Annotated in this window: 119 protein-coding genes and 1 other RNA gene (2 of these 120 only partly in view); 59 read left to right on the top strand and 61 right to left on the bottom strand. The window is 67.6% G+C overall.

The features are described from left to right. From A6745_RS26500 to tsaD, 5 genes are all read right to left on the bottom strand, one after another. Positions 1-3,402 carry the 5' portion of a filamentous haemagglutinin family protein gene (locus tag A6745_RS26500; protein WP_197488240.1) on the bottom strand. It extends 10,239 nt beyond the left edge of the window, so 3,402 of the gene's 13,641 nt are visible here — the first part of the coding sequence; the start codon lies at positions 3,400-3,402; its stop codon lies off the left edge, out of view. Between the two features lie 160 nt (positions 3,403-3,562). Then, positions 3,563-4,543: a FecR family protein gene (locus A6745_RS26495; RefSeq protein WP_156513559.1), complete on the bottom strand. Its 981-nt coding sequence runs from the start codon at positions 4,541-4,543 to the stop codon at positions 3,563-3,565. Beyond that, entirely contained in the window at positions 4,540-5,070 is a 531-nt protein-coding gene (locus tag A6745_RS26490; RefSeq protein ID WP_066134228.1) for an RNA polymerase sigma factor, read from the bottom strand. Before A6745_RS26490 ends, A6745_RS26495 begins: the two co-directional genes overlap by 4 nt. 64 nt (positions 5,071-5,134) lie before the next feature. Then, positions 5,135-5,785 (bottom strand): STN domain-containing protein, encoded by a 651-nt coding sequence (locus A6745_RS26485; protein ID WP_156513558.1) that lies wholly within the window; start codon positions 5,783-5,785, stop codon positions 5,135-5,137. 193 nt (positions 5,786-5,978) lie between these two features. Further along, positions 5,979-7,013, bottom strand: a complete 1,035-nt coding sequence (gene tsaD, locus A6745_RS26480; protein ID WP_066134222.1) for a tRNA (adenosine(37)-N6)-threonylcarbamoyltransferase complex transferase subunit TsaD — start codon at positions 7,011-7,013, stop codon at positions 5,979-5,981. A 127-nt stretch (positions 7,014-7,140) separates the two neighbouring features. Between tsaD and A6745_RS26475 the strand changes: the two genes are divergently transcribed. The 3 genes from A6745_RS26475 to A6745_RS26465 all read left to right on the top strand — a co-directional run bounded on the left by A6745_RS26475 (position 7,141) and on the right by A6745_RS26465 (position 10,228). Beyond that, the gene (locus tag A6745_RS26475) at positions 7,141-8,433 is read left to right on the top strand and encodes an NCS2 family permease (RefSeq protein ID WP_066134885.1); all 1,293 of its coding nucleotides are present in this window, start codon (positions 7,141-7,143) and stop codon (positions 8,431-8,433) included. 228 nt (positions 8,434-8,661) lie between these two features. Beyond that, positions 8,662-9,699, top strand: a complete 1,038-nt coding sequence (locus A6745_RS26470) for an LLM class flavin-dependent oxidoreductase (protein ID WP_066134219.1) — start codon at positions 8,662-8,664, stop codon at positions 9,697-9,699. A gap of 136 nt (positions 9,700-9,835) precedes the next feature. Then, positions 9,836-10,228: a thioredoxin family protein gene (locus A6745_RS26465; protein ID WP_066134216.1), complete on the top strand. Its 393-nt coding sequence runs from the start codon at positions 9,836-9,838 to the stop codon at positions 10,226-10,228. Between the two features lie 165 nt (positions 10,229-10,393). Here A6745_RS26465 and A6745_RS26460 read toward each other — a convergent pair whose 3' ends face one another. From A6745_RS26460 to A6745_RS26435, 6 genes are all read right to left on the bottom strand, one after another. Further along, positions 10,394-10,981: an IMPACT family protein gene (locus A6745_RS26460; RefSeq protein WP_066134213.1), complete on the bottom strand. Its 588-nt coding sequence runs from the start codon at positions 10,979-10,981 to the stop codon at positions 10,394-10,396. A gap of 58 nt (positions 10,982-11,039) precedes the next feature. After that, entirely contained in the window at positions 11,040-11,828 is a 789-nt protein-coding gene (locus A6745_RS26455; RefSeq protein WP_231886110.1) for a type 2 periplasmic-binding domain-containing protein, read from the bottom strand. A gap of 121 nt (positions 11,829-11,949) precedes the next feature. Continuing rightward, entirely contained in the window at positions 11,950-12,723 is a 774-nt protein-coding gene (locus tag A6745_RS26450; protein ID WP_066134208.1) for an ABC transporter permease, read from the bottom strand. After that, the gene (locus A6745_RS26445; RefSeq protein WP_066134206.1) at positions 12,720-13,718 is read right to left on the bottom strand and encodes an ABC transporter substrate-binding protein; all 999 of its coding nucleotides are present in this window, start codon (positions 13,716-13,718) and stop codon (positions 12,720-12,722) included. Before A6745_RS26445 ends, A6745_RS26450 begins: the two co-directional genes overlap by 4 nt. A gap of 96 nt (positions 13,719-13,814) precedes the next feature. Continuing rightward, on the bottom strand, positions 13,815-14,588 hold the full coding sequence (locus tag A6745_RS26440; protein WP_066134204.1) for an ABC transporter ATP-binding protein: 774 nt from the start codon (positions 14,586-14,588) through the stop codon (positions 13,815-13,817). 573 nt (positions 14,589-15,161) lie between these two features. Continuing rightward, positions 15,162-16,766, bottom strand: a complete 1,605-nt coding sequence (locus tag A6745_RS26435; RefSeq protein ID WP_066134883.1) for an ABC-F family ATPase — start codon at positions 16,764-16,766, stop codon at positions 15,162-15,164. A gap of 777 nt (positions 16,767-17,543) precedes the next feature. Here A6745_RS26435 and A6745_RS26430 point away from each other — a divergent pair. The 4 genes from A6745_RS26430 to A6745_RS26415 all read left to right on the top strand — a co-directional run bounded on the left by A6745_RS26430 (position 17,544) and on the right by A6745_RS26415 (position 22,304). Continuing rightward, a complete protein-coding gene (locus A6745_RS26430) occupies positions 17,544-18,668 on the top strand; it encodes a TRAP transporter substrate-binding protein (protein WP_066134201.1) in 1,125 nt (374 codons plus the stop codon). 157 nt (positions 18,669-18,825) lie between these two features. Further along, the gene (locus tag A6745_RS26425) at positions 18,826-19,449 is read left to right on the top strand and encodes a TRAP transporter small permease subunit (protein ID WP_066134198.1); all 624 of its coding nucleotides are present in this window, start codon (positions 18,826-18,828) and stop codon (positions 19,447-19,449) included. Further along, the gene (locus A6745_RS26420) at positions 19,446-21,479 is read left to right on the top strand and encodes a TRAP transporter large permease subunit (protein WP_066134195.1); all 2,034 of its coding nucleotides are present in this window, start codon (positions 19,446-19,448) and stop codon (positions 21,477-21,479) included. Before A6745_RS26425 ends, A6745_RS26420 begins: the two co-directional genes overlap by 4 nt. Positions 21,480-21,509: 30 nt before the next feature. Next, on the top strand, positions 21,510-22,304 hold the full coding sequence (locus A6745_RS26415) for an enoyl-CoA hydratase/isomerase family protein (RefSeq protein WP_066134191.1): 795 nt from the start codon (positions 21,510-21,512) through the stop codon (positions 22,302-22,304). A 69-nt stretch (positions 22,305-22,373) separates the two neighbouring features. Here the strand turns inward: A6745_RS26415 and A6745_RS26410 are convergent, their stop codons facing one another. The 15 genes from A6745_RS26410 to A6745_RS26340 form a co-directional block, all read right to left on the bottom strand. Beyond that, the gene (locus A6745_RS26410) at positions 22,374-22,826 is read right to left on the bottom strand and encodes a type VI secretion system amidase immunity protein Tai4 (protein WP_231886093.1); all 453 of its coding nucleotides are present in this window, start codon (positions 22,824-22,826) and stop codon (positions 22,374-22,376) included. 165 nt (positions 22,827-22,991) lie between these two features. Continuing rightward, positions 22,992-23,198, bottom strand: coding sequence for a hypothetical protein (locus tag A6745_RS26405; RefSeq protein WP_066134188.1), 207 nt, complete (start codon positions 23,196-23,198; stop codon positions 22,992-22,994). A gap of 36 nt (positions 23,199-23,234) precedes the next feature. Further along, a complete protein-coding gene (locus A6745_RS26400; protein WP_082853310.1) occupies positions 23,235-24,356 on the bottom strand; it encodes an LD-carboxypeptidase in 1,122 nt (373 codons plus the stop codon). Continuing rightward, positions 24,353-24,847 (bottom strand): tRNA adenosine(34) deaminase TadA, encoded by a 495-nt coding sequence (tadA, locus tag A6745_RS26395; protein ID WP_331000062.1) that lies wholly within the window; start codon positions 24,845-24,847, stop codon positions 24,353-24,355. Before tadA ends, A6745_RS26400 begins: the two co-directional genes overlap by 4 nt. A gap of 34 nt (positions 24,848-24,881) precedes the next feature. Beyond that, the gene (locus A6745_RS26390) at positions 24,882-25,730 is read right to left on the bottom strand and encodes an HAD family hydrolase (protein ID WP_066134185.1); all 849 of its coding nucleotides are present in this window, start codon (positions 25,728-25,730) and stop codon (positions 24,882-24,884) included. 354 nt (positions 25,731-26,084) lie between these two features. Then, on the bottom strand, positions 26,085-26,663 hold the full coding sequence (locus A6745_RS29160) for a hypothetical protein (protein ID WP_066134183.1): 579 nt from the start codon (positions 26,661-26,663) through the stop codon (positions 26,085-26,087). 222 nt (positions 26,664-26,885) lie between these two features. Then, the gene (gene mnhG, locus A6745_RS26380) at positions 26,886-27,224 is read right to left on the bottom strand and encodes a monovalent cation/H(+) antiporter subunit G (RefSeq protein WP_066134180.1); all 339 of its coding nucleotides are present in this window, start codon (positions 27,222-27,224) and stop codon (positions 26,886-26,888) included. Then, positions 27,221-27,502, bottom strand: a complete 282-nt coding sequence (locus A6745_RS26375) for a K+/H+ antiporter subunit F (RefSeq protein ID WP_066134177.1) — start codon at positions 27,500-27,502, stop codon at positions 27,221-27,223. The genes mnhG and A6745_RS26375 overlap by 4 nt, the downstream gene beginning before the upstream one ends. After that, the gene (locus A6745_RS26370; RefSeq protein WP_066134174.1) at positions 27,499-27,978 is read right to left on the bottom strand and encodes a Na+/H+ antiporter subunit E; all 480 of its coding nucleotides are present in this window, start codon (positions 27,976-27,978) and stop codon (positions 27,499-27,501) included. The genes A6745_RS26375 and A6745_RS26370 overlap by 4 nt, the downstream gene beginning before the upstream one ends. Continuing rightward, positions 27,978-29,615 carry a monovalent cation/H+ antiporter subunit D gene (locus A6745_RS26365; RefSeq protein ID WP_066134171.1) on the bottom strand — a complete coding sequence of 546 codons (1,638 nt, stop codon included), beginning with the start codon at positions 29,613-29,615 and terminating at the stop codon, positions 27,978-27,980. Before A6745_RS26365 ends, A6745_RS26370 begins: the two co-directional genes overlap by 1 nt. After that, entirely contained in the window at positions 29,615-29,959 is a 345-nt protein-coding gene (locus A6745_RS26360) for a Na+/H+ antiporter subunit C (protein WP_066134168.1), read from the bottom strand. Before A6745_RS26360 ends, A6745_RS26365 begins: the two co-directional genes overlap by 1 nt. Next, a complete protein-coding gene (locus tag A6745_RS26355; protein ID WP_066134165.1) occupies positions 29,959-32,886 on the bottom strand; it encodes a monovalent cation/H+ antiporter subunit A in 2,928 nt (975 codons plus the stop codon). Before A6745_RS26355 ends, A6745_RS26360 begins: the two co-directional genes overlap by 1 nt. A gap of 106 nt (positions 32,887-32,992) precedes the next feature. Further along, a complete protein-coding gene (locus A6745_RS26350) occupies positions 32,993-35,635 on the bottom strand; it encodes an AAA family ATPase (protein ID WP_066134162.1) in 2,643 nt (880 codons plus the stop codon). After that, complete coding sequence (locus tag A6745_RS26345) at positions 35,632-36,816, bottom strand: metallophosphoesterase family protein (RefSeq protein WP_066134872.1); 1,185 nt, start codon at positions 36,814-36,816, stop codon at positions 35,632-35,634. Before A6745_RS26345 ends, A6745_RS26350 begins: the two co-directional genes overlap by 4 nt. A 104-nt stretch (positions 36,817-36,920) precedes the next feature. Then, the gene (locus A6745_RS26340) at positions 36,921-38,216 is read right to left on the bottom strand and encodes a D-amino acid dehydrogenase (RefSeq protein WP_066134869.1); all 1,296 of its coding nucleotides are present in this window, start codon (positions 38,214-38,216) and stop codon (positions 36,921-36,923) included. Between the two features lie 137 nt (positions 38,217-38,353). On the opposite strand from A6745_RS26340, the gene A6745_RS26335 reads away from it, so the two are divergent. From A6745_RS26335 to A6745_RS26325, 3 genes are all read left to right on the top strand, one after another. Next, on the top strand, positions 38,354-38,821 hold the full coding sequence (locus A6745_RS26335) for a winged helix-turn-helix transcriptional regulator (protein ID WP_066134159.1): 468 nt from the start codon (positions 38,354-38,356) through the stop codon (positions 38,819-38,821). Positions 38,822-38,883: 62 nt separating this feature from the next. Further along, positions 38,884-40,008 carry a hypothetical protein gene (locus A6745_RS26330; protein WP_156513556.1) on the top strand — a complete coding sequence of 375 codons (1,125 nt, stop codon included), beginning with the start codon at positions 38,884-38,886 and terminating at the stop codon, positions 40,006-40,008. A gap of 99 nt (positions 40,009-40,107) precedes the next feature. Beyond that, entirely contained in the window at positions 40,108-41,715 is a 1,608-nt protein-coding gene (locus A6745_RS26325; RefSeq protein ID WP_066134155.1) for a glycerol-3-phosphate dehydrogenase/oxidase, read from the top strand. A 78-nt stretch (positions 41,716-41,793) separates the two neighbouring features. Here the strand turns inward: A6745_RS26325 and A6745_RS26320 are convergent, their stop codons facing one another. Continuing rightward, on the bottom strand, positions 41,794-42,477 hold the full coding sequence (locus tag A6745_RS26320; protein WP_066134152.1) for a type 1 glutamine amidotransferase domain-containing protein: 684 nt from the start codon (positions 42,475-42,477) through the stop codon (positions 41,794-41,796). A gap of 234 nt (positions 42,478-42,711) precedes the next feature. On the opposite strand from A6745_RS26320, the gene A6745_RS26315 reads away from it, so the two are divergent. Further along, entirely contained in the window at positions 42,712-43,194 is a 483-nt protein-coding gene (locus A6745_RS26315) for a YbaK/prolyl-tRNA synthetase associated domain-containing protein (protein ID WP_066134148.1), read from the top strand. A gap of 21 nt (positions 43,195-43,215) precedes the next feature. Further along, positions 43,216-43,995 (top strand): NRDE family protein, encoded by a 780-nt coding sequence (locus tag A6745_RS26310; RefSeq protein ID WP_066134147.1) that lies wholly within the window; start codon positions 43,216-43,218, stop codon positions 43,993-43,995. A gap of 51 nt (positions 43,996-44,046) precedes the next feature. On the opposite strand, the gene arfB is transcribed toward A6745_RS26310, so the two are convergent. Both arfB and A6745_RS26300 read right to left on the bottom strand, forming a co-directional pair. Continuing rightward, on the bottom strand, positions 44,047-44,466 hold the full coding sequence (gene arfB, locus A6745_RS26305) for an alternative ribosome rescue aminoacyl-tRNA hydrolase ArfB (protein ID WP_066134866.1): 420 nt from the start codon (positions 44,464-44,466) through the stop codon (positions 44,047-44,049). A 9-nt stretch (positions 44,467-44,475) separates the two neighbouring features. Continuing rightward, positions 44,476-45,186, bottom strand: coding sequence for an HAD family hydrolase (locus tag A6745_RS26300; protein WP_066134144.1), 711 nt, complete (start codon positions 45,184-45,186; stop codon positions 44,476-44,478). 240 nt (positions 45,187-45,426) lie between these two features. On the opposite strand from A6745_RS26300, the gene queE reads away from it, so the two are divergent. Next, a complete protein-coding gene (gene queE, locus A6745_RS26295) occupies positions 45,427-46,059 on the top strand; it encodes a 7-carboxy-7-deazaguanine synthase (protein WP_066134141.1) in 633 nt (210 codons plus the stop codon). A 28-nt stretch (positions 46,060-46,087) separates the two neighbouring features. Continuing rightward, positions 46,088-46,543 (top strand): 6-carboxytetrahydropterin synthase QueD, encoded by a 456-nt coding sequence (gene queD / locus A6745_RS26290; RefSeq protein WP_066134138.1) that lies wholly within the window; start codon positions 46,088-46,090, stop codon positions 46,541-46,543. Between the two features lie 158 nt (positions 46,544-46,701). On the opposite strand, the gene A6745_RS26285 is transcribed toward queD, so the two are convergent. Further along, positions 46,702-47,880 (bottom strand): GGDEF domain-containing protein, encoded by a 1,179-nt coding sequence (locus A6745_RS26285; RefSeq protein WP_066134863.1) that lies wholly within the window; start codon positions 47,878-47,880, stop codon positions 46,702-46,704. A 252-nt stretch (positions 47,881-48,132) separates the two neighbouring features. Here A6745_RS26285 and A6745_RS26280 point away from each other — a divergent pair, with 252 nt between their 5' ends. Genes A6745_RS26280 through A6745_RS26260 form a run of 5 tightly spaced genes read left to right on the top strand, consistent with a single transcriptional unit; the run spans position 48,133 to position 53,374 of the window. Next, positions 48,133-48,681 (top strand): MarR family winged helix-turn-helix transcriptional regulator, encoded by a 549-nt coding sequence (locus tag A6745_RS26280; protein WP_082853343.1) that lies wholly within the window; start codon positions 48,133-48,135, stop codon positions 48,679-48,681. Beyond that, the gene (locus A6745_RS26275; protein WP_066134132.1) at positions 48,678-50,771 is read left to right on the top strand and encodes an FUSC family protein; all 2,094 of its coding nucleotides are present in this window, start codon (positions 48,678-48,680) and stop codon (positions 50,769-50,771) included. The genes A6745_RS26280 and A6745_RS26275 overlap by 4 nt, the downstream gene beginning before the upstream one ends. Then, positions 50,768-50,980, top strand: coding sequence for a DUF1656 domain-containing protein (locus A6745_RS26270; RefSeq protein ID WP_066134127.1), 213 nt, complete (start codon positions 50,768-50,770; stop codon positions 50,978-50,980). Before A6745_RS26275 ends, A6745_RS26270 begins: the two co-directional genes overlap by 4 nt. A gap of 4 nt (positions 50,981-50,984) precedes the next feature. Then, complete coding sequence (locus A6745_RS26265) at positions 50,985-51,908, top strand: efflux RND transporter periplasmic adaptor subunit (protein WP_066134122.1); 924 nt, start codon at positions 50,985-50,987, stop codon at positions 51,906-51,908. 20 nt (positions 51,909-51,928) lie between these two features. After that, on the top strand, positions 51,929-53,374 hold the full coding sequence (locus tag A6745_RS26260) for an efflux transporter outer membrane subunit (RefSeq protein ID WP_066134119.1): 1,446 nt from the start codon (positions 51,929-51,931) through the stop codon (positions 53,372-53,374). Positions 53,375-53,440: 66 nt separating this feature from the next. Here the strand turns inward: A6745_RS26260 and A6745_RS26255 are convergent, their stop codons facing one another. The 3 genes from A6745_RS26255 to A6745_RS26245 form a co-directional block, all read right to left on the bottom strand. Continuing rightward, positions 53,441-54,385, bottom strand: a complete 945-nt coding sequence (locus A6745_RS26255) for an Rpn family recombination-promoting nuclease/putative transposase (protein WP_066134117.1) — start codon at positions 54,383-54,385, stop codon at positions 53,441-53,443. A gap of 181 nt (positions 54,386-54,566) precedes the next feature. Continuing rightward, on the bottom strand, positions 54,567-55,271 hold the full coding sequence (gene ypfH / locus A6745_RS26250; protein WP_066134114.1) for an esterase: 705 nt from the start codon (positions 55,269-55,271) through the stop codon (positions 54,567-54,569). A 105-nt stretch (positions 55,272-55,376) separates the two neighbouring features. Continuing rightward, complete coding sequence (locus A6745_RS26245; RefSeq protein WP_269148928.1) at positions 55,377-56,471, bottom strand: methyl-accepting chemotaxis protein; 1,095 nt, start codon at positions 56,469-56,471, stop codon at positions 55,377-55,379. Positions 56,472-56,728: 257 nt separating this feature from the next. Here A6745_RS26245 and imuA point away from each other — a divergent pair, with 257 nt between their 5' ends. From imuA to A6745_RS26230, 3 genes are read left to right on the top strand one after another with little or no spacing between them, the layout of a single operon-like run. Next, entirely contained in the window at positions 56,729-57,421 is a 693-nt protein-coding gene (gene imuA, locus A6745_RS26240; protein ID WP_066134105.1) for a translesion DNA synthesis-associated protein ImuA, read from the top strand. Next, on the top strand, positions 57,351-58,988 hold the full coding sequence (locus tag A6745_RS26235) for a Y-family DNA polymerase (RefSeq protein ID WP_066134102.1): 1,638 nt from the start codon (positions 57,351-57,353) through the stop codon (positions 58,986-58,988). Before imuA ends, A6745_RS26235 begins: the two co-directional genes overlap by 71 nt. A gap of 12 nt (positions 58,989-59,000) precedes the next feature. Then, positions 59,001-62,183, top strand: a complete 3,183-nt coding sequence (locus A6745_RS26230; RefSeq protein ID WP_066134099.1) for an error-prone DNA polymerase — start codon at positions 59,001-59,003, stop codon at positions 62,181-62,183. Between the two features lie 82 nt (positions 62,184-62,265). Here the strand turns inward: A6745_RS26230 and A6745_RS26225 are convergent, their stop codons facing one another. Then, positions 62,266-62,703, bottom strand: a complete 438-nt coding sequence (locus A6745_RS26225) for an Rrf2 family transcriptional regulator (RefSeq protein ID WP_066134097.1) — start codon at positions 62,701-62,703, stop codon at positions 62,266-62,268. Between the two features lie 58 nt (positions 62,704-62,761). Then, the gene (gene hmpA / locus A6745_RS26220) at positions 62,762-63,979 is read right to left on the bottom strand and encodes an NO-inducible flavohemoprotein (RefSeq protein ID WP_066134095.1); all 1,218 of its coding nucleotides are present in this window, start codon (positions 63,977-63,979) and stop codon (positions 62,762-62,764) included. 181 nt (positions 63,980-64,160) lie between these two features. Here hmpA and A6745_RS26215 point away from each other — a divergent pair, with 181 nt between their 5' ends. Next, on the top strand, positions 64,161-64,622 hold the full coding sequence (locus A6745_RS26215) for a GatB/YqeY domain-containing protein (RefSeq protein WP_066134092.1): 462 nt from the start codon (positions 64,161-64,163) through the stop codon (positions 64,620-64,622). Positions 64,623-64,688: 66 nt separating this feature from the next. After that, a complete protein-coding gene (locus A6745_RS26210; protein WP_066134089.1) occupies positions 64,689-66,113 on the top strand; it encodes a diguanylate cyclase in 1,425 nt (474 codons plus the stop codon). Positions 66,114-66,121: 8 nt separating this feature from the next. Here A6745_RS26210 and dinB read toward each other — a convergent pair whose 3' ends face one another. Next, entirely contained in the window at positions 66,122-67,294 is a 1,173-nt protein-coding gene (gene dinB / locus A6745_RS26205) for a DNA polymerase IV (protein WP_082853308.1), read from the bottom strand. Between the two features lie 196 nt (positions 67,295-67,490). Here dinB and A6745_RS26200 point away from each other — a divergent pair, with 196 nt between their 5' ends. Next, complete coding sequence (locus tag A6745_RS26200) at positions 67,491-67,901, top strand: PaaI family thioesterase (RefSeq protein ID WP_066134088.1); 411 nt, start codon at positions 67,491-67,493, stop codon at positions 67,899-67,901. A 79-nt stretch (positions 67,902-67,980) separates the two neighbouring features. Here A6745_RS26200 and A6745_RS26195 read toward each other — a convergent pair whose 3' ends face one another. Beyond that, positions 67,981-68,433 (bottom strand): BPTD_2524 family lipoprotein, encoded by a 453-nt coding sequence (locus A6745_RS26195; protein ID WP_066134085.1) that lies wholly within the window; start codon positions 68,431-68,433, stop codon positions 67,981-67,983. A gap of 200 nt (positions 68,434-68,633) precedes the next feature. Between A6745_RS26195 and A6745_RS26190 the strand changes: the two genes are divergently transcribed. Both A6745_RS26190 and A6745_RS26185 read left to right on the top strand, forming a co-directional pair. Then, the gene (locus A6745_RS26190; protein WP_066134859.1) at positions 68,634-70,547 is read left to right on the top strand and encodes an alpha/beta hydrolase family protein; all 1,914 of its coding nucleotides are present in this window, start codon (positions 68,634-68,636) and stop codon (positions 70,545-70,547) included. Positions 70,548-71,249: 702 nt separating this feature from the next. Then, complete coding sequence (locus A6745_RS26185) at positions 71,250-74,024, top strand: penicillin-binding protein 1A (RefSeq protein WP_082853305.1); 2,775 nt, start codon at positions 71,250-71,252, stop codon at positions 74,022-74,024. A gap of 7 nt (positions 74,025-74,031) precedes the next feature. On the opposite strand, the gene A6745_RS26180 is transcribed toward A6745_RS26185, so the two are convergent. From A6745_RS26180 to A6745_RS28455, 21 genes are all read right to left on the bottom strand, one after another. Beyond that, entirely contained in the window at positions 74,032-74,595 is a 564-nt protein-coding gene (locus A6745_RS26180) for a hypothetical protein (protein WP_156513555.1), read from the bottom strand. Next, on the bottom strand, positions 74,585-74,815 hold the full coding sequence (locus A6745_RS26175) for a hypothetical protein (protein WP_066134078.1): 231 nt from the start codon (positions 74,813-74,815) through the stop codon (positions 74,585-74,587). The genes A6745_RS26180 and A6745_RS26175 overlap by 11 nt, the downstream gene beginning before the upstream one ends. Next, positions 74,796-75,431, bottom strand: coding sequence for a gp16 family protein (locus A6745_RS26170; RefSeq protein ID WP_066134073.1), 636 nt, complete (start codon positions 75,429-75,431; stop codon positions 74,796-74,798). The genes A6745_RS26175 and A6745_RS26170 overlap by 20 nt, the downstream gene beginning before the upstream one ends. Before the next feature lies 1 nt (position 75,432). After that, positions 75,433-76,125 carry a DUF7168 domain-containing protein gene (locus A6745_RS26165; protein ID WP_066134069.1) on the bottom strand — a complete coding sequence of 231 codons (693 nt, stop codon included), beginning with the start codon at positions 76,123-76,125 and terminating at the stop codon, positions 75,433-75,435. Next, positions 76,112-76,486, bottom strand: coding sequence for a hypothetical protein (locus A6745_RS26160; RefSeq protein WP_066134066.1), 375 nt, complete (start codon positions 76,484-76,486; stop codon positions 76,112-76,114). Before A6745_RS26160 ends, A6745_RS26165 begins: the two co-directional genes overlap by 14 nt. Positions 76,487-76,493: 7 nt before the next feature. Continuing rightward, on the bottom strand, positions 76,494-76,934 hold the full coding sequence (locus A6745_RS26155; RefSeq protein ID WP_066134060.1) for a hypothetical protein: 441 nt from the start codon (positions 76,932-76,934) through the stop codon (positions 76,494-76,496). Between the two features lie 25 nt (positions 76,935-76,959). Next, positions 76,960-77,022: hammerhead ribozyme type II (locus A6745_RS26150), an RNA gene on the bottom strand. Positions 77,023-77,024: 2 nt separating this feature from the next. After that, entirely contained in the window at positions 77,025-77,414 is a 390-nt protein-coding gene (locus A6745_RS26145) for a Mor transcription activator family protein (protein ID WP_066134057.1), read from the bottom strand. Positions 77,415-77,446: 32 nt separating this feature from the next. After that, the gene (locus A6745_RS26140; protein WP_066134054.1) at positions 77,447-77,674 is read right to left on the bottom strand and encodes a hypothetical protein; all 228 of its coding nucleotides are present in this window, start codon (positions 77,672-77,674) and stop codon (positions 77,447-77,449) included. Between the two features lie 10 nt (positions 77,675-77,684). After that, positions 77,685-77,927, bottom strand: coding sequence for a hypothetical protein (locus A6745_RS26135; RefSeq protein WP_066134050.1), 243 nt, complete (start codon positions 77,925-77,927; stop codon positions 77,685-77,687). 2 nt (positions 77,928-77,929) lie between these two features. After that, on the bottom strand, positions 77,930-78,550 hold the full coding sequence (locus tag A6745_RS26130) for a DUF3164 family protein (RefSeq protein ID WP_066134047.1): 621 nt from the start codon (positions 78,548-78,550) through the stop codon (positions 77,930-77,932). 13 nt (positions 78,551-78,563) lie between these two features. Next, positions 78,564-78,929 carry a hypothetical protein gene (locus A6745_RS26125; protein WP_066134044.1) on the bottom strand — a complete coding sequence of 122 codons (366 nt, stop codon included), beginning with the start codon at positions 78,927-78,929 and terminating at the stop codon, positions 78,564-78,566. Positions 78,930-78,931: 2 nt separating this feature from the next. Then, positions 78,932-79,213, bottom strand: coding sequence for a hypothetical protein (locus A6745_RS26120; protein WP_066134041.1), 282 nt, complete (start codon positions 79,211-79,213; stop codon positions 78,932-78,934). Next, on the bottom strand, positions 79,206-79,406 hold the full coding sequence (locus tag A6745_RS26115; RefSeq protein ID WP_066134038.1) for a hypothetical protein: 201 nt from the start codon (positions 79,404-79,406) through the stop codon (positions 79,206-79,208). Before A6745_RS26115 ends, A6745_RS26120 begins: the two co-directional genes overlap by 8 nt. Next, complete coding sequence (locus A6745_RS26110) at positions 79,400-79,720, bottom strand: hypothetical protein (protein ID WP_066134036.1); 321 nt, start codon at positions 79,718-79,720, stop codon at positions 79,400-79,402. Before A6745_RS26110 ends, A6745_RS26115 begins: the two co-directional genes overlap by 7 nt. 1 nt (position 79,721) lies before the next feature. Further along, on the bottom strand, positions 79,722-80,984 hold the full coding sequence (locus A6745_RS26105) for an ExeA family protein (protein ID WP_066134034.1): 1,263 nt from the start codon (positions 80,982-80,984) through the stop codon (positions 79,722-79,724). Positions 80,985-80,992: 8 nt separating this feature from the next. After that, on the bottom strand, positions 80,993-82,771 hold the full coding sequence (locus tag A6745_RS26100; protein ID WP_066134031.1) for a DDE-type integrase/transposase/recombinase: 1,779 nt from the start codon (positions 82,769-82,771) through the stop codon (positions 80,993-80,995). Between the two features lie 6 nt (positions 82,772-82,777). After that, positions 82,778-83,770, bottom strand: a complete 993-nt coding sequence (locus A6745_RS26095; protein ID WP_066134027.1) for a hypothetical protein — start codon at positions 83,768-83,770, stop codon at positions 82,778-82,780. A 31-nt stretch (positions 83,771-83,801) separates the two neighbouring features. Next, complete coding sequence (locus A6745_RS26090) at positions 83,802-84,113, bottom strand: helix-turn-helix domain-containing protein (protein ID WP_066134026.1); 312 nt, start codon at positions 84,111-84,113, stop codon at positions 83,802-83,804. Next, on the bottom strand, positions 84,110-84,316 hold the full coding sequence (locus A6745_RS26085; protein ID WP_066134023.1) for a hypothetical protein: 207 nt from the start codon (positions 84,314-84,316) through the stop codon (positions 84,110-84,112). Before A6745_RS26085 ends, A6745_RS26090 begins: the two co-directional genes overlap by 4 nt. Continuing rightward, positions 84,313-84,570 (bottom strand): helix-turn-helix domain-containing protein, encoded by a 258-nt coding sequence (locus A6745_RS28455; RefSeq protein WP_082853304.1) that lies wholly within the window; start codon positions 84,568-84,570, stop codon positions 84,313-84,315. The genes A6745_RS26085 and A6745_RS28455 overlap by 4 nt, the downstream gene beginning before the upstream one ends. A 74-nt stretch (positions 84,571-84,644) precedes the next feature. Here A6745_RS28455 and A6745_RS28450 point away from each other — a divergent pair, with 74 nt between their 5' ends. From A6745_RS28450 to A6745_RS25935, 31 genes are all read left to right on the top strand, one after another. Beyond that, entirely contained in the window at positions 84,645-85,166 is a 522-nt protein-coding gene (locus A6745_RS28450) for a helix-turn-helix domain-containing protein (RefSeq protein ID WP_231886091.1), read from the top strand. Next, a complete protein-coding gene (locus tag A6745_RS28880; protein ID WP_156513554.1) occupies positions 85,163-85,852 on the top strand; it encodes a hypothetical protein in 690 nt (229 codons plus the stop codon). Before A6745_RS28450 ends, A6745_RS28880 begins: the two co-directional genes overlap by 4 nt. Before the next feature lie 54 nt (positions 85,853-85,906). Continuing rightward, complete coding sequence (locus tag A6745_RS26075) at positions 85,907-86,314, top strand: putative holin (protein WP_156513553.1); 408 nt, start codon at positions 85,907-85,909, stop codon at positions 86,312-86,314. 35 nt (positions 86,315-86,349) lie between these two features. Continuing rightward, positions 86,350-86,946 carry a transglycosylase SLT domain-containing protein gene (locus A6745_RS26070; RefSeq protein WP_066134017.1) on the top strand — a complete coding sequence of 199 codons (597 nt, stop codon included), beginning with the start codon at positions 86,350-86,352 and terminating at the stop codon, positions 86,944-86,946. After that, positions 86,943-87,374, top strand: a complete 432-nt coding sequence (locus A6745_RS26065) for a hypothetical protein (protein ID WP_066134014.1) — start codon at positions 86,943-86,945, stop codon at positions 87,372-87,374. Before A6745_RS26070 ends, A6745_RS26065 begins: the two co-directional genes overlap by 4 nt. Positions 87,375-87,485: 111 nt before the next feature. After that, complete coding sequence (locus tag A6745_RS26060; RefSeq protein WP_066134012.1) at positions 87,486-87,821, top strand: hypothetical protein; 336 nt, start codon at positions 87,486-87,488, stop codon at positions 87,819-87,821. After that, complete coding sequence (locus A6745_RS26055) at positions 87,811-88,119, top strand: hypothetical protein (protein ID WP_066134009.1); 309 nt, start codon at positions 87,811-87,813, stop codon at positions 88,117-88,119. The genes A6745_RS26060 and A6745_RS26055 overlap by 11 nt, the downstream gene beginning before the upstream one ends. A gap of 5 nt (positions 88,120-88,124) precedes the next feature. Then, entirely contained in the window at positions 88,125-88,706 is a 582-nt protein-coding gene (locus A6745_RS26050) for a DUF3486 family protein (RefSeq protein WP_066134006.1), read from the top strand. 61 nt (positions 88,707-88,767) lie between these two features. Beyond that, the gene (locus tag A6745_RS26045) at positions 88,768-90,570 is read left to right on the top strand and encodes a hypothetical protein (RefSeq protein ID WP_197488239.1); all 1,803 of its coding nucleotides are present in this window, start codon (positions 88,768-88,770) and stop codon (positions 90,568-90,570) included. An 18-nt stretch (positions 90,571-90,588) separates the two neighbouring features. Next, positions 90,589-92,184, top strand: a complete 1,596-nt coding sequence (locus A6745_RS26040; protein WP_066134002.1) for a DUF935 domain-containing protein — start codon at positions 90,589-90,591, stop codon at positions 92,182-92,184. A 3-nt stretch (positions 92,185-92,187) separates the two neighbouring features. Next, positions 92,188-93,468, top strand: coding sequence for a phage head morphogenesis protein (locus tag A6745_RS26035; protein WP_066133999.1), 1,281 nt, complete (start codon positions 92,188-92,190; stop codon positions 93,466-93,468). A gap of 187 nt (positions 93,469-93,655) precedes the next feature. Then, complete coding sequence (locus tag A6745_RS26030) at positions 93,656-94,744, top strand: phage protease (protein ID WP_082853301.1); 1,089 nt, start codon at positions 93,656-93,658, stop codon at positions 94,742-94,744. Between the two features lie 40 nt (positions 94,745-94,784). After that, a complete protein-coding gene (locus tag A6745_RS26025) occupies positions 94,785-95,213 on the top strand; it encodes a hypothetical protein (protein ID WP_066133998.1) in 429 nt (142 codons plus the stop codon). A gap of 41 nt (positions 95,214-95,254) precedes the next feature. Further along, complete coding sequence (locus tag A6745_RS26020; RefSeq protein WP_066133996.1) at positions 95,255-96,160, top strand: Mu-like prophage major head subunit gpT family protein; 906 nt, start codon at positions 95,255-95,257, stop codon at positions 96,158-96,160. A gap of 145 nt (positions 96,161-96,305) precedes the next feature. Beyond that, positions 96,306-96,812 (top strand): gp436 family protein, encoded by a 507-nt coding sequence (locus tag A6745_RS26015; RefSeq protein ID WP_066133994.1) that lies wholly within the window; start codon positions 96,306-96,308, stop codon positions 96,810-96,812. After that, entirely contained in the window at positions 96,812-97,402 is a 591-nt protein-coding gene (locus tag A6745_RS26010) for a phage virion morphogenesis protein (RefSeq protein ID WP_066133991.1), read from the top strand. The genes A6745_RS26015 and A6745_RS26010 overlap by 1 nt, the downstream gene beginning before the upstream one ends. Further along, a complete protein-coding gene (locus A6745_RS26005) occupies positions 97,392-98,018 on the top strand; it encodes a phage protein Gp37 (RefSeq protein WP_066133988.1) in 627 nt (208 codons plus the stop codon). The genes A6745_RS26010 and A6745_RS26005 overlap by 11 nt, the downstream gene beginning before the upstream one ends. Before the next feature lie 12 nt (positions 98,019-98,030). Further along, a complete protein-coding gene (locus A6745_RS26000; RefSeq protein WP_066133985.1) occupies positions 98,031-98,246 on the top strand; it encodes a DUF2635 domain-containing protein in 216 nt (71 codons plus the stop codon). Between the two features lie 13 nt (positions 98,247-98,259). Then, positions 98,260-99,732 (top strand): phage tail sheath subtilisin-like domain-containing protein, encoded by a 1,473-nt coding sequence (locus tag A6745_RS25995; protein WP_066133982.1) that lies wholly within the window; start codon positions 98,260-98,262, stop codon positions 99,730-99,732. A gap of 12 nt (positions 99,733-99,744) precedes the next feature. After that, entirely contained in the window at positions 99,745-100,098 is a 354-nt protein-coding gene (locus tag A6745_RS25990) for a phage tail tube protein (RefSeq protein ID WP_066133980.1), read from the top strand. Between the two features lie 32 nt (positions 100,099-100,130). Then, the gene (locus A6745_RS25985) at positions 100,131-100,430 is read left to right on the top strand and encodes a phage tail assembly protein (RefSeq protein ID WP_066133976.1); all 300 of its coding nucleotides are present in this window, start codon (positions 100,131-100,133) and stop codon (positions 100,428-100,430) included. 139 nt (positions 100,431-100,569) lie between these two features. After that, entirely contained in the window at positions 100,570-102,747 is a 2,178-nt protein-coding gene (locus tag A6745_RS25980; protein ID WP_066133971.1) for a phage tail tape measure protein, read from the top strand. Positions 102,748-102,776: 29 nt separating this feature from the next. Next, positions 102,777-104,039, top strand: a complete 1,263-nt coding sequence (locus tag A6745_RS25975; protein WP_197488238.1) for a DNA circularization protein — start codon at positions 102,777-102,779, stop codon at positions 104,037-104,039. Further along, positions 104,039-105,154, top strand: coding sequence for a phage baseplate assembly protein (locus A6745_RS25970; protein ID WP_066133965.1), 1,116 nt, complete (start codon positions 104,039-104,041; stop codon positions 105,152-105,154). Before A6745_RS25975 ends, A6745_RS25970 begins: the two co-directional genes overlap by 1 nt. Then, positions 105,151-105,726 (top strand): phage baseplate assembly protein V, encoded by a 576-nt coding sequence (locus tag A6745_RS25965; RefSeq protein WP_066133962.1) that lies wholly within the window; start codon positions 105,151-105,153, stop codon positions 105,724-105,726. Before A6745_RS25970 ends, A6745_RS25965 begins: the two co-directional genes overlap by 4 nt. Before the next feature lie 53 nt (positions 105,727-105,779). Then, positions 105,780-106,256, top strand: coding sequence for a phage GP46 family protein (locus A6745_RS25960; RefSeq protein ID WP_066133959.1), 477 nt, complete (start codon positions 105,780-105,782; stop codon positions 106,254-106,256). Position 106,257: 1 nt separating this feature from the next. Further along, a complete protein-coding gene (locus tag A6745_RS25955; RefSeq protein ID WP_066133956.1) occupies positions 106,258-107,313 on the top strand; it encodes a baseplate J/gp47 family protein in 1,056 nt (351 codons plus the stop codon). Continuing rightward, positions 107,310-107,933: a YmfQ family protein gene (locus A6745_RS25950; RefSeq protein ID WP_066133955.1), complete on the top strand. Its 624-nt coding sequence runs from the start codon at positions 107,310-107,312 to the stop codon at positions 107,931-107,933. The genes A6745_RS25955 and A6745_RS25950 overlap by 4 nt, the downstream gene beginning before the upstream one ends. Then, positions 107,921-108,250 (top strand): hypothetical protein, encoded by a 330-nt coding sequence (locus A6745_RS25945; RefSeq protein WP_066133952.1) that lies wholly within the window; start codon positions 107,921-107,923, stop codon positions 108,248-108,250. The genes A6745_RS25950 and A6745_RS25945 overlap by 13 nt, the downstream gene beginning before the upstream one ends. Beyond that, entirely contained in the window at positions 108,247-109,098 is an 852-nt protein-coding gene (locus tag A6745_RS29155; RefSeq protein WP_066133951.1) for a hyaluronate lyase N-terminal domain-containing protein, read from the top strand. Before A6745_RS25945 ends, A6745_RS29155 begins: the two co-directional genes overlap by 4 nt. Next, complete coding sequence (locus tag A6745_RS25935) at positions 109,095-109,898, top strand: hyaluronate lyase N-terminal domain-containing protein (protein ID WP_066133950.1); 804 nt, start codon at positions 109,095-109,097, stop codon at positions 109,896-109,898. Before A6745_RS29155 ends, A6745_RS25935 begins: the two co-directional genes overlap by 4 nt. Positions 109,899-109,902: 4 nt before the next feature. On the opposite strand, the gene A6745_RS25930 is transcribed toward A6745_RS25935, so the two are convergent. Genes A6745_RS25930 through A6745_RS28870 form a run of 3 tightly spaced genes read right to left on the bottom strand, consistent with a single transcriptional unit; the run spans position 109,903 to position 110,711 of the window. Further along, the gene (locus A6745_RS25930) at positions 109,903-110,178 is read right to left on the bottom strand and encodes a hypothetical protein (RefSeq protein WP_066133948.1); all 276 of its coding nucleotides are present in this window, start codon (positions 110,176-110,178) and stop codon (positions 109,903-109,905) included. Then, the gene (locus A6745_RS25925; RefSeq protein WP_066133945.1) at positions 110,171-110,446 is read right to left on the bottom strand and encodes a hypothetical protein; all 276 of its coding nucleotides are present in this window, start codon (positions 110,444-110,446) and stop codon (positions 110,171-110,173) included. Before A6745_RS25925 ends, A6745_RS25930 begins: the two co-directional genes overlap by 8 nt. Next, entirely contained in the window at positions 110,439-110,711 is a 273-nt protein-coding gene (locus A6745_RS28870) for a hypothetical protein (RefSeq protein WP_156513551.1), read from the bottom strand. The genes A6745_RS25925 and A6745_RS28870 overlap by 8 nt, the downstream gene beginning before the upstream one ends. A gap of 237 nt (positions 110,712-110,948) precedes the next feature. Between A6745_RS28870 and A6745_RS25920 the strand changes: the two genes are divergently transcribed. Then, on the top strand, positions 110,949-111,061 hold the start of the coding sequence (locus A6745_RS25920; protein ID WP_066133942.1) for a phage tail assembly chaperone. 478 nt of this gene lie beyond the right edge of the window; only the first 113 of its 591 coding nucleotides appear in the window; its start codon is at positions 110,949-110,951; its stop codon lies off the right edge, out of view.

Genomic DNA, 111,061 nt, shown 5'->3' with positions numbered 1-111,061 from the left:
GACCGTCCTGGTCTGCGTCTTGATGGGCATGCCGCCGGGGAAAGCGTCGGCGGCCACCAGCGTGCCCGGCGCGAACCGCGTGGACGCGGCCGAGACGGAGACGAGCACCGCGCCCCGGGGGACGACGCTGCCGCTGCTGTAGTAGCCGCCGTCCAGCGTCCGCACCGACATGGCGTCCCACCAGTCGGCCATCGAGGGCACGACCCAGTCCGCGGCCAACGTGTACGGCCGGGCCTGGGAGAAGTCGGGCAGCACGTCCAGCGCACTGCCTGGCTTCAGCGTGTCGACGTTATACGAGAAATCGCCGGTCAGCACCGTGCCGGCGGGCAGGTCGAACGCCTCGCGCACGATCAGGCTGATCGCGGCCGGCTGGCCGGCCGCCAGCACATCGCCGACGGGTGCGCTGCCGATCACGGCGCCGCCGCCGGAATCCAGCCGCAAGGCGCCGCCGCCTCGCACGCCATGGCCGCGCAATTCGCCATTGAGCACCAGTTGGCCCGTGCCATCGCCGCGGGTCTCGAAGATATTGGCGCGCAGCGTGATGTCGCCGCCCTTGCCGCCCGCCAGGCTGCCGTCGCGCCGCAGCACGGCGCCCGACGAGGCGTCGATCAGGCTGCCCGCCTGCAGCGTAACGCCCCCTGTCGACAGGAGGGAGACGCTGCCCCCGTCCGCATGGCCCAGATCCCGCGATTGCGATGCATCGAGCCTCAGGTTGGTCCACAGGCCGCGGACGTCCAGTGTCGCGCCCTCGCCGAGCACCACGCCAGGCGCGTAGTCCGTCAGCCTGGAGACGACATCGTCCTGCCATTTGCCGTCGACGAACCGGCGCACCTGGTCGCCGAGGACGATGCTGCCGCCGCGCGCCGTGATGTCGCGGTTCACCTCCAGGCGCAGCGCGTGCAATCCGACCTCGCCCCCGCGATCCACCGACAGCGGCGCATCGACCTGTACCGATCCCTTCGCATAGACCTGCAGCCCGCCCAGGCGCAGCGCATTCAGCCATGCCGCGTCCAATTGCAGTTGGCCGGCATCGAGCGGGGCCTGCTCATCGTCCTGGACGAAAGCGACCTCGCCGGCCACCGCCTCCGGGACGTACCCCAACGCGCCGCTGTTCTTGTCGTACACCGGAAGGTAGGCGCCGACGACCAGCTCCGCGCGGCGGGGAACCGCCCCCTGCAACTGGTCATAGCCATCCAGCGCCGCATCGCGTCGCTGTGTCTGCCGCTGGCCCTGGAACACCGAGGCGTCCACCTCGCCCTGCAAGCGCGCCGTCCGGGTCGCCACCACCAGCCGGCCCGCGTCGCGGCCCACGGTGTAGCCCTGCTCGTAGCGGCTGTCAGGGCCGATCAGCGGATTGCGCCAATAGGTCGTTGCATCCCACCGCTCGCTGTGGTCTTCATAGCCCTGGTAGAGACCCCGGTACAGCAGGTCGCCCGGCGCGGTGGACGCCTCGTAGAGGCGCCCATCGGCGCCGCGCAGCCAGGTCAGGTTCAGCCGGCCGCCTTGCACGTCCAGCGTGCCGCCCGCCAGGTTGATGCTGGAGCCGCGCTGCGTGACCACCTCGCCACCCGAGAACTGCACCGTGCCGCCCTGCGCGGCCCATTCGCCGATGGAATGCCCGGAGATGCCCAGGTAGCCGCTGACCTCCAGCAGCCCGCCCGCGGTGTACCAGCGTTCGCCCTCGTAGCCATTGGTGCCCGCCGGCACATGAACCAGTTGGCGGCGGTCGATCCAGATGTCGCTGTTGCGCAGGTTGTCGCCGTCACGATTGATCGGCGCATCGCGCTGCTCGTTGCCCTGCACATTGATCTGGACGTTATTGGCCGCCATCGCCACCTGCACGCCCACCGCGCCCGAGACGTCGATGCGCGCGCCTTCGGCCACGTCGGTGCGGCGCGTGGCGTCGGCGAAGATCTGGCCGCCCGTGGCCAGCGTCAGCGAGCCTCCCTCGAAGCCGATGTCGCTGGCGCCGATCTCCACCAAGGATTGGTCGCGGCGGGCCACGCTGGCGCCTTGCTGCCGCAGCAGCGCGTCGCGCTGCGCGTCCAGGGCCGTGGCGGGCGACTCGTCCAGCAGGATGGACGTGACGCCGCCGCTGGCCAGCGTGACCTTGCCGACACCGGCGATCCTGTCGGCGGACAGGTGGATCGTGCCGCGCGCGTTCACGGACGTCGTGGCGACCGCCACGCCTTCCTGGCGCACGTCGCGGCCCGTCAGGGAGATGTCGCCCGTGGGCGAGACGATCATGCCCGTATTGCGCACCAGGCCGGCCGCGCCGCCCGCGTTGCGCAAGGCGGTGATCTCATTGCCGCGCGTGGTCGAGGCCAAGTTGCCGTCCGATCCCTGGCCCTTCCGGATGGCGAACGCATCCCCCGCGGCCAGCACCGCCTGCCCCGCAGGCGTCTCGATCAGGCCCTGGTTGAGCACCTCGCGGCCCGCCAGCAATACGTAGCCGCCCCCTTCCGTGACCGAGCCGGGCGCGCGGGTCCGCAGGCTGGCGCCCGGCTCGACGCGAACGTCGGCGGTGGCATTGCCGTAGGTGAAGCCGCTGGCGCCGGCCACCAGATCGTTGGCGAAGGTCGGCACCTGGCCGCCGCCCAGGATGTCGCCGTACAAGCCCTTGTCGAACTGCGCGTCCGCCATGTCCACCGCGGCGGCGGCCAGGTTGCGCACGTTCACCTGCGAGGAGCCGCTGAACACGACGCCGTTGCGGTTGACCACCATCACCGTGCCGTCGCCGTCGATCCTGCCCTGGATCTGCGAAGGACGCGCCCGCGGGTCATTGACGCGGTTCAGCACCGCCCACGAAGACTGCTGCTTGAAGTCCACCGTGGTGTTGCGGCCGACGTTGAAGGTCTCCCAGTTCAGGATCGCCTTCGCGCCGGTCTGCTCGATGGTCACGGTCTTGCCGCCGTTGGCCTGCGTGCTTTGCACCGGCGCGCGGGCATTGCGCCAGCCCGCCGTCAATGCGTTGCTGTCGACCTTCAGGCCGCCTTCGGCCAGGCCGTCGGGCACGCCGCCCGCGGCCAGCGCGGCATCGCGCGCGGCGGCCTGGGCGGCCTGTTGCGCGGCGATCGCCTGCGCGGCGATGCTCAGGTTGTCGATGGAGCGATTGAGCTGCCGGCGGGCCGCCGCCTGCTGCGCGGCGGCGCCGCCGGCGCTGTTCACGCCCACGCCCTGGGCGCGGGCGCGCGCCTCCGCGCCGAACGCGGCCCCCTTGCTTGCGCCCGACGCCGCGAACCACGCCTGGGAATGGGCCGCATCGTGCCAGGCAACGCTGCCGGCCAGGGCCAGCAGCGCCACGGCATGGGCGATCGGCGTGCGCTTCAGGCGCGGCATGCGGGCGTCCCGGCGGGAACGGGGAGCGGTCGGGCGGGTGGACTGCAGAGGCGACACGGACATGTTCAATCGAATCCTGAGCGGGACAATCTTCCAGACGCAGGACATGGTTGACCCTGCGCGACTGTCTTCTAGTCGATTGGCGTGCGCAAAACTAAACCGGGCCGCTCATGAATTTTCCATGACATGCCAGATACCCCCCGCCGCCAGAGGCCGGCATCGCTCAGGTCAGCAGCACCAGATCGCCCACCCGGCGGATGTGCACGCCGTGCAGCAGGCGCAACTGCTCGATGGCGTCGTCGAGCCTGCCGATGGAGAAGTTGGCGCTGAAACGGCGCCCGGCCAGTTCCTGGTTCATCAGCACCACGCGGCCGGGACGGTAGCGGTTGATTTCAGCCACCACGTCGGACAGCGGCAGATCGTGGAACACCACCATGCCGCGCCGCCACTCGCCGCCGCCCGAAGAGGTGGTCACGGGACCAAGCTTGTCCCCGTCGTAGGACACCTGCTGGCCCGCGGCCAGCGTCACCGCCGCCTGGGCGGACACCAGCCTGGCGGTGCCGCGGCGGCAACGGGCCCAGCCCGCGCCGCCCTCGGCCATGCGCCGCAGTTCCACCTCGCCTTGCTCCACGAGCAGCCGGACCGGCCCGGCGACCAGTTCGCACGGGGTGCCCGAGGTCTGCAAAGCGGCTTCGCCGGAGATCAGCTGCAACTGCGGCACGCCTTCCGGCTGCTGCAGCGACACGCTGGTCTGGGTGTTCAGGGACACGGTGACCTTGCGGCCAAGCGCGACATCGCGCTGTTCGCCGGTGCCGGTACGGTAGTCGGCCTGCAACTCGCCCCAGGACGGCCACAGATGCAGGGGCGGGCGGATCAGCGCAAACGCCCCCAGCGTGCCGAAGGCCGCGGCCGCCCCCCCCAGGAACGCCCGGCGCCGGTTGCGCAACTGGGCGGGCGAGCGCATCTGGCGGGGCCGCTCGACGTCGAACCGCAGGGTGGCCTGTCCCATCTGCCGCCACTCTTGCGCGGCCTGCTCCCAGGCCTGGGCATGCGCGGCGCTCTGGCCGCGCCAGCGATGGAAGGCCGCCAGAGTGCGCCGCGTCGGCCGGTCGGTGCCCAGTTCGACCGCCCAGGCCTGCGCCTGGGATTCGATCTCGTCCCATTCGCCGGCCGACATGCCGGAGCTGGATTGCGCCGGACTCATGGCAGATCGTCGTCCCGGTCCCGCGCCTTCAGGGCCTTCATGCAATAGCGGTGCGCCTCCAGGACTTCGCGTCCGACCATGGCCGCGGAAATGCCCCAGCACTTGGCCAGCTCGGTACGCGTGCGCCCATGGACGCGCGTCTCGACCAGCAGCGCGCGCTGGCGCGGCGGCAATTCGTCCATGATACGGACCAGCGCGGCCAGCCGCGAGCGGCCCTCGGCCTGGCGGCCCGGGTCGGCGCTCTCGTCGACGGGTCCGAACAGCGCCTCGACCTCCTCCTCGCTGACCAGCCGCGAGTCCGCGCGCATGCGGTCGATGGCCACATGCACGGCCGTATTGACCAGGTAGGTCTGGGGAAACTGCACCAGATCCAGGTCGTCGCGCCCCGACAGCCGCAGGTAGGCGTCGTGCAGCGCATCCCCGGCCATCTCGCTGGAACTGCCCAGGCGGCGCGCGACCTGGGCGCGCAGGGCGTCGTAACGCTCGCTGATCAGCAGGCGCAGGCGGGACACACCGTTGTCACTCATGGGCACGGCTCCTGGCTGGGCGCGCCGCCCGGACGGCAAGCGCACGGCGTTCTGGCGGCAAATATCATTCGGGACACCCGAGGCGGCGCCCCGTCCTGTCGGGCGTGATCTGCATGATGGCCGGTTGGGCCACGCCTTCGGGCGGCCGCTCCAGCGGCAGGCCGATCAAGGCTTCATGGACCGCCGTTTCCAGATCGGGCCGGTGCGCGACGCTGACCTGCAGCGGCCCCAGGCGCGCCTCGGGGCCGACCCAGAAGCGGATGGCCATGCGATGGCGTCCGGCCTCCAGCGCGGGGTGGCGGCACAGTTCGCCCAGGATGCGCCGCTGCACGAGGCCTTCGTAGCGCAGCCGCACGTTCTGCGGATCGGCCCCCGCCACGGGCGGTTGGCGGGTCAGGATGTAGGACTGCCCGTTGGTGAAGCGCGCCCGCAGGCCGCTGTCCTGCAACAACAGCACCAGCGCCCCGTCGACCGAATGGGCGCCCGTCACGGGATGGGAATACTGGCCGGCGACCAGCCCCGTCTCGTACAGCACCGAATACTGCGTCAATTCGCTGTAACGCGTCAGGGCCTCGTGCAGCGGCAGGCGCGGAATGTCGAAGACGACACGGGCAGGCTCGTGCCGCGGGGTCTGCATCTGCGCACCGCCCGGCGGCGCGGCGTGCGCCGAAGGCAGCAGGCAGGACGCGGCCACGCCCAGGCAGGCTTGGGCCATGCGCATCAGCCTTGCGATGCCCGGCATGGCGCAGGCATACGAACGGCCGCGAAGGCGCGGAAACACGGCAACGCGAGGATCATGGGGCGGGCGGCGGGCCGTAGAGGCCTGTCGGAAGAACGAAGCCGGAAGACCCGGCATCGTACGAAGCTAAGGTTAACGTCAGGTTACAGCTGCGCGTCCGCCCACGGCCTCACACGGTGATGTCGGCCAGATCCCAGCGCGGCCGCACCGTGAAGGCGTGGCCATCCTCGCGCAGCTCGGCCAGGCCGGCCTTGACGCGCTCGGCAGCGGCATGCGCGATCATTGCGCCGTTGTCCGTGCACAGCGACAGCGGTGGGAAATAGGCCTGCGCCTTCAATTTGCCCAGTTCGCGGGCCAGGTGCGCGCGCAACAGGCTATTGGCCCCCACCCCGCCCGCCACCACCAGGCGGCGCAATTTGGTCTGTTTCAGCGCGCGGATGGCCTTGGCGGCCAGCACGTCGACGATGGCCGCCTGCGTGGCCGCCGCCAGGTCGGCGCGCGTCTGCTCGTCCAGCCCGCCCGCCTGCTCGGCGGCCTTCACCCGGGTCAGCACGGCCGTCTTCAGGCCGCTGAAGCTGAAATCCAGGTCGCCGCTGTGCAGCATGGGACGCGGCAGTTCGAAACGGGAGGCATCGCCGCGCTCGGCCATGCGCGACAGCGCCGGCCCGCCGGGGTAGCCCAGGCCCATCAGCTTGGCCGACTTGTCGAAGGCCTCGCCGGCCGCGTCGTCCAGCGTCTCGCCCAACAGCTCGTAGCGCCCCACGCCGTCGACGCGCATCAGTTGGGTGTGTCCGCCGGACACCAGCAGGGCCACGAAGGGGAACTCCGGCTTGGGATCGGCCAGCAACGGCGACAGCAGATGGCCTTCCAGGTGATGGATGGCGATGGCCGGACGGCCCAGCGACCAGGCCAGCGACTGCGCCACGCTGGCGCCCACCAGCAGCGCGCCGGCCAGCCCGGGGCCGGCCGTGTAGGCCACCGCGTCGACGTCCGAGAACTGCAGGGAGGCTTCTTTCAGGACCTGGCGCGTCAGCGGCACCACGCGGCGGATATGGTCGCGCGAGGCCAGTTCGGGCACCACGCCGCCGTACTCCTGGTGCATGGCGATCTGCGTGTGCAGGGCGTGCGACAGCAGGCCGCGCTCGGTACAGACCGCGGCCACGCCGGTCTCGTCGCAGGAGCTTTCGAATCCGAGGATGATCATGGGCGCAGAGTTTACAACTGGTGCGAAAATACCGCCTTCGGCGGCCGCTCCCGGCGGCCCCGGCACGGACGCCGGCACGCACCGCGGCTGGCAACTCATCACGGGCAACGAAGGGGACCTGAACAACATGCTCGATAAGCTATTTCGCCTGCGCGAGCACGGCACCACCGCGCGCACCGAGATCATCGCCGGGATCACGACGTTCCTGACGATGTCCTACATCATCTTCGTCAATCCCGACATCCTGTCGTCCACCGGCATGGACCGCGACGCGGTGTTCGTGGCCACCTGCCTGGCCGCCGCGCTGGGCACGCTCATCATGGCGTTCGTGGCCAACTGGCCCATCGGCATGGCACCCGGCATGGGCCTGAACGCCTTCTTCGCCTTCGGCGTGGTCAAGGGCATGGGCTACACCTGGGAACAGGCGCTGGGCGCGGTGTTCATCTCGGGCATCATCTTTCTCATCCTGACGCTGACGGGCGTGCGCGCCTGGCTGATCAAGGGCATCCCGCATTCGCTGCGCAGCGCCATCGCCGCGGGCATCGGGCTGTTCCTGGCCATCATCGCGCTGTCCAGCTCGGGCATCGTGGTGCCCAACCCTGCCACCAAGGTGGCGCTGGGCGACCTGCGCCAGCCCGGCCCGCTGTTCGCCGTGCTGGGCTTCTTCATCATCGCCAGCCTGGACGCCCTGCGCGTGCGCGGCGCCATCCTGATCGGCGTGCTGGCCGTCACCGTGCTGTCCATGGCGCTGGGCTACAACGAGTTCCGGGGCGTGTTCTCCGCGCCGCCCAGCCTGGCCCCGACGTTCCTGCAACTGGACATCCTGGGCGCGCTGCACACCGGCTTCGTCCACGTCATCATCGTTTTCGTGCTGGTCGAGGTGTTCGACGCCACGGGCACGCTGATGGGCGTGGCCAAGCGCGCCAACCTGATTCCCGAGGGCCGGCCCAATCGCCTGGGCCGCGCGCTGTTCGCCGACAGTACGGCCATCGTGGCGGGTTCGGTGCTGGGCACCAGCAGCACCACCGCCTACGTCGAAAGCGCCTCGGGCGTGCAGGCCGGCGGCCGTACCGGGCTGACCGCGCTGGTGGTGGCGCTGCTGTTCCTGGCCGCCTTGTTCATCTCGCCGCTGGCGGGCTCCGTGCCAGCCTACGCCACCGCGCCCGCCCTGCTCTACGTGGCCGGCCTGATGATGCGCGAATTGATCGACATCGACTGGGACGACGTCACCGAGGCCACGCCGGCCGCGCTCACCGCGCTCATCATGCCGTTCACGTATTCCATCGCCAACGGCCTGGCCTTCGGTTTCATCAGCTATGCCGTGCTCAAGGCCTGCACCGGCCGCATCCGCCAGGTGCATCCGGCCACGTGGCTGGTGGCCGCGCTGTTCGTGGTCCGGTTCGCGTTCTTCCCCGAATGAGCGCGCCCGCCGTGCGCGTGCGCGGTGCGCGGTGCGCGGACAGGCTAACGCCGTCATATACCCAGGCTATCGACCCGGCCGCCCGCAAGGTTGCTCGGGTCCCTGGTTGATTTCGCCGATACACTCTCCATATGAATCACAGGCGGGGCGCGCATGCCGCGCCGCCCCGCCGGGCGCCCTAGCCGGCTTTCCCGCCGCGCATCCCGCCGTTCTCTTGCAGAGGTATCCATGACCGTCCTGGCCAACGTGCCCTTCTCCGTGCTCGACCTGGCGCCCATCGTCGAGGGCGGCAGCGCCGCCGATGCCTTCCGCAACACGGTGGCCCTGGCGCAGCATGTCGAGAAGCTCGGCTACAACCGCTTCTGGCTGGCCGAGCACCACAACATCCCCGGCATCGCCAGCAGCGCCACCGCCGTCCTCATCGGCCACGTGGCCAGCCACACCACCACGCTGCGTGTCGGTTCGGGCGGCATCATGCTGCCCAACCATGCCCCGCTGATCATCGCCGAACAATTCGGCACGCTCGAAACCCTGTACCCCGGCCGCATCGACCTGGGCCTGGGCCGGGCGCCCGGCAGCGACGGCGCCACGCAGCACGCGCTGCGCCGGGGTCCGCGCAGCGGCCTCGAATTCCCGGCCCTGCTGGACGAGCTGCGCGCCTTCCTGGCGCCCGCCCAGCCCGGCCAGCCCGTGCGCGCCATTCCCGGCGCGGGCCTGGACAGCATCCCCATCTGGCTGCTGGGCTCCAGCGATTTCAGCGCGCGCCTGGCGGCCGAGCTGGGCCTGCCCTTCTCGTTCGCGGGCCACTTCTCGCCCGAGGGCATGGCCGCCATGCGGCTGTACCGCCACCTGTTCAAGCCGTCCGAGACCCTCGACCGCCCGTACGCCATGATCGGCGTGCCGGTCATCGCGGCCGACACCGACGAGCAGGCCCGCCACCTGTCCACCACGCAGCAACTGAAGTTCCTGTCGCTGGTGCGCGGCAACCGCCTGGCGCTGCAGCCGCCGGTCGACAGCATGGACGGCCTGTGGAACGAATGGGAGCGCCAGGCGGTCCACCAGAAGCTGGCGGCTTCCATCGTGGGCGGGCCCGACACGGTGCGCCAGAAGCTGGAAGCCCTGGTCGCGCAGACCGAGGCCGACGAGGTGATGATCGTGTCCGACTTCCATCATCTGGAAGACCGGCTGCGCTCGTACGAGATCGTGGCCTCGCTCAAGGGCGAGCGCGCCGCCAGGCAAGACCCGGCGTCCTGTCTGCCGGCCTGAAGCCCGTGAATTGCATGGTTGCGGCTGGCGGGCACGTCAGTTGCGGCCCCCAACGCGGCGCGCCGAAGTTCGCCGCGTACAACCGGGCCGGCCCGCCGGCCCCCACTTCCGCGTCCGGCGCGGCAAGGATGGCGATATGAGCATCGTAGAACTCACCAAGGATTCCTTCCAGGAAGCCATTACCCCCGACGGCACCCTGATCGTCGACTTCTGGGCCCCCTGGTGCGGCCCGTGCAAGGGCTTCGCGCCCGTCTTCGAACAGGCCGCCACGGAACATGCCGACATCACGTTCGCCAAGGTGAACACCGACGTCGAACAGGAACTGGCCGGCGCGCTGGGCATCCGCTCGATCCCCACGTTGATGGTGTTCCGCGAGCAGGTCCTGCTGTTCTCGCAACCCGGCGCCCTGAGCGCGGGCCAACTGAACGAACTGCTGGGCAAGATCAAGGAAGTGGACATGGCCCAGGTCCACAAGGACATCGCCGACGCCCGCGCGAAGTCCGACGGCGCGGACGGCGCCCCGGCCTGACGGTCACGGCCGGGGCCGGCCAGCGGGCCTGGCCGCCCGGCCCGTTGGCGATCAGGCCGGACAGCCCGAACGGGACGCGGCAACTCTTTTGGGGCGTGTACGCGCCGCAGTGGCCGTGTCACCGGAGGGGCGTGCGCGCCTGTGGCCGCGCCCCGTGTGGCCACCTCACGATGAGACGCGCCAATCCCCTTTGCCGCGCGTGATGTTCGCCACCACCTGTTCGAGTTCGGCCAGCACACCGCGCGGCACCTGCAGGGCCAGTTCCGCGCCGTGTTCGCCGAAGGTCTCGCCCGCTATCGTCACGCCCCCCTGCGCCAGCCTGGCGCGCAGCAGCGGCAGTTCGGCGAAGTCGCATCGGCAATGCACGTCCACCGTTTCGATGACCTCCACCCGTTCGCCCAGCCGCAGGCAATTCGCCGCGCAGCCCCCGTAAGCCCGCACCAGCCCGCCCGCACCCAGCTTGATGCCGCCGAACCAGCGCACCACCAGCACCGCGACGCGGTCCAGCCCCTGGCCATCGATGGCCTGCAGGATGGGACGCCCCGCCGTGCCGCCGGGCTCGCCGTCGTCGTTGCTGCGGTATTCATTGCCGATGCGGTAGGCCCAGCAGTTGTGCGTGGCGGCGGGATCGCCATGGCGCGCGAACAGCGCCATCGCCTCGCCGATCGAGGCCACCGGCCCCGCGACGGCCAGGAAGCGGCTTTTCTTGATCTCTTCTTCGTGCGTGCAGAGGGCGGCCAGCGTATGCGTCATGGCGCGGATTGTAAGCGCGGCGGTGCGGCGGAGCCGTCCGATGGAGCGTCAGGATCGTTCAGCCGTGGCAGTCCGGCACTTCCTGGTCCAGGTAGACGTCGAATGCCACGTCGCGCGCCCATTGGTCCGCCATGGCCTTCCAGGCGCCGTTGCGGCGCCATTCGCGCATGGTGCCGGCCAGCAGCGCGGCCTGGCCGCCTTGCGTCGCCACGAGCCAGACGCGCTCGGCGCGCGGGCCTTCCAGCGCCAGCGTCGACGAGAATTTCTTCCACTCGGGATAGCGCATCAGCGGCGCCCAGACGGTGTCGTCGATGACGGCGACGTCGCAGCCCCCCTCGCGCGCGGCCACCAGCGCATCGGACGGCACGCGATGCATGCGCACCGTGGCCCCCGACTGCCTGGCCACCTCCTGCGCCTGCACCGCGGCGAAAGACATGCAGACGCTTCGGCCCTTCACGTCCTGCCAGCGCCGCATGGCGGTATCGCTGCGGATGACGGCCTGCGGGCGGGTCACGTAGCCCGTCGGCACGCGCGTCACGCCCGGCGCCCTCGCGCCGGGGGAAGACAGCCCTTCGACCTGGCTCGCCAGTACGGCGTCGACCTCGCCCGCGGCCAGCAGACTTTCGGCCTCGCTGGCATCGACCTGCCGCAGCACCACGGGCAGGTCCAGCGTCTGCCCCAGCCGTTCCGCCATCAGGGCATCCAGGCCATCCGGAGTACGGATCTTGGCGCCGGCCGCGGGCGGCGGCGCCAGGTACGGCACGCCGATCACCAGCGAGCCGCGCGCCCGCGCCTTGGCGAACGCGGCTTCGGACGCGGCCGGCTCGGCGGCATCGGCATGCGGCATGGCGAACGGCGCCGCCGCGCCGCCCGCCAGCCAGGCGCCCAGCAGCAGCGCGGCCACGCCGCCCGCCATCCGGGCCTTGCCTGCACGAATCGACACCAGGCGCCGCATGATCCAAGCCCCGTCAGACGTACTGGTAACGCAGCAGGCGGTGCTTGAGCTTCTCGAGCACGAACTGGTCGATCAAGGCCGCCAGCACCGCGATGACCAGGATGTTGGCCATCACGCCGGTCATGTCGGCGATCTCGCCCGAATAGGCCAGCGAACGGCCCAGGCCCTTGCCAAAGCCGATCAGCATTTCCGCGGAGATCAACGCGCGCCAGGCATTGCCGAACGCCAGTTGCGCGCCGGTGATCAGTTCGGGCATGACGGCCGGCAGGTACACCCGCTTGACCAGGTCCCAGGGCGTGGCGCCCATGACGCGCGCCGCGGACACGTGCACGCGTTGCACCGATTCCGTGGCGTTCATCACGCTGAGCGCGGCCGGGAAGAATGCCGACAGCGCCACCACGATGATGATGGGCGTGTTGCCGAAGCCCATCACGATCAGGAACAGCGGCACCCAGGCGATCGACGGAATGGCCTGCAGGATGACGATGGCGCTGCGCAGCACCTCGCGGAAGAACACCAGCAGCGCGGCCACCAGGCCGAAGCCGATACCGGCAGCCAGCGCCAGGCCGTAGCCCAGGCCCAGGCGGCTGAGGGTGCCGGACAGGCTCTGGTGGAAGTTGTCCTTGCCCAGTTCCTCGACCAGGCGGCCCAGCACCGTGGGCACGCCCGGCATCAGGAAGTCGGGCAGCGACCAGGCGGCGACCTGCCACAGCAGGAAGATGAAGGCCACGCCCAGCACCCCGGCGAGGGTCTTGCGCAGCCCTGTCACGCGAGTGGAAGTGCTCAAAGCTTGCGAGCCTCTTGCCAGGACAGGTCGACGATGCTGGACACGTCGTACGGTTTGCCGTCGCGGGTCTTCAGCGCGCCCTGGGCTTGCAGGATGTCGGCGATTTCCTGCATGCGGGCCGTGTCCTTGTCCGTCAGCTTGGGCGTGAACACCTGCGTGCCGATGGCTTCGCTGATGACGGTGTCGCGAGGCAGTTCGCCGCGCTTGAGGGTCTTGAGCGTCGGCTCGGCGATGAAGTACGAGGAAATCAGCTTGGCGGCTTCATTGGGCTGCTTCTGCAGCAGGTTGGTGGCCTGCAGCTGGGCGTCCAGCGCCTTCCACACGTCGTCCTTGCGCTTGGACAAGACCTCGCCCGAGGTGATCACCACCATGCACGGGAACGGCCACGACTGGCCCACTTCATAGATCTGCTTGACCGGCGCGACCAGTTGCGCGATGCGGTCGTAGGGCTCGAACAGGAAGGCCGCGTCCACGCGCTTGCCCACCAGCGACTGCACGGCCACGGCCGGGCTGACGCCCATGATGTTCACGTCGTCGGCCGACAGGTTGCCCTGCTTGAGCACCACGCCCTTGAACACCACGTCGGCGGTGCTGCCTTCGCTTTGCGAGGCCAGGGTCTTGCCTTTCAGGCCGGCGATGTCCTTCACGCCGGCATCGTCACGCACCACCAGCGAGTGGTAGCCCTGTTGCGCGCCGCCCACCACCTTCAGGTCCGCGCCCTTCGAGGCCCAGGCCACGGCGTTGGTGAAACCCAGCACGCCGATGTCCATCTGGCCGCCCACGATGGCTTTGATCAGGTCGGTGCCCGACTTGAACTCGACCAGTTCGGTGTCCAGGCCGGCCTTCTGATAGTAGCCGCCTTCCTGGGCCACGATGGCCTGGGCGTCGTCCATGACGCGCAGGTAGCCCACGCGGAACTTGTCGGCGGCCATGGCCGGGCCGGCGGCCAGCAGCGCGGCGGCCAATGACAGCGAAATCGAGTGCTTGATCTTCATGATGAGGACTCCTCGGTAATGGGGCGGCCACGCCGATGGCGGGCAAACTTGTTATGGGGTGACGAAAGGACGGCGCGCCGGCGGCCGCCCGGACGTTCAGGCGGTCAGCGCGGCATCGTCCTGCTCGGCGCCGTGGCCGCCGACCGCGATGCCCAGCAGGCGCAGGATCTCGCGCTTCTCGCCGGCCAGGTCGGCCAGGTCGTGCGTCTTGGTGCGGTGCGCCAGGTTGAACTCGCGCAGCACGCGCGCCGGGCGCGGGCTGAACACCACGATGCGGTCGGCCAGGAACAGCGCCTCGTCCACGTCGTGGGTGACCAGCAGCACGGTGGGCTTCTCCTGCTCGATCAGTTGGCGCAGCACGTCCTGCAGGCTCAGTCGCGTCAGCGCGTCCAGCGCGCCGAAGGGCTCGTCCATCAGCATGGTCTGCGGCTTGGCGATGAACGCGCGGGCCAGCGCGGCGCGCTGGCGCATGCCGCCGGACACCTGGTGCGGAAAATACCCTTCGAAGCCGCCCAGGCCGACCCGTTCGAGCCAGGCCACGGCCTGCTCGCGCGCCCGCGCCTTGGGCACCCGCTGGAACTCCAGCGCCAGCGACACGTTGTCGCGCAGCGTCAGCCACGGATACAGCGCATGCTCCTGGAACACCAGCGTTCGGCTGGGATGCGGACCCTGCACCGGCTTGCCATCGGCCAGCACGCTGCCCTCGGAGGCTTTCTCCAGGCCGGCCGCCAGATGCAGCAGCGTGGATTTGCCGCACCCCGACGGACCGACCAGCGCGACCAGTTCCCCGGTCTTGAATTCGCTGGAAAAGCCGTCCACCACTTGCAGCGAGCCGAAGCGCTTGTGGACGTGGTCGAAAGTCAGGTTCATGAGGCAGGCCAGGTGAGGACAAATTTGGTCACATGGCACTCTACCTAGATGGCATATGAGAGAAAACTATATTTCTATAATTTATTAATAGATTCTGGAAATATAGAAATCTTCCGGCGGGTCGCTTTTTACGGTCGAGGATTGCGCTCTTATGACGCCGCAGTCGTACCTGCGAAGTCTCGTCCTCGCCCTTCCGGGCTGCGGGCGCGACTTCTCCGGCACGCCCGCGGCTCACATCCACGTAGTGCTGTGGCCTTTAAAACACCCGCTTCAATCGAAGTCCGTATGTTTTACGCCACTATCCAGGGCCCTGGATCGAAGATCCATCGTTGAACCCACGATGGACTTCGACATGGCTACGACATCAGTACAGAACGCCGTGCATGGGACGCGCCGGACACGAGAAACCGTGAGCCGGTGGCATGACGGAGAAGTCACGCCCGGAGCCCGAGAGGGCGAGGACGAGACTTCGCAGTTGTGCCACCGGCGCTCAAGAACTCAAACCGCCGCCCAGACAAACCACACTCACCCGCAAACCGCACCTGCATAGTCCCCACTGCGGGCAAGAACCCATCAATCCACCCCGCGCGACGCCAGATACTCGTCGTAGGTGCCGCGATAGTCGATGATCTGCCCATCGGGCATGATTTCGATCACGCGCGTGGCCAGACCCGACACGAATTCGCGGTCGTGCGAGACGAAGATCAGCGTGCCCTTGTACTGCTCCAGGGCGAACTGCAGCGACTCGATCGATTCCATGTCCAGGTGGTTGGTCGGCTCGTCCAGCAGCATCACGTTGTGCCGGCCCAGCATCAGGCGGCCGAAGGTCATGCGGTTCTTTTCGCCGCCCGACAGCACCTTGGGGGCCTTGGGCAGGTCGTCGCCCGAGAACAGCAGGCGGCCCAGCGCCGAACGGATGGCCTGGTCGTCGTCGCCCGGCTGGCGATGGCTGGTCATCCAGTCGAACAGGTTGATGTCGGTCTGCTGGAACTGGTCGGACACGTCCTGGGCCATGTAGCCCCGGTCGGCGTTCTCCGACCACTTCAGCATGCCGCCGCTGGGCGCCAGGTCTTCGGCCAGCAGGCGCAGCAGCGTGGTCTTGCCCACGCCGTTGGCGCCGATGATGGCGATCTTCTCGCCCGCCTCGATCATGGCCGAGAAGCTCTTGATGACCGGCGTGGTGTCGTAGGTCTTGGACAGGTTCTCGATCGTGACGGCCAGGCGGTGCATCGGCTTGGACTGCTCGAAGCGGATGTACGGGTTCTGGCGCGACGAGGGCTTGACCTCGACCTGCTCGGCCTTGATGCGGTCGATCTGCTTCAGGCGCGAGGTGGCCTGGCGGGCCTTGGACTTGTTGGCCGAGAAGCGGCGCACGAAGTCCTGCAGTTCGGCCACGCGTTCCTTGGCCTTGGCGTTGTTCGCGTTCAGGCGCTCGCGGGCCTGCGTCGAGGCCAGCATGTAGTCGTCGTAGTTGCCCGGATACACGCGCAGTTCGCGGAAATCCAGGTCCGCCATGTGGGTGCACACCTGGTTCAGGAAGTGGCGGTCGTGGCTGATGATGATCATCGTGCTTTGATAGCTGTTGAGCACGTCTTCCAGCCAGCGGATCGTGTTGATGTCCAGGTTGTTGGTCGGTTCGTCCAGCAGCAGCACGTCGGGATTGGAGAACAGGGCCTGCGCCAGCAGCACGCGCAGCTTCCAGCCCGGCGCGATCTCGCGCATCGGCAGGTTGTGCTGGTCGACGGCGATTTCCAGGCCCAGCAGCAGTTCACCGGCGCGCGCCTCGGCGGTGTAGCCGTCGAACTCGGCGAACTTGGCCTCGAGGTCGGCCGCGCGCATGTAGTCGTCTTCCGTGGCCTCGGGGTTCGCGTAGATGGCGTCGCGCTCGGACATGGCGGCCCACATCTCGGTGTGGCCCATCATCACGACGTCGAGCACGCGGACGTCTTCATAGGCGAACTGGTCCTGGCGCAGCTTGCCCAGGCGCACGCCGGGCTCGAGCGACACGTTGCCGCTGGTGGGCTCGAGGTCGCCGCCGATGATCTTCATGAACGTCGACTTGCCCGAGCCGTTGGCCCCGATCAGCCCGTACCGGTTGCCTTCGCCGAATTTGACGCTGACGTTCTCGAAAAGGGGCTTGGGACCGAACTGGATGGTGAGGTTGGCAGTGGAGATCACGGTGGCAGGAAGCTCTTTGGACGGTTGCGGCCCGTCGGTGCGGATGCGATGGTGCATCGCAGCGGGGCGGCAGGACGAAACCCATGAGTTTACCAAGGCGGCGTTTCGGCTGCCTGCTTGGGAGCTTTTCTGAGCGAACTCGTGATCTCGTTCAGGACGAAACAAGGGTTCTTGAGCGCCTGGGGCACACCTTCGGATTCTCGTCCTCGCGCTGCCGCGCTGCGGGCGCGAACCCTCCGTCATGCCCCAGGCTCAAGGCTTCTATTACTCACCATAAAACGCCCGCTGTTCGGCCAAACGAAGATCGCTCCACTGAAGACCTCCGCACGCTCAGCGCATCCCGTCGAATCGCCGGCCGTCACTGCCCCCTCTCGCCCCAGCCCCGCCGCCCTCGCGCAGTACTCGCCGACTGACGCTGCCGCGAGCCGCGGAGGTTCCGGAGAAGTCGCGCCCGCAGCGCGAGAGCGCGAGGACGAGACTTCGCAGGCACCTGCGCGGCGCCAGAAGAACACGATCCGCCGCATGACGTACCTCCCGAAAATCGCCCAGCTATCGACTCCATAGCCCCCCGGGTTATTCCCGAGCACCAGCTTATTGTCAGATTTCTTTCAGAAAGCTTTAATCGTCGTGCGGCTTCCCATTGCATCCATGCATGGGCATCAACAAGGAAAACCACCGAGCCGCCCGAGACGCCCGCAGCACGTCCGGACAAGAGACAACACATCCTCGCAGTAACAACAAGCTGGTCCATGTAGTCCATCCAGGAGACAACGAACCATGCAACACGTTACGCAGTCCCGCCGCAAATTCATTTCTGGCGCCACCGCCGTCGCGGGCACGGCGGCCTTGGGCTTTCCCGCCATCGTCAGCGCCCAGACGCCCGTCAGCCTGCGCTTCCAGAGCACCTGGCCCGCCAACGACATCTTCCACGAGTTCGCCACCGACTACGCCAAGAAGGTCAACGACATGGCGGGCGGCCAGTTGAAGATCGAAGTGCTGCCCGCCGGCGCGGTGGTCAAGGCCTTCGACCTGCTGGATGCCGTGTCGGCCGGCACGCTCGATGGCGGCCACGGCGTGGTGGCCTATTGGTACGGCAAGAACACCGCGGTCGCGCTGTGGGGGTCGGGCCCCTCGTTCGGCATGGACGCCAACCAGTTGCTGGCCTGGCACGAGTATGGCGGCGGCAAGGAACTGCTGGCCGAAATCCAGAAGGCCATGGGCGTGAACGTGGTGTCGATGATGTACGGCCCGATGCCCACCCAGCCCTTCGGCTGGTTCAAGAAGCCGGTGACCAAGGTCGAGGACGTCAAGGGCCTGAAGTTCCGCACCGTCGGACTGGCCATCGACATGTACAGCGCCATGGGCGCGGCCGTGAACGCCCTGCCCGGCGGCGAGATCGTGCCCGCGCTGGACCGCGGCCTGCTGGACGGCGCCGAGTTCAACAACGCCTCGTCCGACCTGGCGCTGGGCTTCCAGGACGTGTCCAAGATCTGCATGCTGCAAAGCTTCCACCAGAGCGCGGAGCAGTTCGAGATCATGTTCAACAAGGCGAAGTACGACGCCCTGCCCGAGCACCTGCGCCACCTGCTGCGCTACGCCGCCCAGGCCAGCAGCGCCGACATGTCCTGGAAGGCCGCGCAGCGGTACTCGCAGGACTACATGAAGCTGCAGAACGATCACAAAGTGAAGTTCTACAAGACGCCCGACGCCATCCTGCAGACCCAGCTGAAAATCTGGGACGACATGATCGCCAAGCGCTCGGCCGAGAATCCGCTGTTCAAGAAAGTGCTGGACTCGCAGCGCGCCTTCGCCCAGCGCATCGGCCGCTGGCATGGCGACACCACGGTCAACTACCGGATGGCCTACAACCACTACTTCGCGCGCAGCAACAAGCCCGCGTAAGTCCCCTCGGCCCGCATCCCGCCGTACCGCCGCCGGCGCCTCGCCGGCTTCGGGCGGCGTGGCGCGCGGCCGCCACGCCCTGCCCGGCCGCTGCGGCGGCGGCCTCCGCGCCGCATGCCGTGTCCGGGCGCCCCACGCGTCTACACCGGGACGTCAGATGATCCGCTTCATACGCTTCATAGACCGCATCTCCACCTGGGTCGGCCAGGCCTTTGCCTGGCTGATCGTCGTGCTGACCCTGCACGTGTGCTGGGAGGTGGCCGCGCGCTACCTGCTGAACCAGCCCAGCGCCTGGGCCTTCGACATGCAGATGATGTACTACGGCATCCTCTTCATGATGGCCGGCGCCTACACCCTGGCCAAGAGCGGCCACGTGCGCGGCGACATCCTCTACGGCTTCCTGCCGCCGCGCGTGCAGGCCGGGCTCGACCTGATCCTGTACCTCGCCTTCTTCATCCCGGGCGTGGTCGCCCTGGTGTGGGCGGGCTGGTACTACGCCGGCTACTCCATCGCCATCCGCGAGCACTCGTCGCTGATGGCCAACGGGCCGCCCATCTATCCCTTCAAGGCCTTCATTCCGCTGGCCGGCGCCGTGCTGCTGATGCAGGGCGTGGCCGAGATCCTGCGCTGCGCGCTCTGTCTGTGGCGCGGCGCGTGGCCGTCCCGCGAAGAGGACGTCGAGGAAGTCGACGTCGACAAGCTCAGGGAAATGGTGAACGTGAAAAACGAGGACATTGCCAAGCTGGACCGCTACGCCGCCCAAGGGGAGCAGACCCGATGAAAATCAACAAGGCTTTGTGGTTCGGCCTGTCCTGCATCGGCCTGGTGCTGCTGATGATCGCGTTCCTCACGCCGTGGGGCCACCTGGAGACGGGGCACATCGGCCTCTTGATGCTGGCGCTGATCGTGGTGGCCATCATGCTGGGCTTTCCGACCGCGTTCACGCTGATGGGCATGGGCGTGCTGTTCACCTTCTTCGCCTATTTCATGCAGAGCGGCGACGGCGGCCGCTCGCTGGGCCAGACGCTGGACCTGATGGTGCAGCGGACCTACGCCACCATGACCAACGACTCGCTGATCTCGATTCCGCTGTTCGTGTTCATGGGCTACCTGGTCGAGCGCGCCAACCTGATCGAGAAGCTGTTCCGCTCGATGCACCTGGCGCTGGCGCGCGTGCCGGGCGCGCTGGCGGTGGCCACGCTGGCCACCTGCGCCATCTTCGCCACCGCCACCGGCATCGTCGGCGCGGTGGTCACGCTGATGGGCCTCTTGGCCATGCCCGCGATGATGAAGGCCGGCTACAGCGTGCGGTTGACCGCCGGCGCGATCACGGCCGGCGGCTGCCTGGGCATCCTGCTGCCGCCCTCCGTGATGCTGATCGTCTATGGCGCCACCACGGGCACGTCCGTCGTGCAACTGTACGCGGGCGCACTGTTCCCCGGCATCATGCTGGGCGGCCTGTACATGCTGTACGTGATCATCGTGGCCAAGCTGCGGCCCGACATGGCCCCGCCGCTGCCCATGAGCGAACGCGGCGTGCCGCTGCCGCCACAGTCCGAGGCGCTGGCGCGCGGCCCGCATCGCTATGCGGTGCCGGGCATGCTGTCGGCGCTGTTCAGCGGACGCCGCCCGGCGGGGGTGGGCAGCGGCTATGTGGCGCGCAACCTGCTGACCGCCATGCTGCCGCTGCTGGTGATCGCGCTGCTGGCCTGGTCGGTGCACAGGATGGTCACCAAGCCGGCCGAGACCTACGATATTCCGGACGAGTTGCGGCTGGGGGCCAGCCAGTTCGACTCGGGGCTGGGAGAGCCGCCCACCGACGGTGGCCTGGCCGAGCCGCCGACGGAAGGAGGCCTGCAGGAACCGCCCGTCGAGGGCAGTTTGCAGGAGCCCCCTTCCGCTGACGGCGCGGCGGCCCTGTCCGAACCGCCCGGCGCCCCGCGGACCGGCGGCGTCTCGGAGCCGCCCGGCACCCAGGCGGCGACACCCGCCCCCGCCCCCGCCAGCGCATCGGCCGCGGCAAACGCCGCCAGCGAGGCCGCCGCCAACGAACGCCCTTCCGCGCCCCAAGGCTTCTGGATCTTCCTGGGCGTATGCGTCGCCATCCTGGCCGCCTTCTACGGCGTGCTGACCTGGGCGCGCCTGGAAATCTTCAAGATGCTGCTGGGCTCGTTCTTTCCGCTGGCGGTGATGATCGCCGCCGTGCTGGGCTCCATCGCCTTCGGCCTGGCCACGCCCAGCGAGGCGGCGGCCATGGGCGCGATGGGCGGCGCGCTGCTGGCGCTGGCCTACCGCCGGCTGACCCTGCCGGTGCTGCGGGAGTCGGTGTTCCTGACGGCCAAGACCAGCGCCATGGTGTGCTGGCTGTTCGTGGGCTCGTCGATCTTCTCGGCCGCCTTCGCGCTGCTGGGCGGCCAGAGCCTGATCGAGCAATGGGTGCTGTCGCTGGGCCTGACGCCCATCCAGTTCCTGCTGCTGGCCCAGGTCATCATCTTCCTGCTGGGCTGGCCGCTGGAGTGGACCGAGATCATCGTCATCTTCATGCCGATCTTCGTGCCGCTGCTCAATGCCTTCGGCATCGATCCGCTGTTCTTCGGCCTGCTCGTGGCGCTGAACCTGCAGACGGCCTTCCTGTCGCCGCCCGTGGCCATGTCGGCGTTCTACCTGAAGGGCGTGTCGCCGCCGCACGTGACGCTGAACCAGATTTTCCTGGGCATGATGCCCTTCATGGGCATCCAGGTCGTGGCCATCTTCCTGCTGTACATGTTCCCCGGCATCGGCATGTGGTTGCCCACGGTGCTATACCGGTGATTCACGTACAACGGACAGGAAGAGACCGACATGCTGGAGACCCTGGAAGTGGCCTATGGCCCGCAGACCGCCGTGGTCTGGATGAACCGCCCGGACCAGCGCAACGCGCTGGATCCGCGCATGATCGCCGAGCTGACGGAGGTGTTCGGCGAACTGTCGCACGATGGCGACGTGCGCGCCATCGTGCTGGCCGGACGCGGCAAGGCGTTCTGCGCCGGCGCCGACCTGAACCACATGCGCGCCAGCGCTTCAGCGCCTTCCGAGGCGAATCGCGCCGACGCCCTGGCGCTGACCACCCTGCTGCAATTGATCTACACCTGCCCCAAGCCCACCATCGCCCGCGTGCATGGCCACTGCCTGGCGGGCGGCATGGGGCTGGCGGCGGCGTGCGACATCGCGGTGGCGGCGCACGAGGCGCGCTTTGGATTGTCGGAGACGCGATTGGGGTTGATTCCGGCCATGATCTCGCCGTTCGTGCTGCGCGCCATCGGGGCGCGGGCGGCGGGGCGGTGGTTCCTGACGGGCGAGCAGTTCGACGCGGCCGAGGCTTGGCGGTTGGGGCTCGTGCACGAACTGGCACCGGCCGATGAACTGGATGCGCGTGTCAATGAACTGCTGGGGGCTTTCATGATGACCTCGCCCGAGGCGGTGGCGGATTGCAAGGTGCTGGTGCGGGACGTGGCCGGGTCGCAGATCGACGAAGCACTGATGGAAGAAACGGCCACCCGCCTGGCCGCGCGGCGCGCGAGTGCCGACGCGCGGGAGGGGATGGCGTCGTTCCTGGAGAAGCGCAAGCCGGCGTGGGTGCCGGAGCAGTCGCAATAGCAGCCCGCCAAAACCCGCCGATGGATTTGCACCAGCTTGCAGAACGGCCCGCCTGTACCGCTCAGGCCGTCATGTCTGCCCGGCGGGCGGATTGTCCTGGATGAACATGCGCTTCGGATTGGCGACCCTGCGCTCGACCAGGGAGTCCAGTTCCTTGCTGTGATAGAGGTCCAGGCATTTCAACAGATCGAACCGCACACCCTTGACTTCCGATTCCGCCAAGGGATTGTGATAATCACGTGCCAGATATGCATCGACCAGGACCTTGACGGCATCCGGGCGCTTTTCCATATCGTAGTAAGCCCGGCCCCTCAATGCACTGACGCTGCTGCCGGCATCCATAGCCGCATTGTTATCGCTCTTGTAGGCATTGGCCACGCCGGTCGCCAGCACCATGTCCTTGTAGTTCTGGGCATAGGTACGCTCCGGAGCCTGGGGAGACTGCGGCTGAGTGCCCGCTGCGCCGCATGGGGGTGCTTGAAACACGGCCACCGCCAGGATGCCGAGCCATGACTGCTTCACGAAAGGCTCCGGAAATCGGCTTGCCCGGTTCGGCAATCCGCGCCCGGTCCGTTGAAATAGCTGTGGTCATAGCATGATGTCCCATTGAACAGCGTCGCTTGGCCCCGAGCATTGATCCAACCCGAAATCTCAAACAGGATCACCCCCTCTTGCCGGCGCGCTGCCTTAGCCGAACCGCAGATACACCGTCACGATCCAGGCCGCCACACACAAACCTGCAACCGCATAGAACCACCGCCCCGCGCTCCTGCGCGAACCGCCCTCGCCCTCTTCCACGCCGCCCATCATCTTCCAGGCGCGTCGGCACACGGCCAGGACGGCAATGCCGCCGATGACCAGCGCGGCGAGGATCAGCAAGTGATGCAGATTCATGGCCCGTCAGCGCCGGAACACAGCGCCGCGCGCATCTCAGTGCGTGTGCTCATCGATCACCAGATGCGCCATGCCACGTTCGGTGGCGATGCCCACCTTCTGCCCCACCGGCAACGTGGCCTTGGTGGGAACATGCCCATACGGCAGGCCCGTCACCACCGGCACCTTCACCGTGCGGCGCAGCCACTTCACCACTTCGGGCATGTCGAAGCCCGCATCGTGCGGCGCCAGGCGGTAGTTGGAGAAGTGCCCCAGCACGATGGCTTTCTGCTTGTCCAGCACGCCGGCCTGCGCCAGTTGCGCCAGCATGCGTTCGACACGGTACGGATGCTCGCCCACTTCTTCCAGGAAGAGAATGCCGCGCGTCTTGGGACAATACGGCGTGCCCAGCAACGAGCACAGCACCGCCAGATTGCCGCCCCACAGGATGCCGCGGGCATCCACGGGATCGGCGTCGCGCGTCTCGAAACTGAGGATTTCCAGTTCGCCGCGCATGACCTCGCCGAACAGCAACGGCGTCAGTTCATCCGGCTCGGCGCCACCGAAATCGGCCACGGCGGTGGCGCCGCTGTAGCTGACGGCGCCCGTCTGGGCCAGCAGGGCCAGGTTGAAGGCCGTGAAATCGCTGAAGCCCACGAAGCGCTTGCCGCTGTCGGCCATGGCCTTCCAGTCGATGGCGGGCAGGATGCGCGACAGGCCGTAGCCGCCGCGCGTGGCCATCACGATGGGATGCTTCTGCCTGATGGCGCGCTCCAGGCCCGCGACGCGCTGCTTGTCGGTGCCCGCGAAACGCTGGTGCGTCAGCAAGGCGCCGCGGTCGACGCGGGTCTGGAAGCCGTGGGCGGCTAGGCGCTGGCAAGCAAGTTCGACGGCGGCGGGATCCTGCACCGCCGAAGACGGCGAAACCAGGTAGATGCCGCCGGTCTCGGGCATGGGATGCGCGTGGTGGTGATCGTGACCGCACGCCTCGTCGCACGCATCGCCATGCTCGCCGTGACCGGCATGGTCGTGGCCGTTGCCATCGTGCGCGGCATGGCCGTGGTCATGCCCATGTTCGGCATGAGCCTGCGCATGGTCGCCCTGCGCCACGGCAGCCTTGCCCCGCGTCTTCGCCGCCCGGGGGGCTTGGGTGGTCTTGCCGTCTTTCTGGGTACTCATTCGGTCGGTTCCTTGCGGCGGCGCTCACGGAAGAAGCCGCGCAGTATGCTGCCGCAGGGATCGGCCAGCACGTTGCCATGGATATGGGTCTGGTGATTCAGTTGGGCGACCGCGCCGACGTCCAGCACGCTGCCACAGGAGCCGGTCTTGGGGTCGGGCGCGCCGTAGACGATGCGCGCCAGGCGCGCGTGCAGCATGGCGCCCACGCACATCACGCAGGGTTCGAGCGTGACGTACAGGCTGAAGCCCGGCAGGCGGTAGTTGCCCTGGCTCGAAGCCGCCTGCCGCAACGCGACGATCTCGGCATGGGCCGTGGGATCGCTGTCGGTGATGGTGCGGTTGTAGCCCGCGCCCACGACGTTGCCGGCGGCATCCACCACCACGGCGCCCACCGGCACCTCGCCGGCGCCCGCGGCCAGCATGGCCTGCTCCAGCGCCAGGTTCATCATGCGCTCATCGATCTCGGCCTGGGTTTCGGCCGGGTGCTCCAGGGTCGTATCGGTGCCAGCAGTCACTGCACTCTCCTCAGCCACGATACACACGCGATTCCAGGGCGATACGACCGGCCAGGCTGTTGACCGCCGCTTCCAGCAACTGATAAAGCTCGGCCTGCTCGTCGAAACGCGCATGGTTGAGGTTGGACACGCGGCCGTCCTCGATGAAGCCCCAGGCGCGGCTGCGCTTGTCCTTGTGCTTCGGATCCCACACGCCGAAGGCGATGCCGCCGCCCCGGCGCACGAGCGAGAAACACGGGATGTCGGTATAGCCGTCGCCGACGAACACCATCTGGTCGAACGGCACGCGCAGGCGGTCTTCGGACACCTTGCGGTTCACTTCGAAGGGCTTGCCACGGTATTCGCGGCCGATGATGCCCTTCTGGATGTGGAACAGGTAGCGCGTCTTGTCGGTATAGCTGACGATGCGGCGCGGAAAGGTGATGCCGCCGTCTTCGCCATAGGCGAACTCGGACGCCCAGATCTCGGTGAACTCGCGGGCGATGGGGGTATTGCGCACCACGTCGCCGATGCCGCTGGAGATCAGGTAGAACTCGAGCTGCACCTTGGGATGATCGGCGCGCACCGCGTCGCGCAGGCGCTGGAACAGCGTGGTGACGCCGTCGTGCAGCGGCAGGCTGGCGCCCCACTGCGCCAGGCGCTGCTGGGTGATGGCGCCGTGCTGTCCGCCGCGCGACAGTTCGATCATGCGATACAGGTAGGCCGGCACCGGGTCCCAGTCCTGCTGCAACAGCAGCGGATCGACGGAATCCTTCCAGAACGCCTTGGTGTCGACGCCGATGCTGTCGAGAAAGCCCGTGGTGCTGTCCGGGGCCAGCGTATCGTCGAAGTCGAAGATCAGTGCGATGACGTCGGACATGGCGGGAGGCGGTATCAGTGAGACAGCCGCCATTTTGCCTCAATGGCGCAGCCTCACCAAAATTGGTAACGCTTTTGTTGGCCGGCGCGATGGGGCCGCAGGGCATGGGGTCGCGCAGCAACGAGGGGCAAACGGCGGGTCCGTCATCCACATGACCGACCGCGCTGCCTGCTTCCGATGCCGATGCGAGAAGCAGCCGCACGCAAGCATCGCATGGGCATGACACTGCCCCTGTCCCTGCCCGGCCGGGTCACCGACTGCCCGGCCTGGCAAGCCCGCTGCGGATCGAACGGGATAAAAAAAACCGGGCAAACGCCCGGCTTCAAAGAAGAGCCCTTCAATGCAATGCGAGACTCAGCGAACCGGAGGCGGCGCGTAGCCCGGAGCGGGAGCGGCCGGCGCATAACCCGGGGCCGGAGGCGGCGGGGCATAGCCCGGCGCCGAACCCGGAGCGGGCGGCGGCGGCGGGGGAGCATAGCCGCCCTGGCCACCCGCCGGCGGCGGAGCGTAGCGCTGGGCGGGCATGGCGCCCGGCGTGCCGGCGGGCACCTGGATCACGGTCTCGCGCAGCACGCCGCCGCCCGAGACGCTGCCGATCACCCGGGTGGGCGATTGCATCTGCGTCATGCAGTCCTGCTGCTGCGACGCCGGCAACGCCTTGCAGCGCTGCAAGGCGTTCTGGTCGTAGCGGCCTTCCTGCTTGTCGTCCAGGCGGTTGCGGCGCGCCTCCTGCAGCGCGGCGCCGGCCTCTTGCAGGCAGGTGCGGCGATCCTGGCTGGTCTGGCCGGCGTTGCAACGCTTGACGTCCTCCTGGTACTGCTGCTGCGCCGTGGTGGCCGACTTCTGGGCCATCGACACGGCGGGCGCGAGGGCGGCGCCCAGGGCCAGGGCGCCGCACAAGGTGGTAAGACGCGAAATAGCGGAAATCTGCATGGTTCCCTCCTGAATAACCGTCGGCGGGACGGGATGTCCGCCGCAAGAATCAATCACCCCCATAAGGTACGGGATTGCAACAGGACGGTCCCCCTGCAAATGTAACAAGCCCCGCTAAACCGTAAATGGGGGACGGCGCCTGCGCGCCGCGGCAGGCCAGAAGCCCGGATGAGTAGGCATGCGCTGCCGTGTCGGCAGACAGCAGGAGGTCCGCGAACCGCCCTACTTCCCCTTCGCGGCCACCTTGACGTCGTCGCCGCGCCGCGTGCGGTACACCGCCGCGCGCATCAGCAGCATCGCGGTGACCGGCGAGGTCAGCAGCAAGAGCAGTACGATGACGATCTCGTGGAATACGAATCGGCCGGACTGCGCCGAGAACACCAGCGCCGAGGCCAGCAGCATGCACATCGCGCCCAGTGTCGAGCCCAGCGTCGGCGCATGGATGCGCATGACGAAGGTGCGGAACCGCACCAGCCCGACCGAACCGGTCAGCGCCAGCACGCCCGACAGAATCAACAGGATCGAGGCCGGCAGCGCGGCCCACAGCGGGATATCGGTCATGGTTCGATCACCTCGCCTCGCAGCAGGAACTTGGCCATGGCGGTGGAACCGACGAAGCCGAACAGCCCGATCAGCAGCGCCACGTCGAAATACACCTCGGCGCCCGACCGCACGCCCAGCGCCAGCATGGCCAGCATGCCGTTGATGTAGAACGCGTCCAGCGCCAGCACGCGGTCTTGCGCGGTGGGGCCGCGCAGCATGCGGAACGCGGCGAAGCCCATGCTCGCCACGAAACACAACAGCGCGAACCAGGCGGCCCAGAAAAGCAGCGTGTTCATTCGAATACCTCCAGCAGGATGCGCTCGTAGCGTTCCTGGACCAGCTTGGCCCAGGCCGCTTCGTTCTGCAGGTCAAGCACGTGCAGGGTGATGCTCTGGCCGCGCTTGAGATCGACCACCACCGTCCCCGGCGTATACGTCAGGCAGCAGGTCAGGACGGCCAATCCGTGCGGGTCGCGCATTCGCAGCGGCACGGTGATGAACCCTGGCGTCAGGTCGCGTCCCGGACGCCAGATCAGTTTCGCGACGGCGGCATTGGATTTGACGATGTCCCAGAGTACCCGTGAAAACAGCGGCGCCAGGCGCCACAGCCTGCGTGGGCGGGCACCCAGCGGACGCAGGCGCAGCGACGCCCAGGCCAGCCAGATGGCCAGCCCCGCGCCAAGCGCGATCTGTCCGGCCGACCAGGACTGGTTCAGCACCAGCCACAGCACCAGCAGGAACAGCGGAAGAATGACGAATTGATCGCGCCGCATCAGTGGCCTCCCGTGCCCAGCGCACGCGCCGGAGACTGGGCCAGCACCGCCTCGATGTAGGCCGAAGGCTGGTCCAGCGACTGCGCCGCCGCGTCGAGATAGGCCGACACGGGACCCGCCCCGGCCGACAGGGCCACGCACAGCAGGATCAGTACGCCGACCGGCCCCGCCTCGCTCCAGCGCAGGCGCGGCGTGGTGCGGTCGTCGGCGCTCCAGAAAATGCGGATGCCCACGCGCCCGAAGGTGACGATGCCCGCCAGGCCCGAGATCAGCACGCCAGCGACGAGAATCCAGGCGTCGAGGTGGCGGACCTGGTCATTGGCGGCCGACACCGCCGCCGACAGCAGCGACAGCTTGGCGACGAAGCCCGACAGCGGCGGCAGGCCGGTGACCAGCAGCGCGCACGACACGAACGCCAGGCCCAGGAAGGCCATGGCGGCGGGGATGGCGCGGCCCACCACGTCGTCGGAGCGGTTCTCGGACAACGGATCGTCGAGATGGAACGCATCCATGGTGACGGCCAGCACGTTGGCGCCGAAGGACTGCGTGCGCTCGATCAGCTCGGCCAGCATGAACAGCGCGGCCGTGGCCAGCACCGAGCTGATCAGGTAGAACAGCGCCGGGCCGGTCAGCGTGACGCCGGGCATGCCCAGCGCGGTCAGCAGCGTGCCGGCGGACACGATCACGCAGTAGCCCGCCAGTTGGCTGAGTTGCTGCGTGGCCAGGATGCCGATGGCGCCGAACAGCAGCGTCGCCAGGCCGGCGGCATACATCCAGTCCAGGCTGAACGCGGCCGGGGCGCCGGTGGGCAGCAGCAGCGAGCCGATGCGCAGCAGCGCGTAGATGCCGATCTTGGTCATGATGCAGAACAGCGCGCCGACCGGCGCGCCCGCCGCGGAATAGCCGCGCACCAGCCAGAAATTCAGCGGCCACGCGCCCGCCTTCACCAGGAACGCCACGCCCAGGATGGCCGCGCCGGCTTCGAACAGATGGCGGTCGCCGCCGGTCAGTCCGCCCGCGCGTATCGCCAGGTCGGCCAGGTTCAGCGTGCCCGTGACGCCATAGATGAGCGCGATGCTGATCAGCAGCAGGAACGAAGCCACCAGGTTGACGGCGATGTAGTGCATCCCCGCCCCCACCCGCGCCATGCCCGAGCCGTGCAACAGCAGCCCGTAGGACGCGGCCAGCAGCACCTCGAAGAACACGAACAGGTTGAACAGGTCGCCGGTCAGGAAGGCACCGTTCAGGCCCATCAGCAGGAACTGGAACAGCGGATGGAAGTGCACGCCGGAGCGCTCCCAGCGCGGCAGCGAGTAGACCAGGCACGACAGGCCCAGCACGGCGGTCAGCGCCAGCATCACGGCGGCCAGCCGGTCGACCACGAGCACGATGCCGAACGGCGCGGGCCAGTCGCCCAGCAGGTACACGCCGATGCCGGTGGGCCACGGGCCCTGTCCCAGGCTGTCGCCCGCCAGGACCAGCAGCGCCATGGCGCAGCCCAGCTGCAGCAGCACGGCGCCCACGCCGACCGCGCCGCGCAGCGCGCGCTGCGACTCGGGCATCAGCGTCATCATCGCCCCCGCCAGCAGCGGGATGGCGATGGGCAGAACAGGAAGGTGCGTCAACAGCAGGGACATCAAGATCGCGGCTCCCGTCCATCGACGTGGTCGGTGCCCGTCAGGCCGCGGGAAGCCAGCAGCACCACCAGGAACAGCGCGGTGGTGGCGAAGCCGATGACGATGGCGGTCAGCACCAGCGCCTGCGGCATGGGATCGGCCATGACGGCGGGATCGACGGGCACGGCCGGGTCGATCACCGGCGGGTGGCCGACCGTCAGGCGGCCCATGCCGAAGATGAAAAGATTGACCGCGTAGGACAGCAGGGACAGGCCCATGATGACCTGGAAGGTGCGCGGACGCAGCACGAGCCACACCCCCGAACCCGCCAGCACGCCGATCGCGATGGCATAAACGGCTTCCATCAGGCTGCCCCCCCTTCGGTTGCGGATTGCGCGGCGGCCTGGGCATCGGCCGCCGCCTTGCGCTGCGCACGCAGCGATTGGTGAGCCAGCGCCACCAGCACCAGCACGGTGGCGCCCACCACCAGCATGTACACGCCCACGTCGAACAGGATCACGGTGGACAGATGCACCTTGCCGATCCAGGGCAGCGGCAGATCGGCGGCCAGCGCCGACAGGAACGGACGGCCGGCGAACCAGGCCATCAGCGCGGCGCCGCCCGACGCCAGCAGGCCCAGCCCCAGCCAGTACTGCGGATTGAGGCGGCTGCGCGACTCGACCCAGTGCACGCCGCCCACCATGTACTGCAGGATGATGGAGGTGGCCATGGCCAGGCCGCCGACGAAACCGCCGCCGGGCTGGTTGTGCCCGCGCAGCAGCAGATAGACGGACACCAGCGCGGCGATGGGCAGGATCAGGCGCGCCAGCACGGCCGGAACCATCATGAAGCCCTCGGGAATGGGACGCCGCAGATCGGTCAGTTTCTCGGCGGCGCTGCCGTCCTGGTCGTACTGCTGGTGAGGCACGGCCACGCTCTCGGGCGCGGGACGGAAGCGGCGCAGCAGCGCGTAGACCGTCAGCGCCACGATGCCCAGCACGGTGATTTCACCCAGGGTGTCGAAGCCGCGGAAATCCACCAGGATGACGTTGACGACGTTGGTGCCGCCGCCTTCGGGCAAGGCGTTGCGCGCGAAGAAGGCCGAGATGGTGTCGCCGGTGGGACGCGTCAGCATGGCGTAGGTCAGCGCGGCCATGCCGGTGCCGGCCAGCGCGGCCAGCACCATGTCCCGCACGCGGCGCAGGCGGGCGCGGCCGCCCTTGCCGCCCTCGGCGCCCATGTCCTCGACACGGCGCGGCAGCCAGCGCAATCCCAGCAGCAGCAGCACCGCGGTGGCGACCTCGACGGCCAACTGGGTCAGCGCCAGGTCGGGCGCCGAGAACCAGACGAACGTCAGGCACACCGCCAGGCCCGCCGCGCCAGCCAGCGTCAGCGAGGCCAGCCGGTGGTACTTGGCCTGGTAGGCCGCGCCCAGTGTGCAGACGCTGCCCACGGTCCAGAGCAGCAGGAAGGCGGGCTCGGGCAGCGACGGCGGCACGCCGCCCGCCAGCCAGCCGCCGTCTCGCAGCGGCAGCCAGGCGACCAGCAGCGTGCCCAGCACGATCAGCACCATCTGCACCTGCAGGCGCGTGGACGACACCCGGCGCAGCAGCCAGCTCGAACCCTGCCCGGCGGCGTCCAGCAGATACTCGAAGGTGCGCAGCCCGTCCAGGCGATAGATGAACGGCACGCGGCCCGGATGGCGCCTCTGGTGCGCGCGCAACGCCAGATACAGCACGATGCCGACGACCAGCGCCAGCAGGCTCATCATCAGCGGAAGATTGAACCCATGCCACACCGCCAGGTCGTACTCGGGCATGGCGTCGCCCAGCACGCTGCGCGCGGCCAGCTCCAGGAACGGTCCCACCGTGTAGGCGGGCAGCACGCCGACCACCAGGCAGGTGAACACCAGCAGCGCGCTGGGCAGCAGCATCCAGCGCGGCGGCTCGTGCGGCGCGCGCGGCAGGTCCTCGGCGGGCGGCGGGCCGAAGAACACCTGCAAGATGAAGCGCAGCGAATAGGCCACGCTGAAGGCGCCGGCCAGCGTGGCCAGGGCCGGCAGACCGACCTGCACCGCCCAATCGCCGCTGACGAAGGTGGTCTCGGCGAAGAACATCTCTTTCGAGATGAAGCCGTTGAGCAGCGGCACGCCGGCCATCGACGCCGCCGCCACCATGGCCAGGATGGCCGTGATGGGCATGGCGCGATACAGGCCGCTCAGCCGCGTGACGTCGCGCGTACCGGTTTCATGGTCGACGATGCCGGCCGCCATGAACAACGATGCCTTGAAGGTGGCATGGTTGACCATGTGGAAGATGGCGGCCACGAGGCCCAGGGAGCTGTTGAGCCCCAGAAGCAGCGTGATGAGGCCAAGGTGGCTGATGGTCGAGTACGCCAGCACGCCTTTCATGTCGCGCTGGAAGATGGCGGCATAGGCGCCCAGCACGAGCGAGCAGAGCCCCGCCCCGCCAATGATCCAGAACCATTCGTCGGTGCCCGCCAGCACCGGCCAGAAACGCGCCAGGAGAAACACACCCGCCTTCACCATGGTGGCCGAATGCAGGAAAGCCGACACGGGGGTAGGCGCCGCCATGGCGTTGGGCAGCCAGAACTGGAACGGGAACTGCGCGCTCTTGGTCAGGGCGCCGAACGCGATCAGGCCCAGCACCGCGGCGTACCAGGAATCGGCGCGCACCTGCGGACCCGACTGCAGCACCACGTCCAGGTCGTAGCTGCCGGCGATATAGCCCAGGATCAGCACCCCGGCCAGCAGGCTCAGGCCACCCGCCGCCGTCACCGTCAACGACATGCGGGCGCCGCGGCGCGCGTCCTGGCGGTGATGCCAGTAGGCGATCAGCATGAACGACGCCAGGCTGGTCATTTCCCAGAACAGCACCAGTTGGATCAGATTGCCGGACAGCACCAGCCCCAGCATGGCCGCCATGAACGCCAGGAAGAACGAGAAGAACCGGGGCACCGGGTCCTTGGGCGACATGTAATAGCGCGCATACAGCACCACCAGCGCCCCCATGGCCGACACGATGAACGTGAAGAGCCAGGCGAATCCGTCCATGCGCAAGGTGAAATGCAGCCCCAGCGCGGGGGCCCATGGCAGATCTATTCGTATGATCTCGCCCGCCGCTATCTGCGGATACAGCAGCGCGGTGATGATGGCGCAGCCCAGCGCGACCAGACCGGCCAGCCAGGATTCCGCGTTGCGGGCATTGGCGGGCAGCATGGCTGCGCAGAGGCTGCCGGCGAACGGCAACGCGAGGATCAGGATTAACAGCATGGGACTCCGGCGGTATCACCCGGAAAATATCAGATTATTTCCAGTCATGCATGAATGTCGGTGAATACGCCCCGTTCGATGCACGATGCCGACAAGATCGATGCCCCTAAAGTAACTGCCGGACGGGCGCGCCCATGTCCTTCCAATCCTGCGGATGGCAGGTGAAAAGCAGGATCTGATGGCGCGACGCGGCATCGAACAGCGCCCGTTTCATCAGGTCCCGGCGGCTGTCGTCGGCGTGCACCAGGGCATCGTCCAGGATCAGCAGGGTCGGCCGGCCCGCCTCGCGCAGCAGATCGGCATAGGCCAGGCGGGCCAGTACACCCAGCTGCTCGCGGGTGCCAAAACTCAGCGCCCCCAGGGTGTCTTCCTCGCTCCCCCGGCGCAGGCCGGCGGGCAACAGGGCATCGTCCAGGCGCAACTGGGCGCCAGGCATCAGCAGGTTCAGGTAGTGGCCCAGGCGGCGCGCCAAGGGTTCCAAGAGTCGCTGGGTGGCGGCGGTGCGCCGCTCGCCCAGCAGGCGCCAGAGCAGGTCGAGGGCAGCGGCGCGGCGGGCGAACTCGGCGCGGCGGCGCGACAGGCGCTCGACCTCGGCGCGGGTTTCGGCCAGGCGTTCGCCCAGGCCCTGGGCGCCCGCCTGCTCCAGTTTGCCCTGCAACTGCAGCAGTTCGGTATGGCGGGCCTGCTGGGCCTCGCGCTCAAGGATGGCGGAGCGCTCGTAGCGTTTCAGGTCCTGCTCGAGCAGCTCGGGCTGCTGGCGGGCCAGCGCCTCGTCGGCCTGGACGATGCGAAGGCGCAGCGTGTCGGCGATGGTCTGCGCATCGGCCAGGCGAGCCTCGCGGGCGTCGCGCTGGGCCTGCCGGACGGGATCGGCCGCCTCGGCGCGCAAGGTATCCAATTGGGATTGCAGCAGGCGGGCCTGGGCCTGCCTGGCCTCTTGATTGGACTGGGCCGTGGCCAGCGCGGCCTCGGCCTGGCGGCTGGCGGCTTCCGCCTCGCTCAGCGCCTGCGCGGCGGAAGACTCGGAAATAACCGGATTTGAGCCATTTTCGCCGACGTTCTGCGCGACAGACAGGTTTGCCTGACGCTCGACCAGCCGTGCCCGACGCACGGCATGCTCTTCGATGGAAGACCGCAAGGCATCCAGGCCTTGCGGCGCGTGGATCCGAAGCTCCCGCTTCAGGGCTTCCAGATCGTGGCCGCTGCGTTCGTGACGGCGCGCACGCCCCTCGCCTTCTTCCAGCGAGGCAACCCCAAGCCGGGCCAGGCAGGCGGTGCGTTCGGCCTGGCACGCGGCCAGGTCGGACACCAGCGCGGGCAGATCCTTGCCGCCAGGCTCGATGCGCAGCAGGCCGACGCCCGGAATGCGCAACTCGGCCGCGCCTGCCAGCAATTCGTCGCCCTCACCCGTCAGCGGCTTGCCGTCCAGCTCGACGCTGATGCCGGGATGCAGCCGATGATGGATGCGGGTGGCGACGGCCTGCTGTTGAGCCCGCAGGCTCGCCAGCGACTGCTCCAGCTTGCGCAGCCGGGCCAGTTCGGCCGGATCGGTTTCATCGCGGACGCGTTCGGCCTGCAGAACCTGCATCTGCTGGGTGACGCGCTCGGCCTGCGTCCAGGCCTCGTCCAGGCGCTTGCCTTCGCGCTCGTGTTGGGCGATCTGTTCGTCGAGGTCGCGCCGGGCGGCGTGGGCCTGCGCCCGGGCCAGTTGCGCCCGGGCCTGCGCCAGCCGCGCGGATTGCGCCTGTGCCGCCGCGCGGAGCCGGGCCGCCGTTTCAGCCGCCTGGCCGGCCGCCGAACGGGCTTCGGCCACCTGGCCATCGAGCGCGGCCAGGGCCTGGGCATCGCGCTCCTCGCGCGCGGCCTGCTCGCGCAACAGCGCCAGCGTCCCCGCGGCCTGGTCCTGTTCGCGGCGCAGGCCAGCCAGGCTTTCGCGCTCCCGCGCAATCCCGGCAAGGCTTTCCCGCGCCCGCGCGGCGCGCGCTTCGAGATCCGCCCAAGGGGCCTCGCGCTGCGCGCGGACGTATTCCGCCCGCAGACGCTCCAGGCGGTCGACGTCGGCGTCAAGCTGCGACTTGGCCTGTTCCAGTTCCGCACGGCGCTGCTCGGCCTGGGCATACGCCTCCTCGGCCTCGCGCCAAGCGCCCTTGGGCTTGCCGCTGCGGGCATCCAGCAATTCAGCCCGCTCGGCGGTCACGCGATCGAACAGGCGGTCGCCGTCGTTGGCGGCCAGCTCACCCGTCAATTGCGTGAGGGCTTCGCGCAGATGCGTGGCGGCATGCCCCGCGGGTTCCAGCAGTTCCTGGCCCTGCCCCTGGGCAATCCACAACAGGCCCGGCACGCCCGCGTGTTCGGGCTTGCTTTGCCCCCGGTTGGGAAACTCGAAGCCCAGCAGCGCGGCCAGCGCGTTCTCGGCCTCTTCGCCTTCCAGGCGCTGCGCGCCGCCATCGATCGTCAGTTCGCAGCGCGCGCGCGACAGGAAATACTTGCGCAGCACGTAATCGTGGCCATCATGGCTGAAGGCCAGCTCGACGCCGGGACGCGCGCCCGACACGCCCCACGGCGCGAAGTCGGTCACGGTGCCGGTCTTGTAGCGTTCGAGGAAGGCTGCGCGGATGGCGGTGGCGTAGGTGCTCTTGCCCGCTTCGTTGGGGCCGGCCACGATGTTCAGGCCATCCTGCAGCCCGCTCAACTCGCCCCCCTCGCGGAAGCGGCGGAACGATTCCAGGGTGATGCGTTCGAGCTTCATGCCGCCCCCGCCGCCGAGGTCTCGCGTTGCAGCCGCAACAACTGGCGCAAGGCCTCGCGGGCGACGTCGGCTTGCGTCAGGTCCGCCCGGCCGGCTACGGGCGGCATGCCTCCCGCTTGGGCCCCGCCGGCCTCATCCTCGCCATGTTGCATGGCCTGCAATCGGGCGGCCACTTCGGCCACGTATCCACCCGCCTGCAAGGCGGCCAGGTCGGCGGCCCGGGGTTCCAGGCTGAGGGCGGTGCTGTCGCACAGCAAGGCACGGGCGCGAGCGCCAGCCCGCGCGATGGCGGCCTGCAGCGCATCCCAGTCGGTCAATGTGGCCTCACCTTCGATGACCAGGCGCAGCACCGCATCGGCCTGCACCTCGTCCAGCCTGCTGGCCAGGATCTCGGCATCGGTCTGCAGCGCCAGCCGCTCGTTCCACAGGGCCCATTGGTAGCGGCCGATCTTTTCCTGCCGCACGTCGGGCGGAGCGCCTGGGGCGGACACGCTGACGTCCAGCACATAACCCGGCGCGTTGCCGCGAAAACGGTCTTGTTCCGGCGTCCCGGCATACCAGGTGCGCGGGTTGATCGACAGGCAGCCGTGCCAGTCGCCCAGCGCCAGATAATCGAGCTTCGCCCGTTCGGCGCGGTCGGCGGCGATGGGGTTGGTCGAATCGATGTCGCCAGGCAGGTGGCCTTCGACGCTGCCATGGGCCAGGCCCACGCGGATCAGGCCCGGGGCGGTTTCAAGGGTGTCGAAGGGCTGCGTGACGTCATCGTAGGTGTGCCGCTGCGTCAGCGGCGCGGCCAGGACCGCGATGCCGGCTTCCGGAAGCTCGATGATGCCGCAGTGATCGGCGACGTGGACGTTGCCGGGGATGCAATCCAGTTGGCGGGCGCGGGTCCAGACGCTTTCGGCCAGCATGGCGTCGTGGTTGCCGGCGATCATCACCCAGGGGCCCGAGTAGGCCTGCAGCGCGCCGAACAGCCGGCGGATGGTGCGGTCGGACACGGCCTGGGTATCGAAGACGTCGCCCGCGACCAGGACGGCGTCGACTTTCCTCTGCGCCGCCAGGCCGGCGATGCGCGCCACCACGTCGATGCGCGCCTCGGCCAGGACAGCGGCGTCTTCCTGTTCGAACTGGCCGTATTGACGGCCGACCTGCCAGTCGGCGGTGTGTAGGAAATGGGGCATGAGGACCTGGCTGGGCGATGGCAGGACATGATAGAGCAAGGCCCGCCGCGATGCGTGCCAAAAGCATCCGCTCGATGCCGCCCAGGCCTTGTGACGCCCGCTGCTCAACCCGCCGGGACGAGCCGGCGGTGCACCGGCGCCGCGTGGCGTGCGTAACGCGACAGCGCCAGGTCGTCCGTGCGTATGCCGGGCTGGCTGCCCGTGATCAGGTCGGCCGTCACCCGCCCCGAACCGCACGCCATCGTCCACCCCAGCGTGCCGTGCCCCGTGTTCAGGAACAGATTCCGATAGGGCGTGGCCCCGATGATCGGCGTGCCATCCGGCGTCATCGGCCGCAGGCCCGTCCAGAACTCCGCGCGCGGCAGATCGCCGCTGCCGGGATACAGATCCGACACCACGAATTCCAAGGTCCGCCGCCGCGCCTCGCGCAGGCTCAGGTCATGGCCCGCCACCTCGGCCATGCCGCCCACCCGGATCCGGTTCTCGAACCGGGTGACGGCAATCTTGTACGTCTCGTCCAGCACGGTCGACACGGGCGCCGCGGATTCGTCGATCAGAGGAATCGTCAGTGAGTACCCCTTGAGCGGATACACCGGCAGATCCAGCCCCAGCGGCCGCATCAGGTCGCGCGAATAGCTGCCCAGCGCGACCACGAAGCGGTCCGCGCGCAGCATTTCGCCGCCGACGCGCAAGCCGGTCACCTCGCCGTTGCGGGTTTCCACCCCGGACACCGCTTGGCCGAAGCGAAACTCGACACCCCGGGCGCGCGCCAATGCGGCAAGCGCCAGGGTGAACCGGCGGCAATCGCCCGTTTCATCGTTCGGCAGCCGCAGTCCGCCCGTCAGCTTGTGACGCGCGTGCGCCAACCCCGGCTCGGCCGACTCCAGCCGGTTCGCGTCCAGCAGTTCATACGGCACGCCGCATTCTTCCAGCACGGCGATATCCCGCTGCGCCGCCTGCATCTGCTTCCCGGAGCGGAACAGCTGCAACGTCCCCCGGGTGCGCTGCTCGTACTGGATGCCCGTCTCGGCGCGCAACTCGCGCAGGCAATCGCGGCTGTACTCGGCCAGCCGCAGCATCCGCTCCTTGTTCACGGAATAGCGGGAGGCCGAGCAATTGGCCAGCATCATCGCCAGCCAGCGCCACTGGTACCACGAGCCATCCGCCCGGATCGCCAGCGGCGCGTGCTTCTGGAACAGCCACTTCACCGCCTTCAGCGGAATCCCGGGCGCGGCCCAGGGGGTGGAATATCCTGGCGACACCTGTCCGGCATTGCCGTAGCTGGTCTCGGCCGCGGGCCCCTCCTGACGGTCGATGACGGTGACCTGGGCGCCCCGGCGCGCCAGGTAATACGCGGTCGTGGTGCCCACCACGCCGCTGCCCAGAACGATGACATGCATGGAATTCCCCGTGAATTTCATTTGGATGACGAATTCCCTTAGTCTATGACCTGATATGCCAGGAAAATCACTAAAATTACACCTGATGGCAGTGGATTCCGCTATTGCCTTCCTTCTTCCTGCCCTGGCGAAGTGAAATGCGCGAACTCGACCGTGTCGACCTTAGAATCCTGGATGTTCTGCAACGCGAAGGCCGCATTTCCATTGCAGAATTGGCGCAGCGGATAAGCCTGTCGGCCACCCCGTGCTCAGAGCGCGTAAAGCGCCTGGAGCGCGAAGGGGTGATTACGGGATACCATGCTCGGGTGAACCCGGCCGCGCTCGGCAAGAACTTGCTGGTGTTCCTGGAGATCAAGCTGTCGGCCAAGTCCGGCGACGTGTTCGACAAGGTGCGCAAGGAACTGCTGTACGTGCCCGAGGTGATGGAATGCCACCTGGTGTCCGGCGATTTCGACTACTTGGTCAAGGCGCGCCTGTCCGAGATGAACGAATACCGCCGCCTGCTGGGCGAAATCCTGAAGCGCCTGCCGGCCTCGGCCGAATCGCGCAGCTATGTCGTAATGGAAGAGATCAAGGAAACGCTGTTCCTGCCCGTGGACCGCTGATACGCCCCGCGCCAGCGTCGAAACCCGGCCCCGCTGCCCCTATCGCCATGATGCCCTCCCCCATGAATGCCATTTCCGAAGGCGGCATCCACATTGCCGCCAGCACCGTCACCGCGGCCGATGCCGCGCATGCCCAATTCCAGGAATACGCCCGGCAACTGGGCGTGCAGGAGTACGTCGCCGAGAACCGCATCGCGGCCGGCACCACGCTGGCGCTGACGCCCACCGACACGCTGCGCGAACGCGCCTTGCAGGACGGCGGCACCATCGGCCTGGCCGACGCGCTGGGCCTGGACACGCGGGACGAGACCGACCTCGACCGCGAGATCCTGCTGTCGATGCTGGCGTGCCCGGTGCCGTTCGTGTTTCCCGACCACGAGGAACTGCTGTCGGCGGTGCGCATCCGCCGCCGCATCGTGCAAGGGGCGCGACGCACGGCGCTGGCCTTCGACACCGAGGCCGCGGAACGCCCGGCCGGCTACTGGACCTACGACACCGAGCGCGGTTTCACCGTCCTGCCCGGCCAGTCGCTGATCACGGCGCTGCAACTGGCCACGCAACCCGAGGAAGGCAGGCTCTATGCCTTCTCGTGCTATCGCGCCACCGAGTACGTCACCGTGCTGGGCATCGCGCAAGAGCTGGAACAGGTGAATCCCGAACTGTACGGCCGCCTGCAACGGCAATGGGAAACGCGCGCCGTCATGTCGGGACGGTTCCACGAGGTGTTCCTGCGCGAGTACGGCTCGCTGGACGCCCCCCTGCCGCCCGGCTATTACGTGCCCGGCGACCGGCTGTGGTTCCGCAATCCGGATTCGCATTCGTCCAATATCGAGGGCTACGAAGGTTCCTGGGTGTTCTACCTGGGCAGCGGCCTGTTCAACAACTTCTGGAAGCGCGACCAGCCCTATACGCTGACGGCCAAGTGCGTCGAGATCTACCACTGGCGCCACGGCGCGCACGACAACGCCGAGGGCAAGCTGGCGATGGACGAGTCCGTCGTCGAAGCGCGTTCGGCCGTCACGCTGGCCGATCCGGACGAAACCGCGCGGGTGCTCGAACGCATGCTGCGCATCCGCGACCCGCAGGGCGTGTACGAGGAAGGCGGCTGCATCGACGCGACGCGCGAGTGCGCGCGCTGGGTGCGGCCCGGCACCTCGGACATCGTGCTGCCGGACTTCCCCGCCTGAAGACGGCCGCCCCTTCCATGCCGATCGCGCGTCCCCGGTGCGGGAAGCGCGGCGGCGGATCCGAAGACCCGCGGCCACCGCCGCGGACCGCAAGTGGACATGCCCATGCCCAAGACCTCCGTTGACACCGCCAACCGGGCGGCCCTGCTGGCCAGCCTGCCCGATTCCGACTGGGACATCGTCGTCATCGGCGGCGGCGCCACGGGCCTGGGCACCGCGGTGGATGCCGCCGCGCGCGGCTATCGCACGCTGCTGGTCGAGGCGGCGGACTTCGCCAAGGGCACGTCCAGCCGCGCCACCAAGCTGGTGCATGGCGGCGTGCGCTATCTGGCGCAAGGCAACGTGGCGCTGGTGCGCGAGGCCCTGCACGAACGCGGCCTGCTGGCGCGCAACGCGCCGCACCTGGCGTGGCCGCTGGGTTTCGTGGTGCCGGCCTATGGCCTGTTCGACCAGCCCTTCTACGGCGCCGGCCTGAAGCTGTACGACATGCTGGCCGGCAGCATGAACCTGGCGCCCAGCCGCTGGCTGTCGAAGCGGCAGACGCTCGAACATGTCTGCACCCTGTCCACCACGATGAACGGCCGTTCGCTGCGCGGCGGGGTGCTGTACTACGACGGCCAGTTCGACGACGCCCGCCTGGCGATCGCGCTGATGCGCACGCTGCAGGACCTGGGCGGCACGGCGGCCAACTATCTGCGCGTGACGGGGCTGACGCGCCAGGGCAGCCGCATCAGCGGCGTCACCGTGCAGGATGCGCAAGGCGACGCGGCGTTCGCGCTGAAGGCGCGCTGCGTGATCAATGCCACGGGCGTCTGGGTGGATGCCGTGCGCCGCATGGACGATGCGGACGCGACGGGCATCGTGGCGCCCAGCCAGGGCGTGCACCTGACGCTGCCGCGCGACTTCCTGCCGGGCCGGGAGGCCATCCTGGTGCCCAAGACGGACGACGGCCGCGTGCTGTTCGTGGTGCCCTGGAACGGTCACACCATTGTCGGCACGACCGACACGCCGCGCAACGACCTGCCGCTGGAGCCGCGCGCCGAGGCGCGCGACGTGGACTTCATCCTGCAGACCGCCGCCCGCTATCTCAGCCGCAAACCCACGCGCGCGGACGTGACCAGCGTGTGGGCGGGGCTGCGGCCGCTGGTGAAGGCGTCCGCCGACGCGTCGACCCGGTCGCTGTCGCGCGAGCACACCATCGCCGTGTCGCCATCGGGCCTGGTGACGGTGACGGGCGGCAAATGGACCACCTATCGCCGCATGGCGCAGGACGTGGTGAATACGGCCGTGTCGCATCAGTTGCTGACGCCAGCGCCATGCAAGACGGAAACGCTGGCGCTGCATGGCGCGACCGACCTGCTGGGCAAGCCGGGCAGCGGCATGCCCGCGCCAGGCACGCCCGATGCCTATTACGGCAGCGACCTGCCCGCGCTGCGCGCCTTGCCCGGCATCGACCGCATGCTGGTGGCCGGCAGCGGGCTGACGCAAGCGCATGTGCGCTATGCCGCGCGCCACGAGATGGCGCGCAGCACCGAGGATGTGCTGGCACGGCGCAACCGGGCGTTGTTCCTGGATGCGGCGGCCGCGCGTCAGGCCGCGCCGGAGGTGGCGCGGCTGCTGGCGGAAGAACTGGGATGGGATGACGCCCGGCAGGCAAGCGACGTGGCGGCGTTCGAGAGCGTGGCCGTGCAGTATCGGCTGGATTGACGCCAACGGTGCAAGGGCGGGACCAGGGTGGCGATGGTTCCATGGTCCGGGGGGGACGGCAACCCCGGATCCCAAGGATCAGCCCCGCTTCAGGCACTCCAGCAGCGCCTTGGCCGCCGGCTCCGACGACGCGGGGTTCTGGCCCGTGATCAGCATGCCGTCCCCGACGATGTGGGGCTGCCAGTCGTCACCGCGTTCGTAGCGCGCGCCCAGCCTTTTCAGCTCGTCCTCCACCAGGAACGGCACGACGCCGGTCAGTTGCACCGCGTCCTCCTCGCTGTTGGTGAATCCGGTGACCTTGCGTCCCGCCACCAGCGGGCCGCCATCCGACGCCTTCGCATGCCGCAGCACGCCCGGCGCATGGCAGACGGCCGCCACGGGCTTGCCGGCGGCCAGCATGCTCTCGATCAGGGAAATGGAGCGCGTGTCTTCGGCAAGGTCCCACAACGGGCCGTGGCCGCCGGGATAGAACACCGCGTCGAAATCCGCGGCGCGGATCTGGTCCAGCGGCACCGTGGCGGCCAGCAGCGCCCGGGCCTGCGGGTCGCCGCCGAAACGCCGCGTGGCCTCGGTCTGGGCGTCGGGTTCGTCGCTTTTCGGATCGAGCGGCGGCTGGCCGCCCTTGGGCGAGGCCAGCGTCAGCGACGCGCCCGCGTCGGCAAAGACGTAATACGGCGCGGCGAACTCTTCCAGCCAGAAACCGGTCTTGCGGCCGGTGTTGCCCAGCGTGTCGTGCGAGGTCAGGATCATCAGGATCTTCATGCGGGAGACTCCGGGTCTGGTCCGGGCGGGACGCTTGCAAGGCAACTCTACTACAGCACGTGGCATGAGCCCAGGCACGCTTCCACCACTGTGCAACTTGCGCTGCCACGGGGCAGGAAATCAAACGTGGCAAAACACCCTGGCCCGACAGAATTGGTCTGACCACCGAGATTGGCCTGCCCCCCCGAGGGCGAGGCGTATGATTGCCATCACTTGGTATTCCCGCTTCCCACCATGACCGTCTTCGACCGCCTGCAGCAACTGCTGTCCGACAACAACGTCCCCTTCCGCCTGCTCGAACATCCCCCGGCGGGCCGCTCCGAGGAAGTCGCCGTCATCCGCGGCACCGAAGTCAGCCAGGGCGCGAAGGCACTGGTGTGCCGCGTCAAGCTCAGCTCGACCCTGCGCCAGCACGTGCTGGCCGTCTTTCCCGCCGACCGGCAGGCCGACCTGGACGCCATTGCGGCGGCCGTGGGCGGCAAGAAGGCCTCGCTGGTGGATCACGACCTGGCGCGCGAACTGACCGGCTGCGAGATCGGCGCCATCCCGCCCTTCTCGTTCAACCCCCAATTGACCCTGCTGGTGGACCCGACCCTGCGCACGCGTCACGACGAGATCGTGTTCAACGCGGGCCGGCTGGATGCGTCCATCCTGATGCCCACCGAAGACTACTTCCGCGTGGCCCAGCCCAGGCAGGCGGCCTTCATCCGGCCATAATTTCAGACGAAGACACCCGCCATGTGCCTTGCCGTACTCGCCCTGCATCAGGTGGCCGGCCTGCCGGTGCTGATGGCCGCCAATCGCGATGAGTTCCATGCCCGCCCCACGGCGCCCGCCGCGCGCTGGGAGGGCGATGGCCCGGCCATATACGGTGGCCGCGACCTGCTGGCCGGCGGCAGCTGGATGGGGGTGACCGAGACGGGCCGATACGCCGTCGTCACCAATTTCCGCGACCCGTCCACACAGATGGCCGACGCGCCCTCGCGTGGCGCGCTGGTCGAGGCCTATCTGCGCGGCACGGACAGGCCATCCGGATACCTGATGACAGTGGCCCGCGAAGGCCAGCGCTACAACGGCTTCAACCTGATCGTCGGCGACGCGCGCGAGGCCTGGTACTACGGCAACCGGGGCGCGGCGCCGCATCGATTGCCGCCCGGCGTATATGCCCTGTCCAACCACCTGCTGGACACCCCCTGGCCCAAGCTGGCCCGGCTGAAGGTGGCGTTCACCCAGGTGATCGCGCGGGCGCCGCAACCCGACCTGCCCGCGCTGTATGGCGCGCTGGCCGACCGCTCGCCCGCCGCCGACAGCGAGCTGCCCGATACCGGCGTGGGCCTGGAACGTGAACGCATGCTCAGCAGCCCGTTCATCGTCAGCCCCCACTACGGCACGCGAGCCTCCTCGATCCTGGCACTGCACGAAGATGGCCGGGGCGAACTGCACGAACGCGGTTTCGACCCGACGGGCACGGCCACCCGGGACAGCGACCTGGCTTTCCACTGGCGGGACGACCGCTGATTTTCCAGGCCGCCCGCGGGACGCACGGCGGTGGAGACGGGTAAACCGCCGCTACCCCCCGTCCTGCACCCTGCCCCGCAAGCGCTTCACCGCCCCGCGCTGCGTCTTGCCCTCGATGCGCCGCCGCCTGGACGCCAGCGTCGGCCGCGTCGCGCGGCGCAGCACCACGGGCCGGGCGGCCTCGCGCACCATGTCCAACAACCGCTCGATGGCCTCGGCGCGGTTCAATTCCTGGCTGCGGTGCGACTGCGCCTTGATCACGATGTCGCCCTCTTTGGTGACGCGGTAGTCGTGCAGCGCCAGCAAGGCCTCTTTCACCCGGTCGGGCAGCGCCGAGGCCCGCACGTCGAACCGCAGGTGCACCGCGCTGGACACCTTGTTGACGTTCTGGCCGCCCGCTCCCTGCGCGCGGATCATGGTGAACACGATCTCGCGTTCATCCAGGTAAAGCGTGCCCGAGACGTGCAGCATCATGGCGGCCTACTCCGTGCGGCCCAATGCGGCGCACAGGGTCAGCAGGCACGATACCGTCATGTGGTCGGAGTATTCCATCCTGGGCGGCAGGCCCTGGTCCTGCCGCACGAGCCACGCCGCCTGCAGGCCCGCGTTGCGCGCGCCCACCACGTCCAGCTCGAAGTTGTCGCCCACGTGCAGCATCTGTTCGGGCCGGGCCGACACCATGTCGGCGGCGGCATGGAAAATGGCCGCCTCGGGCTTGGCAATACCGGCGTCGGCGGCCGAGATCGCCCCGGTGAAGAACTGGTGTCCGCCCGTCATGTCCAGCCGGGCATTGCCGTTGGACACCGCCACCAGCGGGAAGCGCGCGCTCAGCCACTGCAGCGCCGGAAAGGCGTCCTCGAAGAACTGGACCTCTTGACGCGCGGCATAAAAGGCATCGTAGGCGGGCTGGACCAGCGCCACGTCTTCCTGAGCCGCCTCGAGCGCCGCCTGGATGGAGCCCAGCCGCAAGGCCCGGTAATTGCCGGACAGCGCCGGATTGGCCGCCTCGTAGTCGTTGCGCAATTGCGCCAGCGACTGGGGCGTGGCGACGATGGCAGCCGTGCGCGGCGCGTTCTCGAGCAGCCAGGCATGCAGCCGCGTTTCCGCATGCGCCACGATGGGCGCGAAGGGCCACAGGGTGTCATCCAGGTCGAGCGAAATCGCCGACACGTTCTTCAAGCGTTCATGCATTGCATCGGACCTTGCGCGGGGGCCGCTGGGCAAGCGGCACGGCCCGCGTATGCCCCGCCGGGCATTTCGCCCGGGGCGGGAGATATTGAGGGAAGCCTGAAACAGGCCATCGTGGAAGTCTACCCGCCTGAACAGCCACCACAAATGCGGCACTCGTGCAGGCCGGACAAGTCACTGGGTTAAAATCCCTGATTCCCTGCTTTTCTTTCTCTCGCCCCGGCGGCCGGCCGGCGGTGCTCCATGACTTACGCCGTCAAAGAACTTTTCAAGACCCTGCAAGGCGAAGGCGCCCACGCAGGCCGCGCCGCCGTGTTCTGCCGCTTCGCCGGCTGCAACCTCTGGAGCGGCCGCGAAAGCGACCGCGCCACCGCCGCCTGTACCTTCTGCGATACCGACTTCATCGGCACCGATGGCGACGGCGGCGGCAAGTTCGCGCGGGCCGATCAGTTGGCCGACACGCTTGCCGCCACCTGGGGCGAAGGCATGGACCAGCGCTACGTGGTCTTCACCGGCGGCGAGCCGCTATTGCAGCTCGACGCCGAACTGCTGGCCGCCGTGCACGCACGCGGTTTCACCGTGGCGATCGAAACCAACGGCACGATCCCGCCGCCCGAAGGCATCGACTGGATCTGCGTCAGCCCCAAGGGCAAGTCGCCCGTGGTGATCGAGCGCGGCAACGAACTGAAGCTGGTCTATCCCCAACTCGACGCCCAGCCAGAAGCCTTCGCGCACCTGGATTTCCAGCATTTCTTCCTGCAGCCCATGGACGGTCCGGCGCGCGCCGCGCACACCGAACGCGCGGTGCAGTACTGCATGCGGCATCCGCAATGGCGGCTGAGCCTGCAAACCCATAAATACATAGGCATTCCATGATGACCCCCTACGCCGCGCGGGGCGCCCGATGATCTCCATCACCCGCCGGCTGGAATTCGACGCGGGCCACCGCATCCCCGACCACCGCAGCCAGTGCCGCAACCTGCACGGCCATCGCTATGTGCTCGAAATCACGCTGTGCGGCGACATCGTGCAGGCGCCCGGCGAGTCCGACAACGGCATGCTGATGGACTTTTCAGAAATCAAGTCCATCGCCCAGGCCCAGTTGGTCAACGTGTGGGACCACGCGTTCCTGGTGTATTCGGGCGACGAGGCCGTGCGCAACTTCCTGGACACCCTGCCCGGCCACAAGACCGTGGTGCTCGACCGCATTCCCACGGTCGAGAACCTGGCCGCCATCGCCTTCGAGACGCTCGCCCCGCACTATCACGGCCACTACGGACACGCGCTGCGCCTGCAACGCGTGCGGCTGTATGAAACGCCCAATTGCTGGGCGGACTGCGACGGGACGGCCAGCCCCTGAGCACCGCGCTCCGGAGGCGACTTCTGGATTGAAGTTCCAGCAGCCAAGGGAACGGCGGGATAGGCCGGCCATGTCATCCCTTGGGGCGGTCGTGATCGTCGGGCGGGTGTCGCTGCCGAGCCGGTGGGACAACCCGCGGCTGGCGCAGGGCGCCGGGCTCAGGGGGGTTGGCGGTCCCGATCTGCGAACTGAATCGCGTCCGAGCCCACATTGACGGCAGGCTCTGTCTTCTTGGTGCGCTTGGCTTCATACATGGCCGTATCGGCCAGCCGCAAGGCCATGTCGATGTCGGTGCCGTCCCACTTCACGCTGGCGCTGCCGATGCTGACCCCCACCGTGGCCACCACGCCGTGCGACAGGCTGAACGGATGGCGGATCGATTCGGCGATGGCAGCGGCCAGATCGTGCTGAGCCTGCCCTTCGGACACCTCGTCGACCACGACGAACTCATCGCCGCCCATGCGCGCCACCAGCGCCTGTGGGCTGGCCAACGCGCGCAGGCGCAACGCAACCTGCATCAGCAACATGTCACCGGCCTCGTGGCCATAGGCATCGTTGACCGGTTTGAAGCCGTCCAGGTCCAGGAACAGCAGCGTCATGTCCTTCTTGCCGGGCTCGGCGCCGCGTTGCTCCAGCGCCTTGGACAAGCCCTCGCGGTTCAGCGCGCCCGTCAACGCATCGTGGCGCGCACGGTGACTGTGCTCGCGCTCGGCCGTCATGGTGGTGATCAACATGCCGTTCAGGCGCCGCGCCGCGGCGCCCATGGCGAACAGGTAGAACGGCACCTGCAGCAGCGTCAGCAGCAGCACGGGCTCGCCCGCCGCCAGGGCGCCCAGGCAGCACGGCCCCAGCGAGAACACGATCATCACCACGACCAGGCGTGGCGCGGCGAAATTGCGAAAGCAGATGCCGCCCACCATGGCCGCCGCCGACAGGAAGGAAAGCGTGGCGGCCACCCAGTCGCCGCTGACCGCGCTGACGAAGGCGCCATACCCCACCGTGCCGCCCCACACCGGGGCCAGCAGGATATACAGATCGGTGGGCGTGGGCCGGCCCTGCACCGCGCGGCGCCGGGACACGACCAGTACGTACCAGCGCACCAGGCAGACGATGACTTCGGCAACCAGCCAGAAACGGAACGGCAGGGTGGGATGCCGGTAGGTCAGGATGCCGGCCACGGCCATGGTATTGAAGACGCCCCCGAAGAAGATGGGCAGCGTGCCGAACAGCGTACCCACCAGCGCGACGCGGATCTCATGCGGCGTGGGCTGGCCCGGCGCGGTCAGCCACCTCGCCAGCCGCCCGCGCGGCAATGAGTACTCTCCGGGATTTTGCACCAACCGCACCTGTTCGAATCGGATGTCCGGCCGCGGCGGAATTGTGCCCCACCCGGCCCCGCTGGGTGAGATTGTAATTGTTTGTCATTTTTTACGCCGTGCGTTTGCGCAACACCGCTTTCATCCTTGCCGAATGCAATGCGGGCGCCCGGACATTCCGCAGCGCGCCATTTTTGCCGATCGTGCCTCTGTCAGTTATTTGTTAGCTTCTTCAATTATTAGGATGCTAATAAATAGGCTACAATGGAAAACATGAAAACGCCCACCGATAGCCAACTCATGGCCGTTTCGGCCGCCCTGCCCGTGCTGGCGCGAGCCTACCGCGCCGCCGCCGACAAGGTGCTGGCCGGCTACGGCCTCTCCCAAGCCACGGCCTGGCCCGTCATCCTGGCCGGCCGCCTGGGCGACGGCTTGCGCCAGGGCGCCCTGGCCGAGGCGCTGGGTATCGAAGGCCCCTCGCTGGTGCGCCTGCTGGACCACCTGGTCAGCGCCGGCCTGATCGAACGCCGCGAGGATCCCAGCGACCGCCGCGCCCGCACCCTGCACCTGACCGAAAGCGGCCAGGCCCTGCGCGCCAAGCTGGAAGACGTGCTGACCCGCATCCGCCGCGAGCTCTTCAAGGGCATCGATGCCGACGACGTGGCCGCCTGCCTGCGGGTGTTCGAGCAGCTCACCCTTGCCTTGGCGCAGGGCGTGCCCATGCCGGACGGCCTGCGGCCCGAACCGGCCGGCACCCGAGCCGGGCGGGATGGCCATGCCTTGGAGCGGGCCGCCGGCGAAAAAGCATCTGGCAAGCCATGAATCGCATCCTGCCCTCGCTGAACGACAGCCTCTTCTCCGTGAAGTGCTATATCGGCGCCATGCTGGCGCTGTACCTGTCGTACACGATCGGCCTGCCCCGTCCCTTCTGGTCGGTCACCACGGCCTACATCGTGTCGCAGCCCTGGTCGGGCGCAGTGCGCTCCAAGGCCATTTACCGTCTGGGCGGCACCTTCTTCGGCTCGGCCATGGTGGTCTACAGCGTGCCGCGCCTGTCCAACCATCCGGTGCTGATGATCCTCGCGATGGCGCTGTGGGTGGGCATCTGCCTGTACATCTCGGTGCTGGACCGCACGCCGCGCTCGTATATGTTCATGCTGGCCGGCTATACCGCCGCGCTCATCGGCTTTCCCAGCGTGACCGATCCGGTCAACGTGTTCGACACCGGCCTGGCGCGCGTGGAAGAGATCACCCTGGGCATCCTGTGCGCCTCGCTGGTCCACAGCCTGATCCTGCCGCAAGGCATCGGCCGCGCCATCATCGGCCGGCTCGACGCCACGCTGCGCGATGCGCGCGACTGGGTGCGCGCCGTGCTGCACGGCGACTCGGCGCGGCAGGACAATGACCGCCGCCAACTGGCCAATGACCTGACGCAGTTGCGCCTGATGTCCGCGCACGTGCCGTTCGACACCGGCAACATCCGCTGGACGGCCAATGCGCTGCGCGTCATGCAGGACCGGCTGGCGGCCCTCACGCCGTCCGTTTCCGCCGTGGAGGACCGCCTGCAGGCCCTGCAGGACGCCGGCCAGCCCCTGCCCCCCGACACCGCCGAACTGCTCGAACAGGTATCGCAGTGGGTCGGCCAGGGCAAGGAGGCCACCACGGAACGCGCCGCCGAACTGCGCCGCGACCTGGCCGCGCTCACACCCGCGCTGACGGACTCGCCCGACTGGTACACGCTGCTGCGGCTCAGCCTGCTGACGCGCGTGGGCGAGCTGATCGATGCCTTCGAGGCCTGCCTGTTGCTGCGGCGGGACATCAACGACGGCCTGCAAGGCTCGCCCCGTTCGGTGCTGCGCATGCGGCCGCTGACGCGCGGTCCCGTGCTGCACCGCGACCGCGGCATCGCGCTGTGGTCGGCGCTGTCGGTGGGCGTGGCCATCGCGGTGTGCTGCAGCTTCTGGATCGGCACGGCCTGGACCAACGGGTCGGTCGCCGCGATGATGGCCGTGGTGTTCAGCTGCTTCTTCGCCTCGCAGGACAACCCCGTGCCGGGCATCATGCAGTTCCTGAAGTTCACGGTGTATTCGATTCCGCTGTCGGCCATCTATCTGCTGGTCGTGATGCCCGCGGTGCACTCGTTCGAAATGCTGGCGCTGGCGCTGTTTCCCGTGGCCTTCGTCATGGGCACGCTGATTTCCCAGCCCAAGCACACGCTGCCCGGCATGGCGCTGCTGTTCGGCGTCACCGGCACGCTGGCGCTTCACGACACCAATACCGCCGACGTGGTGTCGTTCATCGACTCCACGGTGGCGCAGGTGCTGGGGGTGGCCACCGCGGCCATCGTGGCCGCCATCTTCCGCACGGCCAGCGCCGACTGGAGCGCGCGCCGCATCCAGACCGCCAACTGGGACGAACTGGCCGAGCTGGCGGGCTCGTCCAAGGCGCGCTCCAGCAGCGAGGCCTATGCCCATGCCTCGCGCATCCTCGACCGCGTGGGCCTGCTGCAGCCGCGCCTGGCGATGGCCACGCGGCGCGACGACCTGCTGGCCGCCGACGCGCTGAAGGACCTGCGCGTGGGCAAGGACATCATCGAATTGCAACGCGCGCGCAGCCAATTGCCCGTGGCCGACGCGGCCATCCAGCGCGTGCTGCGCGGCCTGGCCGTGTTCTTCGGCCGGCGCGCCTCGCGCCGCCGCGAAGATCCGCAATTGCTCGAATCCATCGACCGCGCCCTGGCCGGCGTGGCCGCCACCGGGGGCGCGGACCAGGCGCGCAGCCGTGCGGCGGTGGCGCTGGTCGGCATCCGCCGCGCCCTGTATCCGCAGGCGGACGGCTACGTCGCGGACGGCTACGTCGCGGACGGCTATGCCGCGCCGCGCGTCGCCTCAGTACCGGAGTCCACGCCATGATCGGCGAATTCAGTTTCCACGGCATCTACTTTCCCTGGCTGCTGGTGCTGGGCGTCATCGCCTGGGCCGTCAACTGGGCATTGCGGCGCGTGCTGGCGCGCGCTGGCTTCTACCGCCTGGTGTGGCATCCCGCGCTGTTCGACCTGGCGCTGTTCGTGGTGCTGCTCTATGGCACCTCGCTGGCCGCCCCTATTTTTTTGCAGAGATAGCATCATGAGTCGCAAACTTCCCGACATGCTTCGCCCCGCCGCCCTCGGACGCTTCGCGGTCACGGTCGCGGTCGTCGCGGCCGCCGCCTATGCGGGCTGGCAGCTCTGGGCCCATTACGAAATCGAACCCTGGACGCGCGATGGCCGCGTCAAGGCCTACGTGGTGCAGGTCGCGCCGGACGTGTCCGGCCTGGTCACCGCCGTGCCCGTCCAGGACAACCAGGACGTGCACAAGGGCGACGTGCTGTTCGAGATCGACCGCGCGCGCTTCCAGCTGGCGTACGACCAGGCCAAGGCTGCCGTGGCTGCCCGCCAGGTGGCGCAGACGCAGGCGCAGCGCGACGTGAAGCGCAACCGCGCGCTGGGCCAGTTGGTGGCCGCCGAACTGGTGGAGCAAAGCCAGACCAAGCTGCAGCAAAGCGAAGCCGACCTGGCCCAGGCCGAGGTGCAACTGGACATCGCCCGCCTGAACCTGGAGCGCAGCCGCGTGCTGGCCACCACCGATGGCCGCATCACCAACCTGGACCTGCGCGTGGGCTCGTACGCCACCGCGGGCCGCGGCGTGATGGCGCTGGTGGATGCCAACTCGTTCTATGTCGAAGGCTACTTCGAGGAAACCAAGCTGCCGCGCATCCACGAAGGCGACGCGGTCAGCGTGATCCTGATGGGCGAGGACCGCCGCATCACCGGCCACGTGCAGAGCATCGCCATGGGCATCGCCGACCGCGACCGCAGCACCAGCGCCAACCTGCTGCCCAACGTGAATCCCACCTTCAACTGGGTGCGACTGGCGCAGCGCATCCCCGTGCGCGTGAAGATCGACAGCGTGCCCCAGGGCGTGCGCCTGGTGGCCGGCCAGACGGCCACCGTGTCGGTCGAGGATGCCAGGTCCGCCGATGCGAATCCGGCGGCCTCCACGCGTTCGTAATCGTTCAAAGCCGTACCGCCATGACTACCCGCCGTTTGCTTCTCCCCCTGACCCTGGCCCTGGCGCTTGCCGGCTGCGCCGCCGTGGGTCCCGACTACTCGCTGCCGGACCAGGCCGCGGTGCGCAAGCCGGCCGCCAACGCGCCGTTCGCGCAGGGCGACGCCAGGCTGTTCGGCCAGGACGAGCCGCCGGGAGATTGGTGGCGGCTGTACCAGGATCCTCGACTGGATGCGTTGGTGCGCCAGGCCCTGGACGCCAATACCGACCTGCGCCAGGCAGCGGCCAATCTGGCGCGTGCCGAGGCCGTGTCCGACGAGGCGCGTTCGCAGGAACGGCCGGGCGTCAGCGTCAGCGCATCGCCGTCGTATGGGCATAGTTCCGGCGTGTCCGTGCTGCAGCCGGACTCCGTGCCGCGCAACCGCTTCGGTTACTCCGGGACGGCGGGCGTGTCGTATCAGCTGGACCTGTTCGGCCAGATCCGCCGCGCCATCGAGGCCGCGGATGCCGATACGCAGGCCGCGCAGGCCGCCTATGACGCCGCGCGCGTCACCGTGGTGGCCGCAACGGCGCAGGCTTACGCCGACATGTGTTCGGCGGGCATGCAACTGGCGTCGGCCAAGCATTCCGTGGACGTGCAGCGGCAGTCCGCGGACGCCGTGCAGCGCCTGCAACGGGCGGGCCGCGGCACCGCCCTGGATGTTTCGCGCTCGCGCGCCCAGCTGGATCAGTTGCGCGCCGAAGTGCCGCCTTTCCAGGCGCGGCAACGCACGGCGCTGTATCAACTGGCCGCGCTGACGGGCCGTGCGCCCGGCGAGATGCCGCAGACGCTGCTGTCGTGCGAGCAGCCGCCGCGACTTGCCCAGGCCATCCCGGTGGGCGACGGCGCCGCGCTGCTGCGCCGCCGGCCCGACGTGCGCCAGGCCGAACGGGCGCTGGCGGCGGCCACGGCGCGCATCGGCGTGGCCACGGCGGACCTGTATCCCAAGATCACGCTGGGACTGAACGGCGGTTCGGTCGGGCCGATGTCGATGCTTGGCGACCGGGGCACGTTCAGCTGGAGCCTGGGGCCGCTGATTTCATGGACGGTTCCGGATACCGGCGCGGCGCAGGCCCGTATCGCGCAGGCGGAAGCGGCCACGCGCGGCACGCTGGCCAAGTTCGATTCGACGGTGCTGACCGCCCTGCGCGAGACCGAGAGCGCGCTGGTGTCGTATGCGCGCCAGTTGGATCGCGATGCCGCGCTGCAGGCCGCGCGTGACCAGAGCGCCACGGCGGCGGACCAGGCGCGCCGGTTGTTCCATGCGGGCAAGACGGATTACCTGACGGTGCTGGATGCCGAGCGTACGCTGGCCGGTTCGGAAAGCGCCCTGGCCGCCTCGCGCGCGACCTTGGCCAGCGATCAGGTGGCGGTCTTCCTGGCGCTGGGTGGAGGGTGGCAGAATACGCAGGAAAAGACGGGGGGTTGAATACCGGACGGTTGACCGGGAGATCGATATGCCCACAGCGGCCCGGATCGACGGGCGATCGGCCGCTTACCGAAAGACGTCTTCCAGCCTGGCAGCCACCAGGACATCACGCGCCCACGACTCGATCTGACGCGCATCCGCAGTACGCAGGCGGGACCGGATGCCGTCGGGCACGGCGCCGAACCGGTGAGCGATCATCAGTTCGAGCATGGCGGCCTGGCCTTCCGCATGGCCTTCCGCATGGCCTTCCGCATGGCCTTCTGCATGGCCTTCCGCATGCGCATCCTCGCGAGCGTGCTTCATACGGGTATTGTGGTCGAACTCCGCTATGTCGCGGGCCAGCAGTTGCCAGCGAAAGTTCTCGTCTTTGAGCGACATCTCATCGAGTATCCGCAAGGCCTCGATCACGGGGGGATGGGTCAGGGCGTTCATAAGTGCCTCGTCTTGGCTATCGCGCAGGCAACTGGCCCACGCTTTCAGGGCAGAAGGTGAAGCAGCCAGCGACTCGGGTTTGTCGAGTTCGACGACATAGAGCTGCAGGCTGTCCGAAAATTCTAGGGTAGGACGTCCGGCATCTCGCAAGGTGAACCGCCAATCAGACTGATCCGACCATCTGGGGTACAAGTTCTGCCCCATCAGACTGATGCCGACGACGGGCCGCAGGATGTCGTAGTCGGCTCCCCGACGCAACTGCGTGACCAGCGCTTGTGCCAGGTAGTACAGGTTACGGGCAGGCCAGTGCCGCTGCCCGTAGCGCTGCATTTCTATGATGTATTGTCGGCCTTGCGCATCCTGCGCGCGGATGTCCACCAAGGCGAGTTTGTCCTGCGGCGTATCGGGCAAGAGGTCGGGAGGCAGGATGTGCAGCCCCACCGTCGGGCTGGCTGGCTGGCGTATGGCATCGATCAGGTCGGACAGCAGGTGGGGATGGCCGCTGAACAAGGCCTTGAAGACGATGTCGTTCGACAGGCTCGGGCGGCGGGGCCTGCCGAGGGAGAAAGAAGGCGTCAAGGGAATGGGCTTCCTGGAATCGGAGGACGAGATGTCCGGAAGCACTCTAGCGGCGACCTGCCTTTTCCGACATTGGGCGGATTTGTCTCTTGAGACAGGAATGTCCTGCCGGACGCTGGGAATCCCGCACGCCCGCCTGGACGCTTTCGCCGCGAGTCGACCCCGTGGTGCCATCCCCCCTTCAATGCATCGTCGTGCCTTCCGGCGGCACCGGGTCCATCTGCATGGCCGCGGCCCAGCTGTGCAGGGGCACGCAGGTCTGCAGGCGGTGGATGGCGCGCTGCACCAGCGCCGGATGCAGTTCGTGTCCGACGCGCGAGGCGATGTCGATGGTCGAATCGCCCTTCAATTCGGCCAGCCGGGCCTGCGCGGCCTGGATCTGGGCCACGGGCATCACGGGGTCGTCGGCGCCGTGCAGCAGGTGGATCGTGGTGTACGGCGGCGCGGCGGTCGGCAGTTGCGCATAGCGGCCGGAGAACGCCAGCACGCGTCCCGCCAGCCGGGGTTCGGCCTGCACGGCCTCCAGTGCCATGATGGCGCCTTGCGAAAAGCCCACCAGCGCGGTGTCCGAGGACTTGAGCTTCAGGCTGCGCTGGGCCGCCTGCACGTACTCGACCAGAGCCGGCAGGGCCTGGGCCACGCGCTCGGGGCGGTTCTCTTCGGTGACGCCGCGCACCGAGAACCACTGGCGTCCCCGCGCGCTGCCGTCGAAGGCCTCGAACCCTTCGGGGATGCGCACCACCGACGTGGGAAACGCCGCGCGCAGCGCCAGCCCCAGGGACTCCAGGCCGTCCGGCGTATCGCCCACGCCGTGCAGCAGCACGAACAGTTGCCGGACCTCGGTGCCGGGATTGGGCCAGAATTCGATGGAATTGGAAGCGGGCATGCTGGGGAGACTCCAAAAACGGGATGCGCCGGAATCCCGGCGCAGATGATCCATTCTAGTCCGCGCCTCGGTAGCCCCGCCCCCAAGGCGTCGCCGGGTACAGGGTCATTCGAAGAAGCGGCGCGGCTGCTGTTCGATGACGCCGTACCAGCCCAGTCCCGGGTAGGTTTCGTAGCCCGGCGTCAGCGCATAACCCACCAGGCGGTCCGAAGCGGGATAGAAGCCGCGCGCCTGCCCGTCCGTGTTCAGCAGCACGTAGCGTTCGCGCAGGTCCGCGCCATCGGACGCGGCGATCACGCGCTGGCGGCTGTCGACCAGCATGCAGCGCGTGCGCGACCACTCCTCGTCGCTCAGGCCCACCGAGCGCACCACCGTCTCGGCCTGCCTGGCCCAATCGAAGAAGATGCCCAGCACGCCCACTGGCCTGCCGTCGCGCTGGGCGCCCTCGCGGATGGCGGTGCTGTACGCGGCCACCTGGGCGCCTTCCAGCAAGGGCTCGGGGCGGATGTCCAGCGCCGCGTAGTCGCCGCCGTCCTGCGTGGCCATGCCTCGCCGGAACCACTCTTCCTGCGACACCGTCGTGCCCAGCGCCTTGGCGTAGCGGCCGGGGCGTCCCGTGGCCAGCACGCGGCCCTGGGCATCGGCCACCCACAGGTCCAGGTACACGGTGTAGCTGTCCAGGATCACGGCCAGACGTTCGCAGGCGTGGCGCGCGGCCTGCTCGTCGGGGGCCTGCAGCAGCTCGACCAGCGACGAATCGGTGGCCCACCAGCGCACGTCGCACGAGCGTTCGTACAGATTGCGGTCCATGGTCTCGACCATGTTCAGCGCCAGGTCGCCCAGCCGGCGGCCTTCGTAGCCGCGGATCTCCTGCAACGTATTCTCGCCCAGCCGGATCAGGTCGGCGATGGAGCCGGCCAGCTCCAGCTTGAGCGCGTCGGCGATGTGGGTGATCTGCTCGGACACCTGCTGCACCTGGTTGGCCACCACGGCAAAACCTCGGCCGGCCTCGCCCGAGCGGGCGGCCTCGATGCGGGCATTCAGGGAAAGGTATTTGGCCTGCTGATTGATGTCGACGATGTTCGAGATCTTCTCGTTGGAGATTTTCTCGACGCGGCGGGACAGTTCGACAATCATTTCGGGATGATGCGCCATGCTGCTTACTCCTTTCGAACGGCAACGAGTTGAACGAGGAGACAGTCTTGAATCTGCTCAAGCACGATGCGTGCCAACTTGCCGCATAAAAAAAGCGCCGCCACGCGCTGTATTTCATGCGGGTGACGCGAACAAGAAGAATGCCGGCGCAGCGCCGCCCAGGACGAGGCAACGGCACCACAATGGGGCAACCAGGCCAGACGATGGGGCGCGCCAGGCCGGGCCACGGGCCGGGGGCCAGCGGTTGGCGCCAATTCCAGCCGAAATACTGTATATTTGTACAGTAAACATGGTTTTGATCGATGCGCCCCGAACACATCCACCCTGCCCTCTGGCGCGCCACGCAACTGGCGCAAGGTTCCGCGCGCTGCGTGGCGACCGGCCATGACGCCCTGTCCGGCCAGTTGCCGGGCGGGGGCTGGCCGCAGGGCGCGCTGATCGAACTGCTGCAACCCCATCCCGGCATCGGCGAGGTCCGCCTGCTGCAACCCGCCCTGGCACGGCTGGATGCCGCCCGGGCCATCGCGCTGGTGCAGCCTCCCCACGAGCCGCACATCGCCTGCTGGAGCCAATGGCGGCTCGACCCCGCGCAACTGCTGTGGGTCGACCCCGCCACCCCCGAAGACGCGCTGTGGGCCGCCGAGCAGATCCTGCGGCACGGCACCTGCGGCGCGCTGCTGTGCTGGCTGCCGCGCGCGCGCCACGAGGCCCTGCGCCGCCTGCACCTGGCCGCCGCGGGCAGCGACACGCTGTTCTTCGCGCTGCGGCCGGCGGCGGCGGCGCGCCAGGCCTCGCCCGCGCCATTGCGGCTGGCGCTGGACAGCGCGCGCGCCGGCCTGTCGGTGCGTGTGCTCAAGCGCCGCGGCCCCGTCACCGACACCCCGTTTTTCATTCCTTTCGAGCCGGGCGCCCTGCCCGTTCCCCATGCGCCTCTGGATCGCCGTGTTCCTGCACAGCCTGCCGTTGGACGCCGTACGCCCGTACTGGTTCCGTGACGACGGCGGCGCGGGCTGCGCGGTGCTCGACGCGGCCCGCGTGGCGGCGCTGACGCCGGCAGCGCGGCGGGCCGGCGCGCAACTGGGCATGCGCCGCGCCAGCCTGTCCGCCATCGCGCCGCAATGCGAGCAGATCGAGCGGCAGCCGGCCGCCGAGGCGCAGGCACTGCAAGGCGCGGCCTTTGCCTTGCTGCAATACACGCCGCAACTGGCCAGGCCCGACGCCTCGGCGCTGCTGCTGGACGTGGGTGCCAGCCTGCAATTGTTCGGCGGGCCGCGCGCGCTGGCGCGCCGGATGGCAGCCACGCTGGCCGCGCAAGGGGTGCAGGCCACATTGGGGCTGGCGCCCACCGCGCTGGGCGCGTGGCTGCTGGCGCATCAGCCGGCGCGCCACGGCGCGCAGGTGGCCACGGGCGCCCCCACCGATCCGGCCGCCGACCTGGCGCCCGACGGATCGCCGCGCCCCATGCGCGGCAAGGCCCACGCCACGGGCGGCCAGCCGTTGCAGGCCGTCGGCGAGCCCCTGTCCCGGCGCGCGCGGCGGCCTGCCATCTTGCGCGTCGCGCTGCGCCAGGACAGCCTGGAACGCCGGCTGGACGCGTTGCCCGTGCTTCTGCTGCCGCAAGCCCGCGAACGCCTGGACTGGCTGCACGACCTGGGGTGCCACACGCTAGGCCAGGCGCGGCATCTGCCTCGGGCGGGGCTGCAACGGCGCGGCTGCGGTTCCATGCTCCAGGCCCTGGACGCCGCCTACGGCGCCGTGCCCGAGCTGCATCAATGGATCACGCCGCCACCCGACTTCCACCAACGCATCGAACTGCCCGACTACCTGGAACAGGCCGACGCCCTGCTGGCCGTGGCACGCCGCCTGGCCGACCAGCTCTGCGGCTGGCTGGCCGCGCATCAGCGCGCGGTGCAGCGCATCACGCTCGAGCTGTCGCACGAACGCGGCCGCCATGCCCGGCCGCCCACCGAGCTGCTGCTGGCCATGGCCCAGCCCGCCTGGCATGGCGGCCACCTGATCGATCTGCTGCGCGAACGGCTGGGCCGGCTCGAATTGCAGGCGCCCGTCATCGCCGTCACGCTGCACGCGCCCGAAACCGTCGAACGCCCCGACGCCAGCGCCACGCTGTTTCCCGATCCGTCCACGCAACCGGCGGACCATGCGCGCCTGCTGGATCTGCTGGCGGCGCGGTTGGGCGCGCAACGCGTGCGGCTCGCACGGCCTCGGGCCGACCATCGGCCCGAGCAGGCCAATGCCTGGCAGGACGCGCAGGCCGCGGGCGGCAAGCCACGCACGCCGGCATTGCCGCCCAGCCTGGAACGTCCCTTCTGGCTGTGCGATCCGCCGATGGAGTTGCGCGTCGACCGCGACAATCCCGTCTATGCGGGCCAGCCGCTGAAATTGCTGCGCGGCCCCGAACGCATCGAAAGCGGATGGTGGGACGGCGGCGACACGCAACGCGATTACTTCGTCGCCGAGGATGCCGGCTCGGCGCGCTATTGGGTATACCGCGAACGCGACAAGCTGGATGCGCGCTGGTTTCTGCATGGGCGTTACGCCTGAGGCGCCGCCATCATGCCCGACCTTTCCCAAGCCCCCGCAGGCGGACTGCCCCCCTATGCCGAACTGTTCTGCCAGTCCAATTTCTCGTTCCTGGTGGGCGCCTCCAAGCCCGAGGAACTGGTGGAGCAGGCCTTCGCGCGGCAGTATGCCGCGCTGGCCATCACCGACGAATGCTCGCTGGCGGGCGTGGTGCGCGCGCATGCCGAAGCGAAGGATCAGAACCAGGCCGCGAAGGACGCGGGCAGCGACCAGCGCATACAGCTCATCATCGGCGCCAGCTTCACCCTGCAGGCCGGCCCCGACGCCGCCGACATCCGGCTGGTGCTGCTGGCGCAGACCCGCGTGGGCTATGGCAACCTGTGCGAACTGATCACCCTTGGGCGCACGCGCACCACGAAGGGCGAGTACCAGCTCGGCACCCAGGACATCAAGGCCCTGCACGGCCTGCCCGATTGCCTGGCCATCCTGGCGCCGCCGCACGGCACCGACGCCGCCATCATCGCCACGCAGGCGCGCTGGCTGGCGCGCACCTTCCCGCACCGCGCCTGGCTGGGCCTGACGTTGCTGCACAACGCGCGCGACGACCTGCACCGCGCGGCCATCGCGCATGCCGCCAGCAAGACGGGCCTGTCCGTGGTGGCGCTGGGTGAGGTGCAGATGCACGTGCGTTCGCGCAAGGCCTTGCACGACACACTGGCCGCCATCCGCCTGGGCCGGCCCGTGGCCGAATGCGGCTACGACCTGGCCGCCAACGCCGAACGCCACCTGCGTTCGCGATTGCGGCTGGCCAACCAGTATCCGCCCGAGGCGCTGGCCCAGACCCTGGCGGTGATGCAGCGCTGCCGCTTCTCGCTGGACGAGTTGCGCTACCAGTATCCGGACGAGATCGTGCCGCGCGGGCATGACCCCGCCTCGTACCTGAAGCGTGAAACGCTGCGGGGCGCGAAGCGGCGCTATCCCAGGGGGGTACCGGAATCGGTCAGCACGCAGATCACGAAAGAACTGAAACTGATCGAGGAGATGCAGTACGAGGCCTACTTCCTCACGGTCTACGACGTGGTGAAGGAAGCGCGCAGGCTCGGCATTCTCTGCCAGGGCCGCGGCTCGGCCGCCAACTCGGTCGTGTGCTACTGCCTGGGCATCACCGCCGTGTCGCCCGAAAGCAGCAGCGTGCTGTTCGAGCGCTTCATCAGCAAGGAACGCGGCGAACCGCCCGACATCGACGTCGACTTCGAGCACCAGCGGCGCGAAGAGATCATCCAGTACATCTACAGGAAATATGGCCGGCACCGCGCGGCGCTGACGGCGGTGGTCATCAGCTACCGGCCACGCAGCGTGCTGCGCGATACGGGCAAGGCATTGGGCGTCGACCCGGTCATCATCGACGCGGTGGCGCGGGCGCATCAATGGTGGGACGGCAAGGAAGCCCTGCGGCGCACCTTGCAGGCCAACGGCCTGGATCCCGAGGCGCCCGTGGCGCGGCATTGGGCCGAATTGGCGGAAACGTTGATGGGGTTTCCGCGCCATCTGTCGCAGCATCCCGGGGGCTTCGTCATCGCTCGCGATCAGTTGTCACGGCTGGTGCCCATCGAGAATGCCGCCATGCCGGACCGCAGCGTGGTGCAGTGGGACAAGGACGATCTCGATACGATCGGGCTGCTGAAGGTGGACATCCTGGCGCTGGGCATGTTGAGCATGCTGCGGCGGGCGCTGGAACTGGTGTCTTTGCGAAGGAATCTACCTCAGCCGATGCGATTGGCGGATATTCCGGAAGGCGACAAACCCACCTACGACATGATCTGCAAGGCCGACACCATCGGCGTGTTCCAGATCGAGTCTCGCGCGCAGATGAGCATGTTGCCGCGGTTGCAGCCGCAGGAATACTACGATTTGGTGGTTCAAGTAGCCATCGTGCGGCCTGGGCCTATTCAGGGCGGCATGGTGCACCCGTATCTGCAACGCCGAAAGAATCCGGCATTGATCACCTATCCCGGGCCTGAAGTCGAGGAAGTTCTGGAACGTACCAAGGGCGTTCCTATCTTCCAGGAGCAAGTCATGCAGATCGCCATCAAGGCCGCCGGCTTCACTCCCGGCGAAGCCGACAAGCTGCGCCGTTCGATGGCCGCTTGGCGGCGCAGCGGCACCATTCATACCTTCGAAGACAAGCTGATCAAAGGCCTGCTGAAGAACAACTACACCCGGGAATTCGCCGAATCCCTTTTCCGCCAGATCCAAGGCTTCGGCGAATACGGCTTCCCAGAAAGCCACGCCGCCAGCTTCGCCCTGCTGGCCTACGCCAGCTCCTGGATCAAATGCCACGAGCCCGAGGCCTTCCTGGCCGCGCTGCTCAACTCCCAGCCCATGGGGTTCTACGCCCCCGCGCAACTGGTGCACGACGCCCGCCGCCACGGCGTCGAAGTCCTGCCCATCGACGCCACCGCCAGCGATTTCGACGCCACCCTGGAACCCCTGCCCGGCGCCGGCCGCCCGGCCGTGCGCCTGGGCATGAACCTGGTGCAGGGCCTGAACGAAGCCGCCGCGCGCCGCATCGCCGACGCCCGCGGCGAACGCCCCTACACCGACACCCGGGACCTTGCCCTGCGCGCCCAACTGGGCCGCCAGGAACTCGATGCCCTGGCCGCCGCCGACGCGTTGCGCACGCTGGCCGGACACCGCCGCCACGCCAGCTGGGCCGCCGCCGGCGCCGTGCCCAGCCGCGACCTGCTGCGCGCCGCGCCCCTGGCCGAACCCACCATGCCGCAGTTGGCCGAACCCTCCGAAGGCCAGGACATCGCCGCCGACTATCGCAGCGCGCGGCTGACGCTGCGCCGCCATCCCGTGGCCCTGCTGCGCGAGGAACTGGCCGCCCGCAACTTCCAGCCCGCCAGCGTGCTGCACACCTATCCCGACCGGCGTCCGGCACGCGCCTGCGGCATCGTCACCGTGCGGCAACGGCCGCAGACGGCCAAGGGCACCATCTTCGTCACTCTCGAGGACGAGACCGGCCCGGTCAACGCGGTGGTGCGGCCCGAATTGATGGAACGCCAGCGCCGCGAACTGCTGGGTTCCACCCTGCTGGGCATCTACGGCACCTGGCAATCGCGCGACGGCGTGCAGCACCTGATGGCGCAGCGCCTGGTGGACCTGACGGAATTGCTGGGGAACCTGCCGGCGCGCAGCCGGAATTTCCATTGACGGAACACCGCACCGCCAGCGCCAGGCAAGGCAAGGCAAGGCACACGGCGCAGATCCGGACGCGGGCCAATCCCGCCCGGTCCTACGCCGCCCGATGCAGCCGGATGATGGCCGCCTCGGTCGGCGCGCGCACCAGATCCGCCAGCGTATGGCGGTCCAGCGTCTCGAACAGATTGCGCAGCCCGTCGTTCAGAACCCCCGCCAGCCGGCAGGCGCCGTTCAGCGCACAGGGCGGATCGGCGCAATCGACCAGCGCCCCCTGGTGCTCCAGGACCCGCACCAGTTCGCCGACGCGATACGTATCGGCCGGGCGCGCCAGCGCCAGCCCGCCGCCCTTGCCCCGCGTCGCCGCCACCCAGCCCTGCTGCGACAGGAAATGCACCACCTTCACCAGATGATTGCGCGAGATCTGGAATCGCTCGGCGATCTCGGGAATCGTCACGGGGCGATCGCGATCCCGGCACTGCGTCAGGTACATCATGACGCGCAGGCCGAAGTCGGTGAATCGGTTCAATTGCATGGGCGGACTCGAGGGCGGGCGAGCGGCAAGAATACACCGCCCCCCGATGCCGGAAGGCTCAAGCGCCCACGCCGCCGGTGCCGAACACCTCGGCATGGATGCGCTGAGGCGGCACGCCCAGTTCGCCCAGCGCCCGGCGCTGCGCCTGCATGAAAGGCAGCGGGCCGCACAGGTAGTAATCCGCGTCGGGCAGCACGACCTGGTCCTGGATGGCGCGCAGGTCGATGCGTCCCGCGTGGTGGTAATCCACCCCGTGCCGGTCGGCCGGTCCCACGTGTTCGTAGAACACGACGTGGCGCACGTTGGGCAGGCGTTCGGCCAGGCTGTTCACATGGTCGCGCATGGCGTGCACCGACGCATCGCGGCAGCCATGCACGAAGCGCACCAGGCGGCCGTCGCCGCGCGAGGCCACCGCGTTCAGCATGGACATCATCGGCGTCAGCCCCACCCCGCCGCTGATCAGCACCACCGGCGTGGCCGCCTCGGGGTCCAGCGTGAACTCGCCCTGCGGCGGCGCCACGTCCAGGATGTCGCCCTCGTCGAACTGGTCGTGCAGCAGGTTCGAGATCATGCCCGCCGGACTGCCGCCGGCCGCGGCCTCGCGCTTGACCGAGATGCGCAGCCGGTTGCCGCCCGGCGCATCGGACAGGCTGTACTGGCGCGGCTGCATGATGCCCAGCGCCGGCACGAACACGCGCACCGAGACGTATTGGCCCGGCAGGAAGCCCGGCACGTCGCCGCCATCGGCCGGGGCCAGGTGGAACGAGGTGATCTCCGCGCTTTCGGGCACCTTGCCCGCCACGCGGAAGGCGCGCCAGCCGGTCCAGCCGCCCTGGCGCGCCGCCGCGGCCGCATACATCGACGACTCCATGCCCGCCATCAGTTCCACCAGTTGGCCATAGGCCTGTGCCCACGCATCGATCAGTTCGTCGGTGGCCGCCTCGCCCAGCACCTCGCGGATGGAGGCCAGCAGGTGCCGGCCCACCACGTCGTAGTGCTCGCGCCGGATGCCCAGGCTGACGTGCTTGTGCGCGACGCGCTCCAGCACCGGCAACAGCGCCGAGGGATCGTCGATGTGTTGCGCATAGGCCGCGACCGCCATCGCCAGCGCCTGCTGCTGCTGGCCGTTGTGCTGGTGCCCCTGGTTGAAGACCTGCCGCAGCTCGGGATTGCCGCGGAACATGCGTTGGTAGAAATGGCGCGTCAACGCCTCGCCGTGGACCTGAAGAACGGGCGCCGTGGCCTTGACCTGCGCACGGACGTTTTCGCTGAGCATGCTGGACTCCTGGGGATGGTTGCGGGCATGTGCCCTTTAAAGATGTATTTATTCTACATCTTTAAAGGCGCTTTGAAAGAGAATGCCGGCCCTGCCCGGCGCCGCCTGTCCCCCAACTTGCCGCCGTGGCCATGCGGCGGTTAAAACACCGGCTTTGCAGCAACATTTCAGGATTTCCACCATGAGCACTGCCACGCTCAAGACCCGACTGTCCGACTCCGTCAAAGACGCCATGCGCGCCAAGGACACCGCGCGCCTGACCACGCTGCGCTTCCTGCTGGCCGCCGTGAAGCAGAAGGAAGTGGACGAGCGCCGCGATCTGGCCGACGCCGAGATCACGGCCATCATCGAAAAGCAGGTCAAGCAGCGCCGCGAATCGATCGCCGCCTTCGAACAGGCCGGCCGCACCGAGACGGCCGAGCAGGAAAAGGCCGAGCTGGCCGTGCTGCAGGAGTTCCTGCCCCAGGCCGCCAGCCCCGAGGAAGTCTCCGCCGCCATCGACGCGGCCATCGCCGAAGTGACCGCACAAGGCGTTACCGGCGCGCCGGCGATGGGCAAGGCCATGGCGATCCTGAAGCCCGCACTGGCCGGCCGCGCGGATATGTCCGCCGTGTCCGCGCAACTGAAGGCACGCCTGTCGTGATTGCGCGCCGGGCGGCATGCCAGGGCCGAATCCGGGCCCATGGCGTGCCGCCCGGCCGCCCTTCCCATGCCCAGAAATATCTCCCCCGAGCAGATCGCCCGCGAATGGCGCGCGCTTTGCGAGCGCTACCCGCTGGATCTGCGCCAGCACGTCCAGGCCGTCGTAAACGCGCAGCGCCAGGCCCTGGCCACCGCGTTCTACGCGCGCATGCTGCCCGACCCCACCGCCTCCTTCTTCCTGTCGGATGAGCTGGTCAAGACCCGCCTGAACCAGGCCATGCAGCAATGGCTGCAAGAGGTCTTCGAGGTGGGCGTCAGCGGCGATTTCGAATCCGCGGTCAACCGCCAGCGCACGGTGGGCGAAGTCCATGCGCGCATCGGCATTCCCGCCTATGTCGTCATGCGCGGCGTGCGGCGGCTCGACCAGGAGATCTACGACCTGCTGGCGGCCGATGGCTGCGACACCCCGATGGCGGGCGCGACCTACGTCGCCCAGACCACCGGGCTGGCCATCGAGATCATGTGCCACTCCTATGCGGTCTCGCACGAGCGCAACGCGCGCGCGGAAGAGTCCTACCGCATGTTCGCCATGGCGCACGACATCGGCGCCGAGAAAGAACGACAGCGCGCCGCGCTGCTGGATTGGGAAAACCAGCTGATCTTCGAGATCAGCACGCGCATCAGCGCCGCGGCCGGTGCGCCCGCGTCCACGGGCAACGCCGCCGCGCTGCCCCTGCTGGGCAAATCCGAATTCGGGCTGTGGTTCGCGCACAAGGCCTCGCACGCTTTCGAAGGCGCGCCCGACCTGCCCATCATCGCCGCGCAGGTCGCCGAGATCGACCAGTTGCTGTCCGGTTCAGCCGAACCGGCCCAGCCGCCGACGGGCCCGCGCCTGGCCGAACTGATGGGCGCCATCCGCCAGAAGGCCAAGTCCATCGGCTTCCTGGTCGACCAGTTGTTCCAGCAGGCCGGCCACCTGGAGTCCGGCCGCGACACGCTGACCCGCCTGTTGAACCGAAAGTATCTACAGGTGATCATGACGCGCGAAATCGACTTCGCGCGCCGCAATGACGCCGCGCTGTCGGTGCTGGCGATCGACATCGATTTCTTCAAGCGGATCAACGACAACCACGGCCACGATGCGGGCGACGCGGTGCTGCAGGAGGTCGCGCAGAATCTGGTGCACGCCCTGCGCAGCGGCGACTACATCTTCCGCCTGGGCGGCGAGGAATTCCTGGTCGTGCTGGTCGACGTCGAGCACGAGCGCGCCTGGGCCATCGCCGAGACCCTGTGCAAGCGCATGGCCGCCGAACGGTTGCAATTGCCGGGCGGGCAGACGCTGCAGGTCACGGTCAGCATCGGCGTGGCCACCCACGACGGCCATCCCGACTACCAGCGATTGCTGAAGGGCGCGGACCAGGCGCTCTACCAGGCCAAATCGGGTGGACGCAACCGGGTGGCCAGCACGCAGATGGATATCGCCGACGCCTGACAGGCCGGCTAGAACAGATCCGCCTGCCGGTTCTCTTCCCGCGGATCCGCGAAGTTGCTCATTCCCACGCCCGCCAGGCGATAACGCGTCTCGGCGGGCAACGTCACTTTGTCGCACAACGCGCGCGCCACCGAGGCCAGTTGCGCCGCGGACTGGGGCGGCTGCAATTGCGTCAGGCTGCGCGTCAGGATGCGGAAGCGGTCCGTCTTCAGCTTCAGCACCGTCGTGCGACCCAGCATGCCCTTTTTCTTGCCCTGCTCCCAGACCTTGGCGGCCAGGCGGTCGAGCGTGTCGCCCAGCTCGTGCAGCAGCAGATCGGTGCTGAAGGTGGTCTCGGCGGACACCTGCTGCGCCACCTGGTCGGGCTCGACCTCGCGCTCGTCGATGCCATTGGACAGCTCGTGCAGGCGATAACCGTAGCGGCCGAAATGCAGCTCCAGCTCGGTGACCGGGCGTTGCCGCAGGTCGCCCACCGTGCGGATGCCCAGGGTTTCCATCTTCGCTTGTGTCACCTTGCCCACGCCGGGAATCTTGCGCACGGGCAGCTCACGCAGGAATTCCAGCACGCGGTGCGGACGGATCACGAACTGGCCGTCCGGCTTGTTCCAGTCGGAGGCAATCTTGGCCAGGAACTTGCTGGGCGCGATGCCCGCCGAGGCGGTCAGGCCGGTTTCCGCGCGGATCTCGTCGCGGATGGCCCGGGCCACCTCGGTGGCCGTGGACAGGCCGCGCTTGTTCCGCGTCACGTCCAGGTAGGCCTCGTCCAGCGACAGCGGCTCGATCAGGTCGGTGTGCCGGGAAAAAATCTCGCGCACCTGGCGCGACACCGCGCGATAGCGGTTGAAATCGGGCGGCACGAAGACGGCATCGGGGCACAGACGCTCGGCACGCACGGCGGACATCGCCGAGTGCACGCCGAAACGGCGCGCCTCGTACGACGCCGCGCACACCACCGAGCGCGGTCCGGTCCAGGCCACCACCACCGGCAGGCCCTTCAGCTCGGGGCGATCGCGCTGCTCGACCGAGGCGTAGAACGCGTCCATGTCCACATGCACGATCTTGCGCGCCAGGCGGGCATCGGCGCGCGCTTCGTCGGCATCGAATCCGCGATCCGGCGCGGCCGCGGATGCCTCGGCCGATGACGGCGCCGGATCACCGGGTTCGCGCGCGGGGCCGGTCATCGCGCGCCCCGCCCCATGCCGTGGACAGGCCCGCGGGCAACGCCGGGACAGGCGCCGCGAGCCAGATCAGGCGCAAAGCCGGAATAAACGACCACGGAAGGGACCATGCGGGAAAAACGAAGCACGCGGAAAGCCAAAACCCCATATTATGGCGCGCTTAGCCAATCCTGCGCCCGCCCCGAGCGGGTCTTTCGCGATGTCCTCGACCCCCACCGATTACTTCGGCCTGACCATACCCCTGATGGACCTGCTGGGCCTGGTGCCGCAGCATGCCGACGAAACCGGCTCGCGCACCTTCCTGCCGTGGCGCGCCGAACTGACCAACAGCCGCGGCGACATCCACGGCGGCACGCTGATGAGCGTGCTCGACTTCACGCTCAGCGCCGCCGCGCGCGGCGCCGACCGCTCGGTGGGCATGGCCACCATCGACATGACCACCAGTTTCCTGTCGCCGGGCCGCGGCGACCTGACCTTCACCGCGCGCTGCCTGCGCCGCGGCAAGTCCATCGCCTTCTGCGAAGGCGAAGCCCACGACGCCCAGGGCGAACTGGTGGTGCGCGCCACCGCCACGTTCAAGGTCATCCGCAAGCGGCCGGGCGGCGACTGAAGGCGGGCGCCGCGCGAGCGTCAACGCGATGAGAGAATGCCAAAGAGCCCGTGCGTCAGCGGACGTCCTCCCCGCCGGATCACTTCTTCTGCATGAACCACGCGTTGGGATCGCTGCCCTTGTCGCGCGGCATGTAGCTGGTGCACGAGGGCGTGCCGAACAGGATGGCATCGTGCATGGCGCGCATCGCGGTCTCGTCCCAGATGCCGCGGCCCCACATGTTGACCGTGGCGCGCGTGCGTCCGCCGTCGATGGCGGTCAGCGCCACGGAAGCCACGTCGCCGGACGTCAGCTTGGCCGTGACCCGCACGTCGCCGCGCCGGCCCGCCTCGTCCAGGTTGCTGGCAACCGCATAGCCGCCGTCACCCACCAGGCACATTTCGGCCTGCTGGCGCGCGGACTGCACCGCCTGCCGCAGGCTGACGTTCGCATCGAACGAGCCGGACAATGCGCCGCCGCCCGGCCCCATGCCCACCGAGCAGCCCGCCAGGGTCAAGGCGGCCATGCTTGCCGCGATCCATTTTCCAGCCATGATTCCTCCAACAGTCATGGCCGCGATTATCCCGCAAACCGCCCCGCTGCGGTTTGGTCCCTTCGCCGGTTCGACACCGCCACGCGCGCTGTGGCATGATCGGACGCGATTCCCAGGACGGCGCGGCGCCCGCGAGCCCACGCACGAGGTGGCGCAAGACCCGCCTTCGCGCCGTCCGCGACCCACGGAGATTCCCCTTGCTGAAACTCACGCTGCTGCGCACCCTGCTGGCTGCCAGCCTGACCGCCGCTTCCGCCGGCGCCGCCGCCCAGCCGCCGCGCCTCTATCCCCTGCAAGACTTCTTCCGCAATCCCGAGCGCGGTTTCTTCCGCCTTGCCGACGACGGCGCCACGCTGGGCTTCATGCAGCCCGTGGCCATCGAAGGCCACCCGGCCCGCATGAACATCCACGTGCAGGAACTGCGCGACGGCAGGCCCACCGGCGAACCGCGCCGCCTGACCGCCGAGACCGAACGCGACATCAGCAACTTCTTCTGGAAAGGCTCGGACATCGTGCTGTTCCAGAAAGACTTCGGCGGCGACGAGAACTTCCACGTGCTGGCCGTCAACGCCAAGACCGGCGCCATCACCGACCTGACGCCGTTCGAAGGGGCCCGCGCCCACATCGAGGACGACCTGCCCGACGACCCCGGCCACGTCCTGATCAGCCACAACCACCGCGACCCCGAGGTCTTCGACGTCTATCGCGTCGACGTGCGCACGGGCAAAGCCGATCTCGTCGCCCAGAACCCCGGCAACGTCGTCGGCTGGCAGACCGACCACGCCGGCCGCGTGCGCGCCGCCGTCACCAGCGACGGCCTGAACACCACGCTGCTGTACCGCGACGACGAGAAATCCGAATTCCGTCCGCTGGTCACCACCGACTACCGCACCAGCGTCAGCCCCGCCCTGTTCACCTTCGACAACAGCAAGCTGTACGTGCTGAGCAACCGCGGCCGCGACCGCCTGGCGCTGGCGGTGCTGGACCCGGCCAAGCCCGAGCAGGAAGACCTGGTCTACGAGCCCGAGCAGGTCGACCTGGACGCCGCCGGCTACTCGCGCAAGCGCCGTGTGCTGACGATGGCGGCCTACCAGACCGACAAGCCGCGCTATCACTTCTTCGACAAGCAGACCGAAGACCTGTACGCCCGCCTGGGCAAGCTGCTGCCGGGCTACGACCTGGCGATCCAGGGCTGGAACCGCGAGGAAGACACCTTCATCGTGGCCGCCTACAACGACCGCACCCCCGGCTCCCGCTACCTGTACAGCCAGCGCGCCGACACGCTGCACAAGCTGGCCGACATCAACCCGGCCCTGCCCGAAAAGGACATGGCGCAAGTCAAGCCCATCAGCTACACCAGCCGCGACGGCCTGACCATCCACGGCTACCTGACGCTGCCCGTGGGCCGCGATCCGCGCAACCTGGCGTGCATCGTCAACCCGCACGGCGGCCCGTGGGCGCGCGACGGCTGGGGCTACAACGCCGAGGCCCAGTTCCTGGCCAACCGCGGCTTCTGCGTACTGCAGATGAACTTCCGCGGTTCCACCGGCTACGGACGCAAGTTCTGGGAAGCCGGCTTCGGCCAGTGGGGCCTGAAGATGCAGGACGACATCACCGACGGCGTGAAGTGGCTGATCGACCAGGGCATCGCCGATCCCAAGCGCGTGGGCATCTACGGCGGCAGCTACGGCGGCTACGCCACGCTGGCCGGCGTCACGTTCACGCCGGACCTGTACGCGGCGGCCGTGGATTATGTCGGCGTGTCGAACCTGTTCACCTTCATGAACACGATCCCGCCCTACTGGAAGCCCCTGCTGGACAAGATGCATGACATGGTGGGCGACCCGGAACGCGACCGCGACCGCCTGGCCGCGACCTCGCCGGCCCTGCACGTGGACCGCATCACCACGCCGCTGTTCATCGCCCAGGGCGCCAAGGATCCGCGCGTGAACAAGGCGGAAAGCGACCAGGTGGTGGAAGCCTTGCGGAAACGGGGGGTCGAGGTCGAGTACATGGTGAAGGAAAACGAAGGCCACGGCTTTCACAACGACGAGAACAAGTTCGAGTTCTATGCCGCCATGGAGAAGTTCTTCAGCGAGCATTTGAAGCCCTGATTTCAGGCTTCCTGCTTATCTCATCGGCCGGGTTGTCCTGTGAAGGATGCCCGGCTTTTTGCGTCTGGGTTGGTGGTGCCTGGGACGTTTTCAGTGTGCTTCTGGCGCCAGGGGCACGACTGCGTACTTACGTCCTCGCGCTCTCGCGCTGCGGGCGCAAGTTCTCCGTCATGCCCCTGGCTCACGGCAACGACATGCCACGGTCGCAAGACAACACGCTCCCGCTAAAACTGTCTGGATACTGAACACATCGTCACGCCTTACAGACCGCCGCATCGTTGAGCCGATCCCTACTGTACGAATGTTCTACGCTGCCCGGAATGGCACGATTTCCCATTATTGAGACACTCTCCGCCCCACGTTGCGCGATGACATCACAACAAAGCGCACACTGCCGCGCTACCTGCCGATCGTGCCCCATTCGGCTGCGGAACTGCGTAAACGCAGCAACAGAACCGGTTTTGATCGACGCATAAAGATACTGGGAGCGGGGTGCGTGCCGGAGAAGTCGCGCCCGGAGCACGAAAGTGCGAGGACGAGACTTCGCAGGTACGCACCCCGCGCCTAAAGAACCAGATTCGCCACCAACTCCCCTCAAATCTGCGATCGACCCGCAACCCAGCCAAATTTAGTTACGGAAACCTTATCGCCGTGACGATGTCTATCTCCGGCCAGGGGAAGTCTCCCCTAAAATCGCCTGCAATGAAGAATTCCGAAACCTCAAAAGAATCCCGGCGCACTCGGCTGCGCGGCCTGCTCATCAAGGCCAGTGTCGCCGTCGCCGGACTGGGCCTGTGCGGCGTCCTGCTGGCCGGCCTGGCCATCGGGCTGACCTGGCCCAACCTGCCCGAACTGCACGCGATGACCGACTACCGGCCGCGCGTGCCCCTGCGGGTCTACACCGCCGATAAAGTCCTCATCGGCGAATTCGGCGAAGAACACCGCAACGTGCTGCGCTTCGACGAGATCCCTCAGGTGATGAAGGACGCGATCCTCGCCGCCGAGGACGACCGCTTCTACCAGCACGGCGGCATCGACTGGACCGGCGTCATCCGCGCGGGCCTGACCAACCTGGTCAACATGCGGAAATCGCAGGGCGCCAGCACCATCACCATGCAGGTGGCGCGCAATTTCTACCTGTCGTCCGACAAGACGTATTCGCGCAAGTTCTACGAGCTGCTGCTCACCTTCAAGATCGAATCGCAGCTCTCGAAGGACCAGATCCTCGAGCTGTACATGAACCAGATCTACCTGGGGCATCGCGCCTACGGCTTCGCGGCCGCGTCGCGCACCTACTTCGGCAAGCCGCTGTCCGAGATCACGCCGGCCGAAGCCGCCCTGCTGGCCGGCATTCCGAAGGCGCCGTCGCGCGCCAACCCCATCACCAACCTCGAGCGCGCCCGCGCCCGCCAGCACTACGTGCTGGCCCGCATGCAGGCGCTGGGCAAGCTCACGCCAGAGCAGGTGCAGGAAGCCCTGGCGCAGCCGCTGGTGGTGCGCGGCTCCGAAGGCGGTCCGGCGCGCGGCTTCTCGGTGCACGGCGAATACCCCGCCGAGATGGTGCGCCAGTTGATGTACGGCGTGTTCCAGGAGAACGCCTACACGCAGGGCATCGACGTCTACACGACGATCGACTCGAAAGACCAGCAGGCCGCCTACCAGGCCGTGCGCGACGGCGTGCTCGACTACACGCGCCGCGCGGCCTATCCCGGCCCCGAAGACCAGATCGAGCTGCCCGACGGCATCGAGAACGACAGCGCCGCCTTCGACGAAGTGCTCGATGGCGTCCAGGAAAACACGCCGGACAGCGACGACTTGCTGTCCGGAGTGGTGCTGTCGGCCAGCCCCACCGAGATCAAGGTGGCGCGCAGCGCGCGCCAGATCATCACCATCGACGACAAGAAGGCGCTGGCCGTGGTGGCCCGCGCGCTGGGCGACCGCGCCAAGCCCGAGGTGCGCATCAAGCGCGGCTCGGTGGTCTACGTGCGCAAGAACGGCGACAACTGGGAAGTCATCAACATGCCTGCCCTGCAGGCCGCGCTGGTGTCCCTGGCCCCGCAGGACGGCGCCATCCGCGCCATGATCGGCGGTTTCGACTTTTATCGCGGCTCCTTCAACCGCGTGGTGCAGGCCTGGCGCCAGCCGGGCTCGAACATCAAGCCGTTCATCTACGCCGCCGCGCTGGAGCGCGGCATGACGCCCGGCACGCAGATCTCCGACCAGCCGTTCTTCCTGAGCGCCGCGCAGACCGGCTCGCGCGACTGGAGCCCCAAGAACGACGGCGACCGCTACGAGCCCATGCTGACGCTGCGCCAGGGCCTGTACAAGTCGAAGAACATGGTGTCGATCCGCATCCTGCAAGCCATCACGCCGCAGTACGGCCAGGAATACCTGACGCGCTTCGGCTTCGAGAAAGACCGCTGGCCCGCCGTGCTGCCGATGGCGCTGGGCGCCGGCAGCGCCACGCCGCTGCAGGTCGCCAGCGCCTACTCGGTGTTCGCCAACGGCGGCTACCGCGTCACCCCCTACCTGATCGACCACGTGACAGACCGCTCGGGCAAGGTGCTGATGCAGGCGCAACCGCCCCAGGCCGGCGACGAGACCGTGCGCGCCATCGATCCGCGCACCGCCTGGGTCATGGACGACATCCTGCGCGGCGCCACCGTGCAGGGCACCAGCGCGCGCGCACACAAGGTGCTGGGCCGCAACGACGTGGGCGGCAAGACCGGCACCACCAATGGCGCGGTCGACGTCTGGTTCTCCGGCTACACGCCCAAGCTGGCCACCACCGTGTGGATGGGCTTCGACCAGCCGCGCTCGCTGGGCACCAACGAGTTCGGCAGCGGCCTGGCCCTGTCCACCTGGCTGGACTACTCGCAGCCGGTCCTCAAGGGCATCCCGCAGTCGCCGCAGGCGCCGCGCCCGCAGGGCCTGATCGTGGCCGATGGCGACTACTACTTCTCCGAGTTCCCGCCGGGGCAGGCGGTCGCCGCCGTGGACCTCTCCACGGGCGACCAGTTGCAGGACTTCCTGAACAATTACCGCCCCAGCGACGACTCGCCCAGCCGCGTCCTGCAGCCGGGCCAGCAGCCGCAGCAGCAACCCGGCCAGCCGCAATACCAGGTGCCGAACCAGCCCGGCTACCAGGTGCCGCCGGCGCAACCCGGCCAGCCTTCCTCCTCGTCGGGCGACCGCGTGCCGATTCCGCCCATTCCGGTGCCCAGCGCCGACCTGGGCACGCCCGAGATGCGCTTCCCGGTGAACGCCACGGCGTCCGCCGCGCCGGCGATGCCCGCGTCGGCCACACCAGCCACGGCGCCCGCCCCGTTGCCCGAAGGCGCCATGCGCACCCGCCCCATCGACGCGGTCGGTGCGCTCTCGCCGCAACCTGAACGGGAGAGAGATAAATCCAGGGAAACCAGTGAGATAAATCCGGGATACGGTGGGACGAGCCGGGATCTATCGGGAAAAAATTGAAAGGACTTTACAGATTCCAGGCACCCGAGCTCGCTGGCGCATCCGGCTCCGCGCGTGGCTGCAGGAGAGGCATGCTGTCCTGCAGGGCGGCAACGGGGGCTGCGTAGATGGGTGTGCCCTCGACCCACTGATTCCCCTGTTCATCGTAGCCGGTTTCCAGCACTGCGCGGGGGTGCTGGCGTGCATCCAGTCTGATCTGGCCGATGCGGCGCGGCGCCGCGCTCGCGGCAGGCTGCCCGCTGGCCTGGGCTGCAACGAAACCGCCGACAGCCATGCACGCAGCGCGCACCTTCCTGGCGACATCCAGCACGCCAGCGGTGTCGCAGCGCTCCAGGCGACGGATGACGGTATTGATGCCGATCACCACCGCGGCTACGGCCGGGGGCAGGTCGTTGGGCGATGTCTCCGTCTCGCCAGGCTCCTGCGGTGCCTGGTAGGCAGCGGGAGCTGCGACGGCTTCCAGCACTTCGATCAACCGTCGCGTGTCAGCCGGATCGAACGGAGTCCAGCCATCGCGAAACGCCGTGGCGAAGCGCTGTGCGTCCTTACGCACCCATCGATCAGTTTTCAAGGGACACCTCCTGGAATTGGGACTGGCTGATGATGGTCGATGCAGCCGTGCGGGCGGCCGCTCGTTTTGCTGTCCGGCGCGCGTCGTAGCAGGCTTTGCACCACGAATGCAGCTTCCCGTTGCTCGTATAGAAAAAATCGCCGTCAGCGGGCCAGAATTCCTGGCAGCGCGCACATTGGGCCTCGGTGCCCAGCTCGGTTTCAGTGGTCTTCCTGGCCATGCTGCTTTCCTTGTGTCGGCCGATCACCCTGGGCGGTGATGTGCTTGATTTGCTCCCAGGCCGAAAGCATCGGGTCGAAGGTCTGCCGTGCGCGCGCCTTCGCGAGAGCAACCTGCAGACGACCTCGATCCGCATCCGGTAGCGCCGCATCCAGCGCCACAGGCGCCCAGCGGTCGACCTGCGCGGGCAGATAACGCAGTGCCCACTTCTTCATGCTTTCGATCAACCGCTCGGCCTGCTGGCCAGTGATCCACTGCAGGGCATCGACGCCAGTGATCCGCTTTACATAGGCCGCCAGCGCTTCCTCGGACGGATTCTTGATCGCGCCCAGCTCGCGCAGCAGCAGCCACAGCGCCCTGATCTTGCGGCTCTCCGCCTGCAGGTCCAGGGGTCGGCTCGGCGTGGCCTTGGCGCGCACCTTGAAGCCTACTCGCTTGAAATGATCCAGGGCGCGTTGCAGTTCCTCGGTGCTCATGCGCGAGCACGAGTCCTTGCCCGTGGCCGTCATCAGAGCGACACGATAGGTTTCCCGGTCCAGTTGCAGGTCGCGGGATGCGATGTGCACCAGTCGGATCAGGCGCTGGCGCTCATCGGCACGCTTGGCGGAGGCAACCATGCTATTCACCGTAGCCCAGCATGAGTGGTGCGGCTCTGGCGCCAACGCCCTGGTGCAGCTGGACGTCATTGCCGGCGCGGCGGCCTGCAGCCCGATCTGCCCAGCCTCGCACGCCGGCATCGCGGCTACGCGGCGTGAAGTTGCCGAGATTGGGATGCTTCAGCTGCATGTGCGCCTCGATCGCGGTCTTCTGGTGCGCCGTCGCTTCCATGTGTGATATCAGGGTCGAGACTGCGTCGACCCAGCCCAAGCAAAAGGCATCGGCGCGTACAGTTTTGCTTTTCTGCCGGCACCGCTTGAGCTTGGTCTTGATGTGATCTCTGCGGGCACGGGCCATCAGGCGCATGAGCACATGCAGGGTGTACTGCGCCACGTCGACGCCAGGCGGGCAGCCGACCAATAGCCACATGGCTCTGCTGCCGGAAAGAGCGCCCGCGCCCACGAGGATCAGTTCGCAGCCGAAGGCGCTGGCCACCAGGCTGGCCAGGTCAGCCTCGTAACGGCTGGGTTTGAGTGCGCCCGCCATCACGATCTTTTCGCGCACGCTGGCCGCAGTCACTTCTAGCTCGGAGACGCTGTGCTCGCGCATCAGCGCCTGCGCTTGGCGCATGGCGGCAGCGGCCTCGGCCGGCTCGCTGGACTTGGCCAGCGACAGGCACTTCTCGATCTTGCGGAAGATGTCATCCTTGTCCATGCTGAACCTCTTCGGCGAGAGTGCGAAGTGCCGGGACGATCGGGACCGAATAGATCGGCGTGTGGCTGGTGAAGGCGTAGGACTGCGTATCGCCCTCGGGGAAGATCTGTTTGAGCATGGTGACTCCGTCCCGCCGGGTGAACTCGATACTCATGCGATCCGGCAGCAGGCGCCCGATGTTCAGGATGCTGGCGCGCAGGACGTCCATCTTGACCTGGTCGTTCGCGGCGACCACGCCGTCTATGCGCTCGACATCGGCCACGATCCGGTCGATCTCGGACAGGCAGTCAGCCTTGCTGATGGGGCTGGCGGGGGCTTTGTGCGCTTCCAGTGCGGCGCGGATACGTTGGATGGGCGTCATGGCTGGCCTATTCAGAGGTGTGCCGATGCACGGCGGGCGGGATGATCTGATCCACGTTGACACGGTCGAGGTAGGTGATGAGGTCGCGAGTCTCCTGAGCGGTCAGACGCAGCGACTTCCTGCCCAGCTCGATGACCAGGTCGCCGTTGGTGTAGAGCGCAGCCACCAGCGTGCCGGCGCGCTGCTGATGGCGCTTGCGGTGCTCACCCCACGACGGTCCGCCATCGTTCTCGGCGGGGGAGGCGTCGGCCGACCCGGTGCCTGGGTAGTACGCATTGACCCATCGGCCATTGGGCGCCTGAACGCGCTCTGCACGAATGTCACCGGCAGCTATGCGGTGCGCCAGCTTGGAGGAGATGGCAGTGGTCTCGAGGCGCTCCTCGATCTCGACGGACCGTATGCCCGGCTGAGCACGTATCAGGTCGATGATGTCCTGTGTTGTCGTCATGGTGTTCTCGCGTGTGGGTAGGTGGAAACGGCTGCTCATCAGTGCCTGACCACCACGCCAGGCAGACCGCCCGCGGGCGGTTTCGCGGGATCACGCCTGCTCTGTCTGCCCTAGCTCCAGGCCCGGCAGCTGCGGCTGCACACGCCGACGTGCCTCGGCCAGCATTGCGCGGTAGCGCTGGTAAACGTAGACGTAGCTCACGTCCAGGTGCGCGGCGATCTCCGAGGCGTTGCCGCGGCGAAAATGCGCCCAAATGTACGCATCGTGGTCGAGCCGCCCATACGATCGGTCCTTCGGGATATAGAGGTTCTGTCCGCCGTAGTGCTGGTGCAGCAGGTCGATCATCTCGTCGCCGACCTCGGCCGCCTGGTCGGGGTCGAGGCCGACCCGCTTCATCAGGAACACACCCATGATCTCGGCCATCTCCTGCAGCGTCTTGTGCCGGCGGCGGGCGGTAGGCGTGTCGTCGTAGCTGGACATTGCTGGCTCCTGGTGGATTGTCGGACGCGCGGCTATTCCACGACCTCATTCAAGTATTCGACCGAGCCGCTTATGTGCTCGCCGAACCGCGCGATCGCTGCTTGCAGCTCGTTGGCGGCTCCCTCCACCGATCCGTCGATGCCGTCCCACGGATCGGCCAGGCGCTGTACTTCTGCCTGCATGCGGGCGAGCCTGCGACGGATACGGTTGGCCAGGATGTTCGGCTTGAGGCCCAATGCCTGCGCGCGGGTCTGTGCCATGTCGCTCTCCTTAGATGTCGGTAGGGCCGATCTGCACGCGTTCTTCGAACGCCTGCAGGAGCGAATCAACCCGCTCGGTCGAGTCGGCCATCAGGACGATCGCGATCTTTGCGCCGCCCTCAATCCCGAATTCCAGCGTCAGGCGGTTAACGTCGCGGCTCCTGACCATCGCCGCCAGGATTTCGCCTATGCGAACGCCCTCGATGTCGCCCAGGTTGGTGAGCGGGTCGTCGAGTGAGAATTTCGTCGCCATGGCTACACCTCCGCCACGCCCAGCGGAATCTGCTCGTAGCGATCGGTCATGCCGACGCGCTGATACACGCGCAGGTACGTTTTGCTGCCCGTCACCATCGTCGAGTCGCTGATCGCCTGCATCGCTTGCGTCCAGCGCGGATCCTCAGACTGGATGCGGCGCAGAGCCAACACGCGATTGGTATTGATGTTGCCCGCTTTGTCCACCTCGAATGCGCGATCGATCACGGCCTTCAGCTCGGGGCGCGCGCCATCGGTCCAGTCTTGCAGACATTGGTCGATCAGCTGCTTGGCGACCTGCAGGCGCTCATCGAACACAAGTGAATCCTGGACTGCGCGGATGATCTTGAAGCGCTGATCGAACGAGTACAGCGTCACGTTGCCCTTACGGCCGCCGAGTTGGACACCATATTGGGCTGCAGCGAGATCCAAAAATGCGGCAATCTCGGTGAACGCGCGCTCTTTGAATGCCGTCAGCGCGTTGTTGTGGCCAATGGCCTCGGTGGTCAGGCTGTTGACCAGTTCGTCGCGCAGCAAGTCCTGCGCGCTTATCGTCGATTCAGGCACCAGCCGGCCCTGACCATCCATCCGGTAGCCCGGCGGCGTCGTTGTGGTCGTACTCATGAAAAACACTCCTTCAGGTACGGGCAGCGCACGCGCGCGCCCGGGAAAAAATCTGAGCCGACAGCACGCCGACGGCAGTGGCGGCGCCTTCGTCGTGCGTTGCGCTCACGCCGCGCAGGCAATGCACGACGGCGTGGACGACTTCGTGGGGGACGATCTCGTCGAGGTTGCTGTCCATGCCGAGCACGATTACGCCCTGGTGCCGGGCCGTTGCAGATGCGCTCGGCTGGAAATAGCCGTGCACGGTCTGGCGATCGCGACGGCGGCGTCCGGCGCGATATTCCCGATCGACATCCGCGACGCCGGGCAGCAACCGCACGCGCAGGCTGATGCCAGCATGGGCGACGGTGAACGCGAAACGTGTGCGCGTGCGTGCCATGATCAGTGCACCGACTGCCGGTCAGCGTCCGACGGCGCGAAACGGGTGCGCTCGATCGCGGCCTCGATGTGTCGGCGCACGCCGTCCGCGTCGCCGCGGATGTGCGCTATCAGAATCTCGGCCAGCATGTCGCTGAGCTCCAGGCCTGCGCGCTGGAGTGCGGCCGAGGCGAGCGTTGCCTGCAGCAGCGCACCGTTGGCCGTATGCAGCGCTCGGCGTAGTTCGTCGACAGAGGCCAGCTCGGACGGATTGACCATCGCTACGGAGATATCGAAGTCAGGCATGGTCAGCGGCCTCCGCATTGGACTGACGAGCGGGCGCGTGCTGGTCGCCCCGCGCTGCTGCCGTGCAGGCGCGACAGCGGATCATGATCGGCGGCGAGCAGATGATGACGTCGTAGTCCGGCTGACGACGGTTGCAGATTCCGCAGGTGAACAGGCCGAGCGTCGTGGGCGTGGGTACCGTGCGGGTCAGCATGGCAAATCCTCCTGGACCACGATGCGAATGCCGCGGTACAGGCCCGTGATGTGCCCTCCGGCCCGAATGGTCGACGCGTCGCACTCGGCCAGCAGCCTGTCGGCCGGCAGGCCATTGAGATCGACCAGGAGGATCGCATGCCCACCATCGTTCGGGAACGGATCCTCGCGGGTCACACGAAATCCGAGCGCGCGCAGCGCGCGCGCCGCGGCGTTGGACTCGGCCAGACGGCCGACCAGGTCGTGCGTCAGAACTCGCGGCTGGTGGAATGCGCTGGCGACTGCCGCGATATCGGCGTGCGTGATCAGTTCCATGTCACATCTCCTGCTGCGACCGAACGGCCGCGGCGATGAGCTCGCCAGTGATGGTTTTTGCACCGATGCGCGCGGCTTGGTTCAGCGCGATGGACGCGAGGTTGTTGACCGCCAGCGGATAGCAGATCGAACGCTGAACGACACGCCGGGCCTGGCCGCGGCCGACCGTCTGGGCGGCCTGCAGGCGGGCGCGCATCTCGTCTATGGCGCTGGCCTCGAAGATGGCATCGGCCTTCATGTCGACACGGGCGAACTTGTGCTGCAGATACGCCTGCAGCTCGCCGTCGAGCGGGCCGAGCGTGGCGATCTCCGTGCGCTGCACCACCTCGCGCACGCGCGGGTTGCGATCGTCCAACTTCCAGGCCAGTTCCGTCTGCCCGATCAACAGGATCGCGAGCAGCCGGCCGAAGCCGCTTTCTGGCTCCAGCTCGTAGAACCTCTTCAGGTGTTTCAGCGTCGACGTCGGCAGGTCGTGCGCCTCTTCGATCACCAGCACGTGGCGCTGTCCGGCCTTGGCCGATGCGCGCAGCAGTTCGTGCAACTGCTCACTGCGGGCTTGCGCGGTCTGGCGCACGGTAGCCAGACGATCCACTGCACGGATGATCGACGACGCGATGTCCTGCGCGCGCAGGGCCTGGTTGCGCCTGTTCGTGTCGCCATCCTCCACGCCCAGCACGTAGGGTTCGATCACCGTGATCGGCTCGCGCTGCTCGGTGATCCATTCCTTCAGGTCGCGCTTGACCGTCGTCTTGCCGGCGCCAGACTCGCCGATGACGGCGAGCATGCCGCCGTGCTTCGCGCACTGGCGCACGGCCGCGCGCACGTACCGTATGTCATCGGACAGGTACACGTCCGCCGACGACTCCATCTCGTCGGTAAACGGATCGCGCGCGATCTTGAAGTGCCGGCGCGCCTCGGGCGTCAGAGGTTGTTTTCGGAGTAACATTTCTGCGATTTCCTCGCTGTCATCAGGTTGGGAATCGGCCGGCGTGGCATCTGCCACGACTTCCACGCCGGCCTTCGGTTGAATCTGGGAAAAGACGCCAGCCAGGGACTGCTTGGGCACACCGGCCGCTATCAACACCGCACGGATCTGCCGCTGGAGCTCGTGCGGCGCCGTACCCTTCGGCCAGAAGCCGTGATTCACGATCTGGGCGATGCTCCCGGCTGACCAAGCGTGTCCGCCAGCGGCCTGCATCAGCTGACCCAGCTTGCGGTAGGTGATGCTGTGCTGGGTGAGCACCAGTTTCAGTTTCAATGCCATGCAACCTCCTATGCGATCCGCAGGCCGAAGCTGGCATCGGGCTGGCCGCGGCGTTTGAATTCTTCGATCAGCGCGTCCACGCGGTCTTCACGCACCCCATCGGCATACAGACGCCTGAACCACGCATGCTCGTCCGAGGTCAAGCTGCGCTTGATCGCATCGACCAGGCGCAGCATCGCGGCCTCGGCCGACAGGACTGGGATGACCTCTTCCACGTGCGCTGGGGTCGCGATAGCCTCGCCAGTGCGCGGCAGGTACGCAGGCTGTTCGATGCCCTGAATGTAGGAATGCGCGTCGAGCGTGCCGCCGAACGGCACGGCCTTGCGCGCCCGCGCCTTCTTGACGCCGTCGGCGTCCAGGCCCGGATACGCGGTGGCGTCCAACTGCTGCGCGGCGCGCTCAATGTCGGTATGCGGCATGGCCTTGTATTCCTCGCCGATGACGGCGGCGGACAGGCGCTCGCCGAACTGGTCGAACTCATGCTCCGGTTCGACGCGGTAGACCAGCATCTCGCCGTCGTAGCGAGGTACGCTGACCTGGATGGCGGTCTCGCCGTAGGCGAGTGCCTGCACGCTCACCAGCTCGCCACGGTTCACGCCGGCCAGGCCGCGCAGCGAATAGGATCGCGACCTGTCGGCGTTCGGATGGCGAAAGCTGATCGACATATCCGGGCGCACCTTGCGCTCTTCGGAGCGGCTGGCCATGAGCGCCCGGCAAATCTCGATGGACGGCAGTTCGCGTAGCTGTTCGGCCGTGATGAGCTGCCACAGGTCCAGGCGGGCCATCGGCACGGCCAGTCCCTCACGCCGCAGCCGGGTGTCCTGGCCGGGCAGCAGGTTGGCGTTGTAGGCGTTGGCCCACGCGAACGCCGCCTGGTTCAACTGCACCACGTCCTCAACAGGCTCGAAGCGCAGACGGCTCTCGAACTGTGTTTCGACGATGTTGTTGGCGCCCTCGACGCCGCCCTTGACCCGCGCATGGCCGGCCTCGTGCGTCTCGTAACGGACATCTAGGCGGTCCAGCAGGTTCAGGATCGTGCCGGCGCGGTTGGCCGACCCTTTGTCCCACAAAACCAGACGCGGAACACCATGAAACTGGCGCCCATCGCGCCGGCTCCAGGCGAACATGAGGAATTCAAACAGGCTGTGTGTGTCCTCACCCTCGGCTTCCGTGTACCACGGCACGATCAGGCCACTGGCGCGGTCGTACAGCACGTACCGGTAAACCTTGAGCTTGACGCGGGCATAGTTCTCCAGCTTGTTCTTGTAGAACTCGCGCTCGCGCATGATGTGCTGCTTGCCCTTCAGGTAGTACACGAGGCAAAGCGACGGATCGATCTGGTGCACATGGTTCGGGTGCAGCGCCCGCATGTGCTGCACGCTGGTGCCGTCTCGCTGGGCGTCGACGTTCAGGCGGCGATCGCGCATCAGGCGATTGAGCTGGGCGTTGCTCACGTTGAACTCCACTCCGTTGCGCGCCAGCACGCCGCGCGCCGTGGTGGTAAACAAGGTCTGCTTGCCGTTGTCGCGGATGCTTTCTCGCTGGGCAGCGCCCAGCATTTTCAGGGCGTCGTCGGCCACGCTGGTGCGCCCCTTGTCCGCGCGCGCCTTGCGGCCGGACGACCAGCCGCAGCGCTGCTGTAGCTGCCGATAAACCGTCTGGGGCGACCAGCCCAGGAACGCCGCGGCCGATTCGACCACGGCGCGGCGCCCCGACTTGGCGCCCAACTGGTCCAGCTGCACGGCGACGCCGCGCAGATAGTCGAGTGCATCGTGGGTGAGTGCCATGCGTCCTCACTCCGCTGCAGGGTCGGTCAGGACGTGGGATCGCGCCAGTTCGATCTCGGCACCGAACCGGGCCAGCAGATCCGCGCGCGCCGCGGCAACCATGCTTGCCGTGCGCTCGATGGAATCGGCCAGGTGCAACACGACGGACAGGACCGGCGGGGGCAGATCGACCAACGCCTCCGGGTCGTAGCCAGGCTCGGTCGCGAGTTCCTGCGTCAGCCAGGCGTCCAGCGCCTCGGTGGCCTGCTGATGGCGCATCAGCGCCTCATCGATCAAGGTCTGACGCTCGGTAATTTCGACCTTGAATGGCGCGACCTTGTCGTCCCAGCTGGCGGTGCGCAGCTGGAGTTTCTCGAGCTGCGTCTGCAGGGTACGCGAGCGCTCGGCCGCTTCCGCGTGCAGCTTCTCCATGGCGCGCTGTTCGGCCTTAGCATCGTCTATGGCTTTCTGCTGCTCGGCCCGCTCTTGGCCGTGGCGCACGGCCAGTTCCTGCATCAGATCCAGGACCTCTTCGCGGGTCTGGGCTTCTTCGACCGCGCGGCGCACGATCTCCTGCTCGGGGGGCGGCAGCGCCTTGATAGCGTTGTAGTCGCGCTGGTGCAGACCGATGCGTTCGGCCTGCTCGAAGGCCTCTTGGCCGAGGATGTTGCGGTTGCTGATCAGTTCCTGCAGGCGCCGCTGACTCTTGCCGAATTTTTCTTGGCAGAAGTCCTCCAGGCTCTCAAAAGCGCGACCGTCGCGCTTTTTGAAGTGGACCCAACCCTTTGATTTTTTTATCTTTTCATAGGTTTGGACGAGTACGGAATCCGCGACAGTCGCGTAAAACAGCGCGGTTTCGAGACGGCCGAGGTCCACACCGGCCGCCAACACTTCGTCCATTTCGTCCTGCGTTTTGCCCTCCTGCGCCGCGCGCAGGGTCGCCAGGTCGGCGTTGTAGGCATCCTGGTTGACCGCGGGCAGCGGCTCGGCGGGGGCTGTGATTGTTTTCTTGCGGGCCATGGAATGGGGCTCCTGTAGCAGACGGATGGAGTTATGGCAGGCGCGTGTAGCGCTGGCGGCGTTCGTCGAGCGCGGCCTGGGCTCGGACCATGGACTGGTCGAAGGCATGCGCGATCTGGACCAGCTTCGGCCCTAGCATCCACACGTCGGACTGAGCCGGGTCGCGCTCGGCCAGGCCGGCGGCGCGCAAGTTCTCCAGTGCTCGCAGTGCTGTGGGTGCGGGCACGTCGACGGCTGCAGCAACGTCCTTCAAGCGCATGCCGGAGAAGTCGCGGTTGGCCAGCACGAGCATCACCTTCAAGGTGCGTTGCACCTGTTCGCTCAGGTAACGATCGGCGCTCATATCTGAACCTCCATGCTGCCTCGGGTCCAATCACGCCCCGTGCATGGCCGCTTTTCGGCAGCCACGGCGATGGCTTCCATCGCAGCGGCGAGCGAGCGCAACTGCATCGGGGTGAGATCTACGCTGCAGAACGGCCCACCATCCAGGGTGGCGAGAGGCTCGTTTCGGTATGTGCGCGTGAGGACGACTTTGATGGCCTTCATGGAGCGCTCCTGCGTACAGAGCGACGTTGCGCCTCAATCTGCGAACGACTGCGACGCAGGGTCACCTGGTCCGGCCAAATGGCAGAAATCGATTTGCCCAATATCTGGCTGATTCGCCTCTGAATGCGTTCGCTGCGGATGCGGCCACTGATCGTTTGTGAAATCGACGACGGCGCAACCTGCAATTCATCCGCCAACATTGCCGGCGTGATTTTGGCGATGCGCAGCGCCGCTTTTATTTCCTCAGGGTGCATGCTCTGCTATCCTCGACAGCCTAATTAGTTAGGTGAATCGGTCGCCGTAAATATCGGGCGATCCGTTAGGCACTATGATGGTACGCAATTGCGTACCTGTCAAGGCAAACATTGGTGCGCGATTGGATAACTTTGGCGAGCGACTTCGAGAGGAACGTCAGCGGCTGGGCATGAGCCAGGCGGAGTTTGGTGCGGCCGGCGGGGTGCTCAAGCAGGCTCAACTCAAGTATGAAAAGGGCGAGCGCACGCCGGACGCGGCCTATCTTGCAGCAATCGCGCAAGCAGGGGCTGATGTCCAGTACCTCCTGACAGGCTCTCGAGCCTTCACGCCTCCACCACCCATTTCCCCCGAGCATCGGGCGCTTATCCGCGATTACGACGCCAGTTCCGACGACGGTAGGGACGCGATTCGGCGTATGGCTGCTGCGACGGCTTTAGGGGCTGCAGCGGCGGTAGCTGGACATCGAGCGCCCGAAGGGGGTAAACAGGCTCCTCCGAAGAAAGCTGACTTTTCGATTCAAGCCGACAAGCTCGGGGCGGTAGTGAAAAGGGCCGCCAAACGAATCACGATCAACATGGGAGATAAGAAGAAATGAAGGCAAAGAGCGTTGGGGTAATAGCTCGGGAAATTCGTCGTTTGCAGTTGGTTGTTTGCCTCGACGGCTCGGCTCTGGCTGGACTAAAAAAATCTCTGAAAAAAAAGATTCGAACCAACAATGCCAAGGTCATTTTTGCCGCCACGCTGACGCTGGGAATCGTGCCAGCCTGCGCGGCTGGCATCTGGACGATCCAGCCTGACACTGAACTCGCCGAATACACCCAGAAAAAGGAAGTCGCCGAGGTGTTCCTACGTGACGTACGTCATGAGGTCGAGGTTGCCTTGCCTGTACTTCGTAAATATTGGGAAAGTGGTATTTCGCCAGCCGTACCTGCCCAAGGCAGAAAATTTGCCAAGCTCACCGAGCGGGGACAGCAGTTGTCAGAGCCTTTTCGACCATTTGCCTCGTGTAGGGGATTGGGCGCGGCGGCCTCACAGTTATGGACGGCTCATCTGAACTCTCAGATGACGGCGAATGCTCTGTACACTGCCTGGCACATGTACAGTGAGTCGCTGCGTGAATGCCAGATGTCGATCGATCACCCTCCCGAGGACACTATTACGGTGATCGGCTCGCCTGCTCGGGCGAACGATCTGCCCAGCAGTTGCCTGAATGCTGGGGAGGGCAGATGGTCGTGCCCTGCTGCGCTGCGCGCCAAGCTCGAGGAAGCAAACAAAAAATGAGCACGCTCTCGCGGTAAATCCATTTAATAGCCCCTCCGGACGAGGCCCGGCACGATGCAGCTCGCTCTGCATCGTTCCTGGTTCTTTCCCGGAGGCCGCTTGTCGCTATCCCACATCCCCCTGCATCGCCGGCTGCCCCGGTTCACGACCTGGCTGGCGATCGCCGCGTTTTTCATTGTGATCATCGGGCTGGTATCGCCGCAGCAGATCCCGGTCGTCATCTACAAAATCTCCCTGATCACGCTCGCGGCGGTGCTGGCCTATTGGCTGGACCGCGCATTCTTCCCCTACGCCCGTCCGGACGGCTACCTGGTGCGTGACTGGCGCGAGGGCAACTGCTGCGGGACGCACCGCGTCGACTACCCGATCGCGGATGGCTACGAAACTGCGTTCGTGGCGGCGACGATCCGTCGCGCAATCATCGCGCTGGCCGTCATCATCGCGGTCGCGACGGGGTTGTGATGACACCCAGCTTTGCCGGGCTCCGGCTGCTGACGATGCTGACGACGCTGCTGGCCGCGTCGTGCGCGGCGTTGCCGGCACTGGCAGCGCAGCCGCCACGCGCGTCCCTGCAATACCGTGACGCCGTTATCCGCAACGGCCGTGCCGTGTGGGGGCTGGACGCTCCTATCGCCGTGTTCGCCGGGCAGCTGCATCAGGAAAGCGCCTGGCGTGCCGATGCAGTGTCGGCAGTGGGCGCGCAAGGGATCGCCCAGTTCATGCCGGACACGTCGGCATGGATCGCGGGGCTGTATCCGACGCTGGCCGCGAACGCACCATTCAACCCGAGCTGGGCGATACGCGCGCTGGTCCAGTACGACCTGTGGCTACATGCGCGCATCAGCGCGGCTGACGATTGCCAGCGCATGGCCATGACGCTGTCCGCGTACAACGGGGGGCTCGGGTGGATCCAGCGCGACCAGCGGCTGGCGGCCGGCCGCGGCCTGGATCGCGCCGTGTGGTTCGACCAGGTCGAAACGGTCAATGCCGGGCGCAGCGCCGCCAACTGGCGCGAAAACCGCGCGTACCCGCGCCGGATTCTGTATGTGCACCAGGCGCGCTATCTGGCCTGGGGATCGGGAGTGTGCCTGTGAATCCGACGATCATCGCCTGGGGCCTGCTCGCCGCCTTCGCGGCCGGCGGCGCCGGCTACTGGTGGGGCGACAGGGACGGCCACGCACGTGGTGCCCTCGAAGCCCAGGCCGCCCACGATGCCGCACAGGTCCAGAACCTGGGGTTGAACCTGGCCGAACTGCGCAATGCAATCTCGGACGGCGCGGCAGCCAACCGGGCCGTCCGTACTGCCATGACCAACCTAGAGGCTCGGAACAAGACGTCCAACATGGAGCTGAAGAATGCCATCGAGAAATCTCGCCAGCCTGGCGCTGCTGTGTGCCAGCTCGATGCTGACAGCCTGCGGGTCCTCGCCGCAGCTGCCGCCCGCGCCGATGCCCTCGCCGCAGGTGGTCTCGCTGCCGGCGGAACTGGCGGCGCGGTGCCCGCCGGTCGTGCGCCCGACTGAGAACTCTGACGAGGCCCGCGCGCTTGCCCTGGAGGCCATGTACGGCTTGTACGGTACCTGCGCGGCCAGGCACGTCGACACCGTGGACCACATCAACGCGAGACACCATCCATGACGGTACAGATTGAACTGTGGCAGCTCATCACGCTGCTGCTGGCATTTTTCGGGGCGTGCGGAGCTGTGGGCAAGGTGTTGCTGGCGCAAACGCAACGGCATCTGGACGCGCGCTTCAACGTGCTGGAGGCGGCCAACCGCGACGAGGCTGGGCAGTGGCAGCGCATCGAACGTGACCTCATGCAGCTGCGTGCTGATCTGCCGCTGGAGTATGTGCGGCGTGAGGACTATATCCGCGGCCAGAGCATCATCGAAGCCAAGCTGGACGGCCTGGCCGTGAAACTGGAAAACGCCCAACTGCGCGGGCTGGCTGGAGTTAAGAATGCAAATTGACGTGGAACGCGCGCGCCGCGAGGCCCTGCGCTGGCTCATCCTCCTGACGCTGAATCATGCGAGGCCGGTCGGATCCTACGAGGGACCGATTCTTTCCGTGGCGCAGACGCAGTATCCCGACGCCACGCCGCTGGAGCTGCGCCGGGAACTGGATTACCTGGCAGACCGCAAGCTGGTCAACCTGGTCAAGGAGCCGAGCGGCCGCTGGTTGGCTGATCTCACTCGCTATGGCGTGGACATCGCCGAGTACACGATCGACTGCGAGCCAGGCATTGCTCGCCCGGCGAAGTACTGGTAGCCGCCATGGCACGCAAATCCTCCATCCGACGTCTGCCGGACGAGGTGCGAGCCTATATCGAGGCCCGCATCGCGCAAGGCGCCTGCACGCTCGATGAACTGATCGCGGACCTGCGCGAGCGGTTTCCGGCGCAGGACGCCGCTGGCGAACTGCCCAGCCGGTCAGCGGTACACAGGTATGGGCAGCAGCTGGAGCGGCGCCTGTCTGCGATCCGGGCGAGCACGGAAGCGGCGCGCCTCATTCGCGCGCAGGCTGGAGACCGGGAGGACGCGCGCAGCGAGGCGTTGACGGCCATGATCCAGTCGGAACTGTTCGAGTCCATCATGGCCCTGCAGGAGGCGACCGACGAGGACGTGAAACCGGATGAACGGATAGGCCTGCTCAGTGCGGCCGCGAAGAACATCGCGACGCTGACCAGGTCGAGCGTGACGCTAAAGAAATTCCAGGTGGAGGCCGAGGAACGCGCGCGCCGCGAGCTGCTCGCCCAGCAGGAGATGAACCTGCAGCAGGTCGCCAAGGCGCGCGGCATGGATGCCGAACAGGTCGATTTCTGGCGCCGTGAATTCCTGGGGATCCACGCACCATGAGCATCCGGCATTCCCTGATGGTCCCCGGCCGCGGCGTTGCCTCGTTGGACGGTGACTCCTGATGGTCGCCGTCATCCAGCCTCTGGCCTCGACTCTGCGCGTCCTGGAATGGGACGATCTGCCGGCGAGCGTCCGCGCGATTTCGGACAACTTCAATCCGCTGGCCGACGGCATCCTGATGCTGCACCAGCGCCAGGTTGCCGCCCTACGGGCGTCGATCATCGCCATTCCGAAAGGCAGGCGAACGGGCATCACGTTCGGCACGATGCTGAACAAGACCTTGGTGGCCGCAGCGCGCAAGTCCGCCGGCGGCGACAACGTCTTTTACATCGGCGACACGAAAGAAAAGGGCCTCGAAGCGATTGGCTATTGCGCCAAGTTCGCGCGGGTAATCGCTCGCGCCCAAGGCGAGGGCGTGTCGGGCGTCGAAGAGTTCCTGTTCGAAGACCAGGACGAGAACGGACGCACCAAGCACATCACGGCCTATCGCATTCGATTCTCCAGCGGGTTCCAGGTCTGCGCCTTGTCCAGCCGGCCGGCCAACATCCGGGGCCTGCAGGGCCACGTCGTGATCGACGAAGCGGCGTTTCACCCCGACGTGCAGGGCGTGCTCGACGCGGCCACCGCGCTGCTGATCTGGGGCGGGCAGATCACCATCATCAGCTCACACAATGGCAAACACAATCCGTTCGCGCAGCTTTGCCGCGACATCGAGGCCGGCCGCTATGGTGCCGACGCCGTGGTAGTGACGGTGACGTTCGACGACGCCGTGGCCAACGGCCTGTACGAACGCGTGTGCTTCATGAAAGGCACCACGCCCACCGATGCCGGCAAAAAGGAGTGGTACACGAAGATTCGGAGCGCGTACGGCGTGCGCCGCGCAGCCATGCGCGAGGAGCTCGACGCCATCCCGCGCGATGGCAATGGCGTCTGCCTGCCCGGCGTGTGGATCGAAAAGGCCATGGCCGAGGAGCGGCCGGTGCTGCGTCTCGCCCTGGACGACGATTTCGTCAGGAGGGGCGAGGACGAGCGCAAGTCCATCGTGGCGGACTGGATCACCCGCCATGTAGATCCGGCGCTGCGGATGGTGAACCCGCGGCTGCAGACGGTCTTCGCGCAGGACTTTGCACGGCATCGCGATTTCTCGGTGTTCGGCGTCGGCCAGGTCGAGGGAAATCTACGGCGGCGCGTCCCCTTCATCATCGAGATGCACAACGTTCCCGCGCGCCAGCAAGAACAGATCATCTGGTACGTCATCGACCGGCTACCGCGCCAATGCGGTGGTGCGATGGATGCCACCGGCTCGGGCGAGACGCTGGCCGAGTACACGGCCGACCGATATGGCCATGGCCAGGTGCACCAGATCAAGCTCAATCGCACCTGGTACGGCACCTGGATGCCGCGGCTGATCCAGGCATTCGAGGACGGAACCATCGATCTACCGCGCGACGACAACGTGTCGGCGGACCTGCGCTCGATAGAGGACGTCGAGGGCATTCCCATGGTCGTGAAGCTGCGCCGGAAGGATTTGAAGGATCCGGAGTTGAGCCGCCACGGCGATGCCGCAGTGATGCTGGCGCTTCTCTGGTACGCCTCGCTGAACATGGCCGCGCCCATCGAATACACCCCGGTTCCCAGGCAAACCAGCAGGTGGGACGCCCTGCCGGATGACGGTGAAGAGGACGGCACCTGGACCGGCGGCGGGGCATGGCGGCAAGCGCTTAGGATTTCCGGCCCGCTGAGGCGTTATCTGGGGGTGGCGGCTACGCTGACCCTGGCTCGCGCCAAGATCGCCGTTGTGAACGTTTATAAACGCGTCCCTGCCCCATTTAGGCCGGCAAGGATCGCTGCAAGCTGGGTCTGAGCCCGGCGCGAGAGACTTATGGCCCAGATCGTTGACCAGTTCGGCAACCCCATCACCCGCGAGCAGCTGCAGGAATCACAGACCGCGCGGCTCGGCCACCTGTTGACAGAGTGGGAGAACCATCCGACACGCGGGCTCACCCCCGCCCGGCTGGCGCAAATCCTGCAGAATGCCGAGCGCGGTGACATCACGGCGCAGCACGAGATGTTCGCCGACATGGAGGAAAAGGACGGCCACCTGTTCAGCGTGATGCAGACCCGCCGGCTGACGGTCAGCCAGCTCGAATGGTCCGTCAGCCCGCCCGAGGGCGCCACGGCCGCGGAAAAATCCGAGGCTGCGTTCGTCACCGAGGTGCTGCAGGATCTGGAGATGGAGGACATCCTGTTCGACATGACGGATGCCGTCGGTCACGGATTCTCGGCGTTGGAGGTGACCTGGGGTTCCATCGAACGCCAGCGCGTGCCGGTGCTGGTCGAACATCGGCCCCAGGGGTGGTTCCGCACGCCCACTTCGCCCGGCCTGAACCGCAACGAGCTGCGCCTGCGCGACAACAGCGTCGATGGCCAGGCGCTGTGGCCGTTCGGCTGGATCATGCACACGCACCGATCTCGCAGCGGCTACATCGCCCGCGCCGGCCTGTTCCGCGTCACGGCCTGGCCGTGGCTGTTCCGCAATTTCGCCATCCGCGACCTGGCCGAGTTCCTGGAAATCTACGGACTGCCGATGCGCCTCGGCACGTACAACCCGAACAATCACGACGACAAGGCCCGCGCCACCTTGCTGCGCGCGGTCATCGGTATCGGCCATGATGCGGCGGCCGTGGTGCCGGAGGGCATGAAAATCGACTTCATGCAGGCCGCCCAGGGGGACTCCACGCCATTCGACGCGATGATCGGGCTGATGGAGCGCACGATGAGCAAGGCCGTGCTGGGCGGCACACTCACCAGCGGCGAGGGCGAGCACGGCACGCAGGCGCTGGGCGACGTCCACAACGAACTGCGCCACGACCTGGCCAAGTCGGATGCGAGGCAGCTGGGCACCACGATCACACGCCAGCTCATCTATCCCATCCTCGCCGTCAATCGAGGCCGCATGACGCTGCGGCGCTGCCCGCGCCTGGTGCTGGACACGCAGGAGCCGGAAGACCTGAAGCTGCTCGCCGACTCGCTGCCGAAACTGGTCAGCATGGGCATGCAGATCAAAACGGAGTGGGCACACGGCAAGCTCAAGATTCCCAGGGCCGAGGACGGCGACGACGTGCTGCGAGCCGTCGCTCCCACAGATCCCGCCGGCCCCGGTGACGATTCCGCCAGGCTACCAAGCCGCGCCCGTCTGGGCCGGTTGAAGGCGGACGCGGCCGGCGCAGAGAATCCGGCCTCGGCTGCGCTCGAGGGCCTGACCGACGCCATGCTCGACGAATGGCAGGCCCGGCCCGACCCGATCCAGCAGGCTGTGCAGGAGGCGCTGGACAGCAGTGCTTCCCTGGAGGATTTCCGAGCGGCGGTCGAGGCACGCCTGGCCGCGCTAGATCCAGGCGCAATGGCCGAGCTGCTTAGCCGCGGCACGCTGGTCGCGCGGCTCTGGGGCAACCTGACCAACGGCGGAAAATCCTGATCCATGGCCGGCATCGAGCTCGAGCCGCTGCCGCCCCAGGAGGCCGTCGACTTCTTTCGCCAGAAGGGCTACCGCCTGGCGTTCTCCTGGCAGGATATGCCGGCCCAGGAGCACGCCGCCGCGTTCACGGTGGCGAAGGCCATGCAGATGGACGTGCTCCAGGACATCCGCGGCGCTGTGGACCGCGCGATCGCCGACGGCACGACCTGGCAGGATTTCCGCCGCGCGCTCGGCCCGGCCCTGCAGGACAAGGGCTGGTGGGGCAAGCGCGAAATGGTCGACCCGGTGACCGGCGAGACGGTGACGGCGCAGTTGGGCAGCGATGCCCGGTTGCGCCGGATCTTCGACACCAACTTGGCCACGGCCTACGGCGAAGGCCAGTGGGAGCGTATCCAGCGCAACGTCACGCTGTTTCCGTACCTGCAATACCTGCGCAGTTCCAGCGAACACCCACGCCTCTCGCACGCGGCATGGGCCGGAAAGATATTCCGCGCCGATGACCCGTGGTGGCAGGCGCATATGCCAGCGAAGGAGTGGGGCTGCAAATGCGGCGTGCTGCAGCTCACCCAGCGCCAGGTCGACCAGATGGGACTGACAGTGGAGCAGCCACCGCCGGAGCGGTATGTGGCTTACACGAACAGCCGCACGGGGGAAACGGTCGACGTGCCTCAGGGGGTGCATCCGGCGTTCCACTATCCGCCGGGCCTGCGCCGGGCGAACCTGGCTCGGTCCATGATGGACAAGGCCGATGCGGCGGCGGCGACGACCGCCGCGCGCGTGCTGACCGACGGCGCCGATCTGTGGGCGCCGCTGGTGCAAGCCGAGTTTCATGAGTTCGTCGGACGATACGCCGCGCCGCAGCGCGAGCGACGAGAGCTCGGCCAGCGGCGCGTGGTGGGCGCCTTTGCGCCTGGCGTCGTGAGTAAGCTGCAGGCCGCGGGCAAATTATCGGCCCCGGACTCGCGCGCCACCATTCATGTGCTGATGTCCAAGCTGCGCCACCTGATCGGCGAAGGCCGCACCGCCGAACGTCAGGCCAAGGGCGCCGGCGTCGAATTTGTCAGCGAGCTGCCGGCGGACTTGCGCCGGATCGGCGAGGCCTGGCTGGACGGCAACCGTGTGGTATTGCTGTGCACGTCGCCAACGAGTTCCACGCAGGTGGTGAAAATCGTCGTGGATCTCGACGTACAGGCGCGCGGCGCCAGCGCGGGCAATGTGGTGGTGTCGATGGAGATGATTGACCCGGAGTCGTTTACCCGGCGGGGCTTGGTCAATCTGATGTAGAGACGTTGCGGTGAGACGGCACCCCTGTCAACGCAGGGCACTCTCACATGCCATCCGGCCGTGGCCGTGTTGGATCAGACGCCGATTTCCCTGAACCTCGCAACGTAGAATGATCATACCGCTGCGGCCTGCACGCGGTAAAGCCATTTAATAGAGCAATTGCGGGCAGGGCAGCAGACTGGCGCCCATGCCCAAGTCTCGCTCCCGTAGCCCCGTCCTGACCACCTTCGCCGTGCAACTCAAGCGCGATGGCGAGGACGTGCGCGAACTGCACCTGTTGCCCGACGGCGATTTCAAGCCGGCCGCGATCGAAGATGCGCGCCAGATGCCGAAATCCGGCGTGTACCGGCTCAATGCCGCCGCCGCCGCTCGGGTTATCGCCCACGCACGCGCCAGCAGCAACGCGCTGCCCATCGACTACGAACACCAGACACAGCAGGCCGCTGTCAACGGCCAGCCCGCGCCGGCAGCCGGATGGATCGAAGGCGCCAATCTCGTTTACCGGCCTGGCGAGGGGCTATTCGCCCGCGACGTGCAGTGGACCCCGCGCGCCAAGAAGTACCTGGACGAGGATGAATACCGGTATCAGTCGGCGACGTTCATGCACGACCCCGAGACCGGCGAGGTGCTCGGCCTGGTCGGAGCAGCCCTGACCAACCGCCCGGCGCTCGACGGGCTGACCAGCGCCCGGCTGGCTGCGCTCAGCGCGCAGCTGGCGGGCCAATTTCCCACTACCGAGGACACCATGAACCCTCTGCTCAAAGCCCTTCTCGATGGCCTCGGCCTGCCCGAGACCGCAACCCTCGAACAGGGCGTGTCGGCGTTGGCCACGCTCAAGACCCAGGCGGCGCAGGCCGGCGGCCTGAGCGCCGAACTGGCTACGCTCAAGGCGGCCGCGCCGGATCCGGCCAAGTACGTGCCCATCGACACCGTTACCCAGCTCAACCAGGAGCTGGCAACGCTACGCGCTCAAGAGCTGCAGCGCGAGATCGACGCGGTAATCGATCTGGCCAAGGACGAGGGCCGCATCGCGTCCGAAGCCTACGAAACCACCCTGCGCGAAGTGGGCAAGTCCAGCCTGGCGCAGCTCAAGGCCCTTGTCCAGGCCGCTCCCGCCAATCCCGCGCTCGCGGGCCGGCGCCAGACCGACACCATCAAGCGCGATGGCGGCGGCGGCCAGGGCGAGCTCACGCAGGCCGAACTCGCCGTATGCGCGGCCACCGGCATCAGCCCGGACGACTTCAAGAAGCAGAAGGCCGCGCTGGCCACCGGCTGACCCCACCGGCTGAACCATTTCCCCCGATAGGAGCCCCCCCATGACTGCACTGACTTCCGACCGCAGCACGCCGTACCGCCAGGGCGAGCAGGTTTCCGATCCGCTGGCCGCTGGCGCCGTGATCTACGCGGGCGGTATGTACGCCCTGGACGGCGACGGCAACGCCGTGCGGGCAACGGCTGCCGGCAATGCTGTGCGTGCGGTCGCCCAGGTTCGCGCGGTACAGGCCGATGGCGACGAGCGCGTGGACGGCTCGCGCGGCGTCTGGCGGTTCGGCAATGCGGCCGGCGCGGCCGAGTTGACGCGCGCCGACATCGGATCCGTGGCCTATGTCGTGGACGATCAGACCGTCGGCAAGACCGGCACGGCCGTGGCCGGCCTGGTGTTCGACATCGAGGGCGACGAAGTCTGGATCGACATTGGCGCGGCCAGCGTGGTGGTGAACGCCAGCGCCGGCGCCGCAGCCTGACCTGCCCGTCCGAAACCCTTTCTACATTCGGAGCATCCGACATGATCATCAACCGTGCCAACCTGACGACGCTGCGCGTGGCGTTCAATGCGGCATTCCAGGCCGGCCTGGACCAGGCCGAAAGCCAGTACCTGCAGATCGCCACCGAGGTGCCCAGCACCACGGGCAGCGAGGAATATGGCTGGCTGGGCCAGCTCCCCAACATGCGCGAGTGGATCGGCGATCGCGTGGTCCATGGACTGCAGGAACACGACTACACGATCAAGAACAAGCCGTTCGAGCTGACCATCGGTGTGCCCCGCACCGCGATCGATGATGACCAGTACGGCATCTACAGCCCCATGTTCACCGAGATGGGCCGCAGCGTCGCCGCGCACCCGGATCAACTGGTGTTCGGTCTGCTGGCGGCCGGCCGCACCGCCCTGTGCTACGACAAGCAACCGTTCTTCAGCGCCAGCCACCCCGTACTGGACGAAAAGGGCAAGAAGGCCACGCAATCGAACATCGACGACGGCCCCGGCGGCAACGGTACCTGGTACGTGCTCGATACCACGCGTGCACTCAAGCCGCTGATTTTCCAGAACCGCAAGAAACCCGTGTTCGTGGCCAAGGACAACGAGACCGACGACAACGTGTTCGATCGCGCGGAATTCAAGTACGGCACGGACCGGCGCGGCAATGCCGGTTTCGGCTTCTGGCAGCTGGCCCAGTCCAGCACCAAGGAGCTGAACGCCGACAACCTCTGGAACGCCATCGAAACGCTCGAGTCGCGCACCGGTGACCACGGGCGCAAGCTGAACCTGAAGGCGACGCTGCTGGTCGTGCCGGGCAACCTGCAGCGCAAGGCGACCACGCTGCTGACGAGCGATCTGATCAGCGATGGCACCACCACCATCAGCAACGGCTTGAAGGACCGCCTGAAGCTGATGATCAGCAACTGGCTGTAAATCGAATCCTCCCCGCGAGGCCGTGATCCCTATCCGCTGCGCCTGGCGGTTGGGGGGAGCCTGCCAGGCGCTACACCGCCAACCTCATGCCGGGGCTGGATAACGGGAAGTGGTTGGTATAGCCCCGGCACCTGCGACCTTTTCCATGACCTACGCAACCCCCACCGAGCTGCTCGTGCGCTTCGATCCCGATGAGATCGCGCAGCGCGCCGATCGCCAGATGCCGCGTCTCGTCACCGACGAGATGCTGCGTACGGCCGCGGCCGACGGTGACCTGAGCGGATTCACGGACGCCGAGCGCGCCGCGATCGCGCGGGCCATGGAAAAGATCGGCCGCGCGCTGGACGACGCGCGCAACACCATCGACGGCTACCTCACCGGCCGGTACAAACTGCCGCTCGCGCCCGTGCCCCAGGTGCTCACGCGCATCGCCTGCGAGCTGGCCCGGTTCTATCTGTACGACGACCAGCTCACCGACCCGGTCAAGATGCGCTACGAGGCCAACATCAAGTTCCTGCGCGACGTGGCCGCGGGCGTGCTGCAGCTGGGCGTGGACGCCGACTCGGGCGCCGCGCCGGCCGGCGGCGCTGAGGCGCTGCTGTTCACGTCAGGCAGAGTGTGGGACCGCAGGAAATCCGGAGGATTTCTCTGATGGTCCAGGCCACGATCCGGCACGACGGCCAGCGCGCGCTGGATGCCGCGCTGACGCGCCTGGGCGCGCTGGGCCGTTCTCCCCGACCGATGTTCCAGGCGTTCGCCAACTATGGCGAGAATTCCACGCGGCTGCGCTTCGAGCGGCAGGCCGGCCCGGATGGCGCGGCATGGAAGCCCAGCCGCCGCGCCGCGAAGACGGGCGGCAAGACGCTGATCCTGTCGCGCCGCCTGCTGCGGAGCATCACCAGCGTCTACGGCGGCGATTTCGCGGCTTGGGGCAGCAATGTCGTTTATGCCCCCATTCACCAGTTGGGCGGCGTCATCGAGCGTGCTCCGCATTCGGTGCGGGTGCGGCTGCGTACGGACGCCCGTGGAAGCTTGCTGCGCCAGGCTGGCGCGAAAAAACTGGCGGTGTTCGCCCGTGACAGGCACACGCGCGCCCGAGAAAGCTGGCACGAGGTTCAGGCTTACAAGATCCGCATGCCCGCGCGCCCGTTCCTGGGCGTGAACCGCGAGGATCTCTGGGCCATGGGCCGTCTCTCGGTGCAGGTCATCCAGGCGGCAGCAGGAGGCGGTGGTGCTCGGTAGACACGAACTGGCGATCATCGCAGCCCTGAAGGCGCGCCCCGGCATTCAGAAGACCACGCGCACTGTGGGCAGCCTGCCGGCCGTGCCGGACGATCAGCGGATGCTGCAGCGCTATCTGGTCGACGCGCCTGCGCTGTATGTGACCGAGGGCGCCTATCGCATCGCGGACGACATGGGTGTGCTGTCGTTCACGGTGGGAATTGTCGTGCGAAACGTGGCCGGCAACGCCCAAGCGCGGCTCGGAGACGGTGTGACGACCGGTGCCGACCAGCTGCTGACCCTGGTGCTCCGGGCGCTGCACGGGCGGCGCATTGGCGAGGCCAGCTGGACGGTACGCCGGGCCGAGTATCTGGAGCCTGCCGATGTATTCGAGGCTGCCGGATTGACGGTGTTGGGCGTCTCCGTTGAAAGCTCGCCCATGGCGCTGCCGGACGATCCTGAGGAACTCGACAGCCTTGGCGACCTGCGCCACGTCCACCTCGACATGGACATCGCCCCGCACGCGGTCAGCGGCGAGTACGGGAAATGGCTTGCCGAACCGCCCGATTACAGCGACGACCAGCCGGACCTGCAGGCGGACATTCCGCTCGCGGGCGCCGGCGCCAACGAACCCTGAACAGGAGCCACCATGGCCGATCCCGTCATTCTGAAACCCGCCGTCGTCGACGGCGTGCCGCTGCGGGTCCGCAAGCCCCAGGGCGGCTATCTCAACCCCAGCGGCGAGCCTGTCATGCTGACCACGTACTGGCGTCGCCGCCGGCTCGATGGCGACGTCGTGGCCGTCACCGAAACCGCTGCCGGCAAGGCCGCCTCGGCCAAGACCGGCAAGGCCATCACCTCGTAAGGAGCGAGCCGCCATGCCGGACAACATCATTTTCAACACGATCCCGACCGACATCCGCACGCCGGGCCAGTTTCTCGAGATCGACAACAGCAAGGCGTTGCGCGGCCTGCCGTCGCTGGACCGTCGAATCCTGGTGATGGGCAACATGCTCGCCACCGGCACGGCCTCGGCCGAGACGCTGTACCGCATCAACAGCGGCGATGAAGGCGCTGCCCTGTTCGGCAGGGGCAGCGTTCTGCACGAGATGCTGCGCCTGGTGCGGGCAGCGAACAAGACCAGCGACGTCTGGGCACTGGGGCTCGAGGACCTGGCCGCTGGCGTGGCCGCGACCAAGGTCATCACGGTCAGCGGCCCGGCTACGGCGGCTGGCACGATCGCGCTGTACATCAACGGCCAGAAGCTGTCGATCGGCGTTGCCGCGGGCGACACCCCCTCGACGGTCGCCACGGCGATCGCCGCCGTCGTCGGCGCCTATGCCAACGGCCCGGTCACCGCCGCCGCGGTTGACGACGTGGTGACGCTGACGGCACGCCACAAAGGCGCATTCACGCAGGGCATCGCCGTTTTGACGAACTTCTACGACGACGAGGTGCTGCCCGCCGGCATCACGGTGGCGATCGCCGATGGCGTGACGGGCGCCGGCAATCCGGACGCGGCCGACGCGCTGGCAGCGATCTCCGACGAGTCGTTCTACACCATCATCTCGCCGTGGAGCGACGCGGCGAACATGGCGCTGGTCGAGGCGGAGCTGGGCAGCCGGTTCGGCGGCATGGATATGCGTACCGGGCACGTGTTCGTCGGCGTGGCCGGCACGCACGGAACGCTCACCACCTATGGGTCCGCGCGCAACAACGCGCACAGCACGTTCATCGGTGTGAAGGGGGCGCCCCAGGCGCCCTACCTGTGGGGCGCGGTGCTGGGCGCTGTAGCCGAGTTCAACGGCGCCATCGACCCGGCCCGGCCGTTGCAGACGCTCGTCCTGCCGGGCCTGCTGGCTCCGCGGCCGGCAGACCGGTTCCGGCGCGAAGAGCGCGACCTGCTGCTGCGCGACGGCTGCAGCACGTTCACCGTGGCCCAGGACGGCACTGTGCTCATCGAGCGCGTGGTCACCACCTACCAGACCAACGCCTGGGGGATCGAGGACGTCTCGTACCTGGATCTCGAGTCCGTATGGACCGCGGACTACATGCGCTATGCGTTCCGCGTGGCGGTGGCCACGGACTACCCGCGCCACAAGTTGGCCGACGACGGAACCGACTTCGACCCCGCGCAGCCGATCGCAACGCCGTCGATGATCAAAGGCACGTTGGTTGCCACGGGCAAGAAGCTGGAAAAGGCAGGCCTGCTGGAGGGATTCGAAGAGTTCAAGACCGCGCTGGTCGTTCAGCGCAGCATGGTCGACCGCAACCGCGTCAACGCCGTCATCCCGCCTGACCTCGTCAACCAGTTCCGCATTTTCGCGGGCAGCATCCAGTTCATTCTGTAAGGAGGCCAGACCATGCCCCAAGTAACCGGCCGGGTATACATCAGCGTGGGCGGGCGCCGCCTGCGCAGCAAACCGGGCGCCACGCTGGACATCGGCGGCGTCTCGCGTACCGCGGTCACCAGCGACAGCGGCGTCGACGGCTACACCGAAGCCACCACTGCGCCGGTGGTGAACTGCACCATCAGCCACACGGCGGATATCAGCCTGGCCGAGCTGGGTGCGATCACGGACGAGACGCTGCGATTCCAGACCGACACGGGCGTGGGATTCACCATCCGCAGCGCCTGGTGCGCGTCGCCGCCCGTGCTCGGGGCCGGCGGCGAAGTGACGCTCGTGTTCAACGGCGTCGAGTGCATCGAAGGCTGACGCCTGTCTGCAAATTTCTTTCAAGGACCAATATGGCTACCCCCCTGACCGTCATCAAGAAACTGCCCAAGCCATGGAAGCTGGGCGGCAAGGATGTCACCGAGATCGAGGTCCGCGAGCCACTGCTGGGCGACTCGCTCGAGGCCGAGAAAGAGGCCAGCCCGTCGCTGCAGCCGACCGCGTTCCAGGTAGCCCTGGCCTGCCAGGTGCTGGTGCGCGCCGGCGATGACACCGGGCCGTTCGCGCCGGCGCAGTTCAAGTCGCTGAACGGCAAGCAGTGGGCCGTGATCCGCGAGGCGATGAACGAGGCCGAAAAGCTGGGGGAAGCCTAACGCGCGGCCGCGAGGGCGCGCTCCTGCAGATCATGATCTTGGCCGCCCGGCTCGGCTGGAGCCGGGCCGAGATTCTGGCGCTGCCGCAGTCGGAGGCAGAGTTCTACGTTGAGCAACTAATCAAGAAGAAGCCGGGCCAATGAGCGAATTCACCGTCGGCGTCCGAGTCACGGGCGATGCGGCCGGCCTGGCCAAGGCGGCCCAGGAAGCCAAGAAGTCCTTGGACAGCCTGGCCGGCGTGGGCACAAAGGATCTCTCCGCCATCAACAAGGCGGCCAAAGCGACCGAGACGTCCCTGGTCACCATGTCCACGCGCTCCCGCAGCGAGTTCACGCGCATGGCGCAGGCCCGGGAATCGCTGGGCATCCGTTCCGAGCAGCGTGTTCAGCGGGAAATCCTGCGCACCCAGGCCGCCTACCAACGCTTGACCTCCAGCGGCACGCTGACCTGGCGCGAGCAGCGCCGCGCGGCCGAACAGATGCGCGAAACCATCGGCAGGCTCAATGCCGAGATGGGCGTTTACAGCACGCGGCAGCGGGCCGTGGCGGGTATGCAGCGCGCCGGTATGGTCGTGGCGGGGCTCGCCGCGGGCGCGGCGGTCGTGGCGCCGAAGGTCGGTCGGGCTTTCGCATACGATGAGCAGCTCGCAGGCATGGCCAATACGGCCTATGGCGATCCTTCGTTGTCGGCCGACGAGGATCGGGCGCGGCGCTTTGCAGGACGGCAGGAGATGGACCAAGCTATCCGCCAGGCCATCCGGTACGGCGGCGGCACTCGAGAGGACGCGGCGGCCACGCTGAATTCGCTGCTATCTTCTGGGCGCTTTGAGGCGCGCGATTCTCTGACGATCTTTCGGGAGGCTGTGCGTGCCGCCACTGCCAACCAGGCAGCTGGCGACGACTTCGCGCAAATCGCATTTGCCGCGAACGCGAGCATGGGCATCAAGCCCGAGGACATGGCGAAGGCATTTGGTGCCGCCACCTACGCCGGGCAAAGTGGCGCTTTCGAGATCCGGGATATGGCGAAGGCATTGCCGGGCCAGTTCGCGGCGGCGTCGAACGTTGGCCTGTCCGGCCTGGAGGGCTTCGCGAAGCTGGCAGCGCTGAACCAGGCATCGCGGCTCACCGCGGGGACGTCGGACGAAGCCGCGACGAACACCCAGAACCTCCTGGGAAAGATGGGCGCGCAGGACACCCGGGCCAATTTTGCCAAGCTGGGCATCAACTACGACAAACGGTTGGCCGAAGGCCGCATGCAAGGTCAGGATGCGTTGGACGTTACGGCGAGCATCATCGAGGAACAGCTGGCCAAGAATAAAAACTATCAGGCGGCGCTCAAGGCGTACCGTAGCGCGGAAACTGGCAGCGATCGACAAGAGGCACTGGGATCGGTCATGAAGATCGCCCAGGGCGGCGTCATCTCGAAGCTGTTTCCGGATCAACAAGCCATGAAGGCCCTCGTTGGGTTTCTGGCCGACCGAGAGAACGTCGGCAAGGTGGCCACGGATTCTCTCGTGTATGGGGCGGATGCGGTAAGTCGCAATATGTGGACGGTCGAGGATTCGCCCAGTTTTCGACTCAACCAGGCTAAGCAGGCGGCAGAGTTCGCCAACTACGACGCCATGATCAAGCTGGGGCCGGCGGTCTCGTCCGTAGCGGATACGTTCACCGACCTGGCCGGAAAGTACCCCGAGCTGGCAGCCGCGATCAGCGGCGCGACGACCGCGCTGCAGGGCCTGGCCGTGACGGCGGGCGTGATCGGCCTGGGCGGGGCGGTACTCGGCGGCAAGGGTGTCGGCGCTGGCGCCGGCAAGATGCTGCGTGGAGGCTGGAGCGCCGGCGCGCAGGGCGTCCGCGCTGCCGGCAGCGCCGCAGTTGGGGCCGCTGAGGTTACCGCGGCAGGCGCCACTGCGCTGGGTGCCACCGGCTTGGCCGCGGGCGGGCTGCTGGTGGGCGCCCCTGTGCTCGGCGCGTATGCCTACGACCGGATGACCAATACCGAGGGCGGCCTGCGCCAGCGCATCGCCGACCGCGAGGCGCGGCTGGCGGAGTTCGACCAGCTGATTGCCGCCAAGCGCGATGCGGGCGACACGCCCGAGTCCATTAACCGTGTGCAGGCCGAGCGCGATGCCATGGCGGCCTCGCGCGACGACATGACGCATCGTCTGCAGGAGCTGCTGGCCAATACCCGCATCGGCGGCGAAATCACGGTCAACGTGACGGCAGCGCCGGGCGTGCAGGCGCACACCGAGCTCAAACCCAATGACGGCACGAGCATGACCGGCGCGGTCGGCCGCACCAACGTGGATACGGACTGAATATGGGGTGGCGTGAAGAACTGCGGCGGGTGAACCATTCCGATGGTGCTGGTGTGGGTGCGAGCTTTCGCGGCGTGCCATTCCGCACTACCGACTCGGATACCGGCGTGGGCCGGCGCAACGAGCTGCACGAGTATCCCCTGCGCGACGTGCCGTTCGCCGACGACCTGGGCCGTCGTGCGCGGCAATTCCAGATCACGGGCTATGTGCTCGGTGAAGATTACCTGCAGCAGCGCGACGCATTGATCGCGGCGCTGGAGGCCTATGGCCCCGGAGAGCTTATCCATCCGCGCTACGGCATGCTCAATGTCGTCGTCATCGGGCAGGTGAGCATCCGGGAATCCAGCGCAGAGGGCGGCGTCGCGCGGTTCTCCATCACGTTCGCCGAGGCCGGCGAAAACACGTTTCCCCAGGAGGCCTCGAGTACCCAGGGCCTGGTTCACGACGCGGCCGACGGCCTGGGTTTGGTGTCCATCGATCGCCTGGCGTCGCTGCTCGACGTTTCGGGCGCGGCCGTCCTGGCGACGGACGTGATCGGGCGCGTCACGTCTGCCCTGGACGCTCTGCAGCGCATGGTCAGTCTGAACGGTCTGGTCGAGGCCGCAGGCGACATCGTGCGCGGAATCTCGTCGATATCCAGTCGCGTGTCGGCGCTTATCCGCACCCCTGAAACGCTGGCGCTGCAGATGCAGTCGCTGTATCAGCAATTGAACCTAGCCCTGCGCCGGCCGAAATCCGCGCTGGCCGATCTGCGCGCGGAGTTCGGCGCGAACGACCCTGCGCCATGGGTGACTCCCGGGGTGGCGTCCAGCGTGCCGCCCGGCGGAGAAGGAGGCGAAGGTGGGGCGGCGCAGCGCCGGGGGACGACGGCCGCGCAGCGCCAGGTCAACTTGGCCGTGGTGCAGGAGTTCGTCCGTGCGCAGGTTGTGGCCGCGCAGGCGCGGATCCTGTCTGACGCGATTGGCGCCGGCGATATCGTGACGTCGCAAGACGCTCAGGAACAGGCCGCCGTAGTGCTCGACGAGATTGACCACGAGCTGGAGGCCTACGATCCGCCGGCCGAAGTGGCGGCCGCGCTGATCGCCCTGCGCGTGGCCATCGTGCGCGACGTGTCGGAGCAAGCCGATCGGCTGCTGCAACGCTCGACCATCACTACCCAGGCGGTGCTGCCCGCGCTGCTGATCGCGCAGCGCGTGTACCAGGATGCTACGCGGGCCGACGAGATCGTCACGCGCAACGGGGTACTCAACCCCCTGTTCGTGCCGGCCCGCGAGCTGGAGGTGCTGCGCTGATGGCCCAGGATAATCTGCTGACGCTAGTGGTCGGTGGGCGGGCCTATGGCGGCTGGAAGTCCGTCACGGTCGAGCGCGGGATCGAGCAGCTCGCTGGCGAATTCGAGCTCTCGTTGACACACCGCTGGCCTGGCCAGGATGCCCCGATCGGTCTGCGCGAGGGGCTACCCTGCGAAGTGCGGGTCGGGCGCGACCTGCTCATCACTGGCTACATCGATACCCTGAACATCGACTTGGACGATCAATCCTGCGCGTTGACCGTAAGCGGCCGCGACAAGACCGGCGACCTGGTGGACAGCTCGGCGATCCATGGCGGCGGCCAGTGGAACGGCGCACGGCTCTCGCAAATCGTACGGGACATCTGCAAGCCGTTCGGCATCGACGTACTGATGCTGGCCGAGGATGATGTATTCGAGAGCTTCGCGCTGGACGATGGCGAGAAAGCGTTCGATGCCATCGACCGTGCCGCGCGCGCCAAGGCAGTGCTGGTGACCAGCTCGCCGGAGGGACACCTCGTGCTGACCCGGGCGAGCGAGGAGCTCATCGAGACGCGCCTGGTCGAGGGAGAGAATATCAAGCGGATCGAGGCGCGCCACACCTGGGCGCGGCGGCACTCCAAGATTCTGCTCAAGGCACAACGGACGGGCACCGACAACCAGTATGGCGAGATCGCCGCGCACGTCGAAGCCGCGGCCGAGGATCCGGAGATCGACCGATATCGGCCGCTCATCATCCATTCCGAACAGGGGCTGAGCACGGCAGAATCCCAGGAGCGTGCCCAGTGGGAGGTCTCCACCCGCATGGGTCGAGGCAAGCGCGCCCGGATCGTTGTCGTGGGCTGGCGCACTGGCCGGGACGGGCAGACTGGCGCGTTGTGGCGACCGAACACCCTGGTACGGGTTATCAGTCCCAGGATGTTCCTGGACATGGACATGCTGATCGCGGCATGTCGGTATAGCCTGGACGAGCGCGGCCGGCGCACGACGCTCACGGTCTGCCGGCCGGAGGCGTTCGACCTCGAGGGCGCCTCGCCGCGCCGCCGGCGCAAGCGCCGCAAGCATCGGGGTGACGATGACACGCCCTGGGATCTATCTGGCAAGGGGCGCGCACGATGAATTTCTCCGCCGCGGTCGGCCGTCTGCGCCTGGCCATCGCCCGCGCCCTGATCGGCGGGGTCGACGATGCAGGCGGGCTGCAGACCATGCAGGTCCGGATCCAGGCGGGCGTCGTGCGCGACCGCGTGGAGCGGTTCCAGCAATATGGCCTGACGTCTGTGCCGTACGACGACGCCGAGAGCGTGGCGCTGTCGGTCGGGGGCAGTACCAACCACGTGATCGTGATCAGCGTCGACGACCGACGGTACCGCCTGCGTGGGCTGTCCGAAGGCGAAGTCGCACTGTACGACGACCTGGGGCAGGTGGTGCATCTGACGCGCGGCGGCATCATCATTCGCGGTGCCGGCTGGCCGGTGACGGTGACCGACACGCCGCTGATTGACCTGGACGCCGACGTGCGCGTGCGTGGCGGCATCTCCGTCGAAAACCAGACAGGGGTCGGCAACAACATCGCCGGCCCCGTGAATTTCACCGGCGACAGCGTCAAACACCAGGGCGTCGATATCGGCATGAACCATGAGCACGACGGCGTCCAGGCCGGCGACGCCGTCTCCGGCGGGCCGGTTCGCTAGCAGGTAAACCCGTTTAATAGAGGGTTCCTCCGTGATCCGCGAGGATTGCGGGCATGGACTGCGCACTCTCCCTCGACCCTGAAACCGGCCTGCTCGACATGAGCCTGGACGGGGCCGATTTCGCTGGCGACGACACGCTGAAAACGGCTGTGTTGCTGAGCCTGTGCACCGACCGCATGGCACAGGAGCATGAGGTGGGGCCTGGAGAGGATCGACGCGGCTGGTGGGCCGATGCCTACGCCACGCCGCCGGGTGACCGGTTCGGCTGCCGATGGTGGTTGCTGGCGAGGGAAAAGCAGCTGCCATCCGTGGTTCAGCGAGCCCGCGACTATGCCCAGGAGGCGCTCGCATGGATGGTCGCTGACGGCCTGGCCAGCGCCGTCAGCGTGAGCGCATTCGTCCCGCGGATGGGCTGGCTGGTGATCTACGTCACCCTGCGCGTCAATGGCGTGGACCGGCGCTACCGATTCGAGTGGAATGGCGAGACGCAAGCGTGGCGCCTGGCCGGGGAATCGTTCGGCGAGGCGTGAAATGGCATTCAACCGTCCCACTCTCCCTGAACTGATCGACCAGACGGCATCCGAAATGGAAAGCCGCTTGCCGGGCGTTCTCGCGCGAGCCCGGCGCAGCCTGGTGGGCGTCGTGGTGCGCGTGCTGTCCGGTGGTCTCGATGCCCTGTACAAGTACGTTGAAATACTGCTGAAGCGGGCGTGGCCCGACCAGTGCGATGCTGAATATCTCGATACGCACGGCGCGCGCTGGGGTGTCACGCGGACCCCTGCCGCAGCGGCGACGGGGCCGCTGCCCATCGAGGGGGCTGACGGCGCTGCGCTGCCGGCCGGCAGCGTGCTCCAGCGCGCGGACGGCGCGCGATACACCGTCGACGTCGGGGTCATTGTGGCCGGCGGCACAGCGGTCGCCAGGATCACCGCCGAAGAGCCTGGGCAGGCCGGCAACACCGCGCCGGGCGCCCAGTTCACCCTCGTCAGCCCCGTGGCCGGCATCAACAGCGTGGCCGTGGCATCGACGGCAATCTCTGGAGGTGCCGACGTCGAGAGCCCTGAACCGTTCCGGGCTCGGATCCTGGAACGCATCCGCCGCCCTCCGCACGGTGGCAGCGCTGACGATTATGTGGCGTGGGCAAAACAGGTTCCGGGTGTCACCCGGGCCTGGTGTACGCCCGCAGGCATGGGGCCTGGAACAGTCGTAGTTCGCTTTGTCCGCGATGACGACGACGATCCCATTCCCGATGCGGGGGAGATCGAGGCTGTTCAGGCGCACATCGAAACCGTGCGGCCGGTCACCGCCGAGCTCTACGTACTGGCGGTCGTGGCCAAGCCCATTATCTATGTGATTGCCGGGCTGCGTCCGGACACGCCGGAGGTGCGCGCCGCCGTCATCGCCGAGCTGCAGGACATGCACGTTCGCGACGCTGTGCCGGGTGGAACGCTGTTGCGCAGTCATATGTCCGAGGCGATATCGATCGCCGCCGGCGAGACTGATCATCGTTTGGTATCACCCGCAGGCAATGTGGTCTGCCTGGCCAGCGAGCTGGCAACGTTCGGAGGTGTCCAGTGGACCCCATGAGTGTGGGCGCCTGGCGCGAGGCGCTGCTAGCGCTGCTGCCCCCGAGTTCAGCGATCAACCGCGCCGCCGACGGTGTGCTGGCGCGAGTCCTTGAGGCGTGCGGCGCTGCCATGAGGGGCGTCGAGCAGAGGGCGCTGTCCTTGGTGGCTCAGTTCGACCCGCTGCAGGCCGATGAACTTCTTGAAGATTGGGAACGGCTGTTTCCCGACGAGTGCGGATGCCTCAATGAGCAGGTCAGCAAAGACCAGCGGCGCCTGCGGGTCAACACCCGTCGGCTGATGCTCGGCGACGCTCGGCCGGAGTACTTCCGGCAGATGGCGGTCACATTGGGGTACCCCGACGCTCGGATCCAGGAGTTTGTCCCGTTCCGGGCGACCAGTCGCTGCACAGCCGCAATCAACCAGGGCGGGTGGCGCTACGCCTGGCGGGTAAATACCGGGGCTGCTACCGAAGCCGTATCGGCCACCGCTACCACGGCGTGTACGGCTCCACTGCGCGTGTGGGGGGATCCCGGGCTGCTCTGCTTGCTGTCGCGCTATCGGCCGGCGCACACCATTGCGCTCGTTGGTTACGAGGACTCTTCCGGCTTACTTTCTATAGGCACGCTATGCGACGAATAGCTACTCCCACACGGCTGCAGAACAAGTTCGGTGCAGGTCGTGACGGGTTCACCAACGGAGACCTCGTTGCAGGGCTCCCGGCGACCGATCTGGAGGCTGAGTGGTTCGATGCCGTCCAGGAGGAAATAGCCACGGTCATCGAGGCAGCCGGCTTGACCCTGGACGCCACCAACAACGGGCAGTTGCTGGCTGCGATACAGGAGCTGGCCAAGCGCGGGGTCCGCGCACATCAGGTTTTCGATTTCGGCAGCATTACCGACCCGACGCCTGGCGACGACGACGGTTTCGATCATCTTGACCTTGGGAACCTCTCATGAGCGGGAAAACACTTCAATTCCGGGGCGGTACGACCGCTCAACACGCCACCTTTGTAGGGGCGCAGCGCGAACTCACGGTGGACATCACTAAGAAGGTCGTCGTCGTCCACGACGGCGTCACGCCGGGCGGCCTGCCGATGGTCGGGTTCAGCCAGGTCGGCGTTGCCGGTGGCGTTGCCCCTCTGGGCGCGGATCAAAAGGTACCGGCGGCCAACCTGCCGTCATACGTCGACGACGTGCTCGAGTACGCGAACAGGGCAGGATTTCCCACACCTGGCGAGACGGGCAAGATATTTGTGGCGCTGGACACCAGTCGACAGTACCGCTGGTCGGGCTCCACCTATGTGGAGCTGGTCGCCTCGCCTGGGACGACGGACGACGTTGTCGAGGGTGCGGCCAACCTGTACTACACGAATGCACGGGTGGACGCGCGTATCGCCGCCGCCGGCTTGGCCGCTGCGAACTACACCCTGGCCGACGCTGCGGCGGCGAGTACTCTGCCTGCGGCAGGAACGTCCACTTCCGTGGCCAGTCTGCTGCAGGTTACCCGGAACGCGCTGAAGTGGCTGGTGGCCCGTTTCGACTCCGGCGGGAACGCGCTCGCCGCCGTGAAGTTGACCACGCCTCGATCATTCCAGGTCAACCTGGCCTCAACGGCCGCCACGTCATTCGATGGTACGGCGAACATTACGTTCGGCGTCACGGGCGCGCTTCCGATCTCAAGTGGCGGCACCGGTAGCACCACCGCGGCAGGCGCTCGCACCGCGCTCGGATTGGGTTCGCTGGCAACGAAGAGCTCGGTCACCATTGACGACCTGGGCAACCTGGATTTGGGAGACCTGACGTGAGTACCCCTCTGCAACTGCGCGGCGGCACGGCCGGCGAGCATGAAACGTTTACCGGCAAGGTCCGCGAGGTGACGGTCAACACGACCCGCGGGACCCTTCACGTTCACGACGGCCAGACGCCGAGGGGCTTCGAGCTGGCTCGCGTGGATCGCACCATGCCGGTGATGAGCATGGCGACGGTGACGGCGCTGACGGCTGATGTCGGCCCCGTGTGGGTCATCGAAGCCCAGGACGTCTGGGTGTGGGTGCCGCTGGGTACGTACTGGACGGGCGGCTACCGATCGGCCAAGTTGGGCGAGTACGAACACGGATGGTCGCGCACCGCGCGCCCGTGGCAGATCGCCGCCGAAGGTGCCTGGCTCAACGAAACCACCTATCCCGGAAAGCACTTGCTGGCCTGGGCGCAGGAGAACGGCCTCCTGGTCGCAGCCGCCAGTTATGTCGTCGGAGCCTACAACTTCGCCAGGTCGGGTGGCCAGATCCGCGTGCCGGACATGCGCAATATGTTCGACCGCGCATACGGTACTGACGCTGACACTGCAAATGCCAGGACCCTCGGGTCCCGGCAGTCGGATGCCATGCAGCGGCTCAATGGTGGCCTGGGCTGGGTCGGCCGGACAGCCACGTCGCAGAGCGCCAGCGGCGTTTTTTCCGACAGTCCGTTCAACACAGTACCGGTCGGGAACAGCGGAACCGTTGGCGGTTCGTCGTCGATCACCTTCGACAGCGCGTTCACGGCCAGGTCGTCTTCGGAGACCCGTAGCTTGAACGCTGCATATGCGCCCCGAATCCATGTATAGGCATTCACACATGGATCCTTGGCGCGAACGCAACGTTGGTAGATCGGTTTTCGGACGAGGTGCGGGCGGTCCGGGCATTGTCGAACGCCATAGCGCCGTAGTTGGTGTCCACGGTGCTGCCCGCGAACGAGATGCCAGAGCCATATCGGGCGCTCACCACGAACGGGCCGGTTTGAGCGCCTGCATACGGCATGGTGCCGGGACCGCCCGTGATGCGTTGCTGGGCGTCGGGCTGGTAGCTGCCCAGGACGCGCGCATTTGCAGTGGCGAGGTCACACATGGAGGCGCGGATGGTAGGCAACGTTGTTTGGACGGAGTTCGGCACCCGCCCCTCCGACACCACGCCCGACGTACAGGTCGGTCCCGTAGCTGAGGGCGTTGCCGGTGGATTCGATGAGGCCGGCCGCGCCCAGGCGCGGAGGCGACAGCACGCTCAGCGTCCCGCCGAAACGGTTGGCCGTCCAGACCGTGACGTCGACGGGGCCTGTGGCGGCCGATTGCCGGCTGCCCAGGGTGCGCGCATTTGCAGTGGCGAGGTCATCAGGCATGGATTCTCGGGTAGTAGGCAGTATTTACCGGCCGCAGCTCAGCACCGCTACCGCCGGTGGCCAATCCGAGATACAGGTTGCTGCCGTTGCTCACGGCAGTGCCGGTGTTGGTGGTGAGGCTGGCCGACCCCAGCGCGGAGGTGCGCAGCACCGACAGATTGGACCCGGTTTCAGCGGCCGCATATGTTCTCAGCGCTAGCGGGCCAGTAGCCTCAGCCTGCCGGCTGCCCAGGACGCGCGCATTTGCAGTGGCGAGGTCAGACATGGATCCGCGGGCAGTACGCCGTGTTAACCGAGCGAGTCTCCGAGCCGCCGTTCGGCACGACGAACCCCGCGTCCTGGAACTGCAGCCCCAGCGCCGAGAAGCCCGAGCCGGCCTGGGCTGTTATGGCTACCTGGCCGGATACGTTCAGCGAGTGGCGATGCTCGCGGAACTGATCTGCCTGGCGCGACCCCAGCGATCTCGCATTTGCAGTGTCAATCCCACAACAGGAGAGTGTGTATGGAAATGGTGTATCAAGTCGACGCGCGCGGGTTGCTCTTGCATGCATGGCCCTGCGAAGGTCCGCGGCCGGGCATGTGCGTGCAGGACGAGCCGCCCAACCTGCCGGAGGG

It is taken from the genome of Bordetella ansorpii, from assembly GCF_900078705.1.
GTDB lineage: Bacteria > Pseudomonadota > Gammaproteobacteria > Burkholderiales > Burkholderiaceae_B > Bordetella > Bordetella ansorpii_A.
The sequence above is the reverse complement of the archived record's forward strand: the minus strand, read 5'-3'. Positions and strand labels throughout refer to the sequence as shown.

Excerpts from the sequence above, each read along its gene's own strand:
- A6745_RS26495 (WP_156513559.1), bottom strand. The coding sequence starts at position 4,543 with ATGAGTCCGGCGCAATCCAGCTCCGGCATGTCGGCCGGCGAATGGGAC.
- A6745_RS26490 (WP_066134228.1), bottom strand. The coding sequence starts at position 5,070 with ATGAGTGACAACGGTGTGTCCCGCCTGCGCCTGCTGATCAGCGAGCGT.
- A6745_RS26485 (WP_156513558.1), bottom strand. The coding sequence starts at position 5,785 with ATGGCCCAAGCCTGCCTGGGCGTGGCCGCGTCCTGCCTGCTGCCTTCG.
- tsaD (WP_066134222.1), bottom strand. The coding sequence starts at position 7,013 with ATGATCATCCTCGGATTCGAAAGCTCCTGCGACGAGACCGGCGTGGCC.
- A6745_RS26475 (WP_066134885.1), top strand. The coding sequence starts at position 7,141 with ATGCTCGATAAGCTATTTCGCCTGCGCGAGCACGGCACCACCGCGCGC.
- A6745_RS26470 (WP_066134219.1), top strand. The coding sequence starts at position 8,662 with ATGACCGTCCTGGCCAACGTGCCCTTCTCCGTGCTCGACCTGGCGCCC.
- A6745_RS26465 (WP_066134216.1), top strand. The coding sequence starts at position 9,836 with ATGAGCATCGTAGAACTCACCAAGGATTCCTTCCAGGAAGCCATTACC.
- A6745_RS26460 (WP_066134213.1), bottom strand. The coding sequence starts at position 10,981 with ATGACGCATACGCTGGCCGCCCTCTGCACGCACGAAGAAGAGATCAAG.
- A6745_RS26455 (WP_231886110.1), bottom strand. The coding sequence starts at position 11,828 with ATGCCGCATGCCGATGCCGCCGAGCCGGCCGCGTCCGAAGCCGCGTTC.
- A6745_RS26445 (WP_066134206.1), bottom strand. The coding sequence starts at position 13,718 with ATGAAGATCAAGCACTCGATTTCGCTGTCATTGGCCGCCGCGCTGCTG.
- A6745_RS26440 (WP_066134204.1), bottom strand. The coding sequence starts at position 14,588 with ATGAACCTGACTTTCGACCACGTCCACAAGCGCTTCGGCTCGCTGCAA.
- A6745_RS26430 (WP_066134201.1), top strand. The coding sequence starts at position 17,544 with ATGCAACACGTTACGCAGTCCCGCCGCAAATTCATTTCTGGCGCCACC.
- A6745_RS26425 (WP_066134198.1), top strand. The coding sequence starts at position 18,826 with ATGATCCGCTTCATACGCTTCATAGACCGCATCTCCACCTGGGTCGGC.
- A6745_RS26420 (WP_066134195.1), top strand. The coding sequence starts at position 19,446 with ATGAAAATCAACAAGGCTTTGTGGTTCGGCCTGTCCTGCATCGGCCTG.
- A6745_RS26415 (WP_066134191.1), top strand. The coding sequence starts at position 21,510 with ATGCTGGAGACCCTGGAAGTGGCCTATGGCCCGCAGACCGCCGTGGTC.
- A6745_RS26405 (WP_066134188.1), bottom strand. The coding sequence starts at position 23,198 with ATGAATCTGCATCACTTGCTGATCCTCGCCGCGCTGGTCATCGGCGGC.
- A6745_RS26400 (WP_082853310.1), bottom strand. The coding sequence starts at position 24,356 with ATGAGTACCCAGAAAGACGGCAAGACCACCCAAGCCCCCCGGGCGGCG.
- A6745_RS26390 (WP_066134185.1), bottom strand. The coding sequence starts at position 25,730 with ATGTCCGACGTCATCGCACTGATCTTCGACTTCGACGATACGCTGGCC.
- A6745_RS29160 (WP_066134183.1), bottom strand. The coding sequence starts at position 26,663 with ATGCAGATTTCCGCTATTTCGCGTCTTACCACCTTGTGCGGCGCCCTG.
- mnhG (WP_066134180.1), bottom strand. The coding sequence starts at position 27,224 with ATGACCGATATCCCGCTGTGGGCCGCGCTGCCGGCCTCGATCCTGTTG.
- A6745_RS26375 (WP_066134177.1), bottom strand. The coding sequence starts at position 27,502 with ATGAACACGCTGCTTTTCTGGGCCGCCTGGTTCGCGCTGTTGTGTTTC.
- A6745_RS26370 (WP_066134174.1), bottom strand. The coding sequence starts at position 27,978 with ATGCGGCGCGATCAATTCGTCATTCTTCCGCTGTTCCTGCTGGTGCTG.
- A6745_RS26365 (WP_066134171.1), bottom strand. The coding sequence starts at position 29,615 with ATGTCCCTGCTGTTGACGCACCTTCCTGTTCTGCCCATCGCCATCCCG.
- A6745_RS26360 (WP_066134168.1), bottom strand. The coding sequence starts at position 29,959 with ATGGAAGCCGTTTATGCCATCGCGATCGGCGTGCTGGCGGGTTCGGGG.
- A6745_RS26355 (WP_066134165.1), bottom strand. The coding sequence starts at position 32,886 with ATGCTGTTAATCCTGATCCTCGCGTTGCCGTTCGCCGGCAGCCTCTGC.
- A6745_RS26350 (WP_066134162.1), bottom strand. The coding sequence starts at position 35,635 with ATGAAGCTCGAACGCATCACCCTGGAATCGTTCCGCCGCTTCCGCGAG.
- A6745_RS26345 (WP_066134872.1), bottom strand. The coding sequence starts at position 36,816 with ATGCCCCATTTCCTACACACCGCCGACTGGCAGGTCGGCCGTCAATAC.
- A6745_RS26340 (WP_066134869.1), bottom strand. The coding sequence starts at position 38,216 with ATGCATGTCATCGTTCTGGGCAGCGGCGTGGTGGGCACCACGACCGCG.
- A6745_RS26335 (WP_066134159.1), top strand. The coding sequence starts at position 38,354 with ATGCGCGAACTCGACCGTGTCGACCTTAGAATCCTGGATGTTCTGCAA.
- A6745_RS26330 (WP_156513556.1), top strand. The coding sequence starts at position 38,884 with ATGAATGCCATTTCCGAAGGCGGCATCCACATTGCCGCCAGCACCGTC.
- A6745_RS26325 (WP_066134155.1), top strand. The coding sequence starts at position 40,108 with ATGCCCATGCCCAAGACCTCCGTTGACACCGCCAACCGGGCGGCCCTG.
- A6745_RS26320 (WP_066134152.1), bottom strand. The coding sequence starts at position 42,477 with ATGAAGATCCTGATGATCCTGACCTCGCACGACACGCTGGGCAACACC.
- A6745_RS26315 (WP_066134148.1), top strand. The coding sequence starts at position 42,712 with ATGACCGTCTTCGACCGCCTGCAGCAACTGCTGTCCGACAACAACGTC.
- A6745_RS26310 (WP_066134147.1), top strand. The coding sequence starts at position 43,216 with ATGTGCCTTGCCGTACTCGCCCTGCATCAGGTGGCCGGCCTGCCGGTG.
- arfB (WP_066134866.1), bottom strand. The coding sequence starts at position 44,466 with ATGCTGCACGTCTCGGGCACGCTTTACCTGGATGAACGCGAGATCGTG.
- A6745_RS26300 (WP_066134144.1), bottom strand. The coding sequence starts at position 45,186 with ATGCATGAACGCTTGAAGAACGTGTCGGCGATTTCGCTCGACCTGGAT.
- queE (WP_066134141.1), top strand. The coding sequence starts at position 45,427 with ATGACTTACGCCGTCAAAGAACTTTTCAAGACCCTGCAAGGCGAAGGC.
- queD (WP_066134138.1), top strand. The coding sequence starts at position 46,088 with ATGATCTCCATCACCCGCCGGCTGGAATTCGACGCGGGCCACCGCATC.
- A6745_RS26280 (WP_082853343.1), top strand. The coding sequence starts at position 48,133 with ATGAAAACGCCCACCGATAGCCAACTCATGGCCGTTTCGGCCGCCCTG.
- A6745_RS26275 (WP_066134132.1), top strand. The coding sequence starts at position 48,678 with ATGAATCGCATCCTGCCCTCGCTGAACGACAGCCTCTTCTCCGTGAAG.
- A6745_RS26270 (WP_066134127.1), top strand. The coding sequence starts at position 50,768 with ATGATCGGCGAATTCAGTTTCCACGGCATCTACTTTCCCTGGCTGCTG.
- A6745_RS26265 (WP_066134122.1), top strand. The coding sequence starts at position 50,985 with ATGAGTCGCAAACTTCCCGACATGCTTCGCCCCGCCGCCCTCGGACGC.
- A6745_RS26260 (WP_066134119.1), top strand. The coding sequence starts at position 51,929 with ATGACTACCCGCCGTTTGCTTCTCCCCCTGACCCTGGCCCTGGCGCTT.
- ypfH (WP_066134114.1), bottom strand. The coding sequence starts at position 55,271 with ATGCCCGCTTCCAATTCCATCGAATTCTGGCCCAATCCCGGCACCGAG.
- imuA (WP_066134105.1), top strand. The coding sequence starts at position 56,729 with ATGCGCCCCGAACACATCCACCCTGCCCTCTGGCGCGCCACGCAACTG.
- A6745_RS26235 (WP_066134102.1), top strand. The coding sequence starts at position 57,351 with ATGCGCCTCTGGATCGCCGTGTTCCTGCACAGCCTGCCGTTGGACGCC.
- A6745_RS26230 (WP_066134099.1), top strand. The coding sequence starts at position 59,001 with ATGCCCGACCTTTCCCAAGCCCCCGCAGGCGGACTGCCCCCCTATGCC.
- A6745_RS26225 (WP_066134097.1), bottom strand. The coding sequence starts at position 62,703 with ATGCAATTGAACCGATTCACCGACTTCGGCCTGCGCGTCATGATGTAC.
- hmpA (WP_066134095.1), bottom strand. The coding sequence starts at position 63,979 with ATGCTCAGCGAAAACGTCCGTGCGCAGGTCAAGGCCACGGCGCCCGTT.
- A6745_RS26215 (WP_066134092.1), top strand. The coding sequence starts at position 64,161 with ATGAGCACTGCCACGCTCAAGACCCGACTGTCCGACTCCGTCAAAGAC.
- A6745_RS26210 (WP_066134089.1), top strand. The coding sequence starts at position 64,689 with ATGCCCAGAAATATCTCCCCCGAGCAGATCGCCCGCGAATGGCGCGCG.
- dinB (WP_082853308.1), bottom strand. The coding sequence starts at position 67,294 with ATGACCGGCCCCGCGCGCGAACCCGGTGATCCGGCGCCGTCATCGGCC.
- A6745_RS26200 (WP_066134088.1), top strand. The coding sequence starts at position 67,491 with ATGTCCTCGACCCCCACCGATTACTTCGGCCTGACCATACCCCTGATG.
- A6745_RS26195 (WP_066134085.1), bottom strand. The coding sequence starts at position 68,433 with ATGGCTGGAAAATGGATCGCGGCAAGCATGGCCGCCTTGACCCTGGCG.
- A6745_RS26185 (WP_082853305.1), top strand. The coding sequence starts at position 71,250 with ATGAAGAATTCCGAAACCTCAAAAGAATCCCGGCGCACTCGGCTGCGC.
- A6745_RS26175 (WP_066134078.1), bottom strand. The coding sequence starts at position 74,815 with ATGGCCAGGAAGACCACTGAAACCGAGCTGGGCACCGAGGCCCAATGT.
- A6745_RS26170 (WP_066134073.1), bottom strand. The coding sequence starts at position 75,431 with ATGGTTGCCTCCGCCAAGCGTGCCGATGAGCGCCAGCGCCTGATCCGA.
- A6745_RS26165 (WP_066134069.1), bottom strand. The coding sequence starts at position 76,125 with ATGGACAAGGATGACATCTTCCGCAAGATCGAGAAGTGCCTGTCGCTG.
- A6745_RS26160 (WP_066134066.1), bottom strand. The coding sequence starts at position 76,486 with ATGACGCCCATCCAACGTATCCGCGCCGCACTGGAAGCGCACAAAGCC.
- A6745_RS26155 (WP_066134060.1), bottom strand. The coding sequence starts at position 76,934 with ATGACGACAACACAGGACATCATCGACCTGATACGTGCTCAGCCGGGC.
- A6745_RS26145 (WP_066134057.1), bottom strand. The coding sequence starts at position 77,414 with ATGTCCAGCTACGACGACACGCCTACCGCCCGCCGCCGGCACAAGACG.
- A6745_RS26140 (WP_066134054.1), bottom strand. The coding sequence starts at position 77,674 with ATGGCACAGACCCGCGCGCAGGCATTGGGCCTCAAGCCGAACATCCTG.
- A6745_RS26135 (WP_066134050.1), bottom strand. The coding sequence starts at position 77,927 with ATGGCGACGAAATTCTCACTCGACGACCCGCTCACCAACCTGGGCGAC.
- A6745_RS26130 (WP_066134047.1), bottom strand. The coding sequence starts at position 78,550 with ATGAGTACGACCACAACGACGCCGCCGGGCTACCGGATGGATGGTCAG.
- A6745_RS26125 (WP_066134044.1), bottom strand. The coding sequence starts at position 78,929 with ATGGCACGCACGCGCACACGTTTCGCGTTCACCGTCGCCCATGCTGGC.
- A6745_RS26120 (WP_066134041.1), bottom strand. The coding sequence starts at position 79,213 with ATGCCTGACTTCGATATCTCCGTAGCGATGGTCAATCCGTCCGAGCTG.
- A6745_RS26115 (WP_066134038.1), bottom strand. The coding sequence starts at position 79,406 with ATGCTGACCCGCACGGTACCCACGCCCACGACGCTCGGCCTGTTCACC.
- A6745_RS26110 (WP_066134036.1), bottom strand. The coding sequence starts at position 79,720 with ATGGAACTGATCACGCACGCCGATATCGCGGCAGTCGCCAGCGCATTC.
- A6745_RS26105 (WP_066134034.1), bottom strand. The coding sequence starts at position 80,984 with ATGGCATTGAAACTGAAACTGGTGCTCACCCAGCACAGCATCACCTAC.
- A6745_RS26100 (WP_066134031.1), bottom strand. The coding sequence starts at position 82,771 with ATGGCACTCACCCACGATGCACTCGACTATCTGCGCGGCGTCGCCGTG.
- A6745_RS26095 (WP_066134027.1), bottom strand. The coding sequence starts at position 83,770 with ATGGCCCGCAAGAAAACAATCACAGCCCCCGCCGAGCCGCTGCCCGCG.
- A6745_RS26090 (WP_066134026.1), bottom strand. The coding sequence starts at position 84,113 with ATGAGCGCCGATCGTTACCTGAGCGAACAGGTGCAACGCACCTTGAAG.
- A6745_RS26085 (WP_066134023.1), bottom strand. The coding sequence starts at position 84,316 with ATGAAGGCCATCAAAGTCGTCCTCACGCGCACATACCGAAACGAGCCT.
- A6745_RS28455 (WP_082853304.1), bottom strand. The coding sequence starts at position 84,570 with ATGCACCCTGAGGAAATAAAAGCGGCGCTGCGCATCGCCAAAATCACG.
- A6745_RS28450 (WP_231886091.1), top strand. The coding sequence starts at position 84,645 with ATGATGGTACGCAATTGCGTACCTGTCAAGGCAAACATTGGTGCGCGA.
- A6745_RS28880 (WP_156513554.1), top strand. The coding sequence starts at position 85,163 with ATGAAGGCAAAGAGCGTTGGGGTAATAGCTCGGGAAATTCGTCGTTTG.
- A6745_RS26075 (WP_156513553.1), top strand. The coding sequence starts at position 85,907 with ATGCAGCTCGCTCTGCATCGTTCCTGGTTCTTTCCCGGAGGCCGCTTG.
- A6745_RS26070 (WP_066134017.1), top strand. The coding sequence starts at position 86,350 with ATGCTGACGACGCTGCTGGCCGCGTCGTGCGCGGCGTTGCCGGCACTG.
- A6745_RS26060 (WP_066134012.1), top strand. The coding sequence starts at position 87,486 with ATGACGGTACAGATTGAACTGTGGCAGCTCATCACGCTGCTGCTGGCA.
- A6745_RS26055 (WP_066134009.1), top strand. The coding sequence starts at position 87,811 with ATGCAAATTGACGTGGAACGCGCGCGCCGCGAGGCCCTGCGCTGGCTC.
- A6745_RS26050 (WP_066134006.1), top strand. The coding sequence starts at position 88,125 with ATGGCACGCAAATCCTCCATCCGACGTCTGCCGGACGAGGTGCGAGCC.
- A6745_RS26045 (WP_197488239.1), top strand. The coding sequence starts at position 88,768 with ATGGTCGCCGTCATCCAGCCTCTGGCCTCGACTCTGCGCGTCCTGGAA.
- A6745_RS26040 (WP_066134002.1), top strand. The coding sequence starts at position 90,589 with ATGGCCCAGATCGTTGACCAGTTCGGCAACCCCATCACCCGCGAGCAG.
- A6745_RS26035 (WP_066133999.1), top strand. The coding sequence starts at position 92,188 with ATGGCCGGCATCGAGCTCGAGCCGCTGCCGCCCCAGGAGGCCGTCGAC.
- A6745_RS26030 (WP_082853301.1), top strand. The coding sequence starts at position 93,656 with ATGCCCAAGTCTCGCTCCCGTAGCCCCGTCCTGACCACCTTCGCCGTG.
- A6745_RS26025 (WP_066133998.1), top strand. The coding sequence starts at position 94,785 with ATGACTGCACTGACTTCCGACCGCAGCACGCCGTACCGCCAGGGCGAG.
- A6745_RS26020 (WP_066133996.1), top strand. The coding sequence starts at position 95,255 with ATGATCATCAACCGTGCCAACCTGACGACGCTGCGCGTGGCGTTCAAT.
- A6745_RS26015 (WP_066133994.1), top strand. The coding sequence starts at position 96,306 with ATGACCTACGCAACCCCCACCGAGCTGCTCGTGCGCTTCGATCCCGAT.
- A6745_RS26010 (WP_066133991.1), top strand. The coding sequence starts at position 96,812 with ATGGTCCAGGCCACGATCCGGCACGACGGCCAGCGCGCGCTGGATGCC.
- A6745_RS26000 (WP_066133985.1), top strand. The coding sequence starts at position 98,031 with ATGGCCGATCCCGTCATTCTGAAACCCGCCGTCGTCGACGGCGTGCCG.
- A6745_RS25995 (WP_066133982.1), top strand. The coding sequence starts at position 98,260 with ATGCCGGACAACATCATTTTCAACACGATCCCGACCGACATCCGCACG.
- A6745_RS25990 (WP_066133980.1), top strand. The coding sequence starts at position 99,745 with ATGCCCCAAGTAACCGGCCGGGTATACATCAGCGTGGGCGGGCGCCGC.
- A6745_RS25985 (WP_066133976.1), top strand. The coding sequence starts at position 100,131 with ATGGCTACCCCCCTGACCGTCATCAAGAAACTGCCCAAGCCATGGAAG.
- A6745_RS25980 (WP_066133971.1), top strand. The coding sequence starts at position 100,570 with ATGAGCGAATTCACCGTCGGCGTCCGAGTCACGGGCGATGCGGCCGGC.
- A6745_RS25970 (WP_066133965.1), top strand. The coding sequence starts at position 104,039 with ATGGCCCAGGATAATCTGCTGACGCTAGTGGTCGGTGGGCGGGCCTAT.
- A6745_RS25965 (WP_066133962.1), top strand. The coding sequence starts at position 105,151 with ATGAATTTCTCCGCCGCGGTCGGCCGTCTGCGCCTGGCCATCGCCCGC.
- A6745_RS25960 (WP_066133959.1), top strand. The coding sequence starts at position 105,780 with ATGGACTGCGCACTCTCCCTCGACCCTGAAACCGGCCTGCTCGACATG.
- A6745_RS25955 (WP_066133956.1), top strand. The coding sequence starts at position 106,258 with ATGGCATTCAACCGTCCCACTCTCCCTGAACTGATCGACCAGACGGCA.
- A6745_RS25950 (WP_066133955.1), top strand. The coding sequence starts at position 107,310 with ATGAGTGTGGGCGCCTGGCGCGAGGCGCTGCTAGCGCTGCTGCCCCCG.
- A6745_RS25945 (WP_066133952.1), top strand. The coding sequence starts at position 107,921 with ATGCGACGAATAGCTACTCCCACACGGCTGCAGAACAAGTTCGGTGCA.
- A6745_RS29155 (WP_066133951.1), top strand. The coding sequence starts at position 108,247 with ATGAGCGGGAAAACACTTCAATTCCGGGGCGGTACGACCGCTCAACAC.
- A6745_RS25930 (WP_066133948.1), bottom strand. The coding sequence starts at position 110,178 with ATGTGTGACCTCGCCACTGCAAATGCGCGCGTCCTGGGCAGCTACCAG.
- A6745_RS25925 (WP_066133945.1), bottom strand. The coding sequence starts at position 110,446 with ATGCCTGATGACCTCGCCACTGCAAATGCGCGCACCCTGGGCAGCCGG.
- A6745_RS28870 (WP_156513551.1), bottom strand. The coding sequence starts at position 110,711 with ATGTCTGACCTCGCCACTGCAAATGCGCGCGTCCTGGGCAGCCGGCAG.